Genomic DNA, 82,578 nt, shown 5'->3' with positions numbered 1-82,578 from the left:
AGCGTGACGGGTTCGACCGGCGAAAGTGCCTGAATCAGCCCGTGGGCGCTATGATGCTGGTGCAATGCAAGGGACCCCCAAAAGTGTAACGGTAAACGACAAGGCTGCCTTGCGGTTATTGGAAGTCCCCCTGGGGCAGCGAGAGCGCATATATGGAGGGGGGTCCCCCCTGTAAAGACCCTATCGCGCAATTTTGTAACGCTGCGGTAACACAAAGGGCGAAGCGGGGCGGATGTGCGCCGAGCGGGGCAAAGACGCGACAAACGATCGCCTGTCAGCTAGGCTGAGTCCCAATTAGGTTCGTCATCCCGGCGAAGGCCGGGATCTCGACGGCTCGTATTGACGCACCGGCGAGACCCCGACCTTCGCCGGGGTGACGAAAAAAGAAAGCGGCACGCCATGGTCTCCCGATCCGACGTCAATCACACCTTCTCCGACGCCGAACTCGACGAGCTCTGCGCCTTTGGCACCGTCGAATCGCACCGGGCGGGCGACCTGCTGGTCGCCGAAGGAACGATGGCGCCCGACTGCATCATCACCCTGTCGGGCCATACCGATATTTTTGCATCTACCGACGAAGGACGAAAGCGCGTCGGGTGGATGGAGCGCGGGCAGTTCGCAGGCGATTTGTCGGTGCTGACCGGGCAGCGACATCTGTCGCGCGTTGAAATGGGCGCTGATGGGGAGATATTGCGCATCAAGCACGCCGATTTTCAGCGGTTGATCGCGGGCAACTCGCATTATTCGGACATTTTCGTACGGGTGCTGTCGGCGCGGCGCGAGTTCAGCAATCAGCGCGGCTTTGCGGTGACGATCGTGATCGGTGCCGCGCTCGATCGCAGCGTCTATGCGCTGCGCGACCTGCTCGCCAAACATGGTGTCGCGCATCGCTGGTTCGACCCCGCCGACGGTCCGGTCCCTGCGCACCTGCTCGCCGAACGCGACATCAGCGAGGACCAGCTGCCTGTCGTCATCCTTGGCGCTGCCGATATGCTGGTCCAGCCGACCCCCGAACAACTGGCGGCGGCGCTGGGTCTTGACCTGCTGCCCGATGGCTCGACCGCCGATGTGCTGGTCGTCGGCAGCGGGCCGGGCGGACTCGCCGCCGCGGTCTATGCCGCGTCCGAAGGGCTGACGGTCATCGCACTCGACGCGCTCGCGCCGGGCGGACAGGCGGGCACGTCGTCGAAGATCGAGAATTACCTTGGCTTTCCAACTGGCATTTCGGGCAATGAGCTGGCGCGGCGGGCGACGGTGCAGGCGCAAAAATTCGGCGCGCGGATCGCCGCACCGGTGCGCGCGGCGTCGATCGTGCGCGACGAGGACGTCTATTGCCTGCATCTGGCCGACGGGCGCAAATTGCGCAGCCGCGCGGTGGTTATCGCGTCGGGGGCGCAATATCAGCGGCTGCCGATTGAGGGGATCGAAGCCTATGAAGGTCGCGGCATATATTATGGCGCGACACCGATGGAGGCGCAGCTGTGCGGCAACGCCGAGGTCACGGTCGTCGGATCGGGCAATTCGGCAGGGCAGGGCGCAATCTATCTCGCGAGTGTCGCGAAGAAGGTTTACGTCATTTTTCGCCGCAAAAGCCTGCGCGAAACCATGTCGGAGTATCTGGTCCGGCGGCTGGAAGATCATCCGAATATCGAGATCATCCCGTCAACTGACGTGATCGCGCTGCATGGGGAGGACGGGCTTGCCGGGCTGACCTATCGCGGCCGCGAGACCGGCGAGGAGGGGCATTGCGACTGCCGCTTCCTGTTCCTGTTCCTCGGCGCCAGCCCGAACACCGGCTGGTTGCCGAAGGAAATGGTGTGCGACGAGCGCGGTTTTGTGAAGACCGGCGGCGATATTGCGCCGGTGGAGCTGGTCAAGGCGGGCTGGTCGCTGGACCGTATGCCGAGCCGTTATGAGACCAGTTGGCCGCGGATCTACGCGATCGGCGATGTGCGCAAAGGCTCGGTGAAGCGCGTGGCGTCGTCGGTCGGCGAGGGGTCGGTGGTGGTCAGCGATATTCATCAGGCGCTGGCGGAGGTTGCGGCCACCTGATCCTCCCTGTGGCAAAGCCATGGGGAGGTGGCAGCGCGAAGCGCTGACGGAGGGGCTATAGCGCCGAGGTCGCTGCCCCTCCACCATCGCCTGCGGCGACGGTCCCCTCCCCATCGCTGCGCGACAGGGAGGAGCAATCAGCTCAACCGCGTCTTGAAATCCTCATAGCCGAATTCGCGGATCAGCTTCAGTTCGTCGGTTTCGCTATCCCACAGCCAGATCGACGGCAGCGGCACGCCGTTGAAGGTGTTGGTTTTCACCATCGAATAATGCGCCTGGTCGAGAAAGGCGAAGCGCTGGCCGATGCGGGCGCCGCCGGGAAGGCGGTAGTCGCCGATGACGTCGCCTGCGAGGCAGGAGGGGCCGCCGAGGCGGGTCGGCATGCCCTCATCGCCTTCGCCGAGCATCGCCGGGCGATACGGCGCCTCGATCACGTCAGGCATATGACAGGTCGCGGAAATATCGGTGATGCCGATCGGCATGCCATTGTCGAACAGGTCGAGGACTTCGCCGACAAGGATGCCGGCGTCGAGCGCGATCGCTTCGCCGGGTTCGATCATCACGTCGCAGTCGGTCGCGGCGCGCACCTGTTTCAGAAACGCAATCAGGTCATCGACCTGATAATCGGCGCGGGTGACATGGTGACCGCCGCCGAAGTTGATCCATTTCAACTGGCCGAAGAACGGCCGCAGCATCGGCTGCACGGCCTCCCATGTCCGCGTCAGCGGCGGGAAATCCTGTTCGCACAGGCTGTGCATATGGATGCCGTCGATGCCCGCTATATGCTCGGGCAGCAGCTGGGTGACGGGAAAGCCCAAGCGGCTGCACGGCGCGGCGGGGTCGTATTTGGCGACCTCGCCCTCGCTGTGCATCGGGTTGATGCGCAGGCCGATGTCGAACGCCGCGCCCTGCGCGCGCAGGTCGTCGATCAGTGGACGGAAGCGCGCGATCTGGCCGGGGGAGTTGAAGATCAGATGATCGGACAGCGCCGCGATCTCGGGCAGATCGGCTTCCTTATAGCCCGCGCAATAAGTGGCAACCTCGCCGCCATATTCGGCGCGCCCAAGCTTGGCTTCGTAAAGCCCCGAGGCGCAGACCCCGTCGAGATAGTCGGCCACCGTCGAACCCAGCGACCACATCGAAAACGCCTTGAGCGCGGCAAGCACGCGAGCGCCCGAGGCGTCGCCGATATGACGCAGCACCGACAGATTGGCGCGCACCTTGGCGGCGTCGACAACAAAGGCGGGCGAAGGGACGCGGCTGAGGTCGAAGCTTGCGAAAGCTCCGGGATCGCCGGCACGGGTTTCCATGGTTCGCTGGTTCCTATGAGACCGCAATCGGCCCCTTGAAGATGAAGAAAGCCCCCGCCGCAATCAGACCAAAGCCGACGAGATGGTTTACGGTCAGCTTCTCTCCGAGCCAGAAGACCGCGAACGCAGCGAATATGACGAGCGTGATGACTTCCTGCAAGGTCTTGAGTTCGGCGGCGGTGTAAACGCCGTAACCGATGCGGTTGGCGGGGACCGCGAGGCAATATTCGAAGAAAGCGATGCCCCAGGCGATCAACACCGCGAGCCAGAGCGGCCGCGACATATCGCCGAGGTGTCCATACCAGGCAAACGTCATGAAGATGTTCGAGATGATGAGCAGCCCGATGGGGGCGAGATAGGCGGTCATAAATTCCCTCGCTGGCACGTAGCGCCGACAGGCGCCGACGCTACGCGCAGCAATCAGAAATTAAGCGGCCCGTCCAGTTCCTTGACCTGCCACGGGAGGCCATGGTCGTTCAGCATCGCCATGAACGGATCGGGGTCCATCTGTTCCATGTTGAACACCCCGTCACCGCTCCATGTGTTGGTCACCATCATCGCGGCGCCGATCATCGCGGGGACGCCGGTGGTATAGCTGACCGCCTGATTCCCCGTCTCCGCATAGGCGTCTTCATGGTCGCAGATGTTGTAGAGGTAGAGCGTCTTTTCCTTGCCGTCCTGGCCCAGGCCGGTGGCGATCACGCCGATGTTGGTCTTGCCCTTGGTCGTCTCGCCCAGGCTCGACGGTTCGGGCAGCACGGCTTTCAGGAATTGCAGCGGAATGATCTCGCGGCCCTCGTAAATCACCGGGTCGATGCGCGTCATGCCGACGTTCTGCAGTACATTGAGATGGGTGATATACGCCTCGCCAAAGGTCATCCAGAAGCGGATGCGCTGGATTTCGGGAAGGTGCGTTTTCAGGCTTTCGATTTCCTCATGATACATGAGGTACATCGTCTTTTCGCCCACCGCTTCAAAGTCGAATTTTTGCTTCACCGACATCGGCGGGGTTTCGACCCAGTCGCCATTTTCCCAGTGGCGCGCGACCGCGGTGACTTCGCGGATGTTGATCTCGGGATTGAAGTTGGTCGCGAAATGCTGGCCGTGATCGCCGCCGTTGCAGTCGAGAATGTCGAGCGTGTCGATGCGCGCAAAATGATGTTTTTTGAGCCAGGTGGTGAACACGCTGGTCACGCCGGGGTCGAAGCCCGAACCGAGCAGCGCCATCAGTCCGGCATCCTTGAACCGGTCGTGATAAGCCCACTGCCAATGATATTCAAACTTCGCCTCGTCGCGCGGTTCGTAATTGGCGGTGTCCATATAATGGGCGCCGGTCGACAGGCACGCCTCCATGATCGTCAGATCCTGATAGGGCAGCGCGAGGTTCACGACATGCGTCGCGCCGATGTCGCGGATCAGCGCCGCGGTCGCGTCGATGTGGTCGGCGTCGACTTCGGCGGTCTTGATCGTCACGCCGGTGCGTGCCTTGACCGAGTCGGCAACCGCATCGCATTTGAACTTGCGGCGGCTGGCCAGCGTGATGTCGGGAAAGATGTCGGCGTTCATCGCCATTTTGTGCACCGCGACCGAACCGACGCCGCCTGCGCCGATCACCAGAACCTTGCTCATCGAAAAATCTCCTGCGCCTACCTATGCGGCTTGTCATGTATGCCCGGCCCTATAGGACGAAGCCATGACACAGCAAAGCCCCGATCCCCTGCTCGACCCGAACCGCGCACCCTCGCTCGCGGGTGTCGAACGCGCCGCGGCGAAAGTCGCTGCGCTGCTTCCGCAAACGCCGCTGTTGCCGATGGAGGTCGATGGGCGGACGATCTGGTGCAAAGCCGAATGCCTGCAACCCGTCGGCGCCTTCAAGATCCGCGGCGCCTGGCATCGGCTGACTGATCTGACGCCCGAGCAAGCGGCGGCAGGGGTGGTCGGAGTGTCGAGCGGCAATCATGCGCAGGGGGTCGCCTGGGCGGCGAAACGGCTGGGTATCCCGGCGACGATCGTGATGCCGAGCAATGCGCCCAAGATGAAGCTGGCAGCAACGCGGGCGCTGGGGGCCGAGGTGGTGCTGTACGACCGCGTGACCGAATCGCGCGACGCGGTGGCGGCGAAATTGCTCGAAACCAGCGGCGGGACATTGGTTCATGCCTATGGCGATCCGTGGATCATCGAAGGGCAGGGCAGCGCCGGGATCGAAGCGCAGGCGCAGCTGGCGGCGCGCGGGATTGCGGGACCCGACAAGGTGATCGCTTGCTGCGGCGGCGGCGGATTGTCGGCGGGGCTGGCGCTCGCCTGTCCCGATGCCGAGATCGTCGCTGTAGAACCCGAAGGCTGGGACGATGTGACGCGCTCGCTAGCGGCAGGCGAAATCCTGTCGGTCGAGGATCTGGCCTATGCGACCGAATGCGACGCGTTGCAGACCCCGCAGACTTGGCCGATCAATTTCGCGGTGCTGCAAGCGCGCGGCGTGCGCGGGGTTGTGGTGACGCGCGAGGAGGTGCGCCATGCGATGCGGGTCGCGTTCGAGCGCCTGCATCTGGTCGTCGAGCCCGGCGGCGCGGCTGCGCTGGCCGCGGTGCTCGCCGGCAAGGTCGAGTTGGGCGACGCGACATTGGTCACTTTGTCGGGAGGCAATGTCGACCCGGAGCTTTATGCCGAGATAATCGCCGGGTGACGCCGAACGGGATATCTGCTCCAATTGGTGCGTTGGAACGGCTAAGGAGAAGCAAGATGCAAAAGAGCGTGATTCTGGCCATTGCAGCGGCGCTGGTGTTGCTGACCGGATGCGAAAAGGCCGAGGCACCCGCGCCCGCTGACACGACCACAGCTGAAGTGCCTGTCGAGACTGCACGGCCCGCAGGTGCCGCCACCGATTCGGCCGCCGCGGCGCACCGCTATGCGGCATGGGCGGGCAAATGGACCGGGGTCGAGGGCATGTATGTCACGATTACCGCGGCCGAGCCCGGCAAGTACAAGCTGGAGATGCAGTCGGACCTTGACACGAAAGGCACCTATGACGGCAGCGACAGCGACAGCGACAGCGACAGCGACAGCGACGGCGGCATTACGTTCACGCGCGGCGCTGAAACGCTGACGTTGGCGGCCGCGACCGGCGACGCGACGGGCCTGAAATATCTGGCGGGCAAGAAGGATTGCCTGAAGGTCAAGGATGGCGAGGGTTATTGCCGCGATTAATGAGGACAATCCGGCGATAGTTTATTTGGCGCTGTCGCCGGAATGTCACCAATTCTTCGCGAAAATCGCACGAACCGCTGTCATCGGCGACCGGGATCTACCTTGACCCGGGAGCCCTCTATATGGCCAGCCAGCCCAACCAGAAAATAGCCGCCGCCGTCGTCCGCGAGGATGCCGAGCAGAGGCAGCGCCTGCTCGATCGCGCGTTTGCGTTCGCGTTCAAAGGATTGGTCTACGCCCAGATTTGGGAGGACCCGGTCGTCGACATGGAGGCGCTGGCGATCGAGCCGGGCAATCGAATCGCTACGATCGCCAGCGGCGGCTGCAACGTCTTTTCCTATCTGACGGCCGATCCGGCGGAGATTGTCGCGGTCGATCTCAACACCGCGCATGTCGCGCTGAACCACCTGAAGCGTATCGCGATCCAGCGGCTCCCCGACCACGACAGCCTGCATCGTTTTTTTGCCGACGCCGACAACGGAGCCAACATTGCGGCCTACCGCGAATTTGTCCGACCGCACCTCGACGAGGTCAGCCGTCGCTATTGGGAGGGGCGCGACCTGGTCGGGCGCCGCCGGATCAACGGCTTCGCGCACGGGCTGTACAAGCGCGGCCTGCTCGGCAGCTTCATTGGCCTGGCGCATATGGTGGCGCGGATGCACCGGATCGATCTGCGCCAATTCCTCGAAGCAAAGACGATCGAGGAGCAGCGGGTGATTTTCGACACGAAGTTGGCCCCGTTTTTCGACCGCAAGTTCATTCGCTGGATCACCGACCAGCGCTCGTCACTTTTCGGGCTGGGCATTCCGCCTGCGCAATATGACGCGCTTGCCGGAGGCAAGCCGATGGCCGACGTGCTGCGGGCGCGGCTGGAAAAGCTGGCGTGCGACTTTCCGCTCGAAGATAATTATTTTGCCTGGCAGGCGTTTGGGCGCCGCTATGACAAAGGTTCGGCGGCGTCGTTGCCACCCTATTTGCAGCCTGCTCATTATGATGCGGTAAAGGCGCGCGCGGGGCGCGTGACGATGTTGCACGCAAACATGACCGACATGCTGGCGGCTTCCGCGGCAGCCAGTTTCGACCGTTATGTCTTCCTTGATGCGCAGGACTGGATGAGCGATGCGCAGCTGATCCAATTGTGGAGCGAGGTTACCCGGACCGCGCGGTCTGGCGCGCGCGTGCTGTTCCGCACCGCTGCCGAAACCAGCCTGCTGCCGGGACGCCTGCCCGAGGCATTGCTCGACCACTGGGAGTATCGCGCGGTCGAATCGCAGGACTATACGCGGCGCGACCGCTCGGCGATTTATGGCGGGGTTCATCTCTATGTCCTGAAAGACTGACCATGGCGCCGGGGGAGGGACATGCCGCGCGCATGGACGGGGTGTATCGCGGCCAGCGTCATATCTATGACCTGACGCGCAAATATTATCTGCTCGGGCGCGACCGATTGATTGACGAACTGGCGCCGTCGGTGGGCAGTCATGTGCTTGAAATCGGCTGCGGTACCGGGCGCAACCTGATCGCCGCGGCGCGCTGTTGGCCCGGAGCGCATTTCTACGGCATCGACATTTCCGAAGAGATGCTGAAAACCGCCCGCGCATCGATCGTACGCGCCGGGTTGAGCCAAAGGATCCGCGTTGCCCAGGGCGACGCCACGGACTTCGATCCGAAAACCCTGTTTCGCATCCCCAGCTTCGATCGGATTTTCCAAAGCTATACGCTGTCGATGATCCCCGACTGGCAGGGCGCGATCCGCGAGGCGGTGCGCCATTTGTCGCCCGGTGGCGCGCTGCATATCATTGATTTCGGCCAGCAGGAGCAAATGCCGCCATGGTTCCGCGCGGCGTTGTTCAGCTGGCTGGCACGCTTTCACGTCGCGCCGCGCGCGTTGCTGGTCGAGGCGGCGCGAGAGGTCGCAAACGACGTCGGCGGGCAATTGGCGGTGACCCGGCTTTACCGGGACTATGCATGGTCACTGCGGCTTGAGAAGCGGCTGCGCTAACCCTTGCCAAACGGCGCGTCGCCTGCTCCTTTCGGCACCGGAGGCGCGATGATCGAAACTATTCTGCCGGCGCGACTCACCGAAGCCGCGGGCGTCGTCGAAACACTGGCGCAAGCGTTCCAGACCGACCCGGCATTGTCGTGGATATTGCCCGACCCCGATCATCGCGCGTGCGCGTTGCGCAGCCTGTTCCGTACTCTCGTCCCCGCCGACATGCGCGCTGGCGTCGCGCTGCGCTCCGCGGGAGACGAAGCGGCGGCACTGTGGCGCGCGCCGGGACAGGCGCATGGCGGGACGCTGGAATTCCTGCGCACCGTCGTCCCGCTGATGGCCACCTTTGGCACCGCCCTGCCGCGCGGGCTCAGGGTCCAAAGCGGCATCGACGCACACCGTCCGACGGGGCGGTTCTGGTATCTCCATTATGTCGGCGTGCGCACCGCGCATCAAGGCAAAGGCCATGGCGGGCGGATCATTCGCGCGCAAACCGCGGTCGCCGATGCCGAAGGACTGCCGTGCTGGCTGGAAACCGCGACACCGGAAAATGTGCCGCTTTATGAGCGGCTGGGCTTTGCTACGCAGGTCGAATGGGACGTGCCGGGGGGTGGGCCGCATTTTTGGGGCATGATGCGGGCGTCCGCCGCTTGAATATTCCCGTGACCTCTCTACGACTTGACGGCGTGGACGGCACGCAATGGTCATCAGGCGCGGACGAGGCGCGCGCGCAGCTTACGGCGGCGCTGACCGCCGTCGGGCGCGGCGACCGCGCGGCATTGCGCCGGGTCTATGACATGACCGCCGCGAAACTATTTGGAATCTGTCTCCGTATCTGTGGCGAGAGGGCCAGCGCGGAGGATGTTTTGCAGACCGTCTATATCAAGGTGTGGGAGCGGGCGGGGCAGTTCGATGCCGCGCGCGCCAGCCCGATCACCTGGCTGGCGACGATCGCGCGCAATGGCGCGATCGACTGGCGGCGGTCGGTTGCCGGGCGGACGGTGCGCGACACCTTACCCGAACAGGCGGCCTTCGCGGTGGCCGACGACAGCCCGCTTGCGGACCAGTCGCTGGTCGCGGCGGAGGAGGGTGAGCGGCTCCACCATTGTCTGGATGAACTCGAAGAACGAAGCCGCGCGTCGATCCGCGCCGCCTTTTTTGACGGATCGACCTACGCCGAGCTTGCCGAACGCGAAAATGTCCCGTTGGGGACAATGAAAAGCTGGATACGGCGCGGGTTGCTGCGCCTGAAGGATTGTCTTGGCGATGGATGACCATCTGACGCCCGCCGAGGAGCGCGACGCGCTCGCCGCCGAACTGGCGCTTGGCCTGCTCGAAGGGCAGGCGCGCGCCGATGCGCTGCGGCTGTCGCTCAGCGATCCTGCCTTCGCGGCGCTGGTCTTGGCGTGGGAGGCGAAGCTGGCACCGCTGCACGGCGAATGGGCCGATGCGCAGCCCGGCGCAGGGGTGTGGAGCGGGATCGAACGGCAGCTGGCGGATGCGCCCGCCGACAAGGTCACCGCAATCGAAACGCGTCTGCGCCGCTGGCGCGCCGGAGCTTTGCTGTCGGGCGCTGTCGCGGCGGCGCTGGCGTTCGTGCTGATCACCCAGCCTGGGCCAACACCAACGCCTGCGGCGCCGCAGCTCGCGGTCGCTCGGATCGAAAGCGATGCGGCCGGGCCGCTGGTGCTCGCGCGCTACAACCACAGCAACGGTTTGATGCAGCTGCGCATCCATGGCTTCGAGCCCGGAACGCTGGCGCCCGAGCTCTGGGTGATTCCCGAGGGTGGCCCGCCCGTCTCGCTTGGTCAGATTGGCCATGCGGGGGAGGCCGAAATGACGATGCCGCCGCCGCACCGCCTGCTGATGACCGAAGGCGCAACGCTGGCGATCACGATGGAGCCCGTGTCGAAAACGCCGCATCCGGCGCCGAGCAGCGTTGCGGTCGCGTCGGGAAAAATCATCACGATCTGATCTTTCTGTGCATCCGGTAACGGGGTGCCGCCGTAGCTGCGCCGCATTCCACATTTCCGGGGTGCCAGAAACCAGAGGATCGTATCATGAAACTTTCCAAACTTTCCGCGTCGCTCGCTGCTTTGATGATGGTTGCCGGGGGCGGCGTTGCGCTGGCGAACCCGATGGTCGGCGGTGCCGCGATGTACGAAACCAAGAATATTGTCGAAAATGCCGTCAATTCAAAGGATCACACGACGCTGGTCGCCGCAGTGCAGGCCGCCGGCCTTGTTGACACGCTCGCCAGCCCCGGCCCGTTCACGGTGTTCGCACCCACCAACGCCGCGTTTGGCAAGCTTCCCGCCGGCACCGTCGATACGCTGCTGAAGCCCGAGAACAAGGGCACGCTGACCGCGGTGCTGACCTATCACGTCGTCCCCGGCACACTGACCGCTGCCGATCTGGCCGCCAACGCCCAGGCCAATGGCGGCAAGGCGACGCTGACGACGGTTCAGGGCGCCAAGCTGACCGTGTGGGGCAAGGATGGCAAATGGTATGTCACCGACGCCAAGGGCGGCAAGGCCCAGATCACTATCGCCGACGTCAAGCAGTCGAACGGCGTGATCCACGTCGTCGATGGCGTTTTGCTGCCGGGCTAACCCCTTCGTCCGGCGACAGGTGCGGTCCGTCCTTTCCCTCCCTGGACGGGCCGCATTGCCGGCAACTGATTAGATCAGTCCTCAAACCCCACGAAGCGTGCGGCATCGGCGACGCTCTTGCGGTTCGACACCACCGCGTTGGCAGGAAAATTCTCGTCGGGCCAGCCCATCGCGACGCAGATCATGATCACCTGATCGTCGGGAATTTTCGCATGCTTGCGCACCACCGGGCTTTGCATGATGCCCTGGCTGTTGATGACGCAGCCCAGCCCGCGCGACCAAGCGGCGTTGACAAGCGCGTTGGTGACCGCGCCGCAATCGAAGGGTGCGATGTCGCTGCCGAGCAGGACGCGGTCGTAGGTGACGACGATGCTGACCGGTGCGTCGAACTGGCGAAAGCCGCGCAGCACCCAGTCCTGCCGCCCGTCCTTGTCGTCGCGTTCGATCCCCATCGCGCCAAACAATTGTTTGGCGACCTCGATCTGGCGACCGCGATGTTCGTCGGGGACGACGTTGAATGTCCGAAATTCGCGGCTGTCGGGTTTGCCAGCTAAAATGCCTTCGGTGTTGCCGCGGCGGATCGCGTCGAGCGGGGCGCCGGTGACGACCGAAAAATTCCAGCACTGATTGTTGTAGGATGAGGGCGCGCGCATCGCGACCTCGATAATCTCGGCGATCAGGTCCTTGGGGACAGGCTTGTCAAGGAAGCCGCGGATCGAGCGGCGCCCCAATACCACATCGTCAAAACCGATTGCCTCGTTCACGCGGCTTTCGCCAGCCCCAGCTCCAACCGGCCCCAGATTTCGACAAGCGCGTCGGTGAGCTCGCGCATCATAGCCTCGTCATGTGCCGGGCCGGGTGTGAAGCGCAGGCGTTCAGTGCCGCGCGGCACGGTCGGGAAATTGATCGGCTGCACATAGACGCCATATTCGGCGAGCAAGATGTCGCTGATCTTCTTCGCGCGCACCGGGTCGCCGACCATCAGCGGCACGATGTGCGTCGTCGAATCCATTACGGGCAGACCGGCGTCGCGGAAACGGGCCTTGAGGTAGGCGGCATTGGCCTGCTGCGCCTCGCGCTCGACGCTCGAGCTTTTCAGGTGGCGGACGCTGGCGAGCACCCCGGCGACGAGCACCGGCGAAAGGCTGGTGGTGAAGATGAAGCCCGGCGCATAGCTGCGGATGACGTCGATGATATTCTTGTCGGCGGCGATATAGCCGCCCATCACGCCGAACGCCTTGCCCAGCGTACCTTCGATGATCGTCACGCGGTCGGCGGCTTCGTCGCGGTCGGTGATGCCGCCGCCGCGCGGGCCGTACATGCCGACGGCATGAACTTCGTCGCAATAGGTGAGGGCGTTGTACTTGTCGGCGAGGTCGCAGATCGCGTGGATCGGGGCGACATCGCCGTCCATCGAATAGACGCTTTCGAACGCGATCAGCTTCGCCGCTTCGGGATCGTCCTGCGCCATCAATTCTTCGAGATGCGCGAGGTCGTTGTGGCGCCACACGCGCTTTTCGCAGCCCGAGTTGCGGATGCCCGCGATCATCGAGGCGTGGTTGAGCTCGTCCGAATATATGATGCAGTTCGGTAGCAATTTGCCGAGCGTGCCGAGCGTTGCCTCGTTCGAGATGTAGCCCGAGGTGAACAGCAGCGCGCCGTCCTTGCCGTGCAGATCGGCGAGCTCATGCTCAAGGTCGATGTGATAATGGGTGTTGCCGCCGATATTGCGGGTGCCGCCCGAACCGGCGCCGACGTCGTGCAACGCATATTCCATCGCCTCGACGACCTTGGGGTGCTGGCCCATCGCAAGATAGTCGTTCGAGCACCAGACGGTGATCGGTTTGGGGCCGTTATGGCCGGCAAAGCAGCGTGCGTTGGGGAACGAGCCGCGATTGCGCAGGATGTCGATAAAGACGCGATAGCGCCCTTCTTCGTGCAGTCGGTCGATCGCGCGAGCGAAGATATCGTTATAATTCACGTTCCAGCCCCGCAATCCAGGTGCCAAATCCAGGCATGTTTGCCGCTCGTTCCGGACGGCTGTTAACAGGCGGGCCAATAACCGTGATTTAGGCTGAAATCCAGTGCGAACGATTCGCAAGTCATTGCATCGATCAGTGTGATCAAATGCACCGGTATATTGACCGCGGGCGGCTAAGCCGCGAACCAACAAGCGCAAAAAAGGAGCAAGGTCAAAATGCGCCTCTCGACTATGGTCATATCGTCAATCGCCGCTGGAATATCGCTGTCGGTACCTGCTCCGGCGTCGGCTCCCGCTCCATTCGACGGTGCGTGGATGTCCTGCGAAACCTATCGCGGGGCGGAGATATGCTCGTACAAACTGCTGGCGCAGCGCGGCGCCCGAGTTTGCGGTGTTCAGCGCTATTTTGCGACGAACGCCTATTACGAGCAGCGGTTTGTCGGCACGGTGAAGACCGGTGTTGCACGCATCGAAAAAATCTGCGGCGATCCCGGATCGGAAACGGACACCTATTGCACGGGCCGCGCGCCGCGCGATGCAGCGAAGATCGGATGGGGCTCGTCGGATGATAGACTTTTCCAGTGCCGCGGCCGATTGTTCAGCACGTCCAGCGATGCGCCCGCCAGTTGTCAGGGCGTGACGTCCGGCATGGGGATGCCGCGCGTTCGCAGCTTGGGCGCGCAAGGGCCGCAGCCTGACGATCGCGCCTGGTTGGCCGCCTGCGCCGCGGGGCGCGAATGATGCGTCAGATCGTTTCGATCCGGTCGATGCCATAGGGCGCCAAGGTGGCGAGCGGCGGTGGCGGTCGGTCTATGCTGCGCGTGAAGACGGCCAAGCCCGCCGTGGCGGACGCAGGCCATGACTGACCCTGCGTCAGGTCGGCGATCCGCCGCGCAATGCCCTCGGCGCCATCGATCAGGGTCACGCTCGGACCCGCCGCGGCCTGTAATTCGTCGGCCAACAATGGGAAATGCGTGCAGGCGAGAACGATGACGTCGATCGCGTCGCCGCCCGGTTGATCGCGCAGGCCGGCGATGGCGCGCGCAATCACCGCGGAATCGACCGGCTCGCCGCGCAGCTTGGCCTCGGCGCCGGTGACCAGACCGGGGCTACCGTGGCGCAGCACGGTCTTGCCGCCCGCGAAGCGCGCGCTGAGGTCGTCGACATAGGGCTGACGCACCGTCGCCTCGGTCCCGAGCACCCCGATAACGCCGCTTCTGGTGAGCTGCGCGGCGGGCTTGATCGCGGGGACAGTGCCGACGATCGGCAGGTCGAGCGCGGCGCGAACATGCGCGAGCGCGATCGTCGAGGCGGTGTTGCAGGCGATGACGGCGAGCCGCGGCTGGTAGCGCTCGACGAGGCGGCCGAGCAGCGCCGGGACGCGCGCCGCGAGCTCTGCCTCGCTTTTCTGGCCATAGGGCAGCCCGGCATAGTCGGCGGCATAGACGATCGGCGCGGTCGGCAGCAGCGCGCGGGTGGGGCCGAGGACGGTAAGGCCGCCGAGGCCGGAGTCGAAAAACAGGATGGGGGCGTCGGGGGCGGGGCTCATGCGCGGCGAGTAGCAGTGGGGACGGCGTGGCTCAATCGTCACGTCGTGACCCAGGGATCGTCATTGCGAGCGAAGCGAAGCAATCTAGATTTGGCGTAAACTGCTCTGGATTGCTTCGCTTCGCTCGCAATGACGGCGTTATGGGATGAAGTGGCCCCATGCGATCGGTCACCCATGCTTGTTTGTCCATTTTGGCGATCACCGCCATCGAATCCGTTGATTGCGACCGCCAACTTCGCCAGTATCGCGGCGAACGGAGCAAGGATCACCATGACGAATTTATTGCTGATCGCCATGGGCTATCTGCTTGGCTCGATCCCCTTTGGCGTCATCCTGACCCGGCTTTTCGGCGCGGGTGACCTGCGCCAGATCGGGTCGGGCAATATCGGCGCCACCAATGTGCTGCGCACCGGGCGCAAGGGGCTGGCGGCGGCGACGCTGATCCTCGATGGCGCGAAAGGCGCGGTGGCGGTGCTGCTGGCGCGGCATTTTGTGCCCGAGTTGGGCGATCAAGCCGCAATGATCGCAGGCGCGGCGGGGATGATCGGCCATTGCTATCCGGTGTGGCTGAAATTCCGCGGCGGCAAGGGGGTGGCGACTTTGCTCGGCCTCGCGCTCGCGCTCGCCTGGCCGATCGGCCTGATCTTTGCCGCAGTATGGATCGGCGTGGTGCTGCTGCTGCGGATTTCGTCCTTGGGCGGGATGCTCGGCTCAGTCGCGACGCCGATCGCAGCGCTGGCGCTCGGCTATCCGGTCTATGCGATCGGTCTCACGGGGCTCGCAGTCATCGTGCTGTGGCGGCACCGCGAGAATATAGCGCGGCTGCGCGCCGGGACCGAGCCGCGGATTGGCGGCAAGAAAGACGTTGCGTGACCCACGCCGAGCGGCTGGCACGGCTGAGGCTGATCCGCACCCCGCATGTCGGCCCGGTCAGTTGGCACCAGCTTATGCAGCGCTTCGGGTCGGGCGAGGCAGCGCTCGACGCGCTCCCCGACCTTGTACTGCGCGGTGGCGCGGGGAAGGTGCGGATTGCGCCGGTCGAACTGGCGGAGCGTGAGTTGGCCCGCGCAGCCGAGCTTGGCGCACGGCACATTTTCAGTGACGACGCCGATTATTCGCCGCTGCTGCGCGAGGTCGAGGGAGCGCCGCCGGTGATCATCGTACGCGGCGACGCCACGATGCTGCGCCGCCCGTGCGTCGCGATCGTCGGCGCGCGCAATGCCTCTGCGATCGCGTGCCGGTTCGCACGCCAGTTGGCCGCCGATCTCGTGGCGCGCGACGTCACGGTGGTCAGCGGGCTGGCGCGTGGGGTCGACACCGCCGCACATATCGGCGCGCTCGGCGGATCGACCGTGGGAGTCATCGCCAGCGGCATCGATATCGCCTTTCCGCCCGAAAATGCCACGCTGCAGGAAAAGATCGCGACCGACCAGCTGCTCATCGCCGAACAGCCACCGGGCAGCGAACCGCTGGCGCGTCATTTTCCGTCGCGCAACCGGATCATCGCCGGGCTGGCGCAGGGCACCGTGGTGATCGAGGCGGCGCCGCGCTCCGGATCGCTGATCACCGCGCGCCGCGCTGGCGATTATGGGCGCGAGGTGATGGCGGTGCCGGGCTCGCCGCTCGACCCGCGCGCGCAGGGCTGCAACCTGCTGATCCGCGAGGGCGCGACTTTGATCCAGACCGTCGATGACGTGATCGAGGCGGTGGGGCCGATCGATACACGGATGGTGCGCGAACCGGCGCGCAGCTATGCGGCGGCGCCCACCAGTGCCGATGCGGGCGACGGCGACCGACGACGCGTGATCGACCTGCTCGGTCCGACCCCTGTGGCTGTTGATGAACTGGTGCGGCAATCGGGACAGGCGGCGGCAATCGTCCAACTCGTCCTGCTCGAACTCGAACTCGCCGGACGTGTCGAACGCCATGCCGGAGCCAAGATTTCTCTCGTGTGACGCCGCGCATAGCGCCCCAACCATTGGCGATCCAACCGTTCATCGCGGTTCAGCCACGGTTCAGCGGTCGAGCTTCAGTTTGATGATATTGTGTTACATCGCGGGAGTGAGATGATGCGAAGCCGGTTGATGACAAGCGTGACGATGGTCGCGGTGCTGGCGTCCGCGCCCGGGCCGATGCCCTTTCCAACGGCGCACGCCAGGTCGGTTGCGGGTCAGGGCTTCTGCCGCACCGCCGATCCGCTGCCGCGCCTTGAACCTGAAGTTCAGCCGCAACAGCAGCAATGGGACCGTGGCGCGAAAACCGAGGGCGGCGGAAAGCGTGATCGTGAGGCCGTTGCCATGGCATCCGAACCCGCACCGCCACCGCCGCCGCCGCCGCCGCCGCCTCCAGCGCCACCGCCACCGGTCATGACGCCTCCCGTCTATGTCGATGCGAGCGGCACCGCGGACGTGGTCGTCACTGGTTCGCGAATTGGGTCTTCGACATCAGAGTTGCCAAGAGCAGAGCCAACGACCGCATTGTCGGACTCAGAACGGTCGGCGGCCCCACCGGTGCCGGGGTCGTCTGACGCCCGCGTTTTGCCGCCGCGACGCCCGGATCCAAGGCCGCGACCGCAACCCCAGTCGGGTATCCTGACCGCGGGCGAGCATGACGATCTGCTCAATCCCGAGTTGTACGCCGCCTATGTGAACCGCAGCGGCGACTTGGGGCAGGAGGTGCGCAGCCTGCCGCGCGTCGATACAACAAGGGTGGTGACGGTGAAGGTTGCCGACCGCAATGGCCAGCCGATCCCCTTTGCCGACGTCGTCGTGACGTGCAGCGATGGCAACAGCATCACCATGGCGACGCAGGCTGACGGCAGCGCGGTATTCTTTCCGGGGCTTGACCGACTTAGCGAACGGATTACCGTAACCGCGCGCAAGGCGGGGCGGACGATTGCCGATGCCCGCCCAGTGCTGGTCGCCAATGCGGCGGGTGGCCAACTGGTCGGCCTCACCGCCAATCAGGGGGCCATCAAGGTCAGCAAGCTGGACCTGATGCTCGTCGTCGATACGACGGGCAGCATGGGTGACGAGATCAACTATTTGCAGTCTGAACTGCGCTCGATCATCAGCGCGATCACCGCCAAGCACCGCGATCTCGACATTCGCATCGGCTTCGTCTTCTACCGCGATCTGGGCGACGAATATGTCACGCGCACGGTCGCGTTCGATCGTGATATCGGGCGGGTGCAAGGCGCGCTCGCACGCCAGAGCGCCAACGGCGGCGGCGATTATCCCGAGGCAATGGATCAGGCGATGATCCGGGCGGTTGGGCAGGATTGGCGTCCCGACGCGGTAAAGTCGCTGTTGCTGGTGGCCGACGCGCCGCCGCATGACGACAAGTTCGGGCGGACTTGGCAAGCCGCAGAGGCGGCGCGCGCCAAACGCATCCACATCACCCCGGTTGCGGCATCGGGGGTGGCCGACAAGGCCGAATATGCAATGCGGGCGATGGCGGCGGCAACCCAGTCGCGCTACCTGTTCTTGACCGACGACAGCGGCGTTGGCAATCCGCATGCGCCGCCGGCGATCGATTGTTATCTGGTCACGAAGCTCGACGCGCTGGTGCGCCGCGTGATCGACAGCCAGATCAGTGGCCGCCGCATCGAGCCCGAGGACCAGGAAATCATCCGCAGCGTCGGCAAATATGATGCGGGAAAATGCGTCCTGCCCGCCGACTTCAAATGGCAGGCGGGGTGACGGTTTGATCCTGATGGCGGTCGTTCCGATAATCTCTTGACGGAAGGACGGCACGCCCGCCACCCTCGCACACAGGCATGCGAGGGGGGATATCGATCCATGCAAATTGATGCGAGCCTGCTGGGTCCGACTCTGCGACGAAGCTGGGATACGGCGGCCGCCATGCCGGGCACTGTCCTGGTCGGCTGGCTGGCGACCGCCGTCGCAGGGGTTGCTTCGGACGTTGCCTTTGAGCGGATGGGCGACGCGGCAAGTTTCGTCCTGATCGTCTATGGCATTTTGATCACATTCGTTCAGGTGTGGATTACCCGGGAAGCCTTTGAACAGGTCGGGGTTACGCCCGCCCTGCCGGTCGTCAATTCGTTGAGCGTCTATTTGCAGGGTCTGTTGATCGGGCTTGGAGTGGTGCTGGGGCTCGTCCTTTTCATCTTGCCGGGGTTCTACGTTTTTGCGCGGTGGTACCTCGCGAGCGCGCTGCTGGTGCGTGATGGCGGTGGGCGCCGGGCTGCGATGCGGCAGAGCTGGGATATGCTGGCGGCTCACTGGCCTGCGGCGCTGGGCGTCGGTTTGATCCTTGGCGTGCTGTCTGTCGCGCCACTGGTGGTGGGGGAGGTGGCTCCGGCGCTCGTCGCCGAATATGGGTTTGGATGGTTGCTCGCGACCAACCTTGTCGCAGCGGCGGGGATCGTGGGTGGCTATCTGGCAGCGGTGAGCCTGTTGCTGAACATCGAACAACCCGCTCCCGCCTTGCAAGAAATTTTCGGTTGACGCGGCGCGCGGCGACGCCACCCTCACGCGTACGTACGTAAGGGACAGCAAGGACTAAGGTTTTTCATGCAGTTGGTAATTGTGGAATCGCCCGCAAAGGCGAAGACGATCGAGAAATATCTGGGGCGCGATTTCAAGGTGCTCGCCTCCTATGGCCATGTCCGCGACCTGCCGCCCAAGGATGGATCGGTCGATCCCGACGACGGCTTTGCGATGCAGTGGCTGCTGTACCCCGACAAGGCGAAGCGGATGAAGGAAATCCAGGACGCCGCCAAGGGCGCTGACCGCCTGATCCTCGCGACCGACCCTGATCGCGAGGGCGAGGCGATCAGTTGGCATGTGCAGGAATTGCTGCGCAGCAAAAAGGCGTTGCCGGCATCGGTTGATCGGGTGACGTTCAACGCGATTACCAAGGATGCGGTGCTGACCGCGATGGCGGCACCGCGCGCGCTCGACGAGGATCTGATCGACGCCTATCGCGCCCGCCGCGCGCTCGATTATCTGGTCGGCTTTACCTTGTCGCCGGTGCTTTGGCGCAAGCTGCCCGGTGCCAAATCGGCCGGGCGCGTCCAGTCGGTGACGCTGCGCATGATCGTCGAGCGCGAGCGCGAGATCGAGGCTTTTGTTGCGCAGCAATATTGGTCGATCACCGGGCTGTTCGAAATGTCGGGAACGCCGTTCAAGGCGCGGCTCGCGCGCTGGCGCGGCGACAAGATCGAACGGCTGACGATCACCAACGAAGCCGATGCACGCGCTGCCGAGGCCGATGTAAAAGCGGGCCATTTCACTGTCGATGTGGTCGAGACCAAGCCGCTGACGCGTAACCCGCCGCCGCCGTTCACGACCTCGACCCTACAGCAGGAAGCGGCACGCAAGCTCGGCTTCTCGGCCAGCCACACGATGCGGATCGCGCAGGGTCTGTATGAAGACGGCGCGATTACGTACATGCGGACCGACGGCGTCCAGATGGACGGCAGCGCGATCAGCGCGGCGCGGAAAGCAATCGCGAACCGCTACGACGGCGGCTATGTTCCCGATCAGCCGCGGCAATATCAGACCAAGGCCAAGAATGCGCAGGAAGCGCATGAGGCGATCCGTCCGACCGATTTTTCGAAGGACAAGGTCGGCGGCGGCGACCATGCGCGGCTGTACGAGCTGATCTGGAAGCGCGCGATGGCGAGCCAGATGGCGTCGGCACGGCTTGAGCGCACCAGCATCGACCTGACCGACGGCACCGGCAAGACGATGCTGCGCGCGACGGGTCAGGTGATCAAATTCCCCGGCTTCCTCGCGCTCTATGACGAAGGCCGAGACGACAGCGAGGACGAGGACGCGCGCCTGCTGCCCTCGATGGCCAAGGGGGACGCGCCAGCCAAGACCGGCGTCGAGACCGAAAGCCACGAAACGCAGCCGCCGCCGCGCTATTCGGAAGCAAGCTTGGTCAAAAAGATGGAAGAGCTCGGCATCGGGCGCCCGTCGACCTATGCGTCGATTCTTCAGGTGCTGAAGGACCGCGAATATGTGACGGTCGAGAAGAACCGGTTCATGCCCGAGGAAAGCGGGAGGCTACTCACCGCTTTCCTTGAACGCTTCTTCACCCGCTATGTGCAATATGAATATACCGCCGGGCTTGAGGAAGAGCTTGACGATGTGTCGGGCGGCCGCGCGCAGTGGCAGGCGGTGCTTGAGCGTTTCTGGCGCGATTTCAAACCGCGCACCGGCGAGGTGATGGAGCAAAAGCCGTCGGAGATCACCGCGGAACTCGACATATTTCTCGGCCCCTATCTCTTCCCGGACAAGGGCGACGGCAGCGACCCGCGCATCTGCCCCAATTGCGGCACCGGCAAGCTGGCGCTGCGCGGCGGCAAATTCGGGCCGTTCATCGCGTGCAGCAATTATCCCGACTGCAAATATACGCGCAAATTTGCGCAGCCCGGCGGCAGCGACGGCGCCGACACCGGCCCCGAGACGATGGGTAATGATCCCGACAGCGGGCTGGAAGTCACCAAGCGCAGCGGCCGCTTCGGGCCGTACATCCAGCTCGGTGACGGCAAGGAGGCGAAACGCTCGTCGATCCCCAAGGACATTCCTGTGGAGGATTTCAACCTCGACTATGCGCTGCGGCTGCTCAGCCTGCCGCGCGAGGTCGGGACGCATCCCGAAAGCGGTAAGGTGATCATGGCGGGGCTGGGGCGTTACGGTCCCTATCTGCTCCACGACGGCAAATATGCGAAGCTGACGGGCACCGCCGAAATCTTTGACATTGGCATGAACGCCGCGGTTGTCCGTATCGCGGAAGCGGCGGCGGGTGGCGGGCGCGGGCGGACCAAGGCCGAGCCGCTCAACACCTTCGGCCCGCATCCGACCAGCGGCGGTGAGATGAAGCTGATGGAGGGGCGCTTTGGCCCTTATGTCACCGACGGTACGACCAATGCCACGCTGCCCAAGTCGATGGAGCCCGCCGCCTTGACGCTGGAAGAAGCGATCGCATTGATCGATGCGCGCGCCGCGAAGGGACCGGCGAAGGGGAAGAAGAAGGCGGCGCCGAAGAAGGCGGCGCCGAAGAAGGCTGCGGCGAAGAAGAAAGCTCCGGCGAAGAAGGCCGCGGCGACGGAATAGACCGCCGACAAATATCGTCATCCCGGCGCGGGCCGGGATCTCACCGGTGCATTATGAAGCGAGGGTGAGATCCCGGCCTGCGCCGGGATGACGAGGCGGGGTGGACGTGATAGCATGACGCATCCGGGGAGACATGCCATGCGCTACTTGCTTGCCGCCGTCCTGCTCACCATCTCCTCAGCGGTGTCGCAACCAGCCGCGGCGCAGCAGGCGGGCCGCCTGATCTCGGCCGAACCGATCGTCGACACGCCAGCCGGAGTGCAAGCGTGGCGCGTTCGCTATTGGACCACCAACCAATATGGTCAGCCGCTTGCCGTAACCGGCATCGTTGCTGCGCCGCGTGAGGCGATCCCGCCGCGTCCGCGCCGCGTCATTGCCTGGACCCACGGTGCGTGGGGTGTCGCCGAAAAATGTGCGCCGTCGCTCAGCCCGAATTTCTTCTCCGCAACCGCCGGGATCGATGCAGTCAGCCGCGGCTATGTTGTCGTCGCGCCCGACTATGTCGGTCTCGCCAGCCCGACGATGCACCCGTTCCTTGTCGGTCCTGATACCGCGCATTCCGTGCTCGACGGGGTGCGGGCGGCGCGCGAGATTTCGGGTGCTGCGGCGGGCAGCGACTTTGCCGTGTGGGGCGAATCGCAGGGCGGGCATGCCGCGCTGTGGACCGCGACTGCCGCGCGATCCTACGCCCCCGACCTGACCCTCGTCGCCACCGCCGCGGCGGCGCCGCCCACTGACCTCGCCGCCAATCTGCGCGAGGGTAGCGACAAGAATGCCCGCGCGTTGCTGCTGTCCTTCACGCTGCATAGCTGGTCGACCCTCTACGGTTTCTCGATGGACGGCGTCGCAAACCGCACCAACCAAGGCATCATCACCCGGCTGGCGCAGAATAATTGCGTCAGCCTCGACAAGAAGCCCAAGCTAGGCACAATACTCGGCATATTGACCATCGTCCGCGCGACGAAGAACAAGGATATTGCCAAGATCGAACCCTTCGGCAGCTTCGCGCGCGGCAACAGCGTTGATGCGGCGCGCGTGCCGGGACCGCTGTTGATCGCGCAGAGCCGCAACGACACGATCGTCGCGCCATCTGTGACACGCAAGTTTGCGAAAGCCGCGTGTCGCCGCGGAACCGGCATTCGCTGGATCGATATGACCGGCGACCATGGCAACAGCGCCCGCGAAAGCGCGCAGGAAACGATCGGCTGGATCACCGCCCGCTTCGACGGCAACTCAGAGCCGAACGATTGCCGGCAGATTTAGGCTATTTCGGTAAAGGCAATGATGGATCTTTTGCGTTCCACCAATATTTTGTGATCGGAGGAGGGCGACTTTGAAAACGCCCCGCCTGTCGCGCTTCGACAACGATCATGTCGAGAATTTTGCTGTCCTCTACTGGTAGGAAGTCGTGGACGCGCCACCCTGCGTTGCGAGTTCCAGTTCCTTCGACGGGAACTAGGAACATGCGTGCAAACGCAACGCCTACGGGCGGGAGGCGTCGGGCGCCGCAGCCCATGCTCGGACGCACGAGCAGCATCTCATATTCGGGGTCGGAACGACTGATCACATATTCCCGTTGGTCCGGGTTTCCAATGAAGACTTCGCTAGCCCGGATAACTTCTGGTTGCTTACCCTTAGCATCGACTGAGCGGACGATTTCACCGCTGATCAATACACCCTTGGCGGCAACCTCACTGACCATTTCGTCGATCGGAGGCGGCGCGAGGGAGCAAGCCCGCGCCGGTGATGGGGCCACTGTCGCAATGAGCAACAAGCACGTAAGCCATCTCAACATAGAGCCACTCCATCCGCCGCGTGTGCCGTCGTGGTACTAGGCGTGTCGTGCGGCAGATATGACATCGATCACTTGGTGGCCCTTTAGTATCAATCCACCCAATCAAGCCCCATGTCGCGATAGACGCCGCGATCCTCATCCCAGTTCGCCTTGACCTTCACGTGCAGGAACAAGTGGACCGGGCGTCCCAGCAATTCAGCAAGCTCGGCGCGGGCCTTGCTGCCGATGTCCTTGATCCGCTCGCCCTTGTGACCGAGGATGATCGCGCGCTGGTTGTCGCGCGCGACCAGGATCTGCTGGTGGATTTCGGCGCTGCCGTCCTTGCGCGTCGTGAATTTCTCGGTCTCGACGGTCGACTGGTAGGGCAGCTCCTCATGGAGCTGGCGAAAGAGCTGCTCGCGGGTGATCTCAGCGGCGAGCATGCGTTCGGGGGCGTCACTGACCTCGTCTTCGGGGAAGTGCCACGGCCCTTCGGGCATCAGCTTTGCGAGCGTTGCCTTGAGGTCAGGAACGCCGTCCCCGGTGCTCGCCGAGACGAAGAAGGTTTCGTCGAATCTGACGCGCTCGTTGAGCGTCGTCGCGGTCGTCAGCAGCTTGTCCTTGCGGGTCAGATCGACCTTGTTGAGAACGAGCAACTTCCTTTCGGGCCGTCCCTCGATCCCCTGCAGCACGCGCTCGGCGCGTTCGCCGAGCTTTGCCGCGGCGTCGATCATCACCAGAATGGCTTCGGCCTGGTCGAGGCTGTTCCACGCCGCCGCGACCATCGCGCGGTCGAGGCGGCGGGTGGGGGCGAAGATGCCGGGGGTGTCGATCAGCACGATCTGCGTCTCGCCGTCCATCGCGACGCCCATCAGGCGGGTGCGCGTTGTCTGCGCCTTGGGGCTGACGATCGCGACCTTCTGCCCAACGAGCGCGTTGACGATCGTCGATTTGCCCGCGTTGGGAGCGCCGACGACGGCGACAAATCCGCAGCGGTGGGTCATAATTTCATTCCTTCGAGTTCGGCGAGCAGCGCCGTCGCGGCGGCCTTTTCGGCCGCCTGTTTGCTGGTGCCTTCGGCCTCGGCGCGGGCAAGTTTGCCGATGCTGACCGCGACACGAAAGCGCGGCGCATGGTCCGGGCCTTCACGTGCTACGATTTCATATTCGGGCGGGCGGCGTTTGCGCGCCAGCGCCCATTCCTGCAGCGCCGCTTTAGGGTGCTTGGGTGCCTCGGCCTGTCCGTCGATCATGTCGCCCCAATTGGAGAGGACGAAGGCACGGGCGGCGTCGATACCTTGATCGAGATAGAGCGCGCCGATCAGCGCCTCGATCGCGTCGGCGGCGATATTGTCGCTGTAACGGCCACCGTCATTGCGCGCCTGCGCGCCAAAGCGGATCAGGTCGGTGAGGTTCAATCGCTGGGCAATCGCGGCGCAGGTCGCGCCCGACGCCAGCACATGCAGCCGCGACGACATCTCGCCCTCGCTGGCGGTCGGATAGCGCGTGTAAAGTTCGGACGCGATGACGAGGCCGAGCACGCGGTCGCCCAGAAACTCCAGCCGCTGGTAATCGGCGCGCCCGGTGCTGCCGTGGGTCAGCGCCAGTTCGTACAGCGTCAGATCGTCCGGGGTGCTGCCGAGGATTTCGGCGAGCGCCCCGGTGTCGAGCTTATCCGTCAAAAACCGTCCCCGATGCGGCTCCAGCGCGCCGCGGTGAACCAGCTGATCGGGTTGATCCAGCTTGCCGATCCGTCGGTCGAGAACATGCCGACCAACGCCTTGCCGACCAGATTTTCCTCGGGCACCAGGCCGATGCCCTGGTTTTCCATCGCCGGGAAACGGCTGTCGGCGCTGCGATCGCGGTTGTCGCCCATCATGAACAAATGGCCGTCGGGGACGACGATGAGCGGGGTATTGTCTTCGGGGATGTTGGCGATGTCGAGGATCGCGTAGCTTTTGCCGCTGGGCAGCGTTTCGCGAAATTGCTTGTAGCGGCACTGGCGCTGGCCGTCGGCGGCGACTTCCTCAAATTCCATCGCGTAACAGGGCAGGGTGCCCATCGCGCGCGATGCTTCGACCATGTTCGCGGTCACCGGGATGACGAAATCGGGCATGGCTTCGCGCTTCAGCGGCTTGCCGTTGAGCCAGACGATGCCGTCCTTTACCTGCACGCTGTCGCCCGGCAAACCGATGACGCGCTTGATGTAATCATTGTCGGCGCTCGGCGGTGCCTTGAACACCGCGACGTCGCCGCGTTCGGGCGTGCGCGCGAAAACGCGGCCAGGGATCAGCGGCACGCTGAACGGCAGGCTGTATTTCGAATAGCCATAGGCCATCTTGTTCACGAGCAGATAGTCGCCGATCAGCAGCCGCGGCTGCATCGATTCCGATGGAATGTTGAACGGCGACAGGAAAAAACTGCGGAAAATCAGCACCGCAATCGCTAGCAGTGCGAGGAAGCGGATGGTGTCGACCGCCTCTTCCTTTGCCGACACCGGCGCAGGGGTCGGCGCGGAGGGAGCGGGCTGGCTGGCGGGTGCGTTATCGGCGGTAAAGCTGGCTTCGGTCATGCCGCGGCATTGGCGATGAATAGGTTGCCACGTCAAGCAAATATCGGCGGATGACGCTGGCGCTACGAGTGCTGCGGACCTATGGACTGAGCCATTATTCATCCCGTTCGCATCGAGCGAAGTCGAGATGCCCATCGGCGGAGCGTGGCTTCAGGGTGTCTCGACTTCGCTCGACACGAACGGAGAGCGAGGGAAGCCCTTACGATGACCACCGCCGACCAAGCCTGGCAGGCGCTCGCCCACTGGCAGCCGCAGAAAATCACCGATCTGGTCAGCGCCGATCCGGACGCGCAGTTGCGGGCGCTGGTGCGCAGCGTGGCGAACATCCGCTTCGATTTTGCCAAGACGCATCTGGATCACGCGGCGGTAGCGATCCTGTCGGACCTCGGCGCAGCGCAGGATTTCGACGGGCGGCGCAAGACGCTGTTTTCGGGCGGCATCTCCAATCCCACCGAGAACCGCGCCGCCGAGCATAGCGCCGAACGCGGCGATGGCGCGCCCGACTCGGTTCACCGCGCGCAGGCGCTGCACCAGCGGATGCGGATGATGATCGATGCGATCGAGGCGGGCGCGTTTGGCGAGATTCGCCATCTGCTGCACATCGGCATCGGAGGATCGGCGCTCGGCCCCGATTTGCTCGTCGATGCGCTGGGGCGCCAAAGCAACCGCTATGATGTCGCGGTAGTGTCGAACGTCGATGGCGCCGCGCTTGATGAGGTGTTCGCCAAGTTCAGCCCCGAACATACGCTGGTCGCGGTCGCGTCGAAAACCTTCACGACCACCGAAACGCTGATGAACGCCAATTCGGCGCTGCAATGGCTTGATGAGGCGGGAGTCGACGATCCGCTCGGCCGCTTCATCGCGCTCACCGCAATGCCCGAACGCGCCATCGAATGGGGCATCGACGAGACGCGCATCCTGCCGTTCAACGAGAGCGTCGGCGGGCGCTATTCTTTATGGTCGTCGATCGGCTTTCCTGCCGCGCTGGCGCTCGGCTGGGATGCGTTCGAAGATATGCTCGAAGGCGCCGCGGAGATGGACCGCCATTTCCGGCTCGCTAATGGCGCCGACAATATCTGCCTGCTCGCGGCCTTTGTCGATCAGCTCTACGCCAACCGGCTGGGGTGCCAGACGCGCGCGGTGTTTGCCTATGACGAGCGGCTGCGGCTGTTGCCCAGCTATCTGCAACAGCTGGAGATGGAATCGAACGGCAAATCGGTGACCTTCGATGGCAAGCCGCTGCCGCAGCATAGCGCGCCGATCACCTGGGGCGGGGTCGGCACTGACGCGCAACATGCGGTGTTCCAGTTGCTCCATCAGGGGACGAACTTGGTCCCGGTCGAATTTGTCGTCGCGCGCGAGCCCGACCATCTCCTCGATGAAGCGCATCATGAAACGCTGGTCGCCAACTGCATCGCGCAAGGCGCCGCGCTGATGACCGGACGCAAGAGCGACGACGGCGCGCGCAATTATCCGGGCGACCGTCCGTCGACGACGATCCTGCTCGATCAGGTGACCCCGCACGCGCTGGGCGCGCTGATCGCCTTTTACGAGCATCGCGTGTTCGCCAATGCGGTGCTGCTGGGCATCAACCCGTTCGACCAGTTCGGGGTCGAGCTGGGCAAGGAAATGGCGAAGGGGTTGGCCGAGGGAACGGCCGATTTCGACCCGGCGACGCAGGCGCTGATGGCGGCGGCGCTGGGCGAATGAGACCGCGCCACTGTCTGTAATGGCAAAAATCGATTGGCATCGCGCCGCCGCGTAACCACATAGGCGCCGGCTGCGAATGCCAGCCAATTCTATTTCAGGGGTCTCCCAAATGAGCAATTTCGACTTCGACCTGTTTGTCATCGGTGCCGGGTCGGGCGGGGTCCGCGCCTCGCGCGTCGCCGCTTCGCATGGCGCGCGCGTCGCGGTGGCAGAGGAGCATCGGGTCGGCGGCACCTGCGTCATCCGCGGCTGCGTGCCCAAGAAATTGCTCGTCTACGGCGCGCATTTTGCCGAAGATCTGAAGGATGCGCGCCATTTTGGCTGGGACGTCCCCGACTGCAAATTCGACTGGGATCGGCTGCGTGATAATGTGCTGGCAGAGGTCACCCGGCTCGAAGGGCTGTACGGTCAGACGCTGGAAAATCACAAGGTCACGCTTTTCAAAACGCGCGCGACGATTGTTGGCCCGCAAAAGGTACGGCTGGCCGACGGACAGGAAATCACCGCCGAACGCATCCTGATCGCGACGGGCGGCTGGCCCTTTGTCCCCGAATTCCCGGGCAGCGAACATGCGATCACCTCGAACGAAGTGTTCCATCTCGACAAGCTGCCAGAGCGCGTCGTGATCGCGGGCGGCGGCTATATCGCCAACGAGTTCGCTGGCATCTTCAACGAATTCGGCAGCAAGGTGACGATCGTCAATCGCGGCGACACGATCCTGCGCGGCTATGATGAGCAGATCCGCGACCGGCTGCTGCAGATTTCGATGACCAAGGGCATCGAATTCCGCTTCAACGCGCCGTTCGAGTCGATCGAGAGGAAGGAAGACGGTTCGTTGACCGTCCATTTGGGCAACACCGACCCGATCGACGCCGACATCGTGCTCGTCGCGGCGGGCCGAGTTCCGAATACCAAGGGGCTGGGGCTAGAAGACATCGGAGTCGAACTCGACAAGGAAGGCGCGATCAAGGTTGACGAGACCAACCAGTCGTCGGTGCCGAGCATCTATGCCGTCGGCGATGTCACCAACCGCATCCAGCTGACCCCCGTCGCCATCCGCGAGGGGCAGGCCTTTGCCGACAGCGTGTTCGGCGGCAAGCCGACCGTGGTCGATTACGCTAATGTCCCGAGTGCGGTGTTCAGCCACCCGCCGATCGGCGCGGTCGGGATGACCGAGGCCGAGGCGCGCAACAAGCTGGGTACCGTCCGCGTGTACACGAGCGATTTCCGTGCGATGAAAAACGTCCTCGCGGGCCGCAACGAGCGCGCATTGTACAAGATGATCGTCAACGAAGCGACCGATCAGGTCGTCGGGTTGCACATGATCGGGCCTGATGCGCCGGAGATTTTGCAGGCGGCGGCGGTTGCGGTGAAGGCGGGGCTGACCAAGGCCGATTTCGACGCGACGGTGGCTTTGCATCCGAGCATGGCCGAAGAGCTGGTGTTGCTCAAATAGTCTATCGCAGACTGTTTTTTCCCGTTCGTGTCGAGCGAAGTCGAGACACGCCGAGTTCGCGCACGACGTCACGTGTCTCGACTTCGCTCGACACGAACGGACTTTGGGGCGGCCTTCGCGTCGTCACCCAATCCGGTACGGCACCACATCGCGCCGATCGGGATCGACCAAAATCGGCCGATCGCTCGGCGGGAAGGCGCGCTGATCGCAATCGTCGCGCGGGCAGATGCGGCACGACAGGCCGATGCGCGTTGCCGCTTGCGGCGCGGTGACATCGACGCCGTCGGCATAGACGAAATCCCCCGCATATTGCGCCTCGCACCCCAAGGCGACGGCATAGCGGCGCGGGCTGCGCGCATAGCTGCCCGACGGTTTCACCAGCCCTTTTGCCATCGACACATAGCGCAGCCCGTCGGGGGTCTCCGCGAGCTGGAACAATATGCGGTCGGGGATCGCCGCGGCCTCGTGGACGATCCACAACGGGCAGGCGCCGCCGAAGCGTGCGAACTGCAACCGCGTCGCACTGTGCCGCTTGGTGATGTTGCCCGCCATGTCGACGCGGCAGAAGAACATCGGAATGCCGCGCGCGCCGGGGCGCTGGAGGGTCGAGAGGCGGTGGCACGCCTGTTCGAAGCTGACGCCATAGTCCATCCGCAGCCGGTCGATGTCATGGCGCACCGTGCGCGCGCTGTCGCGGAACGGGGCGTAGGGCATGAGCACCGCGCCCGCGGCGTAATTGGCGAGGCCGACGTGGAGGAGTTGGCGTGCGGCGGCGGTGCGCAGCGGCGATGCTTCGACGACCGCCGCGATCTCGCGCGCCAAGGCGAGCGCGGCGAGCTGGTGCGCCAGCTGGAAGCGGCGGCTTTCGGCGGGCTGCGACGGGTCGATCACCAGATGGCGCATCGTCGCGTCGAAATCGCGCAGGCTTTGCGTCTGGGTGTATACGATCGAAATGCCGAGGGCATCGCGAAGCCGCCGTTCGATCGTCTCGATGGAAGGCGAAGGGTCTTTGCCGCGCAATTGCCCCGCCAGCGTCTCGGCGGCGCGGTCAATGCTGTCGACATAATTGCCCGCATCGTGGAACCAGTCGCGCACTTCTTCCCACGGCAGGCGGCTGCCCTCGGCGGTGCCGCCGGTCAGCGCCTCGTCGATGATCTGGAGCCGCTGTCCGGCACGGCGATAGGCGGCGTGGAGCGTGATGAACTGGTCGGCGAGCCGCGGCTGTTGCAGCGCGGCGCGTTCCAGCTGTTCGGGGGGCAGGGGGTAGGCCGCAAACAAGGGATCGGCGGCGGCTTCGCGCAGTGCGCCTGCACGGCGGTCGCCCGCGTCGGCCGCGACTTCTTCCCATTCGAGCGGGAACAGCTTTTGCAGGCGGTCGAGGAGGGCGGGGGTCAGCGGGCGGTCGTCATGCTCGATCTGGCTGAGGTAGGAGGTCGAGATAGCGAGCGCGGCGGCGAAGTCAGCCTGCTTGATGCCGCGATCCTGGCGGAGGGTTTTGAGGCGCGCGCCTGCGAAGATGCGGTTGCGGGACATGCGCTTCTCCTCCTCTCCCCTTGAGGAAGAGGATATCAAGGCTTGGCGGCGAAGCCGCCTAGCCGGAGTTGGTGAGGGCCCGAACGCCAGACCCCCTCAAAAGACTTGCTAGGCAGCAAGCTGCCAAGCCAAGTCTTTCTCTCCCTCAAGGGGAGAGAACAGTCGTAGTTTGCAAACTATCACTTTGCAACTTTGCAAATTCGCATTTGCTTGCGCGACCCTAAACAGGCAAATGACGCTTTGAACTGCGCCGGGAGAGCTGAATGTCCGCCAATATCGCCGAAATGGAACGCCGCCGCTCCGCCGCTGCCTTGGGCGGCGGGCAGAAGCGCATCGATGCGCAGCATAGCAAGGGCAAGCTGACCGCGCGCGAACGGCTCGATGTGCTGCTCGATGAGGGATCGTTCGAAGAACTCGACACCTATGTCGAACATAATTGCACCGATTTCGGGATGCAGGACCAGATCATCCCCGGCGACGGGATCGTCACCGGATCGGGGACGATCAACGGACGCCTTGTCTATGTCTTCAGCCAGGATTTTACCGTTTTCGGCGGGTCGCTGTCCGAGCGCCACGCGCAGAAGATGATGAAGGTCATGGACAATGCGATGAAGGTCGGCGCGCCGATCATCGGGATCAACGACAGCGGCGGCGCGCGCATTCAGGAGGGCGTCGCGTCGCTGGGCGGCTATGCCGAGGTGTTCCAGCGCAACGTGCTGGCGTCGGGGGTGGTGCCGCAGATCAGCCTGATCATGGGGCCGTGCGCGGGCGGAGCGGTTTACTCGCCCGCGATGACCGACTTCATCTTCATGGTGAAGGACAGCAGCTATATGTTCGTCACCGGCCCCGATGTGGTCAAGACGGTGACCAACGAGGTGGTGACGCAGGAAGAACTCGGCGGCGCGATCACCCACACGACCAAAAGCTCGGTCGCCGACATCGCGTTCGAAAATGATATCGAGGCGCTGCTCGCGACGCGCGATTTCTTCGACTATCTGCCCGAAAACAACCGCAGCGGGGTGCCGGTGCGCCCGACGAGCGACCCCTTCGACCGCGCCGAACCCAGCCTCGACACGCTGATCCCGCCCAATGCGAGCCAGCCCTATGACATGCACGAGCTGATCCGGAAGACGGTCGATGAGGGCGATTTCTTCGAGGTGCAGCCGGCGCATGCGGGCAACATCATCTGCGGCTTCGGACGCATCGAGGGGCGGACGATCGGCATTGTCGCGAACCAGCCTTTGGTGCTCGCGGGGGTGCTCGACATCAATTCGTCGAAGAAGGCGGCGCGCTTCGTGCGTTTCTGCGACGCGTTCGAAATCCCGATCATCACCTTCGTCGACGTCCCCGGCTTCCTGCCCGGCACCGCGCAGGAATTTAACGGCATCATCAAGCATGGCGCGAAGCTGCTGTTTGCTTATGCCGAGGCGACAGTGCCCAAGATCACGGTGATCACGCGCAAGGCCTATGGCGGCGCCTATGACGTGATGGCGTCAAAGCATTTGCGCGGCGATCTCAACTATGCCTGGCCGACCGCCGAGATCGCGGTGATGGGCGCGAAAGGCGCGGTCGAGATCATCTTCCGCAGCGACATCGGCGACCCGGAGAAGATCGCGCAACGGACGAAGGAATATGAAGACCGCTTCGCTAACCCGTTTGTGGCGGCGTCGCGGGGGTATATCGATGAGGTTATTCACCCGCACAATACGCGCAAGCGGATTGCGCTGGGGCTGCGGAAGCTGCGGAACAAGCAGCTGGAGAACCCGTGGAAGAAGCATGACAATATTCCGCTATGAGCAGAGAAATTCGTGAGCGCCGTCTAAAGGCGCAAGAAAATTGGCCTGAACTTCGGCAGTTTCTCGAATGCTATTTGCACGAGGACTGGAATCATTTTGACGCCTCGCCAGAAGCGGCGATCGATCGTGCGATTGGAGATTACGCCCTTGAAGCGCGTCGGTCGATTGTGCGGCAGTGGCGCGATTGGAACGCGGTCGAAGGCTCACAATACGATCCTCGATCGGCGATCAACGATGGGCTGGGCGTCAACATTCTTTTCGAGAGCCCCGAGGCCGGGCGTCATTTTATGAACATGATCTACGATAAGCTCATCGTGTCGATCCGCAAGGAAGTGGAGCACTGGAAGCCATGAAACTAGGCCGCCTCAACCACATCGGCGTTGCAACACCGTCGATCGCCGACAGCATTGTTTTTTACCGCGATGTGCTGGTTGCGGCGACCCTGTCTTCACATTATAATGACCTTATAATGTGAAGGAGTCGACCATGCAAACCGAACGTGTGACCTATCTGACCAGCGCCGAGCACAAGGCGCAGCTTGAAGCCTTTGCCAAAGCCCGCGGCCAGTCGGTCGGCAATGTCCTGCGAGAAGCCGCGGCGCGCTATATCGATCAGCCGTCTGACGACGAGGAAGCAGAATTGGCCGCGCTCGTTGCGGAAGTGAACAAAGCTATCCCCAAAATGGAGGCCGCGCTCGACGAAATGAGCCGCAAAATGCGCGACACGCACGAGGAAGTGGATCGGATGCTCCGTGAAATGGGGGCAAGAAAATGAGCGCAATGAGCGACGCCTTTGCGGCGCTAAAGAATGTCATGCTCCTGGAAGAGCGGATCGAGGGCCTTCGCTCGGATATGTCTCGCTCCGCCGACGATCTGCGCAGCCTGACGGAAAAGGTGCATTCGCTCGATAAACGCGTGCTTCGGATCGAAACGATGATTGAAATGTCGGGCCGCGGTGACAACCAACCAAGGATCGAAGGATGAAACTAGGCCGCCTCAACCACATCGGCGTTGCGACGCCGTCGATCGCCGACAGCATCGTCTTTTACCGCGACGTGATGGGCGCGACGGACATTCACGAGCCGTTCGACCTGCCCGAGCAGGGGGTGAGGGTGTGTTTTGTCGATACGCCGGGTGCCGATGGGGCGCTGAACGGAACCCAGATCGAGCTGATCGAGCCGCTGCCCGGCAACACCTCGATCGCGGGGTTTCTGGAGAAGAACCCGGCGGGGGGGCAGCATCATGTCTGTTACGAGGTGCCCGATATTCATGCGGCCAAGGCCGCGTTCGAGGCGCTGGGCAAGCGCGTGCTGGGGAGCCCAAGGATCGGGGCGCATGGGACGCTGATATTCTTTCTGCATCCCAAGGATATGGGCGGGGTGCTGACCGAGATTATGGAGACGCCGAAGGGGGCGCATTAGTTGCTCCTCCCCCCTTGCGGGGGAGGAAAGTGGAGGTTGGGGACTTGTCCCCTACCGGAACTTGGAGAGGGGTTGGTTGGCGAGCCTGCGGCTCGCGACCCCTCTCCCAGCTACGACTAGGCGGCAAAGCCGCCAAGTCTTCGCAACCCTCTCCCGCAAGGGGAGAGGGGATTAGGAATTGAATTATGACCGACAAACCGACCCTCGACCAATGGGCTGAAGCCGCCGCCAAAGAGGTGAAAGGCAAAGACCTCACGTGGCACACGCCCGAGGGGATTGCCGTCAAGCCGCTCTACACGGCCGAGGACGTTCGCACCGACCCCGGCCTGCCCGGCTTCGCGCCCTTCACCCGCGGCGTGCGCGCGTCGATGTATGCCGGGCGGCCGTGGACGATCCGTCAATATGCGGGCTTTTCGACCGCCGAGGAATCGAACGCCTTCTATCGCCGCAACCTCGCCGCGGGACAGAAAGGCCTCAGCGTCGCCTTCGACCTCGCCACCCACCGCGGCTACGACAGCGACCATCCGCGCGTCACCGGCGACGTCGGCAAGGCGGGGGTCGCGATCGACAGTGTCGAGGATATGAAGATCCTGTTCGACGGCATCCCGCTCGACCAGATGTCGGTGTCGATGACGATGAACGGCGCAGTGATCCCGATCCTGGCCTTCTTCATCGTCGCGGGCGAGGAGCAGGGGGTCGATCGCAAGCTGCTCGACGGCACGATCCAGAACGACATTCTGAAAGAGTTCATGGTTCGCAACACGTACATCTACCCGCCCGAACCCTCGATGCGGATCATCAGCGACATCTTTGGCTACACGTCGCGCGAGATGCCCAAGTTCAACAGCATTTCGATCTCCGGCTATCATATGCAGGAAGCCGGCGCGACGCAGGTGCAGGAGCTGGCCTTCACCATCGCCGACGGCATGGAATATGTGAAGTATGGCGTGGCATCCGGCCTCGACATCGACAAGTTCGCCGGGCGACTGAGCTTCTTTTTCGCGATCGGCATGAATTTCTTCATGGAAATCGCCAAGCTGCGCGCGGCGCGGGTGCTGTGGCACCGCGCGATGACCACATTGGGCGCGCAGGATGAGCGATCGAAGATGCTGCGCACGCATTGCCAGACGTCGGGCGTGTCGCTGACCGAGCAGGATCCGTACAACAATGTGATGCGCACGACGATCGAAGCGATGGCGGCGATGCTGGGCGGCACCCAGTCGCTGCACACCAACGCGCTCGACGAGGCGATTGCGCTACCCACCGATTTTTCCGCCCGCATCGCGCGCAACACCCAGATCGTGATCCAGGAAGAGACGGGGATGACCAAGGTCGTCGATCCGCTCGGCGGCTCCTATTATGTCGAGGCGCTGACGCAGGAGCTGGTCGACAAGGCGCAGGAGATCATCGACCGTGTCCAGGCCGAAGGTGGCATGGCGAAGGCGGTCGCGGCGGGCTGGCCCAAGGCGATGATCGAAACCGCCGCCGCAGCGCGGCAGGCGCGGGTCGATCGCGGCGACGACGTGATCGTGGGGGTGAACAAATATCGCCTGAAGGACGAGGATCTGCTCGAAACCCTCGAGGTCGATAATGCCAAGGTGCGCGAGGGGCAGATCGCGCGAATCAAGAAAACCAAGGCCGAGCGTGACGAGGCAGCGTGTCAGGCGGCGCTGACCGCGCTGCGCGATGGCGCGGCGAAACCGTCGAGCATCGAGAACAACCTGCTCGCGCTTGCTGTCGAAGCTGCCCGCGCGCGCGCGACGCTCGGTGAGATTTCGTCGGCGATGGAGGAAAGCTTCGACCGTTATGCCACCCAGCCGACCCCGGTGAAGGGCGTCTATGCCGCGCCCTATGAGGGCGACGCGCGCTGGGCGCAGGTGCTCGACGGGGTCGAGGCGGTCACGCGGCGACTCGGCCGCAAACCCAAGCTGCTGGTAGCCAAGATGGGACAGGACGGACACGACCGCGGCGCCAACGTCATCGCGTCGGCGTTCGGCGACATGGGGTTCGACATCGTGTCGGGACCGCTGTTCCAGACCCCCGACGAGACGGTGGTGCTGGCGCTCGACAGCGGGGTCGACGTTGTCGGGGCGTCGAGCCTGGCGGCGGGGCACAAGACACTTATCCCCGAACTTATCCACAAGCTGCGCGAGGCCGGGCGCACCGACATCAAGGTGATCGCGGGCGGGGTGATCCCGCCGCAGGACTATGATTTCCTGCGCGATGCCGGGGTGCAGGGGATTTACGGGCCGGGATCGAATGTTGTCGAATGCGCTGCCGATGTGCTGCGCTTGCTGGGGCATAATATGCCGCCGATTGGAGAAGCTGCGTGAATAATGAAATTCAGTCCCCCTCCCGCTTGCGGGAGGGGTTAGGGGTGGGCGCGAGCGAAGTGAGCTCCGGCACCCGAAATGCCCACCCCGCTGCGACTAGCGAACTGCGTTCGCAAGTCTCGCTGCCCCTCCCGCAAGCGGGAGGGGAGTCGCGCACCGACTGGACCCGCGAGGAAATCGCCACCCTCTTCGACCTGCCGTTCGACGAACTGATGTGGGAAGCGCAGGGCGTCCACCGCCGCCACCATTCGCGCGGCGAAATCCAGCTGTGCACCTTGCTCAGCATCAAGACCGGTGGCTGCGTCGAGGATTGCGGCTATTGCTCGCAAAGCAAAAGCGCCGACAGCGGGCTGAAGGCCACCAAGCTGATGGACGTGCGCGCAGTGTTGCAGGCGGCGGCGCAGGCGAAGGATTCGGGATCGCAGCGTTTCTGCATGGGCGCCGCCTGGCGCAACCCCAAGGACCGCGACATGCCCGCGATCGTCGAGATGGTCGAGGGCGTGCGCGCGATGGGCATGGAAACCTGCATGACGCTGGGGATGCTCAGCAAGGAGCAGGCGCAGACGCTGGCGGTCGCGGGGCTGGATTATTACAACCATAATATCGACACCTCGCCGGAAAATTACGGCAATGTCATCACGACGCGCAACTTTCAGGAGCGGCTCGATACACTGGAGGAAGTGCGCAGCGCCGGGATCAACGTCTGCTCGGGCGGCATCGTTGGCATGGGCGAGACGCGCGCCGACCGCGTCGGCTTTATCCACGCGCTCGCGACCCTGCCCGAACATCCGGGCAGCGTACCGATCAACGCACTGGTGCCAGTGAAGGGCACCGTGCTGGGCGACATGCTCGCGGACACCCCGCTCGCGAAGATCGACGACATCGAATTCGTCCGCACGATCGCGGTGGCGCGGATCACCATGCCGCGCAGCATGGTGCGATTGAGCGCGGGGCGCGAGAGCATGTCGGAGGCGACGCAGGCGCTCTGCTTCATGGCGGGCGCAAACAGCATCTTCACCGGCGACAAGCTGCTGACGACGGCGAATGCTGGGGATAGTAAGGACGCGGCGCTGCTCGCAAAGCTGGGGCTGCGGCCGATGGAGAGCGAAGAGCCGATGCGGATGGAAGCCGCTGAGTAGATTCCCATGCGCAAAGTCGCAGTAGCATGGAGTTGTCGAGATGCTGAGCAGGATATTGGCGGTCATTGCAAGCACCGGGGCAACAGCCTTCTTCGTTTATACCGTGCTTACCATGAGGCATGGCAAAGGATGCTATTGGATGTGCCCGGATCAAGAAGGTGCGGGCGATTGTCAGTTCAACGACCCGAGCTGTGTCCACGATCCATATGTTTGGTGGCTACTGCTTTTCCTTTCCCTCGCCACGACAATCTATTCGGCATTGGTAGTTCTTAAGAGATGGAACGCGAAATAATGTTCAAGAAAATCCTGATCGCCAACCGCGGCGAAATCGCCTGCCGCGTCATCAAGACCGCGCGGCGCATGGGCATTGCGACCGTCGCCGTCTATTCGGACGCCGATGCGCGCGCGCCTTTCGTGCAGATGGCCGACGAGGCCGTGCATATCGGGCCGTCGCCCGCGTCCGAATCCTATCTGATCGCCGACAAGATCATCGCCGCGTGCAAGCAAACCAGCGCCGAGGCGGTGCATCCGGGCTATGGCTTCCTGTCCGAACGCACCAGCTTTGCCGAGGCGCTGGCGAAGGAAAATATCGCCTTCATCGGCCCGCCGGTGAACGCAATCGCCGCGATGGGCGACAAGATCGAGTCGAAGAAGCTCGCGCTCGCGGCAGGAGTGAATGTCGTCCCGGGTTTCGTCGGCGAGATCAACGATACCGAGCATGCGGTGCAGATTTCGAACGAGATTGGCTATCCGGTGATGATGAAGGCGTCGGCCGGCGGCGGCGGCAAGGGGATGCGCCTTGCTTATGACGAAAAGGACGTGCGCGAGGGGTTCGAGGCGACGAAGCGCGAGGGGCTCAACAGCTTTGGCGACGACCGCGTGTTCATCGAGAAATTCATCCTCAATCCGCGCCATATCGAGATCCAGATCCTGGGCGATCAGCACGGCAACATCCTCTATTTGAACGAGCGTGAATGCTCGATCCAGCGCCGCCACCAGAAGGTGGTCGAAGAAGCGCCGTCACCCTTCGTCACCGAGAAGATGCGCAAGGCGATGGGCGAGCAGTGCGTCGCGCTGGCGCGCGCGGTCGGCTATTATAGCGCCGGTACGGTCGAACTGATCGTCTCGGGCGCCGACCCGACGGGCGAGAGCTTCTACTTCCTCGAAATGAACACGCGGCTGCAAGTCGAGCATCCGGTGACCGAAGCGATTACCGGCATCGACCTGGTCGAGCAGATGATCCGCGTCGCTGCGGGCGAGAAGCTGGAGATGACTCAGGACGACATCAAGATCGACGGCTGGGCGATCGAGAACCGCGTCTATGCCGAGGATCCCTATCGCGGCTTCCTTCCCTCGACCGGGCGGCTCGTGCGCTATCGCACCCCGGTTCCGGCGTGGGCGGGCAACGCGCGCGGCGAGGACGGCGTGCGCGTCGATGCGGGGGTCGAGGAGGGCGGCGAGGTGTCGATGTTCTACGACCCGATGATCGCCAAGCTCGTGACCTGGGGCGCGACGCGCGACGAAGCCGCCGACCTGCAGATTGCGGCGCTCGACCGGTTCGAGATCGAAGGGCTGGGGCATAATATCGATTTCGTGTCGGCGATCATGCAGCACCCGCGCTTCCGCTCGGGCGAGCTGACGACGGGCTTCATCACCGAGGAATATCCTGACGGCTTCCACGGCGCCGCAACCGAGGATCATATCCTACGCGCGCTTGCCGCGATCGCAGGATTCATGGCGAGCGCCGAAGCCGACCGCGCGCGGCGCACCGATGGTCAGCTCGGCGACCGGCTCGATCCGCCCGCCAAGTGGCAGGTGACCGTTGGCGGGACCGAGCATAAAGTGAAGCTTGGCCACAAGCATATCAAGGTCGACGGCGACAAACTCGACATCGCGCTGGAATATACGCCGGGCGACCGGCTGGTGATCGCCGAGATCGACGGCAGCGAACTGGCGGTGAAGGTCGCGAAGACGCGCACCGGCTGGCGGATGACGACGCGCGGGCGTATCCATGATGTGCGCGTGTTGCCATGGCATATCGCGCCGCTGACGCAGCATATGATCGAAAAGATCCCGCCCGACCTGTCGAAATTCCTGATCTGCCCGATGCCGGGGCTGCTCGTCGCGCTGCATGTGGGCGAAGGCGACAAGGTCGAAGCGGGGCAGCCGCTGGCCACGGTCGAAGCGATGAAAATGGAGAATATCCTGCGCGCCGAAAAAGCGGGGACGGTGAAAAGCGTCAATGCGGCGCAGGGCGACAGCCTGGCGGTCGACGCGGTGATTTTGGAGATGGAATGAGCGGCTCGGAGTACCAGCTGGGCTGGGGATCGCTGCAATGGTGTTGACCGTCACCGCGGTGGTTGGCGTGCTGTGCGGCCTCGCGCTCCTTGCGACCAGTATCGACGTTGTGGTGCAGCGCGAGCGATCACATACGCTGTTCGGCGACGCCGGGAACGACCGGTTGCGCCGCGCCATCCGTGCCAACGCGAATCTGGCCGAACATGCCCCAGTGCCCATCATCCTGATCGGGCTATTGGAGCTGGCGGGCGCCGATGCGGTCGGCCTGTCGGCCATCGCGGCATTGTTCCTGTTCGGGCGCGTGGCAAATCTGGTCGGCATTTACCGCACGCGCGCGGATGGTAAGCCACCGGTCGGCCGCGTGATCGGCATTTTTTCCACATGGGCGGCCGTCCTTGCGCTTTGTCTTTGGCTGGGCTGGATGGTCGTGCTGCCGATGCTTTGACTGGCGCCGCCTTGCGCCTTACAGGGCCATCAGGCTATATTTCGGCGCGATGCACATCGACCATGACATCGGGCAGCCCGCCGCCGAGCCCATCACATTCGACGACTTCCTGCGTGTCGACATCCGCATCGGCACTATCTTGGAAGCCGAACACTTCCCCGAAGCGCGCAAGCCCGCGTTCAAGCTGAAGATCGACTTCGGCCCTGCGATTGGGATCAAGAAAAGCAGCGCGCAAATCGTCGATCGCTATGCGCTGGATGAGCTGGTCGGACGGCAAGTCGCCGGGGTGGTCAACTTCCCGGCGCGCCAAATCGGAAAATTCCTGTCCGAAGTTCTGACGCTTGGTTTCGCCGACGATGCCGGCGCGGTCATCCTGTTTGCGCCCGATATTCCGGTTCCCAACGGATCGCGGCTGTTCTGATCGCTAAGGCGGGCTAGCTCATTTGCGATGCAGCGCGCCGCAGCGCGAGCGTTTAGCCAGCCCCGACTTGTCGAGCGCGGCCCGGATGGCCTAGCTTTAGTGCAATAGACGATCAGGGGAGATGGGCGATGGGGTTTCGGGCAAAGATGATCGCGGTGATCATTGGCGCGCTAGTGACGCCGAGCGTCGTGGCGCAGGAACAGGCGCAGCGTGACTATGATGTCATGGTGACGCGGGATGTCGTGTACGGTCGCGCCCCGGTTGGCGTGTCGGCCGACGGCGCCAAGGCGCGCGATCTCTTGCTCGACGCCTATCGCCCGGTAGCGGATGGCAAGCCGCTGACCGATCGTCCGGCGATCGTCATGGCGTTCGGCGGCGCGTTCCACCGCGGCGACAAGGGCGACATGCATTTCACCGGCGACGGCGCACAAGACAGTTCGATGGCCGATTATTGCCGCACCTTCGCCGCCGCAGGCTATGCCTGTTTTTCGATCGATTACCGCCTGATCCACGAAGTGCCGGGGCTGGTCCGCCCACTCGACGACAAGCGCATCGTGCCGATGGCCGTGAACATGGCGCCGCAAAATATCGAACGGATCGAGGAGGTGCGTCGGCTGATGGGACTGGCGCCTTTCGACGACACCACGCTGACCCATTATTGGCACACCACTTTTGCCGCCGCCGACGATATGGCCATGGCGGCCAATTTTGTGCGCACCCGCGCCGCTGAATTCGGGATCGATGGCGAGCGTCTGGCGCTCGGCGGGTTTTCGGCAGGGTCGATCACCGCGCTGAACACCGCTTATGGCATCGGGGTGCCGGTCAAGGCGGTGGTGTCGCTGTCGGGCGGGATCAGTGGCTATAATCTGTACGAAACGACAGAGCGCGGCATGGCGCCCGCGCTGTTGATCCTAGGGCAGAACGACTTTGCAGGGGTGATCAACGGCACCCCGCACACCGCCGCGGCGCTGGGTGGCAAGGGCGTCGCCGCTGAGATCGCGTGGGTGCCGGGGTTCGGTCATTTTTACCCAATGGGCGCGGTCAGCCTAGGGGATAAGGTCAGCCGTATGCCGGTTTCGGCGCGCGTCCTGGAATTCCTTGATGCGAAACTGGCCAAAACGCCCAGCCCATAGCGGCGATTGGCGGTGGCAAACGGCGCCGGGTCGGCTAGGCTGCGGCGCAGGACTATGGGGGGAGATGAGACGATGACATTACCGGTAACCGCCTTTGTCGCGGCCGTATGTGCGCTGCTGTTGCTTGCGACCGCGATCGACACGGTGCGCCAGCGGCTGCGCGTCCAGGCCGCGTTCGGCGATCATGGCGATGCCAAGCTGATCAGTGCCAGCCGCAGCCACGGCAACTTGGCCGAATATGCGCCGATCACGGTCATCCTGCTCGGCCTGCTGGAAAGCGCGCGTGCCAATCACATGGGGTTGATGGTCATCGGTGCGATCTTCTTGGTCGGCCGCGTCGCGCATATCGTCGGTCTCTATGCCAAGATCACGCCGGGCAAAGCGCCGGTGCCGCGCCAGATCGGCGTCGTCGCGACCTTCGGCACGTTATTGGCGCTGGGTGCGTGGACCTTGTGGATGCTGGTGACTGTGAATTTATAGCTTTCCGACGAAACCAATCGTCGCCCCCGCGAAGGCGGGGGCCGTTGTCGGCTCTAGGCGCCGACGCCGAATAGCCCGATTGCGGCCCCCGCCTTCGCGGGGGCGACGGACTAGTCTTCAACCAGCACCACCGCCCGGATCCACCCCGCGCTCGCGCGTTCGATCTTCACCGGGAAGCAGCTGAAGGTGAACCCGGTCGCCGGGATTGCCGCCAAATTGGTCAGCTTCTCGATCTGGTAATAGGGGCGGATGCGCCCCGCCTTGTGCCCTTCCCAGATAATCGACGGATCGCGCGTTTCGGCCCAGCGGCGCGCGGTGTGGCTGAACGGCGCGTCCCAGCTCCATGCGTCAGTGCCGACGACCTGCACCCCGCGCTCCGTCAGGTAGAGTGTCGCCTCGGCGCCCATGCCGCAGCCTTGGTCGGTGAAATTGTCTGTGCCATAGACTGCGCCCGACTGGACAAGCACGATGTCGAGCGGTTGCAAGTCGTGACCGATACGCGCCAGCTCCGCCTCGACCTCGGTGCCGCTGACGACATGGCCGTGCGGGCGATCCGAAAAGTCGAGTTTGACGCCGGGACGAAAGAAGAGGTCGAGCGGCGCTTCGTCTATCGACGGGGCGGGGGTCGCGCCGCTGTCGGTGGTCGAATGATAATGCCACGGTGCGTCCATATGCGTGCCATTGTGGGTGCTGAGCGACAGCATCTCGACCGCCCAACCTTCGCCATCGGGCAGGTCTTCGCGTGTCAGCCCGGGAAAGAACATCGCGATCTGCTCCCATGTGTTTTCATGGGTCAAATAGGTGATGTTGGGGCGCATCACCGGCGGGTCGGAGATGACGTCGTTGGTGATCGGGATCGACAGGTCGATGAACTGCATGACCGCAGTCTGACACGAACAGCCGTTCGCGCCAAGAAGGCTTGCACCACGCTGCTGGGTAACTAGACGTAGCGTAACCGTTCGTGTCGAGCGACGTCGAGACACGCTGTGTCTACGATGCGCGCGATGCCTCTCGACTTCGCCCGATGCGAACGGAAAAGTGACAAGCCCGACGGGGTGGGGGAGCCAGAAATATATGACCGAAGCCAGTGCCGCGGGCGCCGCTTACCAGCCGACGCAAAAGGAAATCCGCATGGTCATCGCCGCCTCGTCGGCGGGAACGGTTTTCGAATGGTATGATTTCTTCATCTACGGCACCCTTGCCGCGATCATTGGCAAGGCGTTTTTCCCCAGCGACAATGCGACGCTTGAAACCTTGCTCGTGTGGGCGGGGTTCGCGGTCGGCTTCGGCTTCCGTCCGCTCGGCGCGGTGTTGTTCGGTTTCCTCGGCGATCGGCTGGGGCGCAAATATACGTTTCTGGTCACCGTCACGCTGATGGGCGTCGCGACCGCGGGCGTCGGCATGATCCCGTCGGCGGCGACAATCGGCATTGCGGCGCCGATCATCGTCATTCTGCTCCGCGTGTTGCAGGGGCTGGCGCTCGGCGGCGAATATGGCGGCGCGGCGGTCTATGTCGCCGAGCATTCGCCTCCCGGAAAGCGCGGCTTTTACACAAGCTTCATTCAGGCAAGCGTCGTCGGTGGCTTTGTGCTCAGCCTGGTCGTCGTGCTGGGGTGCAAAGCGTTGATGCCAACCGACGTGTGGGAAGGCTGGGGGTGGCGGGTGCCGTTCCTGCTGTCGCTGATCCTGCTCGCCATCTCGCTGTGGATGCGGCTGAAACTGTCGGAAAGCCCGGTGTTTCAGGCGATGAAAGCGCAGGGCGAGCTGGCGAAGAATCCGCTCAAGGAAAGCTTCACTTATCCCGGCAATCCGCGCCGTATCTTTATCGCGCTGTTCGGGATCGCCGCGGGCCTCACCGTGATCTGGTACACCGCGATGTTCTCTGGCCTGTCTTTCCTGAAAGGGCCGATGAAGGTCGAGGACACCGCCGCTGAAATCATCGTCGGCGTCGCCGCGGCGGTCGGCATGGGCTTTTTCATCTGGGCGGGGCATTTGTCCGACCGTCTTGGGCGCAAGAAGCCGATCGTCTGGGGCTATGCCGCGACGCTGGTGCTATTGTTCCCGCTGTTCTGGTGGATGGGCAGCGTCGCCAACCCGTCGTTGCAGGCAGCGGCAGAGCGCGCGCCGGTGACCGTCAGCGGATCGCGGTGCGATTTCGATCCCTTTGCCCAGCAGCAGGAAACCGCGTGCGGCAAGACGCTGGGCGAGCTGACCAAGCTGGGCGTGCCTTATACCGTCGCGGCGACCGATAGCGGTTTCGACAGCGTCACGATCCGCATCGGTGACCGTGAGGTGGCGAGCGAGGATCCGGCGCTACTCCAGCCTGCGCTTGAGGCGAGCGGATATGACTTTGCCAAGCAAATCCCGGGCTGGGGCAGCATCGCAGTCATCTTCCTCGCGCTGCTGGGGCTCAGTGCGCTGTCCGGCTTTACTTACGGCCCGGTCGCGGCGCTGCTGTCCGAGATGTTCCCGCCGCACGTTCGCTATTCGTCGCTGTCGATCCCCTATCATATCGGCACCGGCTATTTTGGCGGCTTCCTGCCGCTGATCGCGAGTTTCATCATCGCGAAGACGGGCAATGCCTATTCGGGGCTGTGGTACACATGGGCCGTGGTGCTGGTCGCTTTCCTCGTCACCGCCTTCATGCTCAAGGATCCGGTCGAGGGGCAGTGGGACAAAGCATCGCCCGGTACATCCCCCACCGCCTGAACCAAGCCATTGGCGGCGCCCGCGAACCCGTATAGGGGCCGACCATGATCGTCGTGCCGTCCCCGCTTCGTCTGCGTCTTTCCACCGAGGCGCTTGTTGCCAATTGGCGCTGGCTCGCGCGGCAAAGCGGCGCCGCGGCGTGCGGGGCGGCACTCAAGGCCGATGGCTATGGCCTCGGCGCGGGCGCGGTCATGCGACATCTGGCCGCGGCGGGCTGCCGCGACTTTTTTGTTGCGACCTGGGCCGAGGCAGCGGCGCTGATGCCGCTACCCCCGGGTGTGTCGCTATCGGTCCTCCACGGCGTAGGCGAAATCGACATGGTCGCCGCGCGCCTGCTCCCCGCGCGACCGGTGCTGAACAGCGTTGAACAGGTGCGCCGCTGGCGGGCGGCGGGCGAGGGACGGCCGTGCGACGTCATGGTCGATACCGGAATGAACCGGCTGGGGTTGCGCGTCGAGGAAGCGCTGGGTGGTGCGCTGGACGGACTGCCGATCGAAACGCTGCACAGCCATTTGGCGTCGGCGGACGAGGACAGCGAGCAGAACGCGCAGCAGCTGGCAGCCTTTCGCGCGCTCCGCGAAAAGGTCCCGGCGCGGCGTTACAGCCTTGCGAACAGCGCAGGCATCTGCCTTGGCGCGGACTATGCGTTCGACCTGACCCGCCCGGGGATCGCGCTCTATGGCGGCATCCCGCGCCGCGAGGCAGCGGACCATATCCACCAGGTCGCCTGTCCCGAGGCGCGCGTGCTGCAAGTCCGAACGGTCCCGGCGGGCGAGACGGTCGGCTATGGCGCGGCGTGGACCGCGCCGCGCGACAGCCGCATCGCGGTGGTGAATTTGGGCTATGCCGACGGCTATCTGCGCTGCCACACCGGAACGGGCGGGGCGACATGGCAGGGACGGGCGCTGCCGCTCGTGGGCCGCGTGTCGATGGACATGACGACGTTCGACGCCAGCGATGTGGAGGGGCTGAGCGAGGGGGACTGGTTGAAGCTCGATTATGACCTGGCGCGTGTTTCGGCGCGCAGTGGCCTGTCGCAATATGAGCTGCTGACCGGGCTTGGGAGCCGATTCGAGCGTCGCTGGTCTTGATCGCAGCTATGGTAGACAAAAAAGGGCCGCTCCAACGAGCGGCCCTTTCTCTTTGTGCCGATGACGCGGGTTAGAATTTGAACTTCGCGCCTGCGTACATATAGCGTCCGGTGACCGGGAAGATGGCGCTGGCATCGCCGGTTCCGGTCAGGCCCCAAGGCGGCAATGTATCGAACACATTGTCCATACCGACGAAGAAGCGGAAGTTCTTGTCGACGGTATAGCCCACCTGCATATCGACGTAGCCGATGCTGGGGTAGTATTTGACCGGGAACGCGTCGGCGTTTGTCGGCGGACGGCCCTGATGCGAGTGCTGCGTTTCCCACGTCGCAATCGCCTGCTTCCCGATCCAGCGGAAATCATAATCGATGTCCCACGCGCCGGCGACAAGGGTAACGCCCAAGCTGCCTTCCCAGATCGGATCGCCCAATTCGCCATGGACGCGATCCGAGAAGGTCGGATCGGCGATCGAGGTAAAGAATTCCCGGTTCTCGATCCACGACAGCGCGCCGTTGAGCGAAATCCGAACATCTTCGTTAAAGCGATAGGTGTAGTCGAGTTGTGCATCAATCCCCGATGCCTTGAACGAAGCGTAGTTCAAAGGACGGTTGATGAACGACGGGCCGAGCCGCGCAAAGTTGAATTGCGGGAAGCCACCCACAGTACGGTTGGTCTGACCATCGAAAGTGAAGTCCGTGATCGGATTGCCCGGCGTGCTACGGCGCGAGATCGCAGCGCAATAGATATTGTCGATGCCGACCGAATCATCATAGCAGCGATTGATCAGGGTCTGACCGGTCAACGACGAAATCGCCTTGTCGATCTTGATTCGATAGTAATCGACCGACAAGCTGAGGCCCGGAATGAACCGGGGCTGGAACACCGCGCCAAAGGTCAGGTTCTTGCCGATTTCCGGCGTCAGGTTCAGGTTCCCTTCGTTGAAGCCCGAAAGGCCCGATGCTGGCGTGTTGACCCAAGGCGTTGTTGTGCCATCCGGCAATTGCAGGACGGTTGGGATACCAGCTGCGGCGCAGTTGCGAGCGCGGTTCGGATTCTGATTTATGACAGTCTGGCTGCACGGATCGATAAAGCCATTCTGGAAGGTTTCGGCCTGTGCTGCGTAGTTATCCGACAAGTTCGGCGTACGAACCGAACGCGCATAGCCAGCGCGCAAACGCACACCGTTCAGCGGCGAATAGATGACGCCCACGTTATAGGCATACACCTTCTTCGCGATGTTGCTGTAGTCGGACATGCGTCCCGACGCCTCGACCGTCAGCTCTTTCGCCAGCGGCATGTCGGCAAGGAGCGGAATGCGAATTTCGCCGTACAATTCCTTGCTGGTGATCGACGGCGGGTCGAATGCAGCAAAGGCGTTTAGCGTCGTCCGGCCAGCAGCAGTTTCGGCATCGTAACCCGAGAAAGCGTCCTCCTTGCGATATTCAACGCCAACCGCGAAGCCGATCGGACCGCCAGGGAGTTCGAACAAGCCTGACGTATCGCCTGAGATAAAGGCCGTGGCATTGAACATTTCCGCCCATTGTTCGCGGAACGGCGTGTACGATGCATAAGCCAGCCCGTCGGGCGTCGTCTGCGGAGCTCCCTCACCGAACAGATTGATCGGACGGCAGTTGGGGTCGTCGTTGGTCGTGATGGCATCGGCGTTGATACGGCACACAATTTGCCCGTTTGACCGTACAGCGTTGACCGCATTGTTGAACTTGGCGGAAATAAAGTGACCGCCTGCTTCATAATAAGTCTCGGTGCGACCCCAGTTCAGAGCCACTTCGTAGCGCAGATTACCCGACGAACTGATATCGCCGCGCACGCCGCCGACGAGGCTCCAGGTTTCACGTTCATGATCTTCGGTACGCGTCCCGATATCGTTCAGGAAGCGGATCATCGTGAAGCCGCCTGTCGTGGATGTCGTGTTAAAGATCGACTGAAGCGTCGAGAACGCTTGCGGCGTCAGATAGGGGTTGTCGAGGAAGAAGGTCGATGTCGTGCCGCCCAACGAAAGCGCGACCGGCTGGGTCGACGTCTGATTGGCAGTGATGTTGACATATTTGCCCTCGAAGAAGACTTCCGCCGCAGGCGAGAATTCGTAACGGGCGAGAAGCGTCGCGTTGTAACGCTTGAGACCCGGCAGTAACATCGCGCCCTCTACACCGCTGGCGCCAAGGCCGCCGCGGATGCCGCCGCCGACCTGACGCAGATCGATGGCGGGAACGTTGCGCAACAAGGTGCCGTCCGGCTGGAACATATAGTTGTCAGCAATACGGGTACCCGTAGGCGTCAGCCCGGGTGCGCAGACAAGCGCACGCTGAGCCGCGTTTGTCGCCGTCGGTGCGGGACACGAAACCGAAACGGCGCCCCCCAGCGAAGCATTGCCAAACGTCGCGCCTGGGAAAGCGTCGAAAAAGGCGGTATCTGGAATGCCGTCACCAGCCGGCGGCTCGCCGAAAGTGTTATCGACGGTTGCAAAGCCCGGCGTGCCGGTGAAGGCGCCAGTCTGAGCATTACGATCAGAGAACAGGAGCGTTCTGGAATTGGCATAGCCGCCCGAGATAGCGATATTACCGCGACCGTCGGCGAAATTGCGGCCGAATACCGCGCTTATCTGATGCGATCCACGATCCCCGCGGCTGGAAACACCGCCCTGAGCGTTGACGGCAAAGCCGTCATAATCGCGCTTCAGAATGAAGTTCACCACGCCTGAAATAGCATCCGAACCATAAACCGCCGAGTTACCACCGGTGACGAGATCAACGCGTTCGAGCAATTCGGTCGGGATCGTGTTGGTATCGACGCGGTACGTGCCTGGCGTCGAGGTAACCGAGCGACGTCCGTTTACCAGCACCAGCGTTCGGGTGGTACCCAAACCGCGCAGATCGAGCAGATTGAGGCCCGACGTGCCGATGTTAGCGGTCGAGTTCGCCTGGGTAAACGTCGAGCGAAGTTGTGGAAGGCGGTTCAGCATATCGCCCAGCGATAGCTCACCGGTTCCGAGCAGGTCTTCTGCATCGACCGAGGTGATCGGAATTGATGCTTCAAGGTTGGGACGATTCAAAATGCGCGAACCGGTGACAACGATGACGTTGCCGTCGCTCGCCTCTTCGGCCGCATCACTTGGTGCCACAGGATCATTTTGTGCAAAGGCAGGAGTCGCACCCAACAAAGCGAGCGACAACGCGGTACCCCGCAAAAGCAGGCTAGATTTTTTCATGATATATTCCCCGGTTGACCGTTCAACAGAAAGAGAACGGCTTGGGGGGAAGAAAGCGGGAAAGTTTCAATCGCACAAGTCTTTGATGGCAGAAATCTTACACCGGTACGTTTCCCATCAGCTGCTGTGTTATTTTTGCAACAAGCGTTCATGTCGGCTGCGCTGAGAACCGCCCGTGGATCAGGTTGGATTGTGAAATGAGCGGCTTGTCCTGAACTACCCAGGCATTCGTTTATGTCGATCCAATAGTTTCATGGGAAACGATCTTGCTTGACCGCAAGGAAAGCGGCGGGGTGCAAGCGTGCGAACCGGGACGGCGTTTTGGGTGACACCAAAAAGTGGCGCCCACCTAACGGCCGCTTATGGAGCCGAGGCCGGCCGAATCGGGCCTGGCTCACGACGCCATGTTGCGATGCATCATAAATTAATGCTATTGCCCTCAACAAGCGAAGGTCCCGCGCGGCGCGGTCGTCATTATGCGGTAACAAAAGGAGCGCGGGTCAAGATGGCGAAGTCCAGGACGACGGCGGACGACGGCGTCGTCACGATCAAGAAATACGCCAACCGGCGGCTCTATGACACCGAACGCAGCTGCTACATCACGCTCGAAGATCTCGGGACGATGGTCCGCGACGGGCGCGAGTTTCGCGTTGTCGATGCCAAGAGCGGCGATGACATCACGCACAATGTGCTGACGCAGATCATCATGGACGAGGAAACGCGCGGCGAGACCTTGTTGCCGGTCAACTTCCTGCGCCATCTGATCGGCATGTATGGCGACAAGATGCAGTCGATGGTGCCGCAATATCTGGAAGCGTCGATGACCGCGTTCCGCAAGAACCAGCAGGATGTCCGCGCGGCGTTCGACGGCGTGCTCGGGTCGAACCCGCTCGCCGAACTGACGCGGCGGAACATGGAGATGTTCCAGCAGGCGGCGGGTGCCTTCATCCCGGGCGCTGGCGGCAGCAAGGCGAAAGATGCCGAAATCGCGGCGCTGAAGGCCGAAGTGGCCGCGCTCAAGGCGGAACTTGCCAAAAAGTGAAATAACGGGCGCTCCTCCGCCCTCAGTAACAGAATACGGAAAACCCCATGGTCAAACATGCGCTCAGCGTAACCCGGCAGGCCGACTTCGCGGCCTGGTATCAGGACGTCATTGCCGAAGCTGATCTGGCCGAGGAATCGGGCGTCCGCGGCTGCATGGTGATCAAGCCATGGGGTTACGGCATCTGGGAACGCATCCAGACCGTCATGGACGCGGCGATCAAGGATGCCGGGGTGCAGAATTGCTATTTCCCGCTGTTCATTCCCTTGAGCTTTTTTGAGAAGGAAGCCGATCATGTCGATGGCTTTGCCAAGGAAATGGCGGTCGTCACGCATCACCGGCTGATCCAGGACAGCAAGGGCAAGCTGATCCCCGATCCCGAGGCGAAGCTGGAGGAACCGCTGATCGTCCGCCCCACCTCGGAAACCGTGATCGGCGCCGCGATGAGCCGCTGGGTGCAAAGCTGGCGCGACCTGCCGCTGAAGGTCAATCAGTGGGCGAATGTCGTGCGCTGGGAAATGCGCACGCGCATGTTCCTGCGCACCAGCGAATTCCTGTGGCAGGAAGGCCATACCGCGCACGCCGACCAGGCTGACGCAATGGCGGAGACGCTGCGCGCGCTCGAAATGTATCGCGCCTTTGCCGAAGATGTGCTGGCGATGCCGGTGGTCGCAGGTGAAAAACCCGAGAATGAACGTTTCCCCGGTGCCGTCGCGACCTATTCGATCGAAGCGATGATGCAGGATGGCAAGGCGTTGCAGGCCGGGACGTCGCATTACCTCGGCACCGGCTTCGCCGAAGCGGCAGGGATCCGCTATCAGGACAAGGATGGCGGCCACAGCCTGTGCCACACGACGAGCTGGGGCGTGTCGACGCGGATGATCGGCGGCGTCATCATGACGCATGGCGACGACGACGGCCTGCGCTGTCCGCCGCGTATCGCGCCGCACCAGATCGTCATCGTGCCGATGCTGCGCGACAATGAGGAAGATGCGGCGATCCTCGATTATTGCCGCGCACTCGAAACCGAACTGAAAGCGCTCGACGCCTTCCGTGAGCCGCTGCGCGTCCATCTCGATGCGGGTGCCAACAAGGCGCAGACCAAGCGCTGGGGCTGGGTCAAGAAGGGCGCGCCGATCATTCTCGAAATCGGGCCGCGCGACGTCGCGGGCGGCAATGTGGCGGTGATCCGCCGCGACCGGCTGTACAAGGACGACGGCAAGCTCAATTCGGCGTTTATCGCGAAGGGCGATTTCATCGCGAACGCGGTTGCTACACTGGAGGATATCCAGACGAGCCTGCACGCCGAGGCGAAACAGCGTCTCGACGCCAATATCCGCCGCGACGTCACCGACCTGGCCGCGCATTTCAAGGGCGACGACAAGTTCGTCGGTTGGGCCGAAGTCCAATGGGCGCGCCCCAGCGGCGCGGCGCTCGACAAGATCGTCGAGCAGCTGAAAGCGCTCAAGCTGACGATGCGTAATACCCCGATGTACGCCGCACCTGCTGACGGCAGTTGCTTCTTCACCGGCGAACCCGCAGTCGAACGCGTGCTGATCGGCCGAACCTATTGATTGCAGGTCGACTTGCACTTGTAGCCCAGCGTTAGTAGCCTTCTCCCGAGGGGCAGAAGGAGACTGAACATGCGTTTTCCCATGCTGATCGCGGCCGCGGCGCTGGCCGGTATCACGGTTCCCGTTGCCGCGCACCACGGCTGGTCGTCGTATGACGAGAGCAAGCCGGTGACATTGAATGGAACCTTTGCCGAACTGTCGTGGGGCAACCCGCACGGTGCCGCCAAGATGCGCTGGAAGGGCAAGCTGTGGGATGTGATCCTGGCGCCGACCAGCCGGATGGAAGCGCGCGGCCTGTCGCGCGCTGAAGTCGAGCCGGGCAAGCGGCTTCGCCTGACCGGCTATGTCCGGCGCGATGGCACCCCCGAAATGCGGGTCGAGCGCGTGATGATCGGCGACAAGACCGTCGAACTGCGCTGAGCCCGGCGGCGTGGAACCGCTGCTGACCACCGCCGCGACCTGGCTCGATGCCGTCGGCGTCGGGCCGTGGGCGCGCGGGTCGGCGATAGTCTATCCGGTCGCCAACACGCTCCACCTGCTGGGGCTGGTGATGTTGGTCGGCGGGATCGGTGTTGTCGATTTGCGCGTTGCCGGGCTGTGGCGCAGCCTGCCGATCGCGGCGCTGTCGCGCGCGCTGACGCCCGTCGCCATTGGCGGCTTGCTGGTGATGGTGGCTAGCGGAACCATATTGTTCGCCGCCGACGGCGAAGCTCTTGCGTCTTCCGACATCTTTGCGCCCAAGCTGATCGTCATCGCTTTGGCGCTTGCCAATGCTTCGGCTTTTCGGATGCTGTGGTGCGCGCGCATGGCCGACTGGACGGACCCGATACCGGCTGGCGCGCGCGCGATGGCCGCAGTTTCGCTGGCGTTGTGGCTGACCGCGGGAACGCTGGGGCGCTGGATTGCCTATAGCTGACCCTTTTATGCGGCCCGCGTTGATCGCTTGGTAAACCGCGCCCGCATGCCTATAGCTTTTGGCGATGAAGAACCGACCGAATAGCGCACCCGGCCTGCCCAGCAGCCAACAGATCATCGATTTCATAACGGCGTCGAACGAACCCGTCGGCAAGCGCGAGATTGCCAAGCATTTTGCGCTGCATGGCAACGAGAAGATTGCGCTGAAGGCGTTGCTCAAGGACATGACCGACGAGGGGCTCGTCGATCTGGCGCCCGGACGGGCATTCCATAAGCACGGCGGTTTGCCGCGGGTGACCGTGCTGCGCGTGGCGGCGATCGATGGCAGCACCGTGTGGGCCGTCCCCGAACATTGGGAAGCGGCCGGACCGGCGCCGCGCCTTCGCGTGATCGAGCAGGGGCGCAAGGGTGCGCTGGGCATGGGCGACCGCATCCTCGCGCGCACCGAAGAACGCGGCGGCGGCCATGTCGCGCACCCGATGAAGAAATTGCAGGCGGGCGGTGAGACCGTGATCGGCGTGCTCGTCGAGGATATGGGGCCGGGGGGCAAGCCGATCCTGTGGCTGCGTCCCGCCGACAAACGCGCGCGTTATGATTTTGCGGTCGCTGATAAAGGCGATGCCAACATCGGGGATCTCGTGCGCGCCGAGCTGACCGGGCGCGGTCCGGCGATCAAGGCAAAAGTCGTTGAGCGTCTGGGCGATCCATTTGCGCCGAAGTCGCTCAGCATGATCGCGATCGCGCGCCACGAAATCCCGCATGTGTTCGGCGCCGAAACGCTTGCCGAAGCAGAGATTGCCGCGAAGCTGCCGCTGACCCCCGACGGCCGCGAGGATCTGCGCGCGCTGCCGATCGTCGCGATCGACCCGATCGACGCGCGCGACCATGACGATGCGGTGTGGGCCGAGCCCGACACCGATGGAGCGAACAAGGGCGGTTTCCGTGCGATCGTCGCGATCGCCGATGTCAGCTATTATGTCCGCCCCGACAGCGCGCTCGACCGCGAGGCGCGGCGGCGCGGCAACAGCGTCTATTTTCCCGACCAGGTCGTCCCAATGCTCCCCGAAACGCTGTCGGCGGGCGTTTGCTCGCTGAAAGCGGGGCAGGACCGGGCGGCGCTGGCGTGCCATCTGGTCATCGACAAGCAGGGCAAGGTGACATCATGGCGGTTTACGCGCGCGCTGGTGCGGCTGCGCGCGAACATTGCCTATGAGCATGCGCAAGCGGCGTATGATGCGATCCTCCCCGGAACGGGGAGGGGGACCAGCGAAGCTGGTGGAGGGGCAGGTGAGGCCAATCCTACCCCCGAGGCATCGCGTAAACCGCCTGTGCCCCTCCACCATCCTGCGGATGGTCCCCCTCCCCCGGTGGGGGAGGATCTTTTGCCCGCTCTCCAAAACCTGTGGGCTTGCTGGGGGCTGCTGGCAAAAGCCCGCGCCGCCCGCGCGCCGCTCGACCTCGACCTGCCCGAACGGCAGGTGATCCTCGACGAGGCGGGCGGGATCGCCGAAATCCGCGTCCGCGACCGGCTCGATTCGATGCGGCTGATCGAGGATTACATGATCGCGGCCAACGTCGCGGCGGCAAAAGCGCTTGAGGCGAAGAAATCGCCGGTGATGTACCGCATCCATGAGCCGCCGAGCCGTGAGAAGCTGGTCAGCCTCAAGGATTATCTCGAAACCTTTGAACAGAGTTTCGCGCTGGGGCAGGTCATCACGCCCGCGGTGTTCAACCGGCTGATCGACGGCTTTTCGCAAGACGACCGCTTGCCCGAGATCATGCAGGCCATCCTGCGCAGCCAGACGCAGGCCTATTACGGCCCCGCCAATGCGGGCCATTTCGGTTTGGCACTCGGCAGCTACGCGCATTTTACCTCGCCGATCCGGCGCTACGCCGACCTCATCGTCCACCGGGCGCTCGTCGATAGCTACAAGCTGGAGGTTCCTGGCAAGCCCAAGGGGCTGCCCGAGCGCACCGGGCTGGGCGAAGCCGACGCCAAGGGGCTGTCGCGCATCGGCGAGGCGATCAGTGCCTTGGAACGTCGCGCGATGGAGGCGGAGCGCGAGACGGTCGATCGCTATGTCGCGGCCTATCTGGCGAACAAGAAGGGGGCGATCGTCCAGGCGCGCATCACCGGGGTCCAGCCGTTCGGTTTCTTCGCCACGGTCGACGGGCTGGGCGGCGATGGGCTGGTGCCGGTTTCGACTTTGGGTAACGAGCGTTTCTTTTATGACGAAAAGGCGCGGACGCTCGACAGCGAACATGGGCGCGTCAGTTTCACCACCGGCGAGCGGCTCGACCTGCGCTTAGTCGACGCCAATCCGATCAGCGGCGCGCTGCGCTTTGAACTGCCCGATGCGCCCGAGGGCGGCTATCGCAACCGCGCGCCGAGGCACGATGGGGTGAAGGACAAGGCGGGCAAGCATGTCGTTGGCAAGCGCGGGCGCCCGGCGAACATCAAGCACAAGGGGCGGCGGCGCTGAATCCCCCTCCCTGCAAGGGAGGGGTTAGGGCTGGGTGCGAGCGCAGCGAGCCGCACTGCCGTCGCTGACCCACCCCCGGCCCCTCCCTTGCAGGGAGGGGAGATTACTTCCCCGCCAATTTCTGCAACAACGCCGCACTCTCGGCATCCGCCGGAAAAAACGCCTCGATCGCCAGCTCCGACAGCGTGATATCGACCGGCGTCCCGAAAATCGTCACCGTCGATATAAACGAAATGCGCCCCGCATCGGTGTTCAGGATCAGCGGCACCGCGATGCTGCTGGCATGGGTGTCGCGATGCGCGGCGCTGTGGTCGTCGCTCCGCACCGCATAGCCCGCCAGCTCGTCGCGTAGCGCAATCAGTCCCGCATCGCCGCTCGACGCGATCTGGGCGTCCATCCGCTCCAATATATGCGCGCGCCATTCGCCATAGTTGACGATCTGCGGCGCCAGCCCTTCGGGATGCAGCGCGATGCGCAGCACATTGACGGGCGGCGCCAGCAGGGCAGGGGACACCTGCGCGGTCAGGATGGCAATCGCCTGGTTCGCCGCAATCATGTTCCAGTGGCGATCGACCGCCAGCGCCGGATAGGGCTCATGACCCTTCAGCACGTGCGCGACGATCGCGCGCACCCCTGCCATTTCTGGGCTGTCGAGCGGGCGTTCCTGATAGTCGGGGGCGTAACCGGCAGCGAGGAGCAGCGCGTTGCGTGCGCGGTGCGGGACTTCCAAGCAGTCGGCGATCCGCTGCAACATCTGCGCGCTGGGTTTGGACCGGCCCGTTTCGATAAAGCTGAGGTGTCGGGTCGAGATGTCGGTATCGAGCGCCAGGTCCATCTGGCTCATCCGGCGGCGGCTGCGCCATTCGCGAAGTTGGGTGCCGAGCGGTGCGGGTTGCATCATTATCTCCTTTGCCGCGAGAGCTATACCCCGGCTTTCGGCTTTTCCATTACCTCACGCGTAATCGACGGGCCGCATTTTCGGCGGCAGATGGAGCGGGTCGTCCAAAAAGGAGAAGCCCAATGTCCCTCTTCACTCTCAAGAACACGCTGATCATCGACGCCATCACCTGCACCGGATTGTTCGTTTTTTGCGTCTTTGCGACTGCGACGGTCGCCACCCTGCTCGGCCTCCCCTCCGAACTGGTGACCGTCGCGGGCTGGATCGGGCTGCCGTCGGCGCTGCTGATGCTGTTCGTCGCCAGCCAGAAAGTGCCGAACAAGGGTCTGGCGAACCTGATCGCGGTCGGTAACCTCGGCTGGGTCATCGCCAGCTTCGCCGTGCTGGCGATGTTCGCAGGCCAGATGACCGCGATCGGCATTGTGGTCGTGATCGTTCAGGCGATCGGCGTGCTGGTTTTCGCGATCTATGAAGCGAAGGGCGCGGCGACGCTGCCGCGCACGATTACCGTCTAACTCAGCGCATCGAGCCGGGCGAGGTCGATCCCGCCCGGCACGATCATCACCGGGCAGGGCAAAGTTCCAGCGTCCTGTCCGGTGAAATGCGCGACCAGCGGCCCCGGCGCACCATTCGCGGCGGTGGCCAGCACCAGCGCCGCGATCTCGTCGCTCGCGTTGATGACTTCGCGCACGACATCGGCGGGCTTGCCCGATTTCACCATGATCTGCGGCGTCACCCCCGCTTCCTGCACCACCGCATCGGCGGCGGCGGCGACCAGTTCCTCGGCATGTTCGCGCGCTTCGGCCTCGATCGTCGCCTGCACGGCGCCAAAGGCGACAAAGTCCTGCGGCGTCACGATCGCCAGCACCGCGACCCCGCCGCCGGTCCGCGCAGCGCGGCGCGCGGCAAAGCGCAGCGCCAGCGACGCCTCGGGACTGTCGTCGATCACCACCAGATATGTCCGCATCGCCCCGACCCCCTATGCTTTTTGTGCGTGGAGAGTGCGTCACATTCGTATGAAAGGCAAGTTTGCCCCGCTGGACCTTGACCGCCACAATGCTTAAGGCGAGGAACAAGCCGTAGCGGCAGGCACCGCCTGCAAGACTGACAGGGAACATGCCGAACCATGCCAATCGAACTGAAAATGCCCGCCCTCTCGCCGACGATGGAGGAAGGCACGCTGGCCAAATGGCTGGTCAAGGAAGGTGATGCCGTCAAATCGGGTGACCTTTTGGCTGAGATCGAAACCGACAAGGCGACGATGGAATTCGAAGCGATCGACGAGGGCGTGGTGAGCCAGATCCTGGTCGCTGAGGGGACCGACGGGGTGAAGGTCGGCACCGTGATCGCGGTGATTACGGGTGAGGGTGAGGGTGAGGATGCGGGCGCGAAGGCGGCTCCGACGCCTGCTGCCAAGGAAGAGGTGAAGGCCGCGGAACCCCAAGACGTCGCCCCCGCGAAGGCGGGGGCCGCTAGCGTTAGCGCCCCAACTCCAGCGGCCCCCGCCTCCGCGAGGGCGACGGAAAAGGCCCCTCCCGCTCCCGCTAAGTCGGGCGACCGCATCAAGGCCAGCCCGCTCGCCAAGCGCCTCGCCGCCGAGCGCGGCATCGACCTGGCAACGATCACCGGCACCGGCCCCGGCGGCCGCATCGTCAAGGACGACCTCGACGGCGCCCCGGCCGGTGCCGCTACGCCCGCAGCCGCTGCCAGCGCAGCCGCTCCTGCGGCCCCTGCGCCCGCAGCAACTTCGGCTCCTGCCACCGCCGGTCCGATCCCCGATTTCGGCATCCCGCACGAAGACACCAAACTCAGCGGCATGCGCAAGACGATCGCGCGCCGCCTGACCCAGTCGATGCAGGAAGCGCCGCACATCTACCTGACCGTCGACATCCGCCTCGACGCGCTGCTCAAGCTGCGCGGCGAGCTCAACGCCAGCCTCGAAAGCCGCGGGGTCAAGCTCAGCGTCAATGACATGCTGATCAAGGCGCTCGCGGTCGCGCTCGAACGCGTCCCCGCGTGCAACGTCAGCTTCGGCGGCGACGTGATGCGCCAGTACAGCCGTGCCGACATCTCGGTCGCGGTCAGCATCCCCGGCGGGCTGATCACCCCGATCATCACCGATGCGGGCGGCAAGTCGATGTCGAAAATCTCGACCGAAATGTCCGAGCTCGCCGCGAAGGCGAAGGAAGGCAAGCTCCAGCCCGCTGAATATCAGGGCGGCACCGCCTCGATCTCGAACATGGGCATGATGGGGATCAAGCAGTTCACCGCGGTGATCAACCCGCCGCAGGCGATGATCATGGCGATCGGCGCGGGCGAGAAGCGGCCCTATGTCGTCGACGACGCGCTGGCGATCGCAACCGTCATGTCGGCAACGGGTAGCTTCGACCACCGCGCGATCGACGGCGCCGATGGCGCGCTGCTGATGAAGACGTTCAAGGAACTGGTGGAGAACCCGCTGGGGTTGGTGGCGTAAAATGTCCGCGAAGGGCCAAAGCCCCTCTCCCCTTGCGGGAGAGGGGTTGGGGTGTGGGGTCCGCGCCGCGTCTGCGGCGCATAAGACGGTAACCGACGTTCTCGCCCGCAAAGCCCTTTTGCTGGAACGCGCCCGCGCGATGCGCTCCAACCCCACCGATGCCGAACGTCGCCTCTGGTCGATCCTGCGTGCCAAGCGATTGGCCGACCTGCGATGGCGGCGGCAGGTCATAATCGACGACCTCTACATCGCCGACTTCATCTGCTTCGAACATCGGCTGATCGTTGAAGCCGACGGCGGGCAACATGCCGAGAATCCTCATGACTCCGACCGCGATAACTATCTGACCGGACGAGGTTTCCGCATCCTGCGCTTCTGGAACAACGACATCCTCGCCAACAGCGAGGGTGTCATCGCGAGCATATTGGATGCCATCGATTCTTCTGGCGCGCAGACGCGCGCCGACCCCACACCCCAACCCCTCTCCCGCAAGGGGAGAGGGGCTTTTGAAGGAGCCCATAATGGCTGACACCAACTACGACCTCATCGTCCTCGGCTCGGGTCCCGGCGGCTATGTCGCGGCGATCCGCGCGGCGCAGCTTGGGCTGAAAACCGCGATCGTCGAGCGCGAGAATCTGGGCGGCATCTGCCTCAACTGGGGCTGTATCCCGACCAAGGCGCTGCTGCGGTCGGCCGAAATCTATCATTATATGCAGCATGCGGGCGATTATGGCCTGATTGCGCAGCAGATTAGCGCTGACATCGATGCGGTCGTGAAGCGCAGCCGCGGCGTCGCAAAACAGCTGAGCCAGGGCGTCGCCTTCCTGATGAAGAAGCACAAGATCACCGTCCATATGGGCGAGGGCAAGCTGACCGCAGCGCCTAACGGTGGTTTGGGCAAGCTCGAAGTCAAAGGCGAGAAGGGGACCGAAACCCTCAGCGCCAAGAACATCATCGTCGCCACCGGCGCCCGCGCGCGCGACCTGCCGTTCGCGCCTGCCGACGGCAAGCGCATCTGGACCTATCGCCACGCGCTGGTCCCGCCCGAAATGCCCAAGAAATTGCTCGTCATCGGATCGGGCGCAATCGGGATCGAATTTGCGAGCTTCTACAGCGACATGGGCGCCGATGTGACCGTGGTCGAAATGCTCGACCGCTTGGTCCCCGTCGAGGATGCCGATGTGTCGGCGTTCCTTGAAAAGCAGCTCAAGAAGCAGGGCATGACGATCTTCACCGGCGCCGGCGTCGAGGAACTCAAAGCCACCGCAACCGGCGTCACCGCGAAGATCAAGACCAAGGACGGCAAGACCGAAAGCGCCGAATTCAGCCACGCGATCGTTGCGATCGGTATCGTCCCGAATACCGAGAATATCGGCCTCGAAGCGCTCGGCGTAAAGACGACCAAGGGGCATATCGACACCGACGCGATGTGCCGCACCAACGTCCCCGGCATCTGGGCAATCGGCGACGTCACCGCGCCGCCGTGGCTCGCGCACAAGGCGATGCACGAATCGGTCATCTCGGTTGAGGCGATTGCGGGCAACCACCCGCACGCGATGGACCCGCGCAACATCCCCGGCTGCACCTATTGCCGCCCGCAAATCGCCAGCGTCGGCCTGACCGAGGCGAAGGCCAAGGAGCTGGGGTATGAGGTCAAGGCGGGCACCTTCCCCTTCATCGGCAACGGCAAGGCGATCGCGCTCGGCGAATCCGAAGGCTTCACCAAGACCGTGTTCGACGCCAAGACCGGCGAGCTGCTCGGCGCCCATATGATCGGCGCCGAGGTCACCGAACTGATCCAGGGCTACACGATCGGCAAGACCGCCGAACTGGTCGAGGATGATTTCATCGGCACCGTCTTCCCGCATCCGACGCTCAGCGAAACGATGCACGAGGGTGTGCTGGCGGCGTTCGGGCGGCCGCTGCACATCTAGTAGTCGACGTCAGGGGCGGGAGAGGGATGGACCGGTGCGCCACCGCGCCTTGCGTTCTTCGCCCGCGCCTTTCAACGTGGTAGACCGTGATCCAAATCAGGCCGCCCTCTTGAATCCTACGATCCTGCATTTTTCGCGTGCCGGAAGCGCGTTTAAGGCGTTGGTCTTTGCAATCATGACGGTGGCGGCCTTTTCGTTGGCGTTCGCGTTGCTGGACGAGCGAAATGATCGCGCGCTGACGACGCAGGTGCTTCCGGGCGGGCTGGTACTGCCAACGCCGGCGCCACGTCCCGATCCATTTCTGGTCCTTAAAATACCCCTGCTGCTGGGGGCGGGTGCGGTCAGTCTCTTTTACGTCGGGCGCTATGCAAAGCGTGCGTTCACCCGCGCGGTGGCGATCAAGATCGAAGGCGGCCGACTGCATTTTCACCCAAGCTTTGGCGCGATGCCCGACCAGTTGCCTGTCGATCATATCGATGCGGCGATCTTCGATCGTGCCGATCGCCTGCCCGAAACAGCAGGGTTGGCGATGCTCGGCATCGGTTCCAACGCGGCGAAATTCGGCGCCAGAACCCGGCACGGCCTCTATTTGCACTATCGGTCGGGCTCAAAAAGCGGCGAAGCGCGTGTGATCGACAACGACGTCGAAGGCGGAACCGAGCAGCTTCGACGCTTTGCCGCGCAGGTTGAAATCTGGCGCCGGGCGCACACGCGCATCAATCGCTGACGGCGGTTTGTTGCGCTGCGGGCAGGCTTTGGCCATAGACGATGGCGTGAACACCGCTCCCAACCGCACCGCCATCATCCGTAACGCCCTGATCGCCTCGCTCTTGCTGTTCGTGCTCGTCAGCGCCGTCGTGATGGCGGGGTTGGTCGATGGCCTCGACCGGCAGATCAGCGCTGCGCTGGTGATGACGGTGGACAACGCGCCGCGCTGGTGGATCTTGTTTATGCAGGGGGTCAGTTGGATTGGCGGCGGTTTGCCGCGCTGGGGGATCGTCATCCTGCTCTGCGCGCTGGTCTGGCATTGGTGCGGACCGCGCTGCGCGGCGGCGCTGGGCGGGGCGTCATTGCTGGCCAATTTCGCCTCGAGCGTGCTGAAAATATCCTTCGGGCGCCCGCGCCCCGATCTGGTGCCGCATCTCGACCATGTCGGCAGTGCTGCCTACCCCAGCGGCCATGCGACGAGCGCCGCGGTCGTCTATCTCCTGCTCGCATGGCTGGCGCCGCAGCGCTGGCGCGCCGCAGCCTGCGCGCTCGCGGCGTCGATGATTATCCTCAATGCCTTCTCGCGCATCATGCTGGGCGTGCATTGGGCCAGCGACATCGTCGGCGGGACGTTGCTCGGCACTGCCTTTGCGCTGGCCGCAGCATGGTGGGTTGGCCCGCGTAGCGCGCCCGAAATCGGCGCGCTAAGGGAAAAGTAAGCTCTCGCTGCTATCAACGCCCCCGGATTTTCGGGAGCTTCGGCATGAATACATCCCTTGGCAAAGTGCTTGGCATCATCGGCGGGCTCATCCCGCTCGTCTGGATCGGCTGGCTCCTGTACCATTTCGTCGGCGTCGGCGGCGGCACGGCTGAAGGCGTGGCGGGGATCGGGCTGGGGCCGACGGTCATCGGGCTGTCGCTCGTCGGCCTGTTGTTCGCGCTGCCGCTGATCATCAAATTGCTGCGCGCCGCGACCGGGGTGAACCGCGTCCCGGGCGCCAGCTTCGACGCGAAACTCAAGCCCGGCGAAGTCGTCGTCGAGCCCGAGTTCGACGCGGATGCGGCATTTGCCAGCTATATGCGGAAACGCGAAGCGGGCGTGGTGGGCGATGTGACGGTTGATCCTGCTGATCATAAGCCGCCAGCGCCCTTCGCCCCGCGCCCCGCAGGCTTCGGCCGCAAGACAATTTAGCCGCCGCTTCGCTCTCGACAGCCGCCCCTCAGAGGCTACGATAGGAGCATGGCTCAAGGCACCCATGATTTCGTCCCCGATCCGCGCAACGACGCGATCCTGATCAACGTCAACGGCACGCTGGTACCGCGCGCACAGGCAAGCGTGTCGGTGTTCGACAGCGGCTTCATGCTCGGCGACGGGGTTTGGGAAGGAATCCGCGTACACAAGGGGCGGATGGCCTTCCTTGATCAACATCTCGACCGGTTGTGGGAAGGCGCCAAGGCGATCGCGATGGACATCGGCATCGACCGCGCGGCGCTGACCCAGCGGCTCTACGATACCATTGATGGCAACGGCATGGACGCGTGCCACATCCGGTTGATGGTCACGCGCGGCATCCGCTCGACCCCCTATCAGGATCCGCGCGTCGTCATCTCGCCCGCGACGATCGTGATCATCGCCGAATATAAGGATCCGCTGCCCGCGACGGTCGAAAGGGGGCTGTCGCTGTTTACCGTACATGTGCGCCGCGGCGATCCGGCGGTACAGGATCCCAAGCTTAATTCGCATTCGAAGCTCAACTGCATCACCGCGTGTATCCAGGCGGCGCAGGCGGGCGCCGACGAGGCGTTGATGCTCGACCCGAACGGCTTTGTCGCGACGTGCAATTCGACCCATTTCTTCATCATTCGCAAGGGCGAGGTGTGGACGTCGAGCGGCGATTATTGCCTCGCCGGGATCACGCGCAGCAATGTCATCCGCATCTGCCGCGAGAATGACATTCCGGTGTTCGAAAAGAATTTTTCGCTGACCGAGGTTCATGGCGCCGATGAGGCATTTGTGACTGGCACCTTTGCGGGGGTGGTCCCTGCGCACACGATCGATGGGCGTGTGCTGACCGAGGGGCGCGGGCCGATGGTCGAGCGGTTGCAGGGGTTGTACAAGGCGTTGATCGAGCGTGACATTGCGGGGCGCGACCGGCCTTGAGCAAATGCTTCCTTTTCCCGTTCGTGTCGAGCGAAGTCGAGACACCGTGCAGGCCGGACGGGCGTCTCGACTTCGCTCGACGCGAACGGCAGGAGTTGTGACAAGATGACGATCCGTGTCGCGATGTGGTCGGGGCCGCGCAATTTGTCGACCGCGATGATGCGCAGCTTTGGCAGCCGCGCTGATACCCATGTCAGCGACGAGCCCTTCTATGGCGCCTATCTGAAAGCAACCGGCGATCCGCAGCCAATGATGGACGAGGTCATGGCCTCGATGGATTGCGACTGGCATGGCGTTGCGCGCAGCATGATCGGCCCCAACCCCGCGGACACGTCGATCTGGTATCAGAAGCATATGGCGCACCACATGGTCGGTCCGATCGCGCATGACGACCTGCCGGGGTTGCGCCACGCCTTCCTGATCCGCGACCCGGCGCGCGTCGTCGCAAGCTATGCGGCCAAGCGCGTGGCAGTGCGCCCCGACCATCTGGGGACCGACAAGCAGGTTGAATTTTTCGACCGCGAGGCGGACCGCCTGGGCCACGCGCCGCCGGTGATCGACAGCGCCGACATCTTGCGCGATCCCCCCGCGATGCTGCAGAAATTATGCGGTGCGCTGGGGATTGAATGGGATCCGGCGATGCTGCGGTGGGAGGCCGGGTTGCGCCCGACCGATGGCGTCTGGGCGCCGCATTGGTACGATGCGGTGGCATCGAGCACCGGCTTTGGCGCGCCCGACAAGCCGCAGCCCGACTTGACGCCGGAGGCCCAAAGCGTCGCCGACGCTTGCCGACCGGGCTACGACTATCTGGCGCAGCACAAGATTCCGCTGTCCTAATTTTATCGCCTTTGCCATCATGGTGAAGGGCACCAACAACAGGGCGGGTCAACCATGCAATCGCGAGTGAAGTTCGGCAGTTTTCTGCGGGGAATCGGTTTGGGCTCGGCGGCGCTGTTTGCCGTCTCGGCGGCAGCGCAGGCACCTGCGGGTCAAACCGTCATCACCGCCGCGCGCTATGTCGACGTGTTGACCGGCAAGACGGTCGAATATCCAGCGATCTTTGTTGGCGCCGATGGCCGCATCACCAATATCGCCGATGCGCGCGTCATCAAATGGGGCAGCGACGTCAAGCATATCAATCTCGGCGACAAGACGCTGGTCCCCGGCCTGATCGATATGCACGTCCACCTCGACGGACCCGCCGACATCGGCGGATATCGCGGGCTGGAGTTTACCGACAGTTTCTGGGGCATGACTGCGGTCAAAAATGCGCGTGACATGCTTGAAGCCGGGTTCACCACCGTGCGTAACGTCGGATCGGGTGACCGCAACGACATCGGGCTGAAGCAGGCGATTGACGCGGGCTATGCGGTCGGGCCGCGCATTGTCCCCGCCGGCTATGCACTGGGCGCGACCGGCGGTCATTGCGACAGCACCTTTCTGCCGCCCAGCCTGGAAAAGAAGGACGGCAAGGAAGAGGGCATCGGCGATAACCCGGAAGAACTGCGCTATCAGGTACGGCGGCAGCGCAAATATGGCGCCGAAGTGATCAAGGTGTGCGCGACCGGCGGCGTCTTTTCGCGCAATACCGAACCGGGTCAGTTGCAGGTGCCCGAGAGTGAGCTGCGCGCGATCGCCGACGAGGCGCGTCAATGGGGACTGCGCGTTGCCGCCCACGCGCATGGCGGCGCAGGCATCCGCGCCGCGATTGCCGCCGGGATCGATACGATCGAACATGCCAGCCTGGTCGATGACGAGGGAATCCGCATGGCGGTGGCGCGCAAACAGCCGGTGTGGTTCGCGATGGACATCTTCAACACCGAATATACGCAGGCCGAGGGCGCGAAGAACGGCGTGCTCGAGGATAATCTGCGCAAGGATCGGGAAATCGCGCAGATCCAGCGCGACAATTTCCGCAAGGCGCACCGTGCCGGGGTACGGATGGTGTTCGCGTCCGACGCTGGCGTGATGGCGCACGGACAAGTCGGCGGCCAGTTTCGCGTCATGGTCGAATATGGGATGACCCCGCTGCAAGCGATCCAGGCCGCGACGAAGAACGCCGCCGAAGCGCTGGGGCGCGAAAAGGATGTCGGGGCGATTGCGGTGGGGCGTTATGCCGACATCGTGGCGGTTGATGGTGACCCGCTGGCCGACGTGCGGCAGCTGGAAAGCGTCGATGCCGTGGTCAAGGGCGGGGTGCTGGTCAAGGGGGAATAACTTTTTGCCATCGTCATCCCGGCCTTCGCCGGGATGGCTGGAAAATGTTTTGGATCTCAATACACCACCAGCTTGTCCACGATCGCGTCGCGCATCTCGGGCGTGAAGTTCAACACCGCTTCGGCGTAGGTCGCGACATCGCCGTGATCGCGGCGCACTGTCACCAGCGCGGCGTCGAGATAGGCGGGGTTGACCGACATCAGCGCGCGGATCGCGTCGTCTTGGATTTCGGCGCCGTAGCGCGAGCGGATATGCGCAGCGCCCTGCGCGATCCGCTCCTCGATCTTGCCTGCAGTGTTGGTGAGCAGATAATCGTGCATCAGATCGTCCTCATGCACCCCAAGCAGGCGGTGGACGACGGCAACGGCAAAGCCTGTGCGGTCCTTGCCTGCCACGCAGTGTACCAGGCTGGGCGCGTCATATTCGGCCAGCGCGGCAAGATAGAGCCGCAGCGTCGCGACAAGCGCGGGCCGGTAAGGCATCCCGGCATAGGTATCGATCATCCGCGCGCGCGCCGTTTCGACATCGATCGCGCCGCCCGCGGCCTGAAGATGCGGGGCGAGGCCTGCCGTCACGCCGCCCGCGAAGAGGACCCTCGCCGAAAAATTTTCCGACCGGCGGCACGGGTGCATCTCGCGCTCGTCGTCGCCGCGCAGATCGATGATCGTTTCGAGCCGGAGCGCATCGAGCGTCGCCAGATCTTCGTCGGTCGCTGCTTCGTGATGCGCCGAGCGCCACAGCACGCCCTCGCGCAGCCGCCCGCCGCCCTCGACCTTATAGCCGCCATAATCGCGGAAATTGTGGATGCCGGTCAGGGGCAGGACGCGCTCGGCCATCATGGTCATTCTCCTGTAAACACCGGCGGGCGCTTTTCGACGAAGGCATTGATCGCCTCCCGATTATCGGCCGTCTCGTGCACGATCGCCTGATAGGCGGCGCTGAGCTCCAATATGTCGCTCATCCGGCTATGCTGCGCCTCGCGGAGCAAGCGCTTGGTCAGGCGCAGCGCGCGCGGCGGATTGCACACGATCCGTTCGGCAATCGCCACGGCGCGGTCGAGCAGTTCCGCGTCGGGGACGACGTCCGTAACCAGACCATATTCCTTTGCCTGGGCTGCGTCAAAGCGGTCGCCGGTCAGGAACAATTCGGCGGCGCGGGGATAACCCAGCACGTTCTGTAACAGCCAGGCACCGCCGTCGCCGGGGACGATCCCGACCTTGATGAAACTGCACGCGAATTTGGCGCTTTCCGCGGCGATGCGGATGTCGCAGGTGCAGGCGAGGTCGCAACCGAGGCCGATGGCATGACCGTTGACCGCGGCAATCATCGGCACTTCGCAATCCATCAGCGCGCGGATCACCGCCTGCACGCCCTTGCGATAATTGGTGCGGGTGGAGTCGGGCTGGTCGAGCACGCCGATCCCGGTGCGGTCCTGCATCCCTTTCAGGTTCCCGCCGGCGCTGAAAGCTTTGCCGCTGCCGGTCAGGATGATCGCGCTGACGCCGCGATCGTCGCCGAGGGTGCGGAGTGTGTCGATGATATCCTGGCAGTCTTCGTGGGTGCCGATCGCGTTCATACTCTCAGGTTTGATCATGGTCAGGATCGCAATCTTGCCCCGCCGCTCGACACTCAAAAACTCGCCCATGATCAAAATTCCTTTCCTGTTGGCAAAGGCTATTGCATGGCTGTCGGGACATGCAAGGCTTTGCACTCTATCCTTTCGATCCACCCGGCGACGTCGCGGCACTGCGCACCGACTTGCGGGCATGGCTTGCGGTGAACCAGCCGCAGGGCGACATCGTCGCGCGCGCCAATTGTTGGGCAAGCTTCGATGCCGACTTCAGTCGTGCGCTCGGCGCTGCCGGTTACATCGGGATGACATTGCCGACGCGGTACGGCGGCGGTGATCGACATCCGCTGGAACGCTATGTGGTGATCGAGGAATTGCTGGCGGCGGGCGCCCCGGTCGGCGCGCACTGGATCGCCGATCGCCAGACCGGGCCGCTGATCGTGCGGTACGGCAGCACTGAACAGTGCGAGCGATACCTGCCGGGGATCGTGCGCGGTGAGCTCTATGCCTGCATCGGCCTGTCCGAGCCGGGAGCCGGGTCGGACCTTGCTGCTGTTCGGACCACGGCGCGGGAAACGACCGAGGGCTGGCGCATCAATGGCCAGAAAATCTGGACCACCGGCGCGCATTTCTCGCACATCATGCTGTCGCTTGTTCGCACCGAAGAGGGCAGCGAGCGCAACGCCGGGTTGAGTCAGCTGCTGATCGAACTCGACACCCCCGGCATCACGATCCGCCCGATCATCGACATGGCGGGGCACCATGATTTTAACGAGGTGTTTTTTGACGATGTTCTGGTGCCGCGCGGCGCACTGGTCGGCACGCGCGGGCAGGGGTGGCAGCAGGTCACCGCCGAGCTGGGTCTCGAACGCTCGGGCCCCGAGCGATATTTGTCGAGCCATGCGCTGTTCGCGGCGCTGATCGATGCGGCGGGCGCCGATCCCGAACCGGCGGTCGCCGTGCTGATCGGCGAACTCACCGCCGAAATGTGGACACTGCGGCAATTGTCGATGTCGACCGCAGCGAAACTGGCGGCGGGCGAGGATCCGATGGTCGAGGCGTCGGTGGTCAAGGAATTGGGCAATGCGTTCGAACAGGACATGCCGCGCCGTGTGCAGGCGATCGTCGATTGCCCTTGGGATGATCCGAGCGACCTTGGCCGCTTGCTGCGCGCCTTGCTGATCGCATCGCCCAGCTTTTCGCTGCGTGGCGGAACGCGCGAAGTAATCCGCGGGATCATCGCACGCGGACTGGGCCTGCGATGAGCGCGGCGCGCGAGATGCTGTGCGACACCGCGCGCGCGGTGTTCGCCGAGGCGGCCATGGCGGGGATTGCGCCCGTCGAAGAGGCGGGTTTTGCGTTGCTGCTTGTCTCAGAGGAAAAAGGCGGTTTCGGCGGCGATTGGGGCGATGCCAACGCAGTGCTTCAGCTTGCCGGGGTCATGGTCCCCGATTTGCCAGTAGCTGGGTTGATTGCCGGCAACGCCTTGCAACCTGCTGCGACCGTAAGCCTGATGGCCGGGGGGATGGGTCAAGCGCTCACCCTGTCGATCGAGCATGTGAACACGCGCCAGCAATTCGGGCGGCCGCTGGGCAAGTTTCAGGCGGTGCAGCAATCGTTGGCGGTGATGGCGTGCGAGGTGCGCGCGGTGGAAGCGGCAGCGGGGGCGTTGGCGGCGCGGCTGGATGCCGTCGATCTTGATCCTGCCGCGGCAGATTTCGAGATCGCGGCGGCGAAGTTGCGCGCCAACCGGGCGGTGGGCGTTGTCACGTCGATCGCGCATCAGGTCCACGGCGCGATCGGCTTTACCTATGAGTATGAGCTTCACCGAGTCACGGTGCCGCTGATGCGGTGGCGCGGCGAGCATGGGAATGATGCGTATTGGGCGGCGAAGTTGGGGCGGCAGGTCGCTGGACTTGGTGGGCGCGGGCTATGGGAGGCATTGACCGCGCGGTGATTTAGCCGTCATTGCGAGCGCGGCGAAGCAATCCAGAGCCAGCGTAAACGGCTCTGGATTGCTTCGCTGCGCTTGCAATGACGAATTTTTAGCGCACAGCGCCGCCTTCGCGCAGCGCTGCAATCTTGTTCAAGTCATAACCCAGCGCCGATAGCACGGCATCGCCATCGGCGCCGACCACCGGAGCCGCGCGCGGGGTGTCGTTGATCGTCGCCGAATAGCGCGGTGCGGGGGCCGGCTGGACCGCGCCGCCGATTTCCACGAACGTTTCGCGCGCCACATTGTGCGGGTGCTGCGGGGCCTCGCTCAACGACAGGATCGGCGCAAAGCAGACGTCGGTCATTTCCATAACCGCGCACCATTCGTCGCGGGTCTTGGTCTTGAACAGCGCCGTCAGCTTCTCCTTGAGCGGACCCCATTGTGACGGGTCCATTTGCGCGTCGAAATCGGGATCATTGGTCAGCCCCGTCTTTTCACGCAGCAGCGCATAAAATTGTGGTTCGATCGACCCGATCGAGATAAATTTACCGTCGGCGCAGATATAGCTGTCATAGAAATGCGCGCCGCCGTCGAGCATATTGGCTCCCGCTTCGTCCTTCAGCCGCCCCATCGCGTTGAAACCCCACGTCATGCCCGCGAGCAGTGCCGAGCCGTCGGTCATCGCACAATCGATCACCTGACCTTCGCCGGTGCGCGCCGCATGGACAAGCGCGCTCACCATACCGAACGCCAGCATCATCCCGCCGCCGCCGAAATCGCCGACGTAATTGACTGGCGGCACCGGCTTTTCGCCTGCGCGCCCGATGCCGTGAAGAACCCCCGACAATGCGATGTAATTGATGTCGTGGCCGGCCGACTGCGCGTAGGGGCCGAACTGCCCCCAACCGGTCATGCGTCCGTAAACCAGCTTGGGATTATCGGCGAGGAGCACGTCGGGACCCAACCCCAGCCGTTCCATCACGCCGGGGCGATAGCCCTCGATAATGCCGTCAGCGCCTTTGCAGAGGTCGCGCGCGATCGCCACCGCATCGGGGTTCTTCATATCGAGCGCGATCGACGTCCGGTTGCGGCTGAGCGGATCGCGCGGGTCCATGAAACCGCCTGGACGATCGATACGGATTACCTCTGCACCATGATCGGCCAGCATCATCCCGCAAAAGGGGCCGGGACCGATGCCGGCAAACTCGACGATTTTGATTCCGCGCAACGGACCTGACATAATGTTCTCCCTATTTGCTCTATTCGATGTCGGGCAGCTACCGTTGCCCGATTGTCTTTGAAGTGTCCCAAAGCGACTTTAGCGCGTCGTTGAATACGAAGGAGAGTTTCCCGCCATGCTGAATCGCCGCCAATTTTCCATGACCGCTTTCGCTTTTGCGGGTCTTGCGGTGCAGAGCCGCGCCGCTGCGGGTGGACTGATGGCGACGGCGTCCGGCTATGGCCCGCTGCAAAAAGACCCTGCTGGACTGATCGACCTGCCGCCCGGATTTTCCTATCAGATTATCTCGCAGCTCGGCGAGCCAATGAGCGACGGTTATCGCGTGCCCGATCGCGCCGACGGCATGGGTTGCTTCCGGCTGGGTGGCGGAAAGCTGGCGCTGGTGCGCAATCACGAGCTGGGACCAAAGCATGTTTCCACTGGCCCCCTGAACGCGGGCGCGGCGGTGCCTGAAGGAACGTTCGATCGCGTTGGAGATGCCGCGATCCCAGGTGGCACGACGACGCTGGTCCTTGATGGCAACACGCTGGCGGTCGAAAAGCAATATCTCAGCTTGCTCGGCACGATCCGCAATTGCGCCGGCGGGGTGACGCCGTGGAACAGCTGGCTGTCGTGTGAAGAAAGCGTCGCCGGCCCCGCCGACGGCGTCGGCCAGCCGCATGGCTGGATTTTCGACGTGCCTGCCGATGCCGGCAAGCTCGTCAAGGCCGAGCCGCTGAAAGCCATGGGCCGTTTCGTACGCGAGGCCGCTGTCGTCGATCCGCGTACCGGCATCGTCTATATGACCGAGGATCGCGACGACAGCCTGTTCTACCGCTTCCTGCCCGACGTTCCTGGCTCGCTCGCTCGCGGCGGACGATTGCAGGCGCTGGCCTTCTTCGACAAAAACATCGCGGACAGCCGCAACTGGACGATGCCTGCGATGCAGCCGGGAAGCTGGCATTTTGTCGACTGGATCGACCTCAACGACCCCGAAAGCCCCGCCGACGATTTGCGCCTGCGCGGTGCAACCAGCGGCGCGGCCCGTTTTGCGCGCGGCGAGGGCATTCATTGGGGCGACAACGAGCTGTATTTCACCTGCACCTCGGGCGGGCCAGCGAAGCAAGGTCAGATCATGCGCTATCGCCCCTCGCATTATGAAGGGACGGCGCAGGAACGATCGAATCCCGGGCGGCTGCAATTGTTCCTCGAATCGACCGATCCCGCCCAATATAGTTACGGCGACAATCTGACCGTCGCACCCAACGGCCATCTGATCGTTTGCGAAGACCAATATGAGGACACGGTCGACAATCATCTGCGCGGGGTGACTCCCTATGGCGAGGTTTATGCCTTTGGCCGGATCCGGGTTCAGACCGAACCGGCGGGCGTTTGTTTCGCGCCCGACGGCAAGACCATGTTCGTGAACCTGTATAGTCCGACCAAAACCCTCGCAATTCGCGGCCCGTTCTGACCCGACGTGCTCAGATCCGTTCGATGATGATCGCGGGTGCCATGCCGCCCGCGGCGCACATGGTGACGAGGCCATAGCGACCGCCCGACCGTTCAAGCTCGTCGAGCGCAGTGCCGATCAGGATCGATCCGGTGGCGCCGATCGGATGGCCGAGCGCCATCGCACCGCCGTTGATGTTCACCTTTTCACGGTCAAGATCGAGATCGCGGATGAACTTTTCAGCGACAACGGCAAAGGCTTCGTTGATTTCCCAGACGTCGATGTCGTCCTTTGTGAGGCCTGCCTTTTCAAGCACCTTCTTCGCGGCGGGAACGGGGGCGTTGAGCATGAGCGTCGGATCGTCGCCGATATTGGCATAGGCGACCACGCGCGCACGGGGCTTCAGGCCATGCTTGTCGGCATAGTCCTTGGACGCGAGCAGGATCGCGGCGGCGCCATCGACAACGCCCGACGAGTTGCCGGCATGGTGGAAATGCTGGATTTCGACATCGGGATAGCGGCGGTTGATCTGCTTGCGGAAGGTGAAACCGCCGCCCAGGTCAAAATCGGCGAGCCCGGTGAAAGCGGGCTTAAGCGATGCCAGTCCTTCGGCAGTGGTTTCGGGACGCGGGAATTCTTCATGATCGAGCGCGACGCTGCCGTCGGGGTTAAGCACTGGGACGACCGATTTGGCAAAGCGACCTTCCTTGATTGCGCGGTCGGCGCGTTGCTGGCTGACCAGCGCGAGCGCGTCGAGCGCCTCGCGGCTGATCCCCTCGATCGTCGCGATCGCGTCGCCGCACACGCCTTGATGCGACTGGGGGTGAAGCTCGTCGAGCGCATCGTGACCCGATCCCATCAGCCGTGGCGGCAAGCCGGCGTTCGCTTGCTCGGCGGCATAGGCAGTGGTGTAGCTCATCATCTCGGTGCCGCCGGCGATGACGCAATCTTCCATGCCGCTCATCACGCTCGCTGCGGCGAGGTTGACCGACGTGATGCCGCCGCCGCAGAAGCGGTCGAGCGTCGTTCCCGATGCCTTGGTGTCATAGCCCGCGGACAGCGCGGCCATACGGCCAAGGTCGCCGCCCTGCTTGCCGTTCTGGCTCGACGTCGACCAGATGATGTCGTCGACGGACGCGGTATCGAGATTGTTGCGGTCCTTGATCGCCTTTAGCACCGTCGCGGCAAGATGCTGCGGGTGGAGGTGCGACAAAGCGCCCTTGCCGGGCTTGCCGACTCCGCGGGGGGTGCGGACGGCGTCGATGATATAGGCTTCGGCCATGGGATATTCCTTTCGGGGAGCGTTTAACGGGGAGCCATGCGGATCGCGCCGTCGAGGCGGACGGCCTGGCCGTTGAAATAGGTGTTGCGGATCATTTCCATCGCGAGGCTGGCATATTCCTCTGCCTTGCCGAGCCGCTTGGGGAAGGGGACCGAGGCTTCGAGGCTTTCCTTCACCTTCGGGTTCATGTTGCCGAGCAAGGGCGTACCGAAAACGCCGGGCATGATCGAATTGACCCGGATGCCCAAGTCCATCAGGTCGCGCGCCATCGGCAGCACCAGGCCGTTCACGCCCGCTTTCGCCGAGCCGTAGATGACCTGGCCGATCTGCGCGTCCTGCGCCGCAACCGAGGCAGTGTAGATGATCGCGCCGCGTTCGCCGTCTTCCATTTCAGGCAAGGTCGCCATGCCCTCGGCTGCGATCGATCCGATGCGATAGCTTGCAGTCAAGATGCCCGCCACGCCATAAGCATAATCCTCAGTCGGGGTGCGGCGGAAAGTCCGGGTTTCCTTGTCATAGGCGAGCGTTTTGCCGCGGCGCGAGGTCATTGCGCAGTGGACGCAAATGCGCTCCTGGCCATGCGCGGCGCGGGCCTTGGCATAGCCGTCCAAAACGGATTGCTCGTCGGTGATATCGACCTTGCAGAACAGCCCGCCGATCGTCGCGGCGACCTCTTCGCCGAGCGCCTCGTTGATGTCGAAAATCGCGACCTTCACGCCTGCTGCCGCCAGCGCTTCGGCGGTCGCAAGGCCTAGGCCCGATGCGCCGCCGGTAACGACCGCCGCGGTAGTGGAATCGAACTTCATGCGCTGCGCCTCCTCAGGCCGGAATCTGGTTGAACGGGATGCCCTTGTCGGGGCGATGGTCCTGCGGCAGTCCGAGCACCTTTTCGGCAATCGTATTGAGCAACGTCTCGTCCGACCCGCCGGCGATGCGGCCGGTCGGGGCGTTGATCCAGCTCGACGCCCAATCTTCCTTTTGCGAGGCATGTTCGTCGAAGGCAAAACCGTCGGTGCCCTGCAGGTCGATCGCGAGTTCTGACAGCTTCTGGCGCGAGCGGACCGCGACGAGTTTGTTGAGCGATCCCTCGGCGCCGGGGATCATCCCGGCCTGCATCATCAGCCGCGCGCGGACGTTGATCGAATCGAGCCCCGACCGCATCGCATGGTTGCGCGCGATCTGGTGCCGGATGCGGCCATCCTCGATCGCGGGCTTGCCATTGAGCAGCGTGTCTTTGGCCAGATCGACGAACAGGTCGAGGTGCGGGCCGAAGCCCGCGCTGTCGGTCGCGACATAGCGTTCTATCATCAAGGTCGTGATGGCGACGGCAAACCCGCCGCCGACAGGCGACATGCGGTGATCGTCGCTGATCTTCACATCGTCGAAGAACACCTCGTTGACGTGGCTGTCGCCGCCCGCAAGCTTGATCGGGCGGACGGTGACGCCCGGCGCTTTCATGTCGACCCAGAAATAGGTCAGCCCTTTGTGCTTGGGGACGGTCGGGTCGGTGCGCACGACGATGACACCATAGTCGCTGTAATGCGCCCAGCTCGTCCACACTTTCTGGCCGTTGATCTTCCACCCGTTGCCGTCGGGTTCGGCCTTGGTGCGCAGGCCCGCGAGATCCGAGCCACCCGAGGGTTCGGAGAACAGCTGGCACCAGATTTCTTCGCCTTGCAGCGCCTTGAGCACGCGTTCCTTGACGAAGTCCCGGTCGCTGCCGAACTGCATCAGCACCGGCACCGGCATGCCGAGCGAGATGCCGAAATAGAAATTGGGGAAACCGTGCTTCATTTCTTCGGCGTCGAAGGTGACTTTTTCGAGATGACCCAGCCCCTGACCGCCATATTCGGTTGGCCAGTTGATCCCGGCAAAGCCCGCGTCGAACTTCGCCTTTTGATAGCGGCGCCCAAGCTCAAGATCATCGGCTTCGGCCAGACCCTTGCGCGCCTCACGCCCATAGGTCGGCGCCATCGATTCGAGCCACGCGGCGGCCTTGGCGCGATAGGTTTCCAGATCGCTCATGCCGCTTCTCCTGCCAGCCGGTCGACGAGAACATCTTCCCAGAACAGGCTGCTGCCCTGCTCGATGGCTAAACTGCGCGCGCGGCGCATATGGAGGTGTAGCCCGAGATCCCAGGTCACGCCGATGCCGCCATGGATCTGCACACAGTCGCGCGCCGCGGTGTCATAGGCCTCGGTCGCCGACAGGCGGGCAGCGGCGGCGGCGGTGATGAAATCGGCTGCGCCCTCGCGCGAGGCGGCGTGGATGCAATTGGCGCGCGCCAGTTCGACCAGCCCGTACAGCTCGGCAATGCGGTGCTTCACCGACTGAAAGGCGCCGATCGGCTGGCCAAAGGCGCGGCGGGTGAGGGCGTAGTCGCGCGCAATTTCCATGAGCACCTCGGCGCCGCCGGTCTGCTCGTGCGCGGTGACGACGGCCTGGAGGGCCAGAATGTGCAGCGCCGCGTCGCGGGCTGCGGTTCCGACCGCCAATGTTTCAGCGGGCGCGCCGACAAAGCTCAGATTGGCGACACAGCGGCTGTTGTCGAAACTCGGCACCGGGGTGCGCTCGACGTCGTTCAGGTCGACCAGCGCCAGCACCGGCATACCGGGGCCATTGGCCAGCACGATCGCGACATCGCCCGCCAGTCCGCCGGAAACGCCGCGCGCGGTCCCGCTCAGTCGGTCGTCGGTGAACGTCACGTCGGGCTGCGCCGGTAGCGCGTCGGGGCCAGCGGCGAAAGCAATCGCGCCGATGCTGTCACCCGACGCCAGCGCAGGCAGCCAGCGCGCCTTTTGCGCATCGGACCCGTAAAGCTCGATCGCCTTCGCGGCGCCAAAGCCCGACGTCAGAAACGGCGCTCCGCTCAGCGACCGGCCCGCCTGATGCGCGATCAGCCCGAGCTCGATCAGGCCGAGGCCCAGCCCGCCATGCGCTTCGGGAAGCGCGAGCGCGGTCCAACCCTGTTCCTTTGCCGTGTCCCAGAAAGGGCGATGATAGTCGCCGACCGATTCGAGCAGCGGCAGCAGCGCGTCGGTGCTGGTACGCGCTTCAAGAACGCGCCGCGATTCGGTCGCGATCGCCTGCTGGCCTTCGTCATAGAGGATCGTCATGCCCGCATCTGTCCCGCTCTCATATATCTTGTCTTGCCAATGAACCGGACGTTGACGTAAACGTCAAGTCAATTCCGGCGCCGCGACGACGTAGCGTCAAATTGCTGCGACCGATCATGGGAAGGGACCGACGATGGCTTTCAAGACACGCATCACCGAAATGCTGGGGATCGAACATCCGATCGTGCAGGGCGGGATGCAGAGCGTCGGCTATGCCGAACTGGCAAGCGCGGTTTCGAACGCGGGCGGGCTTGGCATCCTCACGGCGCTGACCCAACCAACCCCCGCGGCGCTCAGCGCCGAGATCGAACGCTGCCGCGCAATGACCGACAAGCCGTTTGGTGTGAACATGACCGTTTTCCCGACGATCAACTCGCCCGATTACAAGGCCTATGCGCAGGCGATCATCGACGGCGGGGTCAAGATTGTCGAGACCGCGGGAACGCCCGCGGTGCGTGAGATCTGGGAAATGCTCAAGCCGCATGGCATCGCAATTCTGCATAAATGCACCGCAGTCCGCCACGCCTTGTCGGCAGAGCGCGCGGGTTGCGATATTATTTCTATCGATGGTTTCGAATGCGCAGGGCATCCGGGCGAGGATGATATTCCTGGCCTGATCCTGATTCCCGCCGCCGCCGACAAAGTGAAGATCCCGATGCTGGCGTCGGGCGGGTTCGGCGACGGCCGCGGGCTTGTCGCCGCGCTGGCGCTGGGAGCTGAGGGGATCAATATGGGCACGCGCTTCTGCGCGACCGTCGAGGCGCCGATCCACGACAATGTGAAGCAGGCCTATATCGATAATGACGAGCGCGGATCGTATCTGATCTTTCGCAGCCTCAAGAACACGGCGCGCGTCGGCAAGAGCGCGGTCAGCGAAGAAGTGGTGCGCCGCTTGGCGCAGCCCGACGCGACCTTTGCCGATGTGGCTGAACTGGTGAACGGACAGGCTGGGCGCGAGCTGCTACAGACCGGCGACCTTTCGAAGGGCGTGTTCTGGGCCGGGATGGTGCAGGGACTGATCCACGACATCCCGACCTGTCAGCAGTTGATCGACCGCATCATCGCCGAGGCAGATGCGATTGTGGACCAGCGACTGGCGTCGTTGCGGAGGTAGTGCGGGGACCCCGAGCTCTTCGGGACAGCGTGCGGCGCAGGATTGTCCGATGGCTTTGAGTGGGGTCGATGGCGGAGCGGGTGGTTTTAGGAAACTAACCCTATGTATTTGATATATTTTTTCAAATACTTATCTACAAAATTCGGTCCCACACGGTGTTCCCCGCATGCCTGAAATCAAGATTCAGTCCGTATAACCGGTATGCCATAGCCGCCGATTCTTGTCGAACATTTTCTACGCTACGCCAACGCCCCCGCTCGATCAGCTCGAAAGTCTTCTAGACTTGGATGCGATCATTCGGGGAAGGAGGCAATTAATGACTGCCAATATTTAAAGCGTCATGGCGGGGGCTTAACGCTCCCGATATCGACCATCGCCTCAAATTTGCTTAAGGCCCAAAAGCTGACAACGGGTTCTCCTTTGGAACAGTCCCGCTACACGTCTCATATTCGATATCCTAAGCTGAATTCATGCACGCTCTCGGGTGGCCGTGCGCTTGACGCGCGGAGCGCCTACTCTGGTTGTTTAGCGATTACAGACTTCTGTTATCGAGGCCGTAAGCGCCCGCTCCGCGCGCCCAGATTAGCAGTAACGCGCCGAGGATCGCGATGTTCTTGAATAGAGGGCCAACATGCGAACTATCGGGGACGACGTGGATCGCGATCGTGACTGGTACTAACGTAACGAACAGCAGGAGTGCCGACGTTCGGGTCATCCATCCAAGCGCCAGTGTCAGCCCAGCAACGAGAAATATGCCGCCCGATAGCCAGAGCAGGATCGAGGGATCGCCGATCATGTCGACCGTGCCCGCCCAGGGCGATTCGGCCATCCGGTCCAGCATCATCTGGTGCTGACCAAAGTGGCCGAGGCCGCCGATGATGAAAATCAGGCTGATCAACACCCGAAATATAGGATCGATCCATTTCTTGGTGTTTGGTCCCGGCGTCAGCCGGTTCTCGATAGTCCTAAACATCTCTCTCTCCCCTCGGTTTAGCCGACCAGTTCTGCCCAGCTTTTCCACAGCATGTAGATGGCGACGATCATCACGAACGCGGCGAAGATGGTGTTGAGCCTCCCCTTGTGGGCGGAGAGAGCATTCGCTGCGCGCGTCCCGATCGCGCTGCCCGCGACCCCGCCCAGAATGAACATGCCGGCGAGCGGCCAGTTGACGAGGCCCGACACCGCGTAGTTTACCGACGTAGTCAGGCCGAAAGCGGTGACCGCGACCAGCGATGTCCCGATCGCGCGCAGGATCGGCATCGAGGTCGAAGCAACGAGGCCAGGCACGATGAGAAAGCCGCCGCCGATGCCGAAGAAGCCCGAAAAGGCGCCGGTCCCCAAGCCATAGCCGGCGACCTTGCCGACATTCTCGCGGCTGCACATGGCGCCTTCGATGCCTTCGTCGCCGCGCGACCGGAACATCAGGATCGCGACGACGATCATCAAAATGGCGAAGAGAAACAGGAGCTGGTGTCCGTCGATGCTTTTGCCGACGGTCGAACCGCCGAGCGCGCCCACGACGCCCGCGCCGGCATAGATGAAACCGCAGCGCCAGTTCACGGTTCCGGCGCGGCCATGGTTCCAGAGGCCGATCGCGGCATTCGCGGCCACGGCAAAGGCGCTGGTGCCGATGGCGACATGCGGTTCTTTCACGCCCACGAGATAGAGAAGCAGGGGAACCGCGAGGATCGACCCGCCGCCGCCGACGAGGCCGAGAACGAAACCGACGAGAACGCCCGAGACGCCGCCGAGCGCATAATGAAGCGTGTCCATCACATGCTTATCCGTTCGCCGCCATCATGTGCGGATTCACCATCCACTCGCGGCCCTTGAGCATGCCGTGCCAGTAAATCGGCGGCAGGATTGTGTCCTTGAGCAGCCAAGAGAGACGCGACGGCCGGGTGCCGTCGATCAGCCAGTTTGGGAAACTGGGGAGCAGCTTTCCGCCATAGCCGAATTCGGCGAGTATGATCTTGCCGCGCTCGACGGTGAGCGGACAGCTGCCATAGCCGTCATAGTCGGCGACGGGCGGCTTGCCCTTCAAGGCGGCCAGCACATTCACCGCAACGACCGGTGCCTGCTTGCGCGCCGCAGCCATCGTCTTGGCGTTCGAGGCAGAACAGGCATCGCCCAAGGCGAAGACATTGGCATATCGCACATGCTGCAAGGTCGCTTCGTCGACCTCGATAAAACCGCTGGCGGCCGCGAGCGGGCTGCTGCGGACAAAATCGGGTGCAACCTGCGGCGGCACGACATGGATCATGTCGAAGCTCTCCTCCACGCGCGTGACGGTATCGCCGCGTTTCTGTTCGAAGGTCGCGATCCTGGCGGGTCCGTCGATGGCAACCAGTTTGGATTCGAAGTTCAGATGCGCGTTGTAGCGATCGACATATTCCATCAGCGCGGGGACATAGACCGCAACGCCGAACAGCACCGCGCCGCTGTTGTGAAACTGGACGTCGATGTCCTTGAGGACGCCGCTGCGTTCCCAGACATTGCACGATAGATACATCGCTTTTTGCGGCGCACCGGCACATTTGATCGGCATCGGCGGCTGCGTGAACAACGCGCGGCCACCTTTGAAATCCTTGACGAGGCGATGGGTGTAGGGCGCCAGATCGTAGCGGTAGTTGGAAGTCACGCCATTCTTGCCGAGCGTATCGCTGAGGCCCGGAATGGCATCCCAGTCGAGCTTGATACCCGGACAGGCCACCAATACGCGGTAAGATACCGAACTGCCGTCATCGAGCAGCACCTGATTGTCGTCAGGAGCGAAGCCGGATGCCGACTTTTTGATCCAGTCCACCCCGCGCGGCATGACGGAGGTTTCGCTATGGCGCGTGAATTCCGCATCGAAGATGCCCGCGCCGACCATGGTCCAGCCCGGCTGATAATAATGGACCTCGGAGGGCTCGATGATGGCGATGGAAAGATTGCCGCTTCGCTTCAGAAGACTGGCCGCCGTCGCGATTCCCGCGCTGCCGCCGCCGACGATGACGATGTCATAAGCTGCCACCCCGCCGCGCGGTTGACGCTCGGCCGCCATGGCAGCCAGCTTTTCCGAGCGGCTGCCCGAACGGCAATAGGCAAGGACCGGTGACGGCAACTCGGCCAAGGCATTGGCCATGAGCATCGCGTCGGTCCCGGTCATCTGGCCCGAAACCACCGGGATATGCGCAAAGCCAATCTTATGCCGCTGCGCCGCCTCGGCAATCGCGGCCGCAGGCGGCTGCCCGGCTTCCTCGCCGTCGGGACGGTTGCAGATGATCGAGCGATAGCCGGCCGCCGCGATCGCCGCGACCTCGCCGGGCTGAATCTGCGGGCTGACACCAAGCTGCGAATTGATCGTTTTAATATCCATGTCTCGTCTCCGGTGGTGGCGTGCGGTCAGCGGCTGGTGAGGCGGTGCAGGATCATGCCTGCGCCCATGGCGGCGACCGCAACGATGGCCTGGCTGGGGGCGAGCGCGAGCCCGGCAATCGCAGGACCGGGGCAGAGGCCGCTGATCCCCCAGCCAATCCCGAAGATCACCGCGCCCGCGGCCAGCGGACCATCGATCCCGCGGGTGGGGGGAAGATCGAATGCATCGGCGAGGATCGGGCTCGCCATACGGCGCTGGATCGCCCAGGCGATCGCCATCGGAATGAGCGCGCCGCCCATGACGAACGCCAGCGTCGGATCCCACGCGCCGAACAGGTCGAGAAACGCACGGACGCGCTGGGGGTCGGCCATGCCCGACAGCGCGAGCCCGGCACCGAATATCGCGCCGGCCGCCAGCGCCGCAAGCAGGCGCTTCACAGCAGGCCGCCCGCGCGCATCAGCGCGACCGTGGCGATGCCGCTTGCCATGAACAGCAATGTCGCGGTGATCGAGCGCAGCGACAGCCGCGACATACCGCACACGCCATGGCCGCTGGTGCAGCCCGAGCCAAGCCGGGTGCCATAGCCGACGAACAGCCCGCCAAGGGCGATCGGCCAGATAGACGCGGGGTAGCGGATTTCGACGCCGCCAAGCAGCAAGGCCATCACAGCGGCACCCAGCGGCAGGCCAATAATGAAAGCGGCTGCCATGCCGCGCGGCGCGCTGCCGGTTCCGAGCCCGGTCGCGCGCGCGGCAAGACCGCTAACCCCGGCGATGCGGCCGTTGCCGAGCAGCATGATCGCGGCGCTGAGACCGATGAGCAAGCCGCCGAGCAAACCCTCGACCGGCATCGCGTGCGGAAAGGCGGCGATCATACCGCGTTCACGGGGATCTTGAGGTAGCGAATGCCATTGTCCTCGGGTGCCGGCATGTGGCCGGCGCGCATGTTGACCTGGATCGACGGCATGATCAGTCGCGGCATCGACAGCGCGATGTCGCGCGCCTCGCGCATCGCGACGAATTCATCCTCGGTCACGCCGTCATGGGCATGGACATTGTGGGCGCGTTCGTCGGCGACCGTGGTTTCCCAGATATAATTGTCACGGCCTTCGGGCAGATAGTCATGGCACATGAACAATCGCGTTTCGGGCGGCAGCTCGAGGATACGGCGCAGCGACTGGAAGAGCTGGCGCGCGTCGCCGCCCGGGAAATCGGCGCGCGCGGTGCCATAGTCGGGCATGAACATCGTATCGCCGACGAACACCGCGTCGCCGATCACATAGGCGTTGTCGGCGGGGGTGTGGCCGGGGACGTGCAGCACCGTGACCTCGATCTCGCCGATCTGGAAACGGTCGCCGTCTTTCCACAAATGGTCGAAGTCGGATCCGTCGCGCGCGAAATCGCTCCCCGCGTTGAACAGCTTGCCGAAGCTGTTTTGTACGGTGACGATATGCTCGCCAATCGCGATCTTGCCGCCGAGCTTTTCCTGGAGATGCGGCGCCGCCGACAGATGGTCGGCGTGGGCGTGGGTCTCCAGCAGCCAGTCGATGGCAAGGTCATGCTCCTTGACGAAGGCGATGATCTTGTCGGCCGAGGCAAAGCTCGTGCGCCCTGCCGCCGGATCATAGTCGAGCACGCTATCGATAATCGCGGCGCGCTTGGTCGCGGGATCGTGAACGACATAGGACACCGTATTGGTCGCATCGTCGAAGAAAGCCTTGATCGCCGCCGGCTTCGCCCGGGCCGCGATCACTTGGGCGCTGGCGTGGGCAATGGTCGAATCGGTCACTTTTGCC

Annotated in this window: 80 protein-coding genes and 1 pseudogene (1 of these 81 only partly in view); 52 read left to right on the top strand and 29 right to left on the bottom strand. The window is 63.6% G+C overall.

The genetic code is table 11. The features are described 5' to 3' along the window. The first annotated feature begins 399 nt into the window (after window positions 1-399). On the top strand, window positions 400-2,052 hold the full coding sequence (locus VGN68_RS05005) for an FAD-dependent oxidoreductase (protein ID WP_327474472.1): 1,653 nt from the start codon (window positions 400-402) through the stop codon (window positions 2,050-2,052). Between the two features lie 137 nt (window positions 2,053-2,189). On the opposite strand, the gene VGN68_RS05000 is transcribed toward VGN68_RS05005, so the two are convergent. Genes VGN68_RS05000 through VGN68_RS04990 form a run of 3 tightly spaced genes read right to left on the bottom strand, consistent with a single transcriptional unit; the run spans window position 2,190 to window position 4,991 of the window. Next, entirely contained in the window at window positions 2,190-3,362 is a 1,173-nt protein-coding gene (locus tag VGN68_RS05000; protein ID WP_327474470.1) for a carboxynorspermidine decarboxylase, read from the bottom strand. Between the two features lie 13 nt (window positions 3,363-3,375). Continuing rightward, window positions 3,376-3,729 (bottom strand): DMT family protein, encoded by a 354-nt coding sequence (locus VGN68_RS04995; protein ID WP_327474468.1) that lies wholly within the window; start codon window positions 3,727-3,729, stop codon window positions 3,376-3,378. 53 nt (window positions 3,730-3,782) lie between these two features. Further along, on the bottom strand, window positions 3,783-4,991 hold the full coding sequence (locus tag VGN68_RS04990) for a saccharopine dehydrogenase family protein (RefSeq protein WP_327474466.1): 1,209 nt from the start codon (window positions 4,989-4,991) through the stop codon (window positions 3,783-3,785). 64 nt (window positions 4,992-5,055) lie between these two features. On the opposite strand from VGN68_RS04990, the gene VGN68_RS04985 reads away from it, so the two are divergent. The 8 genes from VGN68_RS04985 (at window position 5,056) to VGN68_RS04950 (ending at window position 11,171) form a co-directional block, all read left to right on the top strand. Continuing rightward, window positions 5,056-6,045 carry a threonine ammonia-lyase gene (locus tag VGN68_RS04985; protein WP_327474464.1) on the top strand — a complete coding sequence of 330 codons (990 nt, stop codon included), beginning with the start codon at window positions 5,056-5,058 and terminating at the stop codon, window positions 6,043-6,045. Window positions 6,046-6,101: 56 nt separating this feature from the next. Then, on the top strand, window positions 6,102-6,566 hold the full coding sequence (locus VGN68_RS04980) for a hypothetical protein (RefSeq protein ID WP_327474462.1): 465 nt from the start codon (window positions 6,102-6,104) through the stop codon (window positions 6,564-6,566). Between the two features lie 122 nt (window positions 6,567-6,688). Then, complete coding sequence (locus tag VGN68_RS04975) at window positions 6,689-7,906, top strand: DUF3419 family protein (protein WP_327474460.1); 1,218 nt, start codon at window positions 6,689-6,691, stop codon at window positions 7,904-7,906. Window positions 7,907-7,908: 2 nt separating this feature from the next. After that, a complete protein-coding gene (locus tag VGN68_RS04970; RefSeq protein ID WP_327474458.1) occupies window positions 7,909-8,568 on the top strand; it encodes a class I SAM-dependent methyltransferase in 660 nt (219 codons plus the stop codon). A gap of 48 nt (window positions 8,569-8,616) precedes the next feature. Further along, the gene (locus VGN68_RS04965; RefSeq protein ID WP_327474456.1) at window positions 8,617-9,213 is read left to right on the top strand and encodes a GNAT family N-acetyltransferase; all 597 of its coding nucleotides are present in this window, start codon (window positions 8,617-8,619) and stop codon (window positions 9,211-9,213) included. Between the two features lie 8 nt (window positions 9,214-9,221). After that, complete coding sequence (locus tag VGN68_RS04960; RefSeq protein WP_327474454.1) at window positions 9,222-9,833, top strand: sigma-70 family RNA polymerase sigma factor; 612 nt, start codon at window positions 9,222-9,224, stop codon at window positions 9,831-9,833. After that, window positions 9,826-10,533: an anti-sigma factor gene (locus VGN68_RS04955; protein ID WP_327474452.1), complete on the top strand. Its 708-nt coding sequence runs from the start codon at window positions 9,826-9,828 to the stop codon at window positions 10,531-10,533. The genes VGN68_RS04960 and VGN68_RS04955 overlap by 8 nt, the downstream gene beginning before the upstream one ends. 86 nt (window positions 10,534-10,619) lie before the next feature. Next, complete coding sequence (locus tag VGN68_RS04950; RefSeq protein ID WP_293700783.1) at window positions 10,620-11,171, top strand: fasciclin domain-containing protein; 552 nt, start codon at window positions 10,620-10,622, stop codon at window positions 11,169-11,171. A gap of 74 nt (window positions 11,172-11,245) precedes the next feature. Here VGN68_RS04950 and VGN68_RS04945 read toward each other — a convergent pair whose 3' ends face one another. Together VGN68_RS04945 and hemA are read right to left on the bottom strand one after the other, a co-directional pair. Further along, window positions 11,246-11,935: a nitroreductase family protein gene (locus VGN68_RS04945; protein WP_327474449.1), complete on the bottom strand. Its 690-nt coding sequence runs from the start codon at window positions 11,933-11,935 to the stop codon at window positions 11,246-11,248. Continuing rightward, a complete protein-coding gene (gene hemA / locus VGN68_RS04940; protein ID WP_327474447.1) occupies window positions 11,932-13,152 on the bottom strand; it encodes a 5-aminolevulinate synthase in 1,221 nt (406 codons plus the stop codon). Before hemA ends, VGN68_RS04945 begins: the two co-directional genes overlap by 4 nt. A gap of 216 nt (window positions 13,153-13,368) precedes the next feature. On the opposite strand from hemA, the gene VGN68_RS04935 reads away from it, so the two are divergent. After that, window positions 13,369-13,893, top strand: coding sequence for a hypothetical protein (locus tag VGN68_RS04935; RefSeq protein WP_327474445.1), 525 nt, complete (start codon window positions 13,369-13,371; stop codon window positions 13,891-13,893). Window positions 13,894-13,897: 4 nt separating this feature from the next. Here the strand turns inward: VGN68_RS04935 and murI are convergent, their stop codons facing one another. Together murI and VGN68_RS04925 are read right to left on the bottom strand one after the other, a co-directional pair. Further along, entirely contained in the window at window positions 13,898-14,701 is an 804-nt protein-coding gene (murI, locus tag VGN68_RS04930; protein ID WP_327474443.1) for a glutamate racemase, read from the bottom strand. Between the two features lie 38 nt (window positions 14,702-14,739). Further along, complete coding sequence (locus VGN68_RS04925; protein WP_327474441.1) at window positions 14,740-14,997, bottom strand: hypothetical protein; 258 nt, start codon at window positions 14,995-14,997, stop codon at window positions 14,740-14,742. Between VGN68_RS04925 and plsY the strand changes: the two genes are divergently transcribed. From plsY to VGN68_RS04895, 6 genes are all read left to right on the top strand, one after another. Then, window positions 14,972-15,574, top strand: coding sequence for a glycerol-3-phosphate 1-O-acyltransferase PlsY (gene plsY / locus VGN68_RS04920; RefSeq protein WP_327474439.1), 603 nt, complete (start codon window positions 14,972-14,974; stop codon window positions 15,572-15,574). The genes VGN68_RS04925 and plsY overlap by 26 nt on opposite strands. Next, window positions 15,571-16,656: a DNA-processing protein DprA gene (gene dprA, locus VGN68_RS04915; RefSeq protein ID WP_327474437.1), complete on the top strand. Its 1,086-nt coding sequence runs from the start codon at window positions 15,571-15,573 to the stop codon at window positions 16,654-16,656. Before plsY ends, dprA begins: the two co-directional genes overlap by 4 nt. 114 nt (window positions 16,657-16,770) lie before the next feature. Next, window positions 16,771-18,402 carry a vWA domain-containing protein gene (locus VGN68_RS04910; protein ID WP_327474435.1) on the top strand — a complete coding sequence of 544 codons (1,632 nt, stop codon included), beginning with the start codon at window positions 16,771-16,773 and terminating at the stop codon, window positions 18,400-18,402. A 162-nt stretch (window positions 18,403-18,564) separates the two neighbouring features. Then, window positions 18,565-19,170, top strand: a complete 606-nt coding sequence (locus VGN68_RS04905) for a hypothetical protein (protein ID WP_327474433.1) — start codon at window positions 18,565-18,567, stop codon at window positions 19,168-19,170. A gap of 66 nt (window positions 19,171-19,236) precedes the next feature. Then, the gene (gene topA, locus VGN68_RS04900) at window positions 19,237-21,789 is read left to right on the top strand and encodes a type I DNA topoisomerase (RefSeq protein WP_327474431.1); all 2,553 of its coding nucleotides are present in this window, start codon (window positions 19,237-19,239) and stop codon (window positions 21,787-21,789) included. A gap of 138 nt (window positions 21,790-21,927) precedes the next feature. Further along, window positions 21,928-23,052: a lipase family protein gene (locus VGN68_RS04895; protein WP_327474429.1), complete on the top strand. Its 1,125-nt coding sequence runs from the start codon at window positions 21,928-21,930 to the stop codon at window positions 23,050-23,052. 1 nt (window position 23,053) lies between these two features. On the opposite strand, the gene VGN68_RS04890 is transcribed toward VGN68_RS04895, so the two are convergent. The 4 genes from VGN68_RS04890 to lepB all read right to left on the bottom strand — a co-directional run bounded on the left by VGN68_RS04890 (window position 23,054) and on the right by lepB (window position 26,059). Further along, complete coding sequence (locus VGN68_RS04890) at window positions 23,054-23,491, bottom strand: hypothetical protein (protein ID WP_327474427.1); 438 nt, start codon at window positions 23,489-23,491, stop codon at window positions 23,054-23,056. Between the two features lie 182 nt (window positions 23,492-23,673). Next, window positions 23,674-24,567, bottom strand: coding sequence for a GTPase Era (era, locus tag VGN68_RS04885; protein ID WP_327474425.1), 894 nt, complete (start codon window positions 24,565-24,567; stop codon window positions 23,674-23,676). Beyond that, window positions 24,564-25,244, bottom strand: a complete 681-nt coding sequence (gene rnc / locus VGN68_RS04880; RefSeq protein WP_327474423.1) for a ribonuclease III — start codon at window positions 25,242-25,244, stop codon at window positions 24,564-24,566. The genes era and rnc overlap by 4 nt, the downstream gene beginning before the upstream one ends. Next, entirely contained in the window at window positions 25,241-26,059 is an 819-nt protein-coding gene (gene lepB / locus VGN68_RS04875; protein ID WP_327474476.1) for a signal peptidase I, read from the bottom strand. Before lepB ends, rnc begins: the two co-directional genes overlap by 4 nt. Before the next feature lie 279 nt (window positions 26,060-26,338). Between lepB and pgi the strand changes: the two genes are divergently transcribed. Further along, window positions 26,339-27,844: a glucose-6-phosphate isomerase gene (gene pgi, locus VGN68_RS04870; protein WP_327474421.1), complete on the top strand. Its 1,506-nt coding sequence runs from the start codon at window positions 26,339-26,341 to the stop codon at window positions 27,842-27,844. Between the two features lie 109 nt (window positions 27,845-27,953). Then, window positions 27,954-29,300, top strand: a complete 1,347-nt coding sequence (gor, locus tag VGN68_RS04865; RefSeq protein ID WP_327474419.1) for a glutathione-disulfide reductase — start codon at window positions 27,954-27,956, stop codon at window positions 29,298-29,300. 123 nt (window positions 29,301-29,423) lie between these two features. Here the strand turns inward: gor and VGN68_RS04860 are convergent, their stop codons facing one another. After that, window positions 29,424-30,833, bottom strand: coding sequence for a helix-turn-helix domain-containing protein (locus tag VGN68_RS04860; protein WP_327474417.1), 1,410 nt, complete (start codon window positions 30,831-30,833; stop codon window positions 29,424-29,426). Between the two features lie 263 nt (window positions 30,834-31,096). Between VGN68_RS04860 and VGN68_RS04855 the strand changes: the two genes are divergently transcribed. From VGN68_RS04855 to VGN68_RS04795, 13 genes and pseudogenes are all read left to right on the top strand, one after another. Beyond that, a complete protein-coding gene (locus VGN68_RS04855; RefSeq protein WP_327474415.1) occupies window positions 31,097-32,629 on the top strand; it encodes an acyl-CoA carboxylase subunit beta in 1,533 nt (510 codons plus the stop codon). After that, entirely contained in the window at window positions 32,626-32,982 is a 357-nt protein-coding gene (locus VGN68_RS04850; protein ID WP_327474413.1) for a contact-dependent growth inhibition system immunity protein, read from the top strand. Before VGN68_RS04855 ends, VGN68_RS04850 begins: the two co-directional genes overlap by 4 nt. Next, a pseudogene (locus VGN68_RS04845) lies at window positions 32,979-33,089 on the top strand (methylmalonyl-CoA epimerase); the annotation flags it as partial. The gene VGN68_RS04850 and the pseudogene VGN68_RS04845, both read left to right, overlap by 4 nt. A 41-nt stretch (window positions 33,090-33,130) precedes the next feature. Next, window positions 33,131-33,403: a hypothetical protein gene (locus VGN68_RS04840; RefSeq protein ID WP_327474411.1), complete on the top strand. Its 273-nt coding sequence runs from the start codon at window positions 33,131-33,133 to the stop codon at window positions 33,401-33,403. 5 nt (window positions 33,404-33,408) lie between these two features. After that, complete coding sequence (locus tag VGN68_RS04835) at window positions 33,409-33,612, top strand: hypothetical protein (protein WP_327474409.1); 204 nt, start codon at window positions 33,409-33,411, stop codon at window positions 33,610-33,612. Beyond that, window positions 33,609-34,049 (top strand): methylmalonyl-CoA epimerase, encoded by a 441-nt coding sequence (gene mce, locus VGN68_RS04830; protein WP_327474408.1) that lies wholly within the window; start codon window positions 33,609-33,611, stop codon window positions 34,047-34,049. Before VGN68_RS04835 ends, mce begins: the two co-directional genes overlap by 4 nt. A gap of 185 nt (window positions 34,050-34,234) precedes the next feature. Beyond that, window positions 34,235-36,382 carry a methylmalonyl-CoA mutase gene (gene scpA / locus VGN68_RS04825; RefSeq protein WP_327474407.1) on the top strand — a complete coding sequence of 716 codons (2,148 nt, stop codon included), beginning with the start codon at window positions 34,235-34,237 and terminating at the stop codon, window positions 36,380-36,382. A gap of 122 nt (window positions 36,383-36,504) precedes the next feature. After that, complete coding sequence (gene bioB, locus VGN68_RS04820; RefSeq protein WP_327474474.1) at window positions 36,505-37,521, top strand: biotin synthase BioB; 1,017 nt, start codon at window positions 36,505-36,507, stop codon at window positions 37,519-37,521. 291 nt (window positions 37,522-37,812) lie between these two features. Next, on the top strand, window positions 37,813-39,819 hold the full coding sequence (locus VGN68_RS04815) for an acetyl/propionyl/methylcrotonyl-CoA carboxylase subunit alpha (protein ID WP_327474406.1): 2,007 nt from the start codon (window positions 37,813-37,815) through the stop codon (window positions 39,817-39,819). A gap of 37 nt (window positions 39,820-39,856) precedes the next feature. Next, window positions 39,857-40,264, top strand: a complete 408-nt coding sequence (locus VGN68_RS04810) for an MAPEG family protein (protein ID WP_327474405.1) — start codon at window positions 39,857-39,859, stop codon at window positions 40,262-40,264. A 49-nt stretch (window positions 40,265-40,313) separates the two neighbouring features. Further along, a complete protein-coding gene (locus tag VGN68_RS04805; RefSeq protein WP_327474404.1) occupies window positions 40,314-40,685 on the top strand; it encodes a tRNA-binding protein in 372 nt (123 codons plus the stop codon). Window positions 40,686-40,813: 128 nt separating this feature from the next. Beyond that, window positions 40,814-41,818 carry an alpha/beta hydrolase gene (locus VGN68_RS04800; protein ID WP_327474402.1) on the top strand — a complete coding sequence of 335 codons (1,005 nt, stop codon included), beginning with the start codon at window positions 40,814-40,816 and terminating at the stop codon, window positions 41,816-41,818. A gap of 72 nt (window positions 41,819-41,890) precedes the next feature. Continuing rightward, a complete protein-coding gene (locus VGN68_RS04795) occupies window positions 41,891-42,298 on the top strand; it encodes an MAPEG family protein (RefSeq protein ID WP_327474400.1) in 408 nt (135 codons plus the stop codon). Between the two features lie 110 nt (window positions 42,299-42,408). Here VGN68_RS04795 and VGN68_RS04790 read toward each other — a convergent pair whose 3' ends face one another. Continuing rightward, a complete protein-coding gene (locus tag VGN68_RS04790) occupies window positions 42,409-43,176 on the bottom strand; it encodes a cyclase family protein (protein WP_327474397.1) in 768 nt (255 codons plus the stop codon). Window positions 43,177-43,372: 196 nt separating this feature from the next. Between VGN68_RS04790 and VGN68_RS04785 the strand changes: the two genes are divergently transcribed. Both VGN68_RS04785 and alr read left to right on the top strand, forming a co-directional pair. Continuing rightward, window positions 43,373-45,007 (top strand): MFS transporter, encoded by a 1,635-nt coding sequence (locus tag VGN68_RS04785; protein ID WP_327474395.1) that lies wholly within the window; start codon window positions 43,373-43,375, stop codon window positions 45,005-45,007. Window positions 45,008-45,051: 44 nt separating this feature from the next. Then, complete coding sequence (gene alr, locus VGN68_RS04780) at window positions 45,052-46,098, top strand: alanine racemase (protein ID WP_327474393.1); 1,047 nt, start codon at window positions 45,052-45,054, stop codon at window positions 46,096-46,098. 70 nt (window positions 46,099-46,168) lie between these two features. On the opposite strand, the gene VGN68_RS04775 is transcribed toward alr, so the two are convergent. Next, entirely contained in the window at window positions 46,169-49,324 is a 3,156-nt protein-coding gene (locus VGN68_RS04775) for a TonB-dependent receptor domain-containing protein (RefSeq protein ID WP_327474391.1), read from the bottom strand. Between the two features lie 505 nt (window positions 49,325-49,829). Between VGN68_RS04775 and phaR the strand changes: the two genes are divergently transcribed. From phaR to VGN68_RS04750, 5 genes are all read left to right on the top strand, one after another. Next, window positions 49,830-50,366 carry a polyhydroxyalkanoate synthesis repressor PhaR gene (gene phaR, locus VGN68_RS04770; protein ID WP_327474389.1) on the top strand — a complete coding sequence of 179 codons (537 nt, stop codon included), beginning with the start codon at window positions 49,830-49,832 and terminating at the stop codon, window positions 50,364-50,366. A 47-nt stretch (window positions 50,367-50,413) separates the two neighbouring features. Continuing rightward, a complete protein-coding gene (proS, locus tag VGN68_RS04765; protein ID WP_327474387.1) occupies window positions 50,414-51,940 on the top strand; it encodes a proline--tRNA ligase in 1,527 nt (508 codons plus the stop codon). A 69-nt stretch (window positions 51,941-52,009) separates the two neighbouring features. Then, a complete protein-coding gene (locus VGN68_RS04760; RefSeq protein WP_327474385.1) occupies window positions 52,010-52,360 on the top strand; it encodes a DUF6152 family protein in 351 nt (116 codons plus the stop codon). Between the two features lie 10 nt (window positions 52,361-52,370). Further along, window positions 52,371-52,856: a hypothetical protein gene (locus tag VGN68_RS04755; RefSeq protein ID WP_327474383.1), complete on the top strand. Its 486-nt coding sequence runs from the start codon at window positions 52,371-52,373 to the stop codon at window positions 52,854-52,856. Between the two features lie 64 nt (window positions 52,857-52,920). Continuing rightward, window positions 52,921-55,338, top strand: a complete 2,418-nt coding sequence (locus tag VGN68_RS04750; protein WP_327474381.1) for a ribonuclease R family protein — start codon at window positions 52,921-52,923, stop codon at window positions 55,336-55,338. A 103-nt stretch (window positions 55,339-55,441) separates the two neighbouring features. Here the strand turns inward: VGN68_RS04750 and VGN68_RS04745 are convergent, their stop codons facing one another. Then, window positions 55,442-56,236 (bottom strand): helix-turn-helix transcriptional regulator, encoded by a 795-nt coding sequence (locus VGN68_RS04745; RefSeq protein ID WP_327474379.1) that lies wholly within the window; start codon window positions 56,234-56,236, stop codon window positions 55,442-55,444. A 122-nt stretch (window positions 56,237-56,358) separates the two neighbouring features. Here VGN68_RS04745 and VGN68_RS04740 point away from each other — a divergent pair, with 122 nt between their 5' ends. Beyond that, window positions 56,359-56,751, top strand: coding sequence for a hypothetical protein (locus VGN68_RS04740; RefSeq protein WP_327474377.1), 393 nt, complete (start codon window positions 56,359-56,361; stop codon window positions 56,749-56,751). Here the strand turns inward: VGN68_RS04740 and VGN68_RS04735 are convergent. Beyond that, window positions 56,748-57,203, bottom strand: coding sequence for a universal stress protein (locus tag VGN68_RS04735; protein ID WP_293700729.1), 456 nt, complete (start codon window positions 57,201-57,203; stop codon window positions 56,748-56,750). The genes VGN68_RS04740 and VGN68_RS04735 overlap by 4 nt on opposite strands. Window positions 57,204-57,362: 159 nt before the next feature. Here VGN68_RS04735 and VGN68_RS04730 point away from each other — a divergent pair, with 159 nt between their 5' ends. The 9 genes from VGN68_RS04730 (at window position 57,363) to VGN68_RS04690 (ending at window position 65,732) form a co-directional block, all read left to right on the top strand. Beyond that, complete coding sequence (locus VGN68_RS04730) at window positions 57,363-58,712, top strand: pyruvate dehydrogenase complex dihydrolipoamide acetyltransferase (RefSeq protein WP_327474371.1); 1,350 nt, start codon at window positions 57,363-57,365, stop codon at window positions 58,710-58,712. 139 nt (window positions 58,713-58,851) lie between these two features. Continuing rightward, window positions 58,852-59,241, top strand: a complete 390-nt coding sequence (locus tag VGN68_RS04725; RefSeq protein ID WP_414713007.1) for an endonuclease domain-containing protein — start codon at window positions 58,852-58,854, stop codon at window positions 59,239-59,241. Beyond that, window positions 59,234-60,646 carry a dihydrolipoyl dehydrogenase gene (lpdA, locus tag VGN68_RS04720; RefSeq protein WP_327474367.1) on the top strand — a complete coding sequence of 471 codons (1,413 nt, stop codon included), beginning with the start codon at window positions 59,234-59,236 and terminating at the stop codon, window positions 60,644-60,646. The genes VGN68_RS04725 and lpdA overlap by 8 nt, the downstream gene beginning before the upstream one ends. A 34-nt stretch (window positions 60,647-60,680) precedes the next feature. After that, window positions 60,681-61,373 (top strand): hypothetical protein, encoded by a 693-nt coding sequence (locus VGN68_RS04715; RefSeq protein WP_327474365.1) that lies wholly within the window; start codon window positions 60,681-60,683, stop codon window positions 61,371-61,373. A 46-nt stretch (window positions 61,374-61,419) separates the two neighbouring features. After that, on the top strand, window positions 61,420-62,073 hold the full coding sequence (locus tag VGN68_RS04710; RefSeq protein WP_327474363.1) for a phosphatase PAP2 family protein: 654 nt from the start codon (window positions 61,420-61,422) through the stop codon (window positions 62,071-62,073). 44 nt (window positions 62,074-62,117) lie between these two features. Further along, a complete protein-coding gene (locus VGN68_RS04705) occupies window positions 62,118-62,546 on the top strand; it encodes a hypothetical protein (protein ID WP_327474361.1) in 429 nt (142 codons plus the stop codon). A gap of 48 nt (window positions 62,547-62,594) precedes the next feature. After that, a complete protein-coding gene (locus tag VGN68_RS04700; RefSeq protein ID WP_327474359.1) occupies window positions 62,595-63,515 on the top strand; it encodes an aminotransferase class IV in 921 nt (306 codons plus the stop codon). A 105-nt stretch (window positions 63,516-63,620) separates the two neighbouring features. Continuing rightward, on the top strand, window positions 63,621-64,352 hold the full coding sequence (locus VGN68_RS04695; protein WP_327474357.1) for an HAD family hydrolase: 732 nt from the start codon (window positions 63,621-63,623) through the stop codon (window positions 64,350-64,352). A gap of 54 nt (window positions 64,353-64,406) precedes the next feature. After that, entirely contained in the window at window positions 64,407-65,732 is a 1,326-nt protein-coding gene (locus VGN68_RS04690; RefSeq protein ID WP_327474355.1) for a metal-dependent hydrolase family protein, read from the top strand. 56 nt (window positions 65,733-65,788) lie between these two features. Here VGN68_RS04690 and VGN68_RS04685 read toward each other — a convergent pair whose 3' ends face one another. Then, window positions 65,789-66,571, bottom strand: coding sequence for a tyrosine-protein phosphatase (locus tag VGN68_RS04685; protein WP_327474353.1), 783 nt, complete (start codon window positions 66,569-66,571; stop codon window positions 65,789-65,791). A 2-nt stretch (window positions 66,572-66,573) separates the two neighbouring features. After that, the gene (locus VGN68_RS04680) at window positions 66,574-67,377 is read right to left on the bottom strand and encodes a crotonase/enoyl-CoA hydratase family protein (RefSeq protein WP_327474351.1); all 804 of its coding nucleotides are present in this window, start codon (window positions 67,375-67,377) and stop codon (window positions 66,574-66,576) included. A 50-nt stretch (window positions 67,378-67,427) separates the two neighbouring features. Here VGN68_RS04680 and VGN68_RS04675 point away from each other — a divergent pair, with 50 nt between their 5' ends. Both VGN68_RS04675 and VGN68_RS04670 read left to right on the top strand, forming a co-directional pair. Beyond that, window positions 67,428-68,567: an acyl-CoA dehydrogenase family protein gene (locus VGN68_RS04675; protein ID WP_327474349.1), complete on the top strand. Its 1,140-nt coding sequence runs from the start codon at window positions 67,428-67,430 to the stop codon at window positions 68,565-68,567. Next, the gene (locus VGN68_RS04670; protein ID WP_327474347.1) at window positions 68,564-69,259 is read left to right on the top strand and encodes an acyl-CoA dehydrogenase family protein; all 696 of its coding nucleotides are present in this window, start codon (window positions 68,564-68,566) and stop codon (window positions 69,257-69,259) included. The genes VGN68_RS04675 and VGN68_RS04670 overlap by 4 nt, the downstream gene beginning before the upstream one ends. Window positions 69,260-69,347: 88 nt before the next feature. Here VGN68_RS04670 and VGN68_RS04665 read toward each other — a convergent pair whose 3' ends face one another. Continuing rightward, window positions 69,348-70,478 (bottom strand): CaiB/BaiF CoA-transferase family protein, encoded by a 1,131-nt coding sequence (locus tag VGN68_RS04665; protein ID WP_327474345.1) that lies wholly within the window; start codon window positions 70,476-70,478, stop codon window positions 69,348-69,350. A gap of 115 nt (window positions 70,479-70,593) precedes the next feature. Here VGN68_RS04665 and VGN68_RS04660 point away from each other — a divergent pair, with 115 nt between their 5' ends. Beyond that, complete coding sequence (locus VGN68_RS04660; protein WP_327474343.1) at window positions 70,594-71,931, top strand: alkaline phosphatase PhoX; 1,338 nt, start codon at window positions 70,594-70,596, stop codon at window positions 71,929-71,931. 10 nt (window positions 71,932-71,941) lie between these two features. Here the strand turns inward: VGN68_RS04660 and VGN68_RS04655 are convergent, their stop codons facing one another. The 4 genes from VGN68_RS04655 to VGN68_RS04640 are packed head-to-tail and all read right to left on the bottom strand — an operon-like array spanning window position 71,942 to window position 76,308. Then, complete coding sequence (locus VGN68_RS04655; protein ID WP_327474341.1) at window positions 71,942-73,192, bottom strand: acetyl-CoA C-acetyltransferase; 1,251 nt, start codon at window positions 73,190-73,192, stop codon at window positions 71,942-71,944. Between the two features lie 23 nt (window positions 73,193-73,215). Next, a complete protein-coding gene (locus tag VGN68_RS04650) occupies window positions 73,216-73,998 on the bottom strand; it encodes an SDR family NAD(P)-dependent oxidoreductase (RefSeq protein WP_327474339.1) in 783 nt (260 codons plus the stop codon). 13 nt (window positions 73,999-74,011) lie between these two features. Then, window positions 74,012-75,217: an acyl-CoA dehydrogenase family protein gene (locus VGN68_RS04645; RefSeq protein WP_327474337.1), complete on the bottom strand. Its 1,206-nt coding sequence runs from the start codon at window positions 75,215-75,217 to the stop codon at window positions 74,012-74,014. Further along, a complete protein-coding gene (locus tag VGN68_RS04640; RefSeq protein WP_327474335.1) occupies window positions 75,214-76,308 on the bottom strand; it encodes an acyl-CoA dehydrogenase family protein in 1,095 nt (364 codons plus the stop codon). The genes VGN68_RS04645 and VGN68_RS04640 overlap by 4 nt, the downstream gene beginning before the upstream one ends. 133 nt (window positions 76,309-76,441) lie before the next feature. Here VGN68_RS04640 and VGN68_RS04635 point away from each other — a divergent pair, with 133 nt between their 5' ends. After that, complete coding sequence (locus tag VGN68_RS04635; protein ID WP_327474333.1) at window positions 76,442-77,422, top strand: nitronate monooxygenase family protein; 981 nt, start codon at window positions 76,442-76,444, stop codon at window positions 77,420-77,422. A 532-nt stretch (window positions 77,423-77,954) separates the two neighbouring features. Here the strand turns inward: VGN68_RS04635 and VGN68_RS04630 are convergent. The 6 genes in view from VGN68_RS04630 to VGN68_RS04605 are tightly spaced (at most 26 nt apart) and all read right to left on the bottom strand, a layout consistent with a single transcriptional unit that may run on beyond the window. Further along, complete coding sequence (locus VGN68_RS04630; RefSeq protein WP_327474332.1) at window positions 77,955-78,395, bottom strand: DoxX family protein; 441 nt, start codon at window positions 78,393-78,395, stop codon at window positions 77,955-77,957. Between the two features lie 17 nt (window positions 78,396-78,412). Further along, a complete protein-coding gene (locus VGN68_RS04625; protein ID WP_414713008.1) occupies window positions 78,413-79,195 on the bottom strand; it encodes a sulfite exporter TauE/SafE family protein in 783 nt (260 codons plus the stop codon). Between the two features lie 7 nt (window positions 79,196-79,202). After that, a complete protein-coding gene (locus tag VGN68_RS04620) occupies window positions 79,203-80,783 on the bottom strand; it encodes a TIGR01244 family sulfur transferase (RefSeq protein ID WP_327474327.1) in 1,581 nt (526 codons plus the stop codon). A gap of 26 nt (window positions 80,784-80,809) precedes the next feature. Beyond that, window positions 80,810-81,220, bottom strand: coding sequence for a DUF6691 family protein (locus VGN68_RS04615; RefSeq protein WP_327474325.1), 411 nt, complete (start codon window positions 81,218-81,220; stop codon window positions 80,810-80,812). Next, window positions 81,217-81,657, bottom strand: a complete 441-nt coding sequence (locus VGN68_RS04610; protein ID WP_327474323.1) for a YeeE/YedE family protein — start codon at window positions 81,655-81,657, stop codon at window positions 81,217-81,219. The genes VGN68_RS04615 and VGN68_RS04610 overlap by 4 nt, the downstream gene beginning before the upstream one ends. After that, window positions 81,654-82,578, bottom strand: partial view of an MBL fold metallo-hydrolase gene (locus VGN68_RS04605; RefSeq protein WP_414713006.1) — the 3' portion only. The gene runs 5 nt beyond the window's last position; only the last 925 of its 930 coding nucleotides appear in the window; its start codon lies beyond the right edge, outside the window — the gene reads right to left on this strand; it ends in the stop codon at window positions 81,654-81,656. The genes VGN68_RS04610 and VGN68_RS04605 overlap by 4 nt, the downstream gene beginning before the upstream one ends.

The sequence above is a fragment of the Sphingopyxis sp. genome (genome assembly GCF_035998965.1).
In the GTDB taxonomy this organism is placed as follows: Bacteria; Pseudomonadota; Alphaproteobacteria; order Sphingomonadales; family Sphingomonadaceae; genus Sphingopyxis.
This window is presented reverse-complemented; position numbering and strand designations above follow the sequence as displayed.

Coding starts and splice junctions, on each gene's coding strand:
- VGN68_RS05005 (WP_327474472.1), top strand. CDS start 400: ATGGTCTCCCGATCCGACGTCAATCACACCTTCTCCGACGCCGAACTC.
- VGN68_RS05000 (WP_327474470.1), bottom strand. CDS start 3,362: ATGGAAACCCGTGCCGGCGATCCCGGAGCTTTCGCAAGCTTCGACCTC.
- VGN68_RS04995 (WP_327474468.1), bottom strand. CDS start 3,729: ATGACCGCCTATCTCGCCCCCATCGGGCTGCTCATCATCTCGAACATC.
- VGN68_RS04990 (WP_327474466.1), bottom strand. CDS start 4,991: ATGAGCAAGGTTCTGGTGATCGGCGCAGGCGGCGTCGGTTCGGTCGCG.
- VGN68_RS04985 (WP_327474464.1), top strand. CDS start 5,056: ATGACACAGCAAAGCCCCGATCCCCTGCTCGACCCGAACCGCGCACCC.
- VGN68_RS04980 (WP_327474462.1), top strand. CDS start 6,102: ATGCAAAAGAGCGTGATTCTGGCCATTGCAGCGGCGCTGGTGTTGCTG.
- VGN68_RS04975 (WP_327474460.1), top strand. CDS start 6,689: ATGGCCAGCCAGCCCAACCAGAAAATAGCCGCCGCCGTCGTCCGCGAG.
- VGN68_RS04970 (WP_327474458.1), top strand. CDS start 7,909: ATGGCGCCGGGGGAGGGACATGCCGCGCGCATGGACGGGGTGTATCGC.
- VGN68_RS04965 (WP_327474456.1), top strand. CDS start 8,617: ATGATCGAAACTATTCTGCCGGCGCGACTCACCGAAGCCGCGGGCGTC.
- VGN68_RS04955 (WP_327474452.1), top strand. CDS start 9,826: ATGGATGACCATCTGACGCCCGCCGAGGAGCGCGACGCGCTCGCCGCC.
- VGN68_RS04950 (WP_293700783.1), top strand. CDS start 10,620: ATGAAACTTTCCAAACTTTCCGCGTCGCTCGCTGCTTTGATGATGGTT.
- VGN68_RS04935 (WP_327474445.1), top strand. CDS start 13,369: ATGCGCCTCTCGACTATGGTCATATCGTCAATCGCCGCTGGAATATCG.
- murI (WP_327474443.1), bottom strand. CDS start 14,701: ATGAGCCCCGCCCCCGACGCCCCCATCCTGTTTTTCGACTCCGGCCTC.
- plsY (WP_327474439.1), top strand. CDS start 14,972: ATGACGAATTTATTGCTGATCGCCATGGGCTATCTGCTTGGCTCGATC.
- VGN68_RS04925 (WP_327474441.1), bottom strand. CDS start 14,997: ATGGCGATCAGCAATAAATTCGTCATGGTGATCCTTGCTCCGTTCGCC.
- VGN68_RS04910 (WP_327474435.1), top strand. CDS start 16,771: ATGCGAAGCCGGTTGATGACAAGCGTGACGATGGTCGCGGTGCTGGCG.
- VGN68_RS04905 (WP_327474433.1), top strand. CDS start 18,565: ATGCCGGGCACTGTCCTGGTCGGCTGGCTGGCGACCGCCGTCGCAGGG.
- topA (WP_327474431.1), top strand. CDS start 19,237: ATGCAGTTGGTAATTGTGGAATCGCCCGCAAAGGCGAAGACGATCGAG.
- VGN68_RS04895 (WP_327474429.1), top strand. CDS start 21,928: ATGCGCTACTTGCTTGCCGCCGTCCTGCTCACCATCTCCTCAGCGGTG.
- VGN68_RS04890 (WP_327474427.1), bottom strand. CDS start 23,491: ATGGTCAGTGAGGTTGCCGCCAAGGGTGTATTGATCAGCGGTGAAATC.
- era (WP_327474425.1), bottom strand. CDS start 24,567: ATGACCCACCGCTGCGGATTTGTCGCCGTCGTCGGCGCTCCCAACGCG.
- pgi (WP_327474421.1), top strand. CDS start 26,339: ATGACCACCGCCGACCAAGCCTGGCAGGCGCTCGCCCACTGGCAGCCG.
- gor (WP_327474419.1), top strand. CDS start 27,954: ATGAGCAATTTCGACTTCGACCTGTTTGTCATCGGTGCCGGGTCGGGC.
- VGN68_RS04860 (WP_327474417.1), bottom strand. CDS start 30,833: ATGTCCCGCAACCGCATCTTCGCAGGCGCGCGCCTCAAAACCCTCCGC.
- VGN68_RS04855 (WP_327474415.1), top strand. CDS start 31,097: ATGTCCGCCAATATCGCCGAAATGGAACGCCGCCGCTCCGCCGCTGCC.
- VGN68_RS04850 (WP_327474413.1), top strand. CDS start 32,626: ATGAGCAGAGAAATTCGTGAGCGCCGTCTAAAGGCGCAAGAAAATTGG.
- VGN68_RS04835 (WP_327474409.1), top strand. CDS start 33,409: ATGAGCGACGCCTTTGCGGCGCTAAAGAATGTCATGCTCCTGGAAGAG.
- mce (WP_327474408.1), top strand. CDS start 33,609: ATGAAACTAGGCCGCCTCAACCACATCGGCGTTGCGACGCCGTCGATC.
- scpA (WP_327474407.1), top strand. CDS start 34,235: ATGACCGACAAACCGACCCTCGACCAATGGGCTGAAGCCGCCGCCAAA.
- VGN68_RS04815 (WP_327474406.1), top strand. CDS start 37,813: ATGTTCAAGAAAATCCTGATCGCCAACCGCGGCGAAATCGCCTGCCGC.
- VGN68_RS04810 (WP_327474405.1), top strand. CDS start 39,857: ATGGTGTTGACCGTCACCGCGGTGGTTGGCGTGCTGTGCGGCCTCGCG.
- VGN68_RS04805 (WP_327474404.1), top strand. CDS start 40,314: ATGCACATCGACCATGACATCGGGCAGCCCGCCGCCGAGCCCATCACA.
- VGN68_RS04800 (WP_327474402.1), top strand. CDS start 40,814: ATGGGGTTTCGGGCAAAGATGATCGCGGTGATCATTGGCGCGCTAGTG.
- VGN68_RS04795 (WP_327474400.1), top strand. CDS start 41,891: ATGACATTACCGGTAACCGCCTTTGTCGCGGCCGTATGTGCGCTGCTG.
- VGN68_RS04790 (WP_327474397.1), bottom strand. CDS start 43,176: ATGCAGTTCATCGACCTGTCGATCCCGATCACCAACGACGTCATCTCC.
- VGN68_RS04785 (WP_327474395.1), top strand. CDS start 43,373: ATGACCGAAGCCAGTGCCGCGGGCGCCGCTTACCAGCCGACGCAAAAG.
- alr (WP_327474393.1), top strand. CDS start 45,052: ATGATCGTCGTGCCGTCCCCGCTTCGTCTGCGTCTTTCCACCGAGGCG.
- VGN68_RS04775 (WP_327474391.1), bottom strand. CDS start 49,324: ATGAAAAAATCTAGCCTGCTTTTGCGGGGTACCGCGTTGTCGCTCGCT.
- phaR (WP_327474389.1), top strand. CDS start 49,830: ATGGCGAAGTCCAGGACGACGGCGGACGACGGCGTCGTCACGATCAAG.
- proS (WP_327474387.1), top strand. CDS start 50,414: ATGGTCAAACATGCGCTCAGCGTAACCCGGCAGGCCGACTTCGCGGCC.
- VGN68_RS04760 (WP_327474385.1), top strand. CDS start 52,010: ATGCGTTTTCCCATGCTGATCGCGGCCGCGGCGCTGGCCGGTATCACG.
- VGN68_RS04750 (WP_327474381.1), top strand. CDS start 52,921: ATGAAGAACCGACCGAATAGCGCACCCGGCCTGCCCAGCAGCCAACAG.
- VGN68_RS04745 (WP_327474379.1), bottom strand. CDS start 56,236: ATGCAACCCGCACCGCTCGGCACCCAACTTCGCGAATGGCGCAGCCGC.
- VGN68_RS04740 (WP_327474377.1), top strand. CDS start 56,359: ATGTCCCTCTTCACTCTCAAGAACACGCTGATCATCGACGCCATCACC.
- VGN68_RS04735 (WP_293700729.1), bottom strand. CDS start 57,203: ATGCGGACATATCTGGTGGTGATCGACGACAGTCCCGAGGCGTCGCTG.
- VGN68_RS04730 (WP_327474371.1), top strand. CDS start 57,363: ATGCCAATCGAACTGAAAATGCCCGCCCTCTCGCCGACGATGGAGGAA.
- VGN68_RS04725 (WP_414713007.1), top strand. CDS start 58,852: ATGCGCTCCAACCCCACCGATGCCGAACGTCGCCTCTGGTCGATCCTG.
- lpdA (WP_327474367.1), top strand. CDS start 59,234: ATGGCTGACACCAACTACGACCTCATCGTCCTCGGCTCGGGTCCCGGC.
- VGN68_RS04705 (WP_327474361.1), top strand. CDS start 62,118: ATGAATACATCCCTTGGCAAAGTGCTTGGCATCATCGGCGGGCTCATC.
- VGN68_RS04700 (WP_327474359.1), top strand. CDS start 62,595: ATGGCTCAAGGCACCCATGATTTCGTCCCCGATCCGCGCAACGACGCG.
- VGN68_RS04695 (WP_327474357.1), top strand. CDS start 63,621: ATGACGATCCGTGTCGCGATGTGGTCGGGGCCGCGCAATTTGTCGACC.
- VGN68_RS04690 (WP_327474355.1), top strand. CDS start 64,407: ATGCAATCGCGAGTGAAGTTCGGCAGTTTTCTGCGGGGAATCGGTTTG.
- VGN68_RS04685 (WP_327474353.1), bottom strand. CDS start 66,571: ATGATGGCCGAGCGCGTCCTGCCCCTGACCGGCATCCACAATTTCCGC.
- VGN68_RS04680 (WP_327474351.1), bottom strand. CDS start 67,377: ATGGGCGAGTTTTTGAGTGTCGAGCGGCGGGGCAAGATTGCGATCCTG.
- VGN68_RS04675 (WP_327474349.1), top strand. CDS start 67,428: ATGCAAGGCTTTGCACTCTATCCTTTCGATCCACCCGGCGACGTCGCG.
- VGN68_RS04670 (WP_327474347.1), top strand. CDS start 68,564: ATGAGCGCGGCGCGCGAGATGCTGTGCGACACCGCGCGCGCGGTGTTC.
- VGN68_RS04665 (WP_327474345.1), bottom strand. CDS start 70,478: ATGTCAGGTCCGTTGCGCGGAATCAAAATCGTCGAGTTTGCCGGCATC.
- VGN68_RS04660 (WP_327474343.1), top strand. CDS start 70,594: ATGCTGAATCGCCGCCAATTTTCCATGACCGCTTTCGCTTTTGCGGGT.
- VGN68_RS04655 (WP_327474341.1), bottom strand. CDS start 73,192: ATGGCCGAAGCCTATATCATCGACGCCGTCCGCACCCCCCGCGGAGTC.
- VGN68_RS04650 (WP_327474339.1), bottom strand. CDS start 73,998: ATGAAGTTCGATTCCACTACCGCGGCGGTCGTTACCGGCGGCGCATCG.
- VGN68_RS04645 (WP_327474337.1), bottom strand. CDS start 75,217: ATGAGCGATCTGGAAACCTATCGCGCCAAGGCCGCCGCGTGGCTCGAA.
- VGN68_RS04640 (WP_327474335.1), bottom strand. CDS start 76,308: ATGACGATCCTCTATGACGAAGGCCAGCAGGCGATCGCGACCGAATCG.
- VGN68_RS04635 (WP_327474333.1), top strand. CDS start 76,442: ATGGCTTTCAAGACACGCATCACCGAAATGCTGGGGATCGAACATCCG.
- VGN68_RS04630 (WP_327474332.1), bottom strand. CDS start 78,395: ATGTTTAGGACTATCGAGAACCGGCTGACGCCGGGACCAAACACCAAG.
- VGN68_RS04625 (WP_414713008.1), bottom strand. CDS start 79,195: ATGGACACGCTTCATTATGCGCTCGGCGGCGTCTCGGGCGTTCTCGTC.
- VGN68_RS04620 (WP_327474327.1), bottom strand. CDS start 80,783: ATGGATATTAAAACGATCAATTCGCAGCTTGGTGTCAGCCCGCAGATT.
- VGN68_RS04610 (WP_327474323.1), bottom strand. CDS start 81,657: ATGATCGCCGCCTTTCCGCACGCGATGCCGGTCGAGGGTTTGCTCGGC.